106 protein-coding genes, 3 tRNA genes, 4 pseudogenes and 1 riboswitch (1 of these 114 only partly in view) are annotated in these 112440 nt (G+C 72.7%); of the genes and pseudogenes, 87 read left to right on the forward strand and 26 right to left on the reverse strand.

The features are described 5' to 3' along the window. Positions 1–3: 3 nt before the first annotated feature. The 4 genes from ACFF45_RS09065 (at position 4) to ACFF45_RS09080 (ending at position 3855) form a co-directional block, all read left to right on the forward strand. Positions 4–570 carry an NAD(P)H-dependent oxidoreductase gene (locus ACFF45_RS09065; RefSeq protein WP_381344623.1) on the forward strand — a complete coding sequence of 189 codons (567 nt, stop codon included), beginning with the start codon at positions 4–6 and terminating at the stop codon, positions 568–570. 73 nt (positions 571–643) lie between these two features. Next, positions 644–1357, forward strand: a complete 714-nt coding sequence (locus ACFF45_RS09070; protein ID WP_381344353.1) for a response regulator transcription factor — start codon at positions 644–646, stop codon at positions 1355–1357. A 51-nt stretch (positions 1358–1408) separates the two neighbouring features. Next, on the forward strand, positions 1409–2821 hold the full coding sequence (locus tag ACFF45_RS09075; protein WP_381344626.1) for a sensor histidine kinase: 1413 nt from the start codon (positions 1409–1411) through the stop codon (positions 2819–2821). 629 nt (positions 2822–3450) lie between these two features. Further along, positions 3451–3855, forward strand: a complete 405-nt coding sequence (locus ACFF45_RS09080) for a hypothetical protein (RefSeq protein WP_381344356.1) — start codon at positions 3451–3453, stop codon at positions 3853–3855. Between the two features lie 172 nt (positions 3856–4027). On the opposite strand, the gene ACFF45_RS09085 is transcribed toward ACFF45_RS09080, so the two are convergent. Then, positions 4028–4513 (reverse strand): hypothetical protein, encoded by a 486-nt coding sequence (locus tag ACFF45_RS09085; RefSeq protein ID WP_381344359.1) that lies wholly within the window; start codon positions 4511–4513, stop codon positions 4028–4030. A 347-nt stretch (positions 4514–4860) separates the two neighbouring features. On the opposite strand from ACFF45_RS09085, the gene ACFF45_RS09090 reads away from it, so the two are divergent. From ACFF45_RS09090 to ACFF45_RS09105, 4 genes are all read left to right on the forward strand, one after another. Further along, positions 4861–5355: a hypothetical protein gene (locus tag ACFF45_RS09090; protein ID WP_381344360.1), complete on the forward strand. Its 495-nt coding sequence runs from the start codon at positions 4861–4863 to the stop codon at positions 5353–5355. Between the two features lie 80 nt (positions 5356–5435). Next, positions 5436–7988, forward strand: a complete 2553-nt coding sequence (locus ACFF45_RS09095) for a tachylectin-related carbohydrate-binding protein (RefSeq protein WP_381344363.1) — start codon at positions 5436–5438, stop codon at positions 7986–7988. Positions 7989–8090: 102 nt separating this feature from the next. After that, on the forward strand, positions 8091–9179 hold the full coding sequence (locus ACFF45_RS09100) for a permease (RefSeq protein ID WP_381344627.1): 1089 nt from the start codon (positions 8091–8093) through the stop codon (positions 9177–9179). Then, positions 9176–10027 (forward strand): TIGR03943 family putative permease subunit, encoded by an 852-nt coding sequence (locus ACFF45_RS09105; RefSeq protein ID WP_381344365.1) that lies wholly within the window; start codon positions 9176–9178, stop codon positions 10025–10027. Before ACFF45_RS09100 ends, ACFF45_RS09105 begins: the two co-directional genes overlap by 4 nt. A gap of 566 nt (positions 10028–10593) precedes the next feature. On the opposite strand, the gene ACFF45_RS09110 is transcribed toward ACFF45_RS09105, so the two are convergent. Then, positions 10594–11130, reverse strand: a complete 537-nt coding sequence (locus ACFF45_RS09110; RefSeq protein WP_381344368.1) for a GNAT family N-acetyltransferase — start codon at positions 11128–11130, stop codon at positions 10594–10596. Further along, complete coding sequence (locus ACFF45_RS09115; protein ID WP_381344371.1) at positions 11127–12410, reverse strand: NsdA family TPR-like regulatory protein; 1284 nt, start codon at positions 12408–12410, stop codon at positions 11127–11129. Before ACFF45_RS09115 ends, ACFF45_RS09110 begins: the two co-directional genes overlap by 4 nt. 241 nt (positions 12411–12651) lie before the next feature. Between ACFF45_RS09115 and ACFF45_RS09120 the strand changes: the two genes are divergently transcribed. Further along, positions 12652–13098, forward strand: coding sequence for an ATP-binding protein (locus ACFF45_RS09120; RefSeq protein WP_381344374.1), 447 nt, complete (start codon positions 12652–12654; stop codon positions 13096–13098). A gap of 62 nt (positions 13099–13160) precedes the next feature. Here the strand turns inward: ACFF45_RS09120 and ACFF45_RS09125 are convergent, their stop codons facing one another. Next, entirely contained in the window at positions 13161–13775 is a 615-nt protein-coding gene (locus ACFF45_RS09125; protein WP_381344376.1) for a hypothetical protein, read from the reverse strand. Positions 13776–14066: 291 nt separating this feature from the next. Here ACFF45_RS09125 and hemL point away from each other — a divergent pair, with 291 nt between their 5' ends. The 9 genes from hemL (at position 14067) to ACFF45_RS09170 (ending at position 22910) form a co-directional block, all read left to right on the forward strand. Next, positions 14067–15383 carry a glutamate-1-semialdehyde 2,1-aminomutase gene (gene hemL / locus ACFF45_RS09130; protein WP_381344379.1) on the forward strand — a complete coding sequence of 439 codons (1317 nt, stop codon included), beginning with the start codon at positions 14067–14069 and terminating at the stop codon, positions 15381–15383. Further along, positions 15380–16060, forward strand: a complete 681-nt coding sequence (locus ACFF45_RS09135; protein ID WP_381344382.1) for a histidine phosphatase family protein — start codon at positions 15380–15382, stop codon at positions 16058–16060. Before hemL ends, ACFF45_RS09135 begins: the two co-directional genes overlap by 4 nt. A 545-nt stretch (positions 16061–16605) precedes the next feature. After that, positions 16606–17211 (forward strand): TlpA family protein disulfide reductase, encoded by a 606-nt coding sequence (locus tag ACFF45_RS09140; protein WP_381344385.1) that lies wholly within the window; start codon positions 16606–16608, stop codon positions 17209–17211. A gap of 1 nt (position 17212) precedes the next feature. Continuing rightward, positions 17213–17983 carry a cytochrome c biogenesis CcdA family protein gene (locus ACFF45_RS09145; RefSeq protein WP_381344387.1) on the forward strand — a complete coding sequence of 257 codons (771 nt, stop codon included), beginning with the start codon at positions 17213–17215 and terminating at the stop codon, positions 17981–17983. 3 nt (positions 17984–17986) lie between these two features. Beyond that, complete coding sequence (gene resB, locus ACFF45_RS09150) at positions 17987–19756, forward strand: cytochrome c biogenesis protein ResB (protein WP_381344390.1); 1770 nt, start codon at positions 17987–17989, stop codon at positions 19754–19756. Next, positions 19753–20859: a c-type cytochrome biogenesis protein CcsB gene (gene ccsB, locus ACFF45_RS09155; protein ID WP_381344392.1), complete on the forward strand. Its 1107-nt coding sequence runs from the start codon at positions 19753–19755 to the stop codon at positions 20857–20859. Before resB ends, ccsB begins: the two co-directional genes overlap by 4 nt. A gap of 81 nt (positions 20860–20940) precedes the next feature. Continuing rightward, complete coding sequence (locus ACFF45_RS09160; protein WP_381344395.1) at positions 20941–21555, forward strand: RNA polymerase sigma factor; 615 nt, start codon at positions 20941–20943, stop codon at positions 21553–21555. Next, entirely contained in the window at positions 21552–22460 is a 909-nt protein-coding gene (locus ACFF45_RS09165; RefSeq protein ID WP_381344397.1) for a CU044_5270 family protein, read from the forward strand. Before ACFF45_RS09160 ends, ACFF45_RS09165 begins: the two co-directional genes overlap by 4 nt. Before the next feature lie 48 nt (positions 22461–22508). Then, positions 22509–22910 (forward strand): SRPBCC domain-containing protein, encoded by a 402-nt coding sequence (locus ACFF45_RS09170; RefSeq protein ID WP_381344630.1) that lies wholly within the window; start codon positions 22509–22511, stop codon positions 22908–22910. 171 nt (positions 22911–23081) lie between these two features. Here the strand turns inward: ACFF45_RS09170 and ACFF45_RS09175 are convergent, their stop codons facing one another. Together ACFF45_RS09175 and ACFF45_RS09180 are read right to left on the reverse strand one after the other, a co-directional pair. After that, positions 23082–23861: a hypothetical protein gene (locus ACFF45_RS09175; RefSeq protein WP_381344399.1), complete on the reverse strand. Its 780-nt coding sequence runs from the start codon at positions 23859–23861 to the stop codon at positions 23082–23084. A gap of 92 nt (positions 23862–23953) precedes the next feature. After that, positions 23954–24250, reverse strand: coding sequence for a PLD nuclease N-terminal domain-containing protein (locus tag ACFF45_RS09180; RefSeq protein WP_381344402.1), 297 nt, complete (start codon positions 24248–24250; stop codon positions 23954–23956). Positions 24251–24338: 88 nt separating this feature from the next. Between ACFF45_RS09180 and ACFF45_RS09185 the strand changes: the two genes are divergently transcribed. The 14 genes and pseudogenes from ACFF45_RS09185 (at position 24339) to erm (ending at position 37333) form a co-directional block, all read left to right on the forward strand. After that, complete coding sequence (locus tag ACFF45_RS09185) at positions 24339–25790, forward strand: menaquinone biosynthesis decarboxylase (RefSeq protein WP_381344404.1); 1452 nt, start codon at positions 24339–24341, stop codon at positions 25788–25790. Further along, positions 25787–26689 carry a menaquinone biosynthesis prenyltransferase MqnP gene (gene mqnP / locus ACFF45_RS09190; protein ID WP_381344407.1) on the forward strand — a complete coding sequence of 301 codons (903 nt, stop codon included), beginning with the start codon at positions 25787–25789 and terminating at the stop codon, positions 26687–26689. The genes ACFF45_RS09185 and mqnP overlap by 4 nt, the downstream gene beginning before the upstream one ends. A 210-nt stretch (positions 26690–26899) precedes the next feature. Then, entirely contained in the window at positions 26900–27310 is a 411-nt protein-coding gene (locus ACFF45_RS09195; protein ID WP_381344410.1) for a Uma2 family endonuclease, read from the forward strand. A 31-nt stretch (positions 27311–27341) separates the two neighbouring features. Next, positions 27342–28016: a UbiX family flavin prenyltransferase gene (locus tag ACFF45_RS09200; RefSeq protein ID WP_381344412.1), complete on the forward strand. Its 675-nt coding sequence runs from the start codon at positions 27342–27344 to the stop codon at positions 28014–28016. A gap of 51 nt (positions 28017–28067) precedes the next feature. Next, a complete protein-coding gene (locus ACFF45_RS09205) occupies positions 28068–28529 on the forward strand; it encodes an Lrp/AsnC family transcriptional regulator (RefSeq protein WP_381344414.1) in 462 nt (153 codons plus the stop codon). Positions 28530–28563: 34 nt separating this feature from the next. Continuing rightward, positions 28564–29727, forward strand: a complete 1164-nt coding sequence (gene mqnE, locus ACFF45_RS09210) for an aminofutalosine synthase MqnE (RefSeq protein WP_381344417.1) — start codon at positions 28564–28566, stop codon at positions 29725–29727. An 88-nt stretch (positions 29728–29815) separates the two neighbouring features. Continuing rightward, a pseudogene (locus ACFF45_RS09215) lies at positions 29816–30475 on the forward strand (uracil-DNA glycosylase family protein). Positions 30476–30491: 16 nt separating this feature from the next. After that, positions 30492–31016 (forward strand): GNAT family N-acetyltransferase, encoded by a 525-nt coding sequence (locus ACFF45_RS09220; RefSeq protein WP_381344419.1) that lies wholly within the window; start codon positions 30492–30494, stop codon positions 31014–31016. Between the two features lie 103 nt (positions 31017–31119). After that, positions 31120–31419 (forward strand): DUF4229 domain-containing protein, encoded by a 300-nt coding sequence (locus tag ACFF45_RS09225; RefSeq protein WP_381344633.1) that lies wholly within the window; start codon positions 31120–31122, stop codon positions 31417–31419. 72 nt (positions 31420–31491) lie between these two features. Continuing rightward, complete coding sequence (locus tag ACFF45_RS09230; protein ID WP_381344422.1) at positions 31492–31596, forward strand: putative leader peptide; 105 nt, start codon at positions 31492–31494, stop codon at positions 31594–31596. 47 nt (positions 31597–31643) lie between these two features. Continuing rightward, positions 31644–32960 (forward strand): dicarboxylate/amino acid:cation symporter, encoded by a 1317-nt coding sequence (locus ACFF45_RS09235; RefSeq protein ID WP_381344424.1) that lies wholly within the window; start codon positions 31644–31646, stop codon positions 32958–32960. Between the two features lie 46 nt (positions 32961–33006). Then, positions 33007–33688, forward strand: a pseudogene (locus ACFF45_RS09240) (TetR/AcrR family transcriptional regulator). Between the two features lie 629 nt (positions 33689–34317). Then, a complete protein-coding gene (locus tag ACFF45_RS09245) occupies positions 34318–36267 on the forward strand; it encodes an AMP-dependent synthetase/ligase (protein ID WP_381344426.1) in 1950 nt (649 codons plus the stop codon). A 241-nt stretch (positions 36268–36508) separates the two neighbouring features. Then, positions 36509–37333 (forward strand): 23S ribosomal RNA methyltransferase Erm, encoded by an 825-nt coding sequence (gene erm, locus ACFF45_RS09250; RefSeq protein WP_381344428.1) that lies wholly within the window; start codon positions 36509–36511, stop codon positions 37331–37333. 49 nt (positions 37334–37382) lie between these two features. On the opposite strand, the gene ACFF45_RS09255 is transcribed toward erm, so the two are convergent. Together ACFF45_RS09255 and ACFF45_RS09260 are read right to left on the reverse strand one after the other, a co-directional pair. Further along, on the reverse strand, positions 37383–38036 hold the full coding sequence (locus ACFF45_RS09255) for a class I SAM-dependent DNA methyltransferase (RefSeq protein WP_381344431.1): 654 nt from the start codon (positions 38034–38036) through the stop codon (positions 37383–37385). A 123-nt stretch (positions 38037–38159) separates the two neighbouring features. Then, positions 38160–38363 carry a cold-shock protein gene (locus ACFF45_RS09260; RefSeq protein WP_189701348.1) on the reverse strand — a complete coding sequence of 68 codons (204 nt, stop codon included), beginning with the start codon at positions 38361–38363 and terminating at the stop codon, positions 38160–38162. 296 nt (positions 38364–38659) lie between these two features. Here ACFF45_RS09260 and ACFF45_RS09265 point away from each other — a divergent pair, with 296 nt between their 5' ends. The 7 genes and pseudogenes from ACFF45_RS09265 (at position 38660) to ACFF45_RS09295 (ending at position 45125) form a co-directional block, all read left to right on the forward strand. Continuing rightward, the gene (locus ACFF45_RS09265; RefSeq protein ID WP_381344433.1) at positions 38660–39517 is read left to right on the forward strand and encodes a menaquinone biosynthetic enzyme MqnA/MqnD family protein; all 858 of its coding nucleotides are present in this window, start codon (positions 38660–38662) and stop codon (positions 39515–39517) included. A 92-nt stretch (positions 39518–39609) separates the two neighbouring features. Beyond that, a complete protein-coding gene (locus ACFF45_RS09270; protein ID WP_381344635.1) occupies positions 39610–41373 on the forward strand; it encodes a serine/threonine-protein kinase in 1764 nt (587 codons plus the stop codon). Positions 41374–41430: 57 nt separating this feature from the next. After that, a complete protein-coding gene (locus ACFF45_RS09275) occupies positions 41431–42162 on the forward strand; it encodes a prepilin peptidase (protein ID WP_381344435.1) in 732 nt (243 codons plus the stop codon). A 71-nt stretch (positions 42163–42233) separates the two neighbouring features. Further along, positions 42234–43433, forward strand: a complete 1200-nt coding sequence (gene mqnC, locus ACFF45_RS09280; protein ID WP_381344438.1) for a cyclic dehypoxanthinyl futalosine synthase — start codon at positions 42234–42236, stop codon at positions 43431–43433. A 25-nt stretch (positions 43434–43458) separates the two neighbouring features. Then, positions 43459–44109, forward strand: coding sequence for a hypothetical protein (locus ACFF45_RS09285; RefSeq protein WP_381344441.1), 651 nt, complete (start codon positions 43459–43461; stop codon positions 44107–44109). A gap of 120 nt (positions 44110–44229) precedes the next feature. Next, positions 44230–44367, forward strand: a pseudogene (locus ACFF45_RS09290) (acyltransferase family protein); the annotation flags it as partial. 59 nt (positions 44368–44426) lie between these two features. Beyond that, positions 44427–45125, forward strand: a complete 699-nt coding sequence (locus ACFF45_RS09295) for a demethylmenaquinone methyltransferase (protein WP_381344443.1) — start codon at positions 44427–44429, stop codon at positions 45123–45125. Positions 45126–45173: 48 nt separating this feature from the next. Here ACFF45_RS09295 and ACFF45_RS09300 read toward each other — a convergent pair whose 3' ends face one another. Beyond that, the gene (locus tag ACFF45_RS09300) at positions 45174–45680 is read right to left on the reverse strand and encodes a GNAT family N-acetyltransferase (protein ID WP_381344446.1); all 507 of its coding nucleotides are present in this window, start codon (positions 45678–45680) and stop codon (positions 45174–45176) included. A 97-nt stretch (positions 45681–45777) separates the two neighbouring features. Here ACFF45_RS09300 and ACFF45_RS09305 point away from each other — a divergent pair, with 97 nt between their 5' ends. Continuing rightward, positions 45778–47070 carry a geranylgeranyl reductase family protein gene (locus ACFF45_RS09305; RefSeq protein ID WP_381344449.1) on the forward strand — a complete coding sequence of 431 codons (1293 nt, stop codon included), beginning with the start codon at positions 45778–45780 and terminating at the stop codon, positions 47068–47070. Positions 47071–47206: 136 nt separating this feature from the next. Beyond that, positions 47207–49042 carry a hydroxysqualene dehydroxylase gene (locus ACFF45_RS09310; protein ID WP_381344451.1) on the forward strand — a complete coding sequence of 612 codons (1836 nt, stop codon included), beginning with the start codon at positions 47207–47209 and terminating at the stop codon, positions 49040–49042. A 284-nt stretch (positions 49043–49326) separates the two neighbouring features. Here ACFF45_RS09310 and ACFF45_RS09315 read toward each other — a convergent pair whose 3' ends face one another. Further along, entirely contained in the window at positions 49327–50172 is an 846-nt protein-coding gene (locus ACFF45_RS09315) for a C40 family peptidase (RefSeq protein ID WP_381344453.1), read from the reverse strand. Positions 50173–50886: 714 nt separating this feature from the next. Between ACFF45_RS09315 and ACFF45_RS09320 the strand changes: the two genes are divergently transcribed. From ACFF45_RS09320 to recQ, 15 genes are all read left to right on the forward strand, one after another. After that, complete coding sequence (locus ACFF45_RS09320) at positions 50887–51246, forward strand: NADH-quinone oxidoreductase subunit A (RefSeq protein WP_007383963.1); 360 nt, start codon at positions 50887–50889, stop codon at positions 51244–51246. A 13-nt stretch (positions 51247–51259) separates the two neighbouring features. Continuing rightward, positions 51260–51814, forward strand: coding sequence for a NuoB/complex I 20 kDa subunit family protein (locus ACFF45_RS09325; protein WP_055635348.1), 555 nt, complete (start codon positions 51260–51262; stop codon positions 51812–51814). Continuing rightward, positions 51811–52578, forward strand: coding sequence for an NADH-quinone oxidoreductase subunit C (locus tag ACFF45_RS09330; RefSeq protein WP_381344456.1), 768 nt, complete (start codon positions 51811–51813; stop codon positions 52576–52578). Before ACFF45_RS09325 ends, ACFF45_RS09330 begins: the two co-directional genes overlap by 4 nt. After that, positions 52575–53897, forward strand: a complete 1323-nt coding sequence (locus ACFF45_RS09335; RefSeq protein WP_381344459.1) for an NADH-quinone oxidoreductase subunit D — start codon at positions 52575–52577, stop codon at positions 53895–53897. Before ACFF45_RS09330 ends, ACFF45_RS09335 begins: the two co-directional genes overlap by 4 nt. After that, positions 53894–54766: an NADH-quinone oxidoreductase subunit NuoE gene (nuoE, locus tag ACFF45_RS09340; protein WP_381344462.1), complete on the forward strand. Its 873-nt coding sequence runs from the start codon at positions 53894–53896 to the stop codon at positions 54764–54766. The genes ACFF45_RS09335 and nuoE overlap by 4 nt, the downstream gene beginning before the upstream one ends. Further along, positions 54766–56112, forward strand: coding sequence for an NADH-quinone oxidoreductase subunit NuoF (gene nuoF, locus ACFF45_RS09345; RefSeq protein ID WP_381344465.1), 1347 nt, complete (start codon positions 54766–54768; stop codon positions 56110–56112). The genes nuoE and nuoF overlap by 1 nt, the downstream gene beginning before the upstream one ends. Continuing rightward, the gene (locus ACFF45_RS09350; RefSeq protein ID WP_381344467.1) at positions 56109–58613 is read left to right on the forward strand and encodes an NADH-quinone oxidoreductase subunit G; all 2505 of its coding nucleotides are present in this window, start codon (positions 56109–56111) and stop codon (positions 58611–58613) included. The genes nuoF and ACFF45_RS09350 overlap by 4 nt, the downstream gene beginning before the upstream one ends. Then, positions 58610–59986, forward strand: coding sequence for an NADH-quinone oxidoreductase subunit NuoH (gene nuoH / locus ACFF45_RS09355; protein ID WP_381344470.1), 1377 nt, complete (start codon positions 58610–58612; stop codon positions 59984–59986). Before ACFF45_RS09350 ends, nuoH begins: the two co-directional genes overlap by 4 nt. After that, complete coding sequence (gene nuoI, locus ACFF45_RS09360) at positions 59979–60620, forward strand: NADH-quinone oxidoreductase subunit NuoI (protein WP_381344472.1); 642 nt, start codon at positions 59979–59981, stop codon at positions 60618–60620. The genes nuoH and nuoI overlap by 8 nt, the downstream gene beginning before the upstream one ends. Then, complete coding sequence (locus tag ACFF45_RS09365) at positions 60617–61459, forward strand: NADH-quinone oxidoreductase subunit J (RefSeq protein ID WP_381344475.1); 843 nt, start codon at positions 60617–60619, stop codon at positions 61457–61459. The genes nuoI and ACFF45_RS09365 overlap by 4 nt, the downstream gene beginning before the upstream one ends. After that, positions 61456–61755: an NADH-quinone oxidoreductase subunit NuoK gene (gene nuoK / locus ACFF45_RS09370; protein WP_141309549.1), complete on the forward strand. Its 300-nt coding sequence runs from the start codon at positions 61456–61458 to the stop codon at positions 61753–61755. Before ACFF45_RS09365 ends, nuoK (ACFF45_RS09370) begins: the two co-directional genes overlap by 4 nt. A 12-nt stretch (positions 61756–61767) precedes the next feature. Further along, positions 61768–63732 (forward strand): NADH-quinone oxidoreductase subunit L, encoded by a 1965-nt coding sequence (gene nuoL / locus ACFF45_RS09375; RefSeq protein ID WP_381344477.1) that lies wholly within the window; start codon positions 61768–61770, stop codon positions 63730–63732. Between the two features lie 5 nt (positions 63733–63737). Further along, positions 63738–65309 carry an NADH-quinone oxidoreductase subunit M gene (locus tag ACFF45_RS09380; protein WP_381344480.1) on the forward strand — a complete coding sequence of 524 codons (1572 nt, stop codon included), beginning with the start codon at positions 63738–63740 and terminating at the stop codon, positions 65307–65309. Beyond that, positions 65306–66955, forward strand: a complete 1650-nt coding sequence (nuoN, locus tag ACFF45_RS09385) for an NADH-quinone oxidoreductase subunit NuoN (RefSeq protein WP_381344482.1) — start codon at positions 65306–65308, stop codon at positions 66953–66955. Before ACFF45_RS09380 ends, nuoN begins: the two co-directional genes overlap by 4 nt. Positions 66956–67261: 306 nt before the next feature. Further along, positions 67262–69256: a DNA helicase RecQ gene (gene recQ, locus ACFF45_RS09390; protein WP_381344485.1), complete on the forward strand. Its 1995-nt coding sequence runs from the start codon at positions 67262–67264 to the stop codon at positions 69254–69256. 31 nt (positions 69257–69287) lie between these two features. Here recQ and ACFF45_RS09395 read toward each other — a convergent pair whose 3' ends face one another. Continuing rightward, complete coding sequence (locus ACFF45_RS09395; RefSeq protein ID WP_381344487.1) at positions 69288–70226, reverse strand: M56 family metallopeptidase; 939 nt, start codon at positions 70224–70226, stop codon at positions 69288–69290. Between the two features lie 190 nt (positions 70227–70416). Further along, entirely contained in the window at positions 70417–71655 is a 1239-nt protein-coding gene (gene fahA, locus ACFF45_RS09400; protein WP_381344490.1) for a fumarylacetoacetase, read from the reverse strand. Between the two features lie 255 nt (positions 71656–71910). On the opposite strand from fahA, the gene ACFF45_RS09405 reads away from it, so the two are divergent. After that, complete coding sequence (locus ACFF45_RS09405; RefSeq protein ID WP_381344493.1) at positions 71911–72882, forward strand: HAD family hydrolase; 972 nt, start codon at positions 71911–71913, stop codon at positions 72880–72882. On the opposite strand, the gene ACFF45_RS09410 is transcribed toward ACFF45_RS09405, so the two are convergent. Beyond that, positions 72846–73325 carry a transglycosylase SLT domain-containing protein gene (locus tag ACFF45_RS09410; protein ID WP_381344496.1) on the reverse strand — a complete coding sequence of 160 codons (480 nt, stop codon included), beginning with the start codon at positions 73323–73325 and terminating at the stop codon, positions 72846–72848. The two genes, ACFF45_RS09405 and ACFF45_RS09410, sit on opposite strands and share 37 nt — an antisense overlap. A gap of 5 nt (positions 73326–73330) precedes the next feature. Beyond that, positions 73331–73509, reverse strand: a riboswitch (cyclic di-AMP (ydaO/yuaA leader). Between the two features lie 866 nt (positions 73510–74375). Here ACFF45_RS09410 and ACFF45_RS09415 point away from each other — a divergent pair. The 4 genes from ACFF45_RS09415 (at position 74376) to ACFF45_RS09430 (ending at position 78889) form a co-directional block, all read left to right on the forward strand. After that, positions 74376–75386: a polyprenyl synthetase family protein gene (locus tag ACFF45_RS09415; RefSeq protein WP_381344499.1), complete on the forward strand. Its 1011-nt coding sequence runs from the start codon at positions 74376–74378 to the stop codon at positions 75384–75386. A gap of 356 nt (positions 75387–75742) precedes the next feature. Beyond that, positions 75743–76963 carry a LolA family protein gene (locus tag ACFF45_RS09420; RefSeq protein ID WP_381344502.1) on the forward strand — a complete coding sequence of 407 codons (1221 nt, stop codon included), beginning with the start codon at positions 75743–75745 and terminating at the stop codon, positions 76961–76963. Positions 76964–77052: 89 nt separating this feature from the next. Next, entirely contained in the window at positions 77053–78027 is a 975-nt protein-coding gene (locus ACFF45_RS09425) for an ATP-binding cassette domain-containing protein (RefSeq protein WP_381344504.1), read from the forward strand. Beyond that, positions 78014–78889 (forward strand): ABC transporter permease, encoded by an 876-nt coding sequence (locus ACFF45_RS09430; RefSeq protein WP_381344507.1) that lies wholly within the window; start codon positions 78014–78016, stop codon positions 78887–78889. Before ACFF45_RS09425 ends, ACFF45_RS09430 begins: the two co-directional genes overlap by 14 nt. Here ACFF45_RS09430 and ACFF45_RS09435 read toward each other — a convergent pair. Together ACFF45_RS09435 and ACFF45_RS09440 are read right to left on the reverse strand one after the other, a co-directional pair. Beyond that, positions 78879–79481 carry a flavodoxin family protein gene (locus ACFF45_RS09435; RefSeq protein ID WP_381344510.1) on the reverse strand — a complete coding sequence of 201 codons (603 nt, stop codon included), beginning with the start codon at positions 79479–79481 and terminating at the stop codon, positions 78879–78881. The genes ACFF45_RS09430 and ACFF45_RS09435 overlap by 11 nt on opposite strands. 108 nt (positions 79482–79589) lie before the next feature. Next, positions 79590–80093: a DUF6668 family protein gene (locus ACFF45_RS09440; protein WP_381344513.1), complete on the reverse strand. Its 504-nt coding sequence runs from the start codon at positions 80091–80093 to the stop codon at positions 79590–79592. Positions 80094–80287: 194 nt separating this feature from the next. On the opposite strand from ACFF45_RS09440, the gene ACFF45_RS09445 reads away from it, so the two are divergent. Continuing rightward, entirely contained in the window at positions 80288–81406 is a 1119-nt protein-coding gene (locus tag ACFF45_RS09445) for a tetratricopeptide repeat protein (protein ID WP_381344516.1), read from the forward strand. Between the two features lie 70 nt (positions 81407–81476). Here the strand turns inward: ACFF45_RS09445 and ACFF45_RS09450 are convergent, their stop codons facing one another. The 3 genes from ACFF45_RS09450 to ACFF45_RS09460 form a co-directional block, all read right to left on the reverse strand. Then, positions 81477–81944: a VOC family protein gene (locus ACFF45_RS09450; protein ID WP_381344519.1), complete on the reverse strand. Its 468-nt coding sequence runs from the start codon at positions 81942–81944 to the stop codon at positions 81477–81479. A gap of 91 nt (positions 81945–82035) precedes the next feature. Beyond that, the gene (gene rarD, locus ACFF45_RS09455; protein WP_381344522.1) at positions 82036–83070 is read right to left on the reverse strand and encodes an EamA family transporter RarD; all 1035 of its coding nucleotides are present in this window, start codon (positions 83068–83070) and stop codon (positions 82036–82038) included. Between the two features lie 92 nt (positions 83071–83162). Then, positions 83163–84017: an SDR family oxidoreductase gene (locus ACFF45_RS09460; protein WP_381344525.1), complete on the reverse strand. Its 855-nt coding sequence runs from the start codon at positions 84015–84017 to the stop codon at positions 83163–83165. Positions 84018–84152: 135 nt separating this feature from the next. Here ACFF45_RS09460 and ACFF45_RS09465 point away from each other — a divergent pair, with 135 nt between their 5' ends. Then, positions 84153–84533 carry a winged helix-turn-helix transcriptional regulator gene (locus ACFF45_RS09465; protein WP_381344528.1) on the forward strand — a complete coding sequence of 127 codons (381 nt, stop codon included), beginning with the start codon at positions 84153–84155 and terminating at the stop codon, positions 84531–84533. Positions 84534–84566: 33 nt separating this feature from the next. Here ACFF45_RS09465 and ACFF45_RS09470 read toward each other — a convergent pair whose 3' ends face one another. The 5 genes from ACFF45_RS09470 to ACFF45_RS09490 form a co-directional block, all read right to left on the reverse strand. Then, a complete protein-coding gene (locus tag ACFF45_RS09470) occupies positions 84567–85646 on the reverse strand; it encodes a 2-oxoacid:ferredoxin oxidoreductase subunit beta (protein WP_381344531.1) in 1080 nt (359 codons plus the stop codon). Beyond that, complete coding sequence (locus ACFF45_RS09475) at positions 85639–87567, reverse strand: 2-oxoacid:acceptor oxidoreductase subunit alpha (protein WP_381344533.1); 1929 nt, start codon at positions 87565–87567, stop codon at positions 85639–85641. The genes ACFF45_RS09470 and ACFF45_RS09475 overlap by 8 nt, the downstream gene beginning before the upstream one ends. 157 nt (positions 87568–87724) lie before the next feature. Next, on the reverse strand, positions 87725–88384 hold the full coding sequence (gene abrC3 / locus ACFF45_RS09480) for a response regulator AbrC3 (RefSeq protein ID WP_512701183.1): 660 nt from the start codon (positions 88382–88384) through the stop codon (positions 87725–87727). A 325-nt stretch (positions 88385–88709) separates the two neighbouring features. Beyond that, positions 88710–90074 carry a sensor histidine kinase AbrC2 gene (locus tag ACFF45_RS09485; RefSeq protein WP_381344536.1) on the reverse strand — a complete coding sequence of 455 codons (1365 nt, stop codon included), beginning with the start codon at positions 90072–90074 and terminating at the stop codon, positions 88710–88712. Positions 90075–90251: 177 nt separating this feature from the next. Continuing rightward, positions 90252–91481: a sensor histidine kinase AbrC1 gene (locus ACFF45_RS09490; protein WP_381344640.1), complete on the reverse strand. Its 1230-nt coding sequence runs from the start codon at positions 91479–91481 to the stop codon at positions 90252–90254. A 222-nt stretch (positions 91482–91703) separates the two neighbouring features. On the opposite strand from ACFF45_RS09490, the gene ACFF45_RS09495 reads away from it, so the two are divergent. The 14 genes from ACFF45_RS09495 (at position 91704) to ACFF45_RS09560 (ending at position 105036) form a co-directional block, all read left to right on the forward strand. Further along, positions 91704–92111, forward strand: a complete 408-nt coding sequence (locus ACFF45_RS09495; RefSeq protein WP_381344539.1) for an NADH-quinone oxidoreductase subunit A — start codon at positions 91704–91706, stop codon at positions 92109–92111. Beyond that, complete coding sequence (locus ACFF45_RS09500; RefSeq protein ID WP_381344542.1) at positions 92102–92761, forward strand: NADH-quinone oxidoreductase subunit B; 660 nt, start codon at positions 92102–92104, stop codon at positions 92759–92761. Before ACFF45_RS09495 ends, ACFF45_RS09500 begins: the two co-directional genes overlap by 10 nt. Next, entirely contained in the window at positions 92758–94506 is a 1749-nt protein-coding gene (locus ACFF45_RS09505; RefSeq protein WP_381344545.1) for an NADH-quinone oxidoreductase subunit C, read from the forward strand. Before ACFF45_RS09500 ends, ACFF45_RS09505 begins: the two co-directional genes overlap by 4 nt. Beyond that, positions 94503–95471, forward strand: a complete 969-nt coding sequence (locus tag ACFF45_RS09510) for a complex I subunit 1/NuoH family protein (RefSeq protein WP_381344548.1) — start codon at positions 94503–94505, stop codon at positions 95469–95471. Before ACFF45_RS09505 ends, ACFF45_RS09510 begins: the two co-directional genes overlap by 4 nt. A 2-nt stretch (positions 95472–95473) precedes the next feature. Then, entirely contained in the window at positions 95474–96307 is an 834-nt protein-coding gene (locus tag ACFF45_RS09515) for a NuoI/complex I 23 kDa subunit family protein (protein ID WP_381344551.1), read from the forward strand. Continuing rightward, the gene (locus ACFF45_RS09520; RefSeq protein WP_381344553.1) at positions 96304–96981 is read left to right on the forward strand and encodes an NADH-quinone oxidoreductase subunit J family protein; all 678 of its coding nucleotides are present in this window, start codon (positions 96304–96306) and stop codon (positions 96979–96981) included. The genes ACFF45_RS09515 and ACFF45_RS09520 overlap by 4 nt, the downstream gene beginning before the upstream one ends. Beyond that, positions 96981–97373: an NADH-quinone oxidoreductase subunit NuoK gene (nuoK, locus tag ACFF45_RS09525; protein WP_381344556.1), complete on the forward strand. Its 393-nt coding sequence runs from the start codon at positions 96981–96983 to the stop codon at positions 97371–97373. The genes ACFF45_RS09520 and nuoK (ACFF45_RS09525) overlap by 1 nt, the downstream gene beginning before the upstream one ends. Beyond that, positions 97370–99364, forward strand: a complete 1995-nt coding sequence (locus ACFF45_RS09530) for an NADH-quinone oxidoreductase subunit 5 family protein (protein ID WP_381344558.1) — start codon at positions 97370–97372, stop codon at positions 99362–99364. Before nuoK (ACFF45_RS09525) ends, ACFF45_RS09530 begins: the two co-directional genes overlap by 4 nt. Before the next feature lie 6 nt (positions 99365–99370). Beyond that, positions 99371–100945, forward strand: a complete 1575-nt coding sequence (locus tag ACFF45_RS09535) for a complex I subunit 4 family protein (protein ID WP_381344561.1) — start codon at positions 99371–99373, stop codon at positions 100943–100945. Then, entirely contained in the window at positions 100942–102465 is a 1524-nt protein-coding gene (locus ACFF45_RS09540) for an NADH-quinone oxidoreductase subunit N (RefSeq protein ID WP_381344564.1), read from the forward strand. Before ACFF45_RS09535 ends, ACFF45_RS09540 begins: the two co-directional genes overlap by 4 nt. Positions 102466–102672: 207 nt before the next feature. Beyond that, positions 102673–103536 (forward strand): zinc metalloprotease HtpX, encoded by an 864-nt coding sequence (gene htpX / locus ACFF45_RS09545; protein ID WP_381344567.1) that lies wholly within the window; start codon positions 102673–102675, stop codon positions 103534–103536. Beyond that, positions 103533–103928 (forward strand): YccF domain-containing protein, encoded by a 396-nt coding sequence (locus ACFF45_RS09550; RefSeq protein WP_381344569.1) that lies wholly within the window; start codon positions 103533–103535, stop codon positions 103926–103928. The genes htpX and ACFF45_RS09550 overlap by 4 nt, the downstream gene beginning before the upstream one ends. Positions 103929–104015: 87 nt before the next feature. Further along, on the forward strand, positions 104016–104582 hold the full coding sequence (locus ACFF45_RS09555; RefSeq protein WP_381344572.1) for an SMI1/KNR4 family protein: 567 nt from the start codon (positions 104016–104018) through the stop codon (positions 104580–104582). Positions 104583–104769: 187 nt separating this feature from the next. After that, positions 104770–105036: a GlsB/YeaQ/YmgE family stress response membrane protein gene (locus ACFF45_RS09560; RefSeq protein WP_381344575.1), complete on the forward strand. Its 267-nt coding sequence runs from the start codon at positions 104770–104772 to the stop codon at positions 105034–105036. Between the two features lie 136 nt (positions 105037–105172). Here ACFF45_RS09560 and ACFF45_RS09565 read toward each other — a convergent pair whose 3' ends face one another. Then, positions 105173–105661, reverse strand: coding sequence for a YajQ family cyclic di-GMP-binding protein (locus ACFF45_RS09565; RefSeq protein WP_381344578.1), 489 nt, complete (start codon positions 105659–105661; stop codon positions 105173–105175). A gap of 223 nt (positions 105662–105884) precedes the next feature. On the opposite strand from ACFF45_RS09565, the gene ACFF45_RS09570 reads away from it, so the two are divergent. The 3 genes from ACFF45_RS09570 (at position 105885) to ACFF45_RS09580 (ending at position 107521) form a co-directional block, all read left to right on the forward strand. After that, positions 105885–105966, forward strand: a tRNA-Tyr gene (locus tag ACFF45_RS09570). 204 nt (positions 105967–106170) lie between these two features. After that, positions 106171–107256 (forward strand): hypothetical protein, encoded by a 1086-nt coding sequence (locus ACFF45_RS09575; RefSeq protein ID WP_381344580.1) that lies wholly within the window; start codon positions 106171–106173, stop codon positions 107254–107256. Between the two features lie 25 nt (positions 107257–107281). Continuing rightward, positions 107282–107521, forward strand: coding sequence for a hypothetical protein (locus ACFF45_RS09580; RefSeq protein WP_381344582.1), 240 nt, complete (start codon positions 107282–107284; stop codon positions 107519–107521). A 35-nt stretch (positions 107522–107556) separates the two neighbouring features. Here ACFF45_RS09580 and ACFF45_RS09585 read toward each other — a convergent pair whose 3' ends face one another. Further along, positions 107557–108213, reverse strand: a complete 657-nt coding sequence (locus ACFF45_RS09585; RefSeq protein ID WP_381344585.1) for an SDR family oxidoreductase — start codon at positions 108211–108213, stop codon at positions 107557–107559. Positions 108214–108483: 270 nt separating this feature from the next. Continuing rightward, positions 108484–109782: an amidohydrolase family protein gene (locus tag ACFF45_RS09590; protein ID WP_381344588.1), complete on the reverse strand. Its 1299-nt coding sequence runs from the start codon at positions 109780–109782 to the stop codon at positions 108484–108486. Positions 109783–110051: 269 nt separating this feature from the next. Between ACFF45_RS09590 and ACFF45_RS09595 the strand changes: the two genes are divergently transcribed. The 7 genes and pseudogenes from ACFF45_RS09595 to ACFF45_RS09625 form a co-directional block, all read left to right on the forward strand. Further along, positions 110052–110124 (forward strand) — tRNA-Thr (locus ACFF45_RS09595). A gap of 46 nt (positions 110125–110170) precedes the next feature. Further along, a tRNA-Met gene (locus ACFF45_RS09600) sits at positions 110171–110243 on the forward strand. A gap of 89 nt (positions 110244–110332) precedes the next feature. Beyond that, entirely contained in the window at positions 110333–110497 is a 165-nt protein-coding gene (gene rpmG, locus ACFF45_RS09605) for a 50S ribosomal protein L33 (protein ID WP_003948671.1), read from the forward strand. 229 nt (positions 110498–110726) lie between these two features. Further along, a complete protein-coding gene (locus ACFF45_RS09610) occupies positions 110727–111179 on the forward strand; it encodes an FAS1-like dehydratase domain-containing protein (protein WP_381344590.1) in 453 nt (150 codons plus the stop codon). 4 nt (positions 111180–111183) lie between these two features. Continuing rightward, on the forward strand, positions 111184–111612 hold the full coding sequence (locus ACFF45_RS09615; RefSeq protein ID WP_381344592.1) for a MaoC family dehydratase: 429 nt from the start codon (positions 111184–111186) through the stop codon (positions 111610–111612). A 146-nt stretch (positions 111613–111758) separates the two neighbouring features. Next, positions 111759–112112: pseudogene (locus tag ACFF45_RS09620) on the forward strand (MFS transporter); the annotation flags it as partial. A 10-nt stretch (positions 112113–112122) separates the two neighbouring features. Next, positions 112123–112440, forward strand: partial view of a UDP-N-acetylmuramate dehydrogenase gene (locus ACFF45_RS09625; RefSeq protein ID WP_381344595.1) — the 5' portion only. It continues 738 nt past the right edge of the window; only the first 318 of its 1056 coding nucleotides appear in the window; it begins with the start codon at positions 112123–112125; its stop codon lies beyond the right edge, outside the window.

Consider the following 112440-nt stretch of genomic DNA (forward strand, 5'->3'; position numbering starts at 1 on the left):
GCCGTGGGCCGGCGGGCGCCGTGGGCCGGCGGGCGCCGTGGGCCGGCGGGCGCCGTGGGCCGGCGGGCGCCGGTCGAGGTGCGGGTCGTGGGGCTGCGCGAACTCGCCGTCGAGATCGCGCCCGCCGGCACCAACGGCCTCCCCGGGCGGGCCCTGTCCGCCGCGCTCTCCGCGCTGACCTCTGCGGACGGGCCGATCGTCGGCACGCCGGTGTTCCCGGCGTCGTACCGCGGGCTGTTCACGTCCTTCGTCGACGTGCTGGAGCCGGACGCCCGGGCCGGCAGGCCGGCACCGGCCGCGGCGACCGGCGGCACCGCCCGCCGCTCGCTGGTGCTGGAGCACGCCATACGGCCGCTCTTCGCCTGTCTGAGGGCCGTCGTCGTCCCGACCGGCGTGTTCGCCGCCACGGAGGACTGGGGCGGCGAGGGGCTGGACGGGCGGATCGAGCGGGCGGCGGGGGAGCCGGCGGGCCTGCCGGCGGGGGCGCCCGCCGGCCCGCCGGCCGCCGCGGCGGACGCCGGCGTGGTGCCCTTCGGGGAACAGCCGGCCGACCTGCGCGGGGCCGGGTGAGAGGCCGGTAAGAGGATCGGCGGCCGTTCGCCCGCCCGGACGTGGCGCCGCCGCGCTTTGCCACACTGGACGAATGCCCCCGACTGTGCTGCTCGCCGAGGACGACCGCGCGATCCGTCACGCCCTGGAACGCGCCCTGACCCTGGAGGGCTACCGGGTCACCGCGGTCGCCGACGGCGCCGAGGCGCTGGCGCAGGCCCACCGCACCCCGCCGGACGTGCTGGTGCTGGACGTGATGATGCCGGAGAGGGACGGGCTCCAGGTCTGCCGGGAGCTGCGCGCGCAGGGCGACCGGACGCCGATCCTGATGCTGACGGCGCTGGTGGAGACGGCCGACCGGATCGCGGGGCTGGACGCGGGCGCCGACGACTACGTCGTGAAGCCGTTCGACGTGGAGGAGGTCTTCGCCCGGCTGCGGGCCCTGCTGCGGCGTACGGCGGCCGGACCCGCCGCCGTCGACGTACCGGAGCGGGCGCCGCTGCCCGAGCGGCGGATCGCGGCGGCGGGGCTGCGGATGGACCCGCGGGCGCGGCGGGCGTGGCGCGGGGCGCGGGAGCTGGAGCTGACGCGCACCGAGTTCGAGCTGCTGGAGCTGCTGGTGCGCAACGAGGGGATCGTGCTCGACCACTCCACGATCTACGACCGGATCTGGGGGTACGACTTCGGGCCGGGCTCGAAGAACCTCGCGGTGTACGTGGGCTACCTGCGCCGGAAGCTGGACGAGCCGGGGGCGCCGCAGCTGATCCACACCGTGCGCGGGGTGGGTTACGTGCTGCGGGAGGGCTGAGTGGGGCTGCTGCGGGGCGGGCCCGGTTCCCGGACGGGGGCCGGTGCCGGGATCGGCGCCGGGGGGCGGTGGCGGCCGCGGCTGGTGTCGTTGCGGACGACGTTCGCCGTGTCCTTCGCGACGGTGACCGCCGCCGTCACCGTGCTCGTCGGCATCCTGTCCTACAGCGCCGCCGCCCGGCTGGTCCGCGTCGACCAGCAGTCCGTCTTCGACGAGGTCGTGCGGGATCTGCGCGGCGAGGTCAGCGAGCGCCGTATGGTCCCGGAGGACTTCTCCTCCGCACCGGGGCACGAGTTCGTCCGGCCCGCCCGTACGGATGTGCAGGTGCTCGGCCCGGACGGCAGGGTCGTCTACCCGGGCAGCCCCGGGCTGCCGGTGACCGGCGCCGACCGGGCGGTCGCGAGGGCGGCCCGGGCCGGGGCGCTGGCCCAGCACCAGGACGTCGACGTCGGGGACGACGTGTACCGGGTCGCCACGGTCGCGCTGGGCGGCGGGCGGGGCGCGGTGCAGGTGGCGCAGGAGTCCAGCGACACCGAGGACCTGCTGCGGGCGCTTCAGCAGCGCACGCTGCTGCTGATGGCGGCGGTGGTGACCGGGGCGGGGCTGTTCGGGTGGTGGCTGGCGCGGCGGATCACCCGTCGGCTGGTGATCCTGACGTCGGCGGCGGAGGCGGTGGCCCGTACCCGGCGGCTCGGCATCGACGTGCCCGTGACCGGCAGCGACGAGGTGGGGCGGCTCGGCCGCGCGTTCGACCGGATGCTCGGCCGGCTCGCGCAGTCGGAGGAGGACCAGCGGCGTCTGGTGCAGGACGCGGGGCACGAGCTGCGGACGCCGCTGACCTCGCTGCGGACCAACATCTCGCTGTTGCGGCGGATCGAGGAGCTGCCGCCCGGGGCGCGGGACGAGCTGGTCGCCGACCTGGGCCAGGAGGCGCGCGAACTGACCGACCTGGTGAACGAGTTGGTCGACCTGGCGGCCGGGCAGTCGGACGCCGAGCCGCCCCGGCGGGTGGACGTCGCCGACCTCGCGGAGGACGTCGCGGGCCTGGCGCGGCGGCGGACCGGGCGGCGGATCGAGGTGCGCGCGAGCGGTGACACGACCACGGAGGGCAGGCCGGGGATGCTGAGCCGGGCCATGACCAACCTGGTGGAGAACGCGGCCAAGTTCGACGCCGACGGCACCGCCCCGATCGAGATCGTGGTGTCCGGCCCGGCCCGGCCGGGGGCGATCCGGGTGGAGGTCCACGACCGGGGCCCGGGGGTGGCGGACGCCGACCTGGTCCGCGTCTTCGACCGCTTCTACCGCGCGGCGGACGCCCGCTCCCTGCCGGGGTCGGGGCTGGGCCTGTCGATCGTCCGCGAGGTGGCACTGGCCCACGGCGGCGCGCCGTTCGCCTGGCGGCGGGAGGGCGGCGGGGTGGTCATGGGGTTCACGGTGGGCGGGGGTCCGGGGGCCGAGGGCTGAAGGGTGGCTGTCCGGTGCACGGTGGGGGAGGGTGATGGCTGTCCGGTGCGCGGTGATGGGGGAGGGTGATGGCTGTCCGGTGCACGGTGATGGGGGAGGGTGACGGCTGGCCGGTTCACAGCCGGGGAAAAGTGACGGCTGCCCGGTGCACGGTGGGGGAAGGGCGGCGGCTGGCCGGTTCACGGTGGGCCGGTGCGCGGGGACTGTGGACTGAACGGCGGCTGTCCGACTCGTGGTGGGCAGCGGCCCGGGAGCCGGGACTGAACGGCGGCTGCCCCCGGCGACCGCTCGCACGGACGCCGTGCGGTGACGGCACGTCAGCCGCTCGCCACGGCCGGGGCGTCACCCCTTCCGCCCCGCCCGCCCTTCCGGTTGCAGACCGGCAGACGCTGTAGCACCGTGGAAGACGAGGGCCCGGAGCCGCACTCCCCGTCCGCGCGCGGCCCGGCGGGCAGGCGGGACGGCGACACGGCGGCGGCCTCCCGGCCCCCGAATGGCCGATCCGTCAAGGACCCGATGCCCCGCCCGCCTTGGGCGAGGCCCGCGGCCCGGCGCGCCGTCGGCTTCCAGTGGTCACACATCGATGAGCAGGTGGTTCCATGTCCACGCGCATGTCACGCATGTCGCGCATGTCTCCCAGGTCGCGCGCCTTCGCGGTACTGGCTGCCGCGGCGATCGGCAGCCCGCTGCTGCTCGCCGCCCCGGCCCAGTCCGTCGAGATGGGCACGGTGACCTACTCCGGCAAGGTGAGCTGCGAGACCCGGTTCCCCGCGCCCAGTAAGGCCGTTCCCACCCAGGTCGCCCTCTCCAGCGGCGCGGCCGCGGACCGCAAGGCGACGGACATGGTCGACAACGACGGTCTGCGCACCGCCGATTACGGGCCGGTCGACATCGTCGTGCCGCTGGACTCCACCTTCCAGCTCAGGGTCGCGGTCACCTGCAAGGCTCCGGGCAAGAAGGCCGGCGTGTTCAACCGGCAGGTCGAGCAGAAGGCCCTCACCGACGAGGACGCGCTCAAGGTCGACCTGAAGTAGCGCGCGGTGTGAACGGTGCCCGCCCGTGAGGGAACTTACGGGCGGGCACCGGCCTGCGCCGTCAGGCGGGCGGCACGGCGGCGCCGGTCTCTCCGGTCACCGGGCACTCGGCGGACGGTGCCCGGTCTCTCCGGTCACCGGGCACTCGGCGGACGGTGCCCGGTCCCTCCGGTCACCGGGCGCCGTCCGCCGGGAAGGTGCGGTCCAGCACGCCGCGCACCGTCCTGATCTCCTGCTTCCACGCGTCGCCCGCCAGGACGGTGTGGTCCCAGGTGACGACGGGGTCGCCCCCGATCACGCAGTAGCCGTAGACATGGCCGGCGATGTCGTCCGTGAAGAGGTGGTCGAAGTGGAACGACCCCTCGAACGCCAGCCACGCGATGCCCTGGGCGTGCGCGGACGCCCTGCGCAGGCACTCGCGCAGGTAGGGGGCGAAGACCAGGTCGGTGTCCCGGAAGGTGAGGTCGTACTCCCAGACGGCCGCCTCCGCGCGCCCTCCCCCCGGCCCGGCGGACATCCGGTAGGCGTGCACCTCGTCCGGACGCATGCCGGCCTGGGCGAACTCCTGCGCGGCGAGGCGTGACTCGACGCCGCCCACCGTGAAGAGACCGAAGATCGCGGGACCGCTCCAGGTGACGGCTTCCTTGACGGAATTCACCACAGACCTCACTTCGTCAGGTTCTCGGCCTTGGGCATGACAGCAGTACTGATCTTCCCCGTGTGCAGGAACCGTCACCAAGGCTGTCGCCCGGCCCCCGCGCTGACACATACATCTGTCCGACTTTCCGCGATCCTCACGCCGACTCGACACGTTTCACCGTGGCCACTCGGTCAACTTCAGGCGTCTTTCCCATGGCCGAACGAGGTGGTCCGTTTCATGGGGTGTTCACCTCGGGTGCCGATCATCAACTCGCCCGGCATACGAACAAGTTGACGAATCGTCGTCGATGCGTCCGCAATGCCGGGGTGGTTGCTCGATTCAGCTGCTCAAGGCAAGGGACACGTATGAGATTGCTTTCCCGGGCGGTGGCCGCCGGTGTCACCGCCGGACTCGCCGTACTGGCGTACACGGCCGGTGCTCCCCGTGACACGGAGACCGCGGGGGTGCGCACGGTGGCCGGTGAGGCGCCGGGGTACGCGGTGGAGGACTTCGCGTACCCGCAGGCCGACAAGATCCTTCAGGAACGAGGGATCCTCCTCAAACGCGGAGACGGGCACATCGTCCTCGCCGACTGCGGCCCGGCCGGACTGCTGGAGGTGTGGGCACGCAGCCAGGACCGGATCTGCTTCCGGGTCACCGGCAACGAGGGCTACCTCAGCCTGGAGGTGCCCGCCGTCTACGCGGTCAAGGGCAACGCCTACCAGACCGAGGTCAGCATGACCGTCGACAACGAGGAGAAGACCTTCGAGGTCGACGAGAACGCCTGGACGCCGGTCGGGGAGAGCGCCGATCCGGACGGCCGCCAGCACATGCTCGTGGAGATCGTCACCACCAAGTAGCCGCCGGACAGGCCTTTTTCACGGACCGGCGGGCCGCCGCGCGGCCGGGTCCGTCCGAACCCGTCCCAAGGAACAGGAACATGCCCAGACCCCGTAACACCCGCCTGACCGCGCTCGCCGCGTTCAGCGCCGCCTGCACGGCGGTCCCGACGATGGTGTTCGCCACCCCGGCCCAGGCCGTGGTCGGCACGCCCGCGGCCGCCAACGCCCACCCCTTCACCGCGCGCCTGGACATAGGCGACGGCCGGCGCGCCTGCTCCGGCACGCTGGTCTTCGTCGACTGGCTGCTCACCGCCGCCAGCTGCTTCGCCGACAACCCCGCCGTGAGCCTGGAGGTGCCCGCGGGCGCGCCCGCGCTGCCGACCACCGCCACCGTCGGCCGCACCGACCTGACCGGCACCGCCGGGCAGGTGCGCAACGTCGTCCAGCTCGTGCCCCACCCCGACCAGGACCTCGTCCTGGCCAAGCTGGCCAGCCCGGTCCTCGGCATCACCCCCGTGGCGCTCAGCGCCGGCGCTCCCGCAGCCGGGGAGGAGCTGCGGGTCGCCGGATACGGTCGCACCGCGGACGAGTGGGCGCCGCTGCGCCTGCACACCGGCACCTTCACCGTGGACGCGGTGAACCCGACCGAGATCGGCATCACCGGCAAGGACGGCGCCGCCGTCTGCGCGGGCGACACCGGCGGTCCCGCCTTCCGCGAGGCCGGCGGGACCGTGCAGCTGGTCGGCGTCAACAGCCGTTCCTGGCAGGGCGGTTGCTTCGGCACGGACGAGACCGAGACCCGTACCGGCGCGATCGGCGTCCGCATCGACAAGGTGCGCAACTGGATCAACGCCAACGTCGGGCCGGTCTGCACGGCCACCGGCGCGCTCTACTCCGTCACCCCGGCCGGCAGCCTGCTGCGCCGGAACGTCAGCGACCCCGCCAACGGCACGGTCACCGTCCCCGAGTCCCTCACCGTCGACTCCGGCTGGAACCAGTACCCCCGCGTCCTGGCCGGCCCCGGCGCCGGCTTCTACGGCATCAAGTCCGACGGCGTCTACTTCAGCCACCGCGTCGCCTCCACCGGCGAGTGGGACATCCACCACCGGAAGATCAGCACCGGCCTCACCACGTATCAGCTGGCCGAGAACCACAACAAGATCAGCATCGACCGCACCGGCCACATCTGGCACGTCGACGGCGGCGGCGACCTGCGCTGGGTCCAGTACACCAGCGCCACCGACAGCTGGAACCCGGCCGGCAACAAGAAGATCGACTCCGGCTGGGGCCGGTACAGCCACATCGTCGCCACCGACGACGGCGTGCTGTACGGCGTCGACGCGGCCACCGGTCACCTGCTGCGCTCGCGCTACGACTTCGCGAGCGAGCGCTGGCTCCAGCGCCACACCACCGTCAGCTGGGCCGACTGGCGCGACTCCGAGGACATCACGTCCTTCGGCGGCGACGTGATCATGCGCGTCAAGGCCAACGGCGACGTGCGCCACTACCGCTTCCACGAGCCGTCCGGCAACTTCGACGGCGTCTACAACCTGCTCATCGGCTCCGGCACCCACTGGGCCGGCTACACCAGCGTGAGCGGCGCCCCGGACTCCTGCCGCCTGCGGGCCGACCACACGCCCGAGTCCCCGGCCGTCGCCGTCGACCCCACCAGCCCGGCCGACGTCATCCAGACGTCCACCGGTGAGCTGGAGTACGCCTACACCGACAGCGCGGGCCGCCTCGTGCACGGCCGGCAGACCAACCCGGCCGACCTCGGCACCCTCCAGTGGACGACCGGCCCGGACACCGAGAAGTTCTCCGGCGCGCCGCAGCTCGCCGAGCAGCCCGACGGGGCGGTGGCGCTGACCGCGCAGCGCCTCGACAGCCAGACGTGGTGGCGCCGGCACGGCGCGGGCAGCACCGCGTGGGGGAACTGGGTCAACCTGGCGGGCGCGATGCAGGGACGCCCGGTCACCGCCGAGCGGCCCGACGGCGTGCTGGTGCAGTTCGCCGTCGACGCCGAGGGCACGCCCTGGTACCGCGCCCAGCAGCGGCCCAACGTCGACTTCATGAGCTGGATCCGGCTCGACGGCGAGGGCTTCGCCGGACCGCTCACCGCCGTGACCGTCCGCGACGGCATCCAGCTCTTCGGCGCCGACACCACGGGCCGGCTGCGCACCGCGGCCTTCAGGGACGGCGCGGTCGGCCCCTGGACCGCCCTCGGCGACCAGAAGATCACCCACGCTCCGTCGGTGGTCGTCTACCCCGGCTACCGGCTCGGCGTCTACGCCCGCAGCGCCGGCGGCAAGGTCGTCGGCCTCGTGCAGCCGGGTGAGGGGACGGCGTTCCCCGCCGCCTGGACCCAGGTCGGCGACCTGACCGCGGCGGGCACCCCGTCCGCCGTGGTGAACCCGGTCACCGGCTTCACGCAGGTCGTCGCCCGGGCGGCGGACGGCACGGTCCACACCACCCGTGAGACCGTCCAGGGCGCCTTCGGCACGTGGCAGGCCTGGCAGCAGGCCGGCACCGAGCGGTCGGCCACCGATCCCACCGCGTTCACCTACACCACCGGTACGGGGTCCGGCTGGGCCTACGTCTACCGCACCGACGCCGACCAGGCCCGTGTGCGGCAGGGCGGTACCGGCGCGTGACCCGGTAGCGGCCGCACGGCCGGGCACCCGTCCCGGCCGTGCGGCCCGCACGGCCGCTATCGTCGCTGCGATCAGCCGAAGCGCGGAGCCCGCATGCACCAGATGGAACAGCCGGAACAGCCGGAACAGCCGGAACAGCCGGAACCCACGGCCCCCAGGGAACCCCGGGGACGGACGGGACGACCCGCCTCGCCGGGGGGACCGAAAGGCGGTGCCGTCGTCGCGTCCGGTCGCGGATGGCCGCGCTCCTGGCCGCTGCTCCTGCTCGCCGCCGCCGTCGTCCCCGGCGCGCTGCTGGTCGCGGCCGACCGCTGGGCGGACGCGCCGGCCGTGCAGGCCTGGCGGACGGTGTGCCTGGCCGTCACCGTGCAGGCACTGCCGTTCCTGCTGCTCGGCACCGCCCTGTCGGGCGCCATCGACGCCTTCGTACCGGCCCGGGTGTTCCAGCGGCTGCTGCCGAAGCGGCCCGCGCTCGCCGTGCCGGTCGCCGGTGCCGCCGGGGTCGTCCTGCCCGGCTGCGAGTGCGCGTCGGTGCCGGTCGCGAGCAGCCTGATCGGCCGGGGCGTCACCCCGGCCGCCGCGTTCGCGTTCCTGCTGTCGGCGCCCGCCGTCAACCCGATCGTGCTGACCGCCACGGCCGTGGCGTTCCCCGGCAGCCCGGAGATGGTGCTGGCCCGGCTGCTCGCCTCGCTCGTCACGGCGGTGGCGATGGGCTGGCTGTGGCTGGCACTGGGCCGCACGGAGTGGCTGAAACCGGCTCCCCGGCACACCGGCCACCACCCCGGCCACAGCCGCTGGCACGAGTTCCGGCGCGGCTTCCAGCACGACTTCCTGCACGCGGGCGGCTTCCTCGTCGTCGGCGCCATGGCCGCGGCCACGTTCAACGTCGCGGTCCCGCGCTCCGTACTGGACGCGTTCGCCGGCTCGCCGTGGCTGTCCGTGCTGTTCCTGGCCGCGCTCGCCGTCCTGCTCGCGGTCTGCTCGGAGGCCGACGCGTTCGTGGCGGCGTCGCTCACCGGGTTCTCGCCGGTCGCCCGGCTGACGTTCATGGTGGTCGGGCCGATGGTCGACGTGAAGCTGATCGCGTTGCAGGCGGGCACGTTCGGCCGGGCCTTCGCGATCCGCTTCTCCGCCGCCACCACCGTCGTGGCGATCCTGTCCAGCGCACTGATCGGAGCGGTCCTGCTGTGAAGCGCCCCTTCCAGGTCACCCTGCTCGCCCTCAGCGGCCTCGGCGTCCTGCACGCCTCCCTCGTCACCGACCTGTACCTGCGGTACGTGAAGGAGGGCATGCGCCCACTGCTGATCGGCTCCGGCCTGCTGCTGCTCGCCCTGGCGGGCGCGGAGGCGTGGTGGGGGAGGACGGAACAGGACGGGGACGGCCACCGGGATCACGCCGGGGGCGGTGAGGGGGACGGCCCTGGGCGTCACGCCGGGGGCGCGAGCGGGGACGGGGGCGGCCATCCGGATCACGCCGGGGACGGGGAAGGCCACGCGCCCGACGCCGGAAACGGCCACGACCACTCCCGCACCCCCAAGGTCGCCTGGCTCCTGTTCCTCCCGGCCCTCAGCCTGCTCTTCTACGCCCCACCGGCGCTCGGCGCCTTCACCGCCTCCCGGGAGACGCCCAAGGCCGTGGCGCAGGAGGAGCACTTCGACCCGCTGCCGACGGCCTCGCCCCTGCCGATGACGCTCACCGACTTCACCCAGCGGGTGCAGCAGGACCGCGAGCGGGCGATCCAGGGCCGTACGGTCCAGCTGACGGGGTTCGTCACACCGGCCCCCGGTGACGGCGACGGCTGGTACCTGACCCGGCTGATGCTCAGCTGCTGCGCGGCGGACGCCCAGTCGGTACGGGTCCGCGTCCACGGCATCCCGGCCCCGCCGGCCGACACCTGGGTCACCCTGACCGGGACCTGGCACCCGTCCGGCACCCTGGGCACCGAGTCGGCCGCCCCCGGGCTGGACGCCCACACCCTCAAGGAAATCCCGAAACCGACGAACGGCTACACGGACGCCCTGCCGCTGCCGCCGCCCTGACTGTCGGTTCGAGAACAGCAAGCCGTCTTTCCGCCCGCACCATCCCGTGCGCGGAGTACCGCCAGTGAGAGTCACCCCTTGCCGTTGACGTGACTTCCGTCATGTATCTCCGTAAACAGCGGTACGGCATCGACCTCGCCGGCCGAGCCGGTCCGCCGTGTCGGCCACCACCCCGGATGCTCACGCGTGGGTGGGGGACCGCCATCGGCCTGCTCGCCGGAAGGGACGTCGCCGAGCTCGACGCTCCAGCGGTCACACCGAGCCGGCTTCCGGGGGACGCGGCCGTCGAGGTCGATGCCAACGTGATGGTGACGCACAGCCAGGTCGGTGTGCGCCAGGCCGGCGCGGTGCTGTGCCTGCGGCATCCGCCCCGGTACCGGGAGCAGTTTCGCGTCTGGCCCAGGACAGCGAGTACCGAGTCCGGCACACACTGGCAGAAGCAGCGGCTCAGGCTGATTCCCAAGTGTCCGAATGCGCGAACGTGATGCTGGAACGTCTGGCCTGCGACCCTCGGCACAGCGTCCGCGTTGCAGCCGCCCCCCGGCCCCATGAGTGAAGGACTGCCCTCACACGGCGCGGACCATCACCGTGAGGACCGGTGAGGCCGGAGACGGCCGGCTCCGCCCTATGTCCTCGTACCCCCATGACGCGTACAGCGCCTGGACCTTCCCGTCCCCGGCGGCCGGATTGACCATGAGTGTGACGAAGGGTTCCTCGCGGGTGGCGAGGAGGGCGTCGTGGATGCGTCGGGCCGTGCCGGTCCCCCGCCAGGCCGGACGGACGCCGATCTCCTTCAGTGCCACGGCGGGGCGCTCGGTGTACCTCTCCGCCGGGGGCGGGCTGGTGCGCTGCCAGTAGCGGTCGCCGTGTTCGATGGTGTTGCCGTAGGCGTAGCCGACCGGATGTCCGCCCGCGTACGCGAGGACGGTCGCGAAGCCGGGTTCGGCGCCGTGCCGGTCCAGGCGCTCGCCGAACGCGGTGATCGCGTAGTTCGGCAGGTGCAGCAGCGGGGCACGCACGTTGGCGTACACGTCGAGGAGATCGGCGCGGACGGGATCCAAGATGGTGAACGTGCGCAGTTCGATGGCGGACGGCGTGGTCATGCGGCCGTCCTCCAGGCGGCGGTGTGCTCGGTCCAGGTCTGGACGATGGTCCCCGAGGCGGTGGCGCGCAGCGCGGCCCCGAACTCCTGCAGCATCCGCGAGACCCGGGCGTGCCGGGTGGCGGCGTCGGACGGGACCCGCATCGCGGTGGCCGTGGCGGTCTCGGCGGCACCCTGGGCGAGCTGGGAGTGGGCGAGCCGAGTGGTGGTGATGGCCCGGGACCGGACCATGTGGGGACGTAGAGCGGAGAGGCAACGGTGGGCGTGGTACTCGGCGGTCGGGTAGTCGCCGAGCGACAGGTACGCCGACAGGGCCAGGGAGTCCAGTTCGGCCTGGTCGTAGAAGGCGAGCATCCAGACAGGCCGGTGGTCGGCGGGGTCGGCGCGCAGCATGGCTTCCTGCGCCTGCTCCAAGGCCTGGCGGGCTCCGCTGCGGTCCTGAGCTGCGCCGTGGATGGCTGCCTGGCGGGCAAGTCCGAGCGACGCGAACAGAGGGTCTCTGCGGGTGACGTGGAGATTGCGGGCGACATCGTTGGCAGCGAAGGCGTCGGCGGACCGGCCCATGTGCCGGTACATGGTGCCCGCATGACTCCAGATGCGGAACTTGATCGCCTGGTCGCCGGACATCTCGGCGAGAGCCTGGGCCTCGCGCATGTGCGCTTCGGCGTCGTCGTAGCGTCGGCCGTCGATGGCGGCCCACATCGCTGAGGAACGGAAGGCCGCCGCGGAGGCGTAGAGGCTGCTGCGTACGCGTTGCGAGGCGCTGCCGGAGTTCTGAAGGTTCAGCGCCTCGTCCGCGAGCGCCGCGGCCCGCTGTTCGATATCGAGGTGTCCGCCGTGGCGGTGGTCGCTGGCGATGATTTCGGCGAAGCGCTCCTGCAGGCGCGTGACGTCGCTCATGCCGATGCGGCGTGGCACTGCGGTACCGGGCGCGGCCAGTGCTGAGGCGGCGGCCACTGCGATGCCGCCGACCAGGGTGCGGCGTTTCATGTCGGGATCCTCCTGCTGCGGTGTGGCTGGGGCTGACGGAGGTCGGCCCCGTGGCACGAACCCCAGGGCGACAGCGGGCAGGCCGCTGACGTCCTCGAGTGCTGTGCGCGTTGCCGACTTGGGCCAGGTGACCCGACCCGCCTTCCAGTCCCGGACCGATGAACCGTCGAGGCCGCCATGGCGCCCGGTCAGCCGCTCTAATGCCCTGTTCACAGCGTCGGCCAGGCGGTTGGAGCTGTAACCGTGTTCGGCCATCCACGCCTCAAGGACAGTGTTGCGCGTGGTGTCCATGCGCGCACGGTAGCGCTCGCGTCCCAGCGCTCGCCACGTAAACGGCAGGTCAAATCACCCTAGGTCTCTTCGTGGGGTGGCGACCTGATCGCCCTAACCGGAGCGCGTCTCCGTGGAGTTGGCTGGTTGCAGGCCGTCGGCGCGACCCTTCGTGCGGACGGCTGTTGACGGCCCGGCCTGCCCGTGGGGTGCTCCGACGGGGTGGGCGCGGGCGCCGAGACGACACGAAGGCTCTATCCCTATGACGAGTCTCAGTACGCCGGCTCAGGCCACAAGTGACGGCCGTTCCGCTTACAGTCAGACCTTCCTGTGCGAGCCGTCCGCGGCCGAGATCGGCCGCGAGCGCGTACGGGCCATCCTCACCATGTGGCGGCTCGACAACCTCGCAGAGCGTGCCACGCTGATCGTCACGGAGCTCATGGCGAATGCGGCCAGGCACACCCCGTGCCACGAGATCCGCCTGATCATCGGGAGACCGAGCGCGACCCTGGTCCGTGTCGGGATCGTGGACCGGGAACCGTTCCGCCTGCCGGCTCTCACTCAGGCTGGTGAAGCGGACGAGTCGGGCCGTGGACTGCTCCTTGTCGACGCGGTCGCCGACCGATGGGGCTACGACCTGCTCTGGTCAGGCAGACGTCCATACGCCAAAGAGGTCTGGGCCGAGCTTCGCACCAGGGGCGACGAGTGAGCCCCTCATCACGACGGAATCACGCCCCTGACAAACCTGCCCCGGCCTTACGCGACCCCGGCTCAGGGCCACACCAAGCAATACGGCTGATGCCCCGCCTCATGCAGCCGGTGGCTGAAGTCCTGCCACTCGTGCAGCAGTTGGTACACCTTGAACGCGTCCCGCGGCCCGCCCCGGTCCGGGACCGTCGACCAGATGAAGGCCGCCGCGCCCACCGCCTCCTCGCCGATGCCGCGCAGGGGGTCGACGACGGTCATGGGGAGCTTGACGACGGCGTAGTCGGGGTGCAGGACGACCAGTTCGAGCGGGGGGACCTTGTGCAGGGGGACGCCCTCGATGCCGGTCAGCACCATCGCGGCCATCATCTCCGGCTTGATCTTGGTGAACATGCCGTTCATGCCGAGTTCGTCGCCGCCGAGTTCCTCGGGGCGCATCGAGATCGGGACGCGGGCCGCGGTCGCGCCGTCCGGCGCGCCGAAGTACTTGTACGTCACCCCCACCCGACCACCATTCCTGCTCCCGGCCCGGAGTCGGTCCAGCCGCTCGGGCTCACTCGGCACACCCTGTGTCTGACGTGTTTCGGCCGTGTCCTCCGCGTCGCGCCGGTGCCTTCCCCGCCGGGCGCGTCGAGGACCCAGGTCATCAGTCCCCTCGCCCAGTCCGCCACCGCGATGCATATCTCCACCCGACTGCTTTTCTAGGACGCGTGGCCCCCGCCGCGCAACCCGATCATCGTGTCAGTGACCTCCCCCACGGCCGCACGCCGAAACGTACGTCGAAACACCTGTCCGCAGGATCTTCGCAGCCCCTGGAGGCCGCGCCCCACGGGAGCCGTGTGTATCGGGTCCCAGTTTCGCAGACGGAGCGGGGTGGAGGAGGATCGATCACGGGGTGCCGCGGCCTACCCTGAGGTAGTCACTGGCAACCGGAAGTCCGAGAAGTCCGAGAAGTCGGAGAAGTCGCAGGTCATGAGCGAACTGCCCTATTCATACGAAGCGCCTGTCTCGCAGGCTCTGTTCGACCGTGCGGCCGCCGTCACGCCCGGCGGCGTCAACTCGCCGGTGCGCGCCTTCCGCGCCGTGGGCGGCACGCCCCGGTTCATGGTGTCCGGCAGCGGGCCGTACCTGACCGACGCGGACGGGCGGGAGTACGTCGACCTGGTGTGCTCCTGGGGGCCCATGATCCTCGGGCACTCCCACCCGGAGGTGATCGCCGCCGTGCGGGAGGCGGTCGCGCGCGGTACGTCGTTCGGCACGCCCGGCGAGGGCGAGGTCGCGCTCGCCGAGGAGATCGTTGGCCGGATCGGGCCGGTCGAGCAGGTGCGGCTGGTCTCCAGCGGCACCGAGGCGACGATGTCCGCGATCCGGCTCGCCCGCGGTTTCACCGGGCGGTCCAAGGTGATCAAGTTCGCCGGGTGCTACCACGGGCACGTCGACGCGCTGCTCGCCGCCGCGGGCAGCGGCCTGGCGACGTTCGCGCTGCCGGACACCCCGGGCGTCACCGGCGCCCAGGCCGGCGACACCATCGTCCTGCCGTACAACGATCTGGAAGCCGTGCACGCCGCCTTCCACGCCCACCCCGGCGAGATCGCCTGCGTGATCACCGAGGCGTCCCCCGGCAACATGGGCGTCGTACCGCCGCTGCCCGGCTTCAACCAGGGGCTGAAGGACGCCTGCGCGCAGAACGGGGCGCTGTTCGTCTCCGACGAGGTGATGACCGGCTTCCGGACCAGCCGCTCCGGGTGGTTCGGCGTCGACGGCGTGGTCCCCGACCTGATGACCTTCGGCAAGGTGATGGGCGGCGGCTTCCCCGCCGCCGCGTTCGGCGGGCGCGCGGACGTCATGGCGCACCTCGCCCCGGCCGGCCCCGTCTACCAGGCCGGCACCCTCTCCGGGAACCCGGTCGCCACCGCCGCCGGCCTCGCCCAGCTGCGGCTCCTCGACGACGCGGCGTACGCCACGGTCGACGAGGTGTCGCGGCAGATCCAGGGGCTGGTCGGCGAGGCGCTCACCAAGGAGGGCGTCGCGCACACCGTGCAGAACGCCTCCAACATGTTCTCGGTGTTCTTCACCGACCGGGCCGTGCGCGACTACGAGGGCGCCAAGGCGCAGGCGTCGTACCGCTTCACCGCCTTCTTCCACGCCATGCTGGCGGGCGGCGTCTACCTGCCGCCGTCGGCCTTCGAGTCCTGGTTCGTGTCCACCGCGCACGACGAGCGCGCGGTGCAGCGGATCGCCGACGCCCTGCCGGCGGCGGCCCGCGCGGCGGCGGAGGCCACGGCATGAGCGCGCGGGACACCACCGTCGTCCACCTGATGCGGCACGGCGAGGTCGCCAACCCGGACGGGATCCTGTACGGGCGGCTGCCCGGGTACCACCTGTCCGAGCTGGGCCGGCAGATGGCCGACCGGGTCGCGGAGCACCTCGCCGGCCGCGACGTCGCCCACGTCGTGGCGTCCCCGCTGGAGCGGGCGCAGGAGACGGCCGCGCCGATCGCCAAGGCGCACGGGCTGGAGCCGGCGACCGACCCGCGGCTGATCGAGGCCGGCAACGTCTTCCAGGGCAAGACCTTCGGCGTGGGCGACGGGGCGCTGCGCAGCCCCGGCAACTGGCGGCACCTGGTCAACCCGTTCCGGCCGTCGTGGGGTGAGCCGTACGCCGCGCAGGTCATCCGGATGATGGGCGCGCTGGACGCGGCGAAGGACGCGGCGCGCGGGCACGAGGCGGTGCTGGTCAGCCACCAGCTGCCGATCTGGATCGTGCGGTCGTACGTCGAGAAGCGGCGGCTGTGGCACGACCCGCGCCGCCGGCAGTGCACGCTCGCGTCGCTGACCACCTTCACCTACGAGGGCGACCGGATCGTCTCCGTCGGGTACTCCGAGCCCGCGCGCGACCTCGTGCCGCCCCACCTCCTCGCGGGTGCCAAGCCGGTGAAGGGGAAGGACAAGGCCTTCGGGGCGTAGGCAGTCCCAGTGACGGCTTTCGTTGCAGTTGTTCCCGAATGCCGGCTTACGGGCGGAGCCTCCTCGTTCGCGGTGGCCTCCGACTGGGTGACCAGCACGGAGCGCGACGGACGGGGACGGCATGCGTCACCTCGGTCGACGGGGAGCGAGGGGGCCCGGCGCGGGGGCCGCGGCCGGCCCGGGGCTCACCGGACGCGGAACGCTCAGCTCCGCGGACGGGCCGGTCCGCGCACACGGTTCCGGCCGCGCCCCCGCGAGCGGCCCCGCGCCCACCGCCCGCCCGCCCGGCGGCGGCTCGACCGCCTTCACCGGCGGGCCGCCCCACCGGCCGCCCCGGTCCCGAGCCGCTGGAGCCGGGGCGGACCCCGCCGCGGTCCGGGCTGCGCCCGCTCGACGTGGGACAGGCCCCCGCGGAGGGCTGGAAGGGCTTCGTCCCGCCGCCCCCGGCCGGTGCCACCGGGACCCGGAACACCGCCTGAGATGCGCGTTCCGTCCCGCGAGGGGGGTGCGCAAGATCCCCAGAACGGGCATGCGAAACTTTTCACATGAGTGCCGCCCGTCGCGCCCGTAGCCGTACCGCCCTGCTCGCCGCCTCCGGCGCCGCCGCCGCCGCGCTGCTGCTGTCCGCGTGCACCTCCGGCGGCACGTCCGGGGGCGGCGGAGACACCAACTTCGTGGCCGGCTCGGACGGCATCGACACCGTCGAGAAGGGCGAGCGGACGGCCGCGCCCGACCTGTCCGGCAAGAGCCTCGACGGCGGGCAGCTCGACGTCGCCGACTACAAGGGCCAGGTCGTCGTGCTGAACGTGTGGGGCTCGTGGTGCGGACCGTGCCGGGCCGAGGCCAAGAACCTCGAAACGGTCTACCGGGACACCAAGGACCAGGGCGTCCAGTTCGTCGGCATCAACACGCGGGACACCAGCAACGGTCCCGCGCTCGCCTTCGAAAAGGAGTTCGGCGTCACCTACCCGAGCCTGTACGACCCCACCGGCCGGCTGATGCTCCGGTTCGCCAAGGGCACGCTCAACCCGCAGGCCATCCCCTCCACGCTCGTCATCGACCGGGACGGCAGGATCGCCGCGCGCACCCTCCAGCCGCTCAGCGAGGAGAAGGTGCGCGAGATGCTCGACCCGGTCCTCGCGGAGAAGTGACGTGACCGCAGTGACCGAGCTCGCCGCCACCGGGCTGAACGACACCGTGCGCAACGGAGCCCTGCTGCTCGCGCTGCCCGTCGCCCTGATCGGCGGCCTCGTCTCCTTCTTCTCCCCCTGCGTCCTGCCGCTCGTCCCCGGCTACCTGTCGTACGTCACCGGCGTCACCGGCACCGACCTGGCCGAGGCCCGGCGCGGGCGGATGGTCACCGGCGCCTCGCTCTTCGTCCTCGGCTTCACCGCCGTGTTCGTCTCCGGCGGGGCGCTGTTCGGCTACTTCGGCTCGACGCTGCTGGAGCACCAGGACACGCTGACGAAGGTGCTCGGCGTGCTCATGGTCCTCATGGGCGTGTTCTTCATGGGGCTGATGCCCTGGCTCACCCAGCGGGAGTTCCGCTTCCACACCCGGCCGGCGGCCGGGCTGGCCGGCGCCCCGCTGCTGGGCGCGCTGTTCGGCATCGGCTGGACGCCCTGCATCGGCCCGACCCTCGCCTCCGTGCTGGCGCTCTCCTCCAACCAGGCCAGCGCGGGACGCGGCGCGGTCCTCACCGTCGCCTACTGCCTCGGCCTCGGCGTGCCCTTCGTGCTCGCCGCGGTGGCCTTCCGCAAGGCCCTCGGCGCCTTCGGCTGGGTCAAGCGCCACTATGTGTGGGTGATGCGCATCGGCGGGATCATGATGATCGCGACCGGTGCGCTGCTGCTGACCGGCGCCTGGGACCGCCTGGTGCAGGAGATGCAGACCTGGTCCAACGGCTTCACTGTGGGGATCTGACCGATGAGCAAGACGACGACGAGCGCCGCCGAGAACCAGACCCCGGACCAGACCCGGGACCAGAGGCCGGACCAGACCCCGGACCAGGACCAGGACCAGGATCTCGGCGCGGCCGGCTCCCAGCTGTCCACCGCGCCCGCCGAGGAGGCACCGAACCTCCCGGCGCTCGGCGTCGTCGGCTGGGCCCGCTGGTTCTGGCGGCAGCTCACCTCCATGCGGGTGGCGCTGCTGCTGCTCCTGCTGCTGTCGCTGGCCGCCATCCCCGGCTCGCTGATCCCGCAGACCGGCGTCGACGCCACCCAGGTCGCCGACTTCCGCGAGCGGCACGAGACCCTCGCGCCGGTCTACGACAAGCTCGGCCTGTTCCACGTCTACAGCTCGGTGTGGTTCTCCGCGATCTACATCCTGCTGTTCGTCTCCCTGATCGGCTGCATCGTCCCGCGCACCTGGCAGTTCGCCGGCCAGCTGCGCGGCCGCCCGCCGGCCGCGCCGAAACGGCTGACCCGGCTGCCCGCCCACACCACCTGGCGCACCGCGGCCGAGCCCGAGCAGGTCCGCCGGGCCGCGCTCGCCCTGCTGAAGAAGCGCCGCTTCCGCGCCCATGTCTCCGGTGACGCGGTCGCCGCCGAGAAGGGCTATCTGCGGGAGGTCGGCAACCTCGCCTTCCACATCGCGCTGATCGTGATGCTGGTCGCCTTCGCCTGGGGCCAGCTGTTCAAGTCCGAGGGCAACAAGCTGATCCTGGAGGGCGACGGCTTCGCCAACACCCTCACCCAGTACGACGACTTCAAGTCCGGCAACCTCTTCACCCCGGACGACCTGGACCCGTTCAGCTTCACCCTGAAGGACTTCCACGGCACCTACGAGGCCACCGGCCCCAACCGGGGCACCCCGCGCACCTTCGAGGCGAGCGTCACCTACAGCGTCGGCGCCTACGGCCGGGACCGGACGAGCACGATCAAGGTCAACGAGCCGCTGGAGATCGACGGCTCCAAGGTCTACCTGGTCAGCCACGGCTACGCCCCGGTCGTCACCGTCCGGGACGGCAAGGGCGAGGTCGTGCTGGACAAGGAGGCCGTGCCGCTGCTGCCGCTGGACGCCAACGTCACCTCCTCCGGCGCGATCATGGTCCGGGACGGCTACCGCGACGCCCGGGGCGAGTGGGACCAGCTCGGCTTCAACGCCTTCTTCGTGCCGAGCTTCGCCGGCGAGGGCAACGGCACGATGCTCTCCCAGTTCCCGGCGCTGCTGAACCCGCGGCTCGCGCTCTCGGCGTACCACGGCGACCTGGGAGTCAACTCCGGCATCCCGCAGAGCGTGTACCAGCTGAACCAGAAGAACCTCACGGAGTTCAAGGACTCCGAGGGAGAGCTGTTCATGCGGCGGCTGGCGATCGGCGAGACCATGACGCTGCCGGACGGGGCCGGCTCGGTCACGTTCGAGGGCGTCAAGGAGTGGGCCGGCTTCCAGATCACCCGGCAGCCGGGCAGCGGCTGGGCGCTGGCCGGAGCCGTCGCCGCGATCCTGGGCCTGGCCGCCTCCCTGTTCGTCCAGCGCCGCCGCGTCTGGGTGCGCGCGGTGCGCGGCGCCGACGGCGTCACCGTCGTCGAGATGGCCGGCCTCGGCCGCAGCGAGTCCGCGAAGGTGCCGGAGGAGCTCGGCGACCTCGCCGGGGCGCTGTACGAGCGGGCGCCGGGCGCGCCCGGTCCCGACGACGACCATCCAGATTCGCCCGATCCCGACGTCGTACCTGCCGAAGGGGCTGAGAAGTGACTCTCGCCGCCGCGACCAATGAGAACCTCGCGGACCTCAGCAACACGCTGATCTACTCCGCGATGGCCGTCTACACCTTGGCCTTCTTCTCCTACACCGCCGAATGGATCTTCGGCAGCCGCAGCAAGGTCGGCCGCACCGCGGCCGCGCTCACCACCACCGCGAGAGGCGCGGCCCCGGCCGTCACCGTGCGCAGGGACGGCGGGACCGCCGTACTGGAGCGGCCGAAGGTCGTGGTCCGGGCCGCGGCCGGCAGCCGGGACGTGCCCGACGGGCCCGGGGCGCACGGGGGGACCGAGAAGGGCGACCTGTACGGGCGGATCGCCGTGTCCCTCACGGTGCTGGCGTTCCTCGTGCAGTTCGGCGGTGTGCTCAGCCGGGCCCTGTCGGTGCAGCGGGCGCCGTGGGGCAACATGTACGAGTTCAACATCACCTTCTCCACCGTCGCCGTCGGGGTGTACCTGACGCTGCTGGCGTTGAAGAAGGACGTCCGCTGGCTCGGCCTGCCGCTGGTCACCACCGTCCTGCTCGACCTCGGCCTGGCCGTCACCGTCCTGTACACCGCCAGCGACCAGCTGGTGCCCGCCCTGCACTCGTACTGGCTGTACATCCACGTCTCCACCGCGATCGTGTGCGGTGCCGTCTTCTACGTGGGCGCGGTCTCGGCGCTGCTCTACCTCTTCCGCGACTCCTACGAGAACAAGCTCGCGGGCGGCGGCACACCGGGGCGGTTCGCCGGTTCGGTGCTGGAGCGGCTGCCCGCCGCGGCCTCGCTCGACAAGTTCTCCTACCGGGTCAACGCCGCCGTCTTCCCGCTGTGGACGTTCACGATCATCGCGGGCGCGATCTGGGCGGGCGACGCGTGGGGCCGCTACTGGGGCTGGGACCCCAAGGAGACCTGGTCGTTCATCACCTGGGTCGCCTACGCCGGCTACCTGCACGCCCGTGCCACGGCCGGCTGGAAGGGCCGCAAGGCCGCCTACCTGGCGCTGATCGCGTTCGGATGCTGGCTGTTCAACTACTACGGCGTGAACATCTTCGTCTCCGGCAAGCACTCCTACGCCGACGTCGGCCTCGGCGCGCTCCGGTCCGCCGGCTTCTGACCCCTCGCACGACCGGCAAGGCCGGTTCCCGTGACGTGCGTCACGGGAACCGGCCTTCGTCGTGAGGACAGGCACAGAGACGTGGACACGAATCTGCGGAACCTGCGGCACCGCGTCCGTGCGGGGGACCAGGACGCCTTCGGCGAGCTCTTCGACGCCTACGCGCGCTCCGTCTACAACCACGCCTACCGGCTCACCGGCCAGTGGACGGTCGCCGAGGACGTCGTCTCGCTGACCTTCCTGGACGCCTGGCGGCTGCGCGGGCGGCTCGACGAGGAGGGCGGGTCGCTGCGTCCGTGGCTGCTCGGCATCGCCACCAACGTCACCCGGAACACCCACCGCGCCGCCCGGCGGCACGCGGCGGCGATGGCGCGGCTGCCCCGCGAGGAGGCGGTACGGGACTTCGCCGACGAGCTCGCCGGGCGGCTGGACGACGCCGCGCAACTGGCCGCCGTGCGGACCGCGCTGTCGAGGCTGCGGCGGGCCGAGCGGGAGGTGCTGGCGCTGTGCGTGTGGTCGGGGCTCGACTACCGGGCGGCGGCCGAGGCGCTGGGAGTGCCGGTGGGGACCGTGCGGTCGCGGTTGTCGCGGGCGCGGACGAAACTCGCGAAACAACTGGAACCCCCCCACGGTCACGGACAGACGAAAGGTGACCGCACCACCGCGGTCAGGCCCCTCAGGGAGGGAAACCGATGAACCAGCTCCCCGAACACGACCTTCCGCCGGGCCGTCACCGACTCCTCAAGGAGCATCTGTTGACCGAGATCCGGCGCACCGAGCAAGCCCCCGCCCGCCCCCGCGGCCGCTGGCTGCGCCCCGCGCTGGTCGCCGGCGCCGTGGCCGCCGGCACCGCGCTCATCCTCACCCTCACCACCCCGTCCGGCGACGCCGCCCCGCCGCCCTCGAAGGAGGCCGTGGCCCTGCTGGAGGACATCGCGCTGGCGGCGGAGCAGGCGGACGCGCCGGCCATCCGGGACGACCAGTTCGTGTACATCAGGAGCAAGGGCGGCTGGACCACGCACCTGGGCGACGATCAGCCGGCGCGGCTCCAGCCCGTCCACCAGCGGGAGGTCTGGCTGTCGGCGGACGGCTCGCAGCAGGACATGGTGCATGACCCCTACGCCCGCTCGGACCACGAGCTGCTGGAGAGGCAGACCCCCGGCATCCCGTCCAACACCAACTACCGGCACCTCCAGACGCTCCCCACCGACCCGTACGCGATGTACGCGTGGCTGAGCAGCGTCAGCAGCGGCGGCAGCAGCAAGGAGGATGCCACCTTCGTCCTCGTCGGCGACCTCGCCCGGGAGTCGCTGATGCCGCCGGCCCAGGCCGCCGCGCTCTACCGCGCCGCCGCGAGGATCCCCGGGGTCTTCGTCGTCGAGGACGCGGTCGACGCGGCCGGACGCCACGGTGTGGCGGTCGCCCGGATCGAAGGGGGGGAGCGGGTCGAGCTGATTTTCGACGAGGACACCAAGGAGTTCCTCGGCGAGCGGGCGGTGGCCGTCGAGGACCTGCCCTCGGGTTTCGAGGAGGGAACCGTGACGGGCCGCTTCGCCGTCCTGGAGCGGGCGGTCGTGGACCGGCGGGGCCAGCGACCGTAACCGCGTGCGGAACCCCTCGGCAGGGGTCAGGCTGGAGGCATGACCCCTGTGGGCGGATCCATAGAACAGGGCATCAGCCAGACCCACGGGACCACGCACATCCTGCACTTCCTGGTCCGGCTGCCGCGCCCCATGGACCAGGTCTGGCCCGCCGTCGCCACCGCCGACGGGCTCGCGGCCTGGTTCACCCCGGCCGATGTGCTCGAACCCCGCCTCGGCGGCGCGGTCACGCTGCGTGAGCTCGGGTCCGGGCGGATCACCGCCTGGGACGTCGACCGGGTCGCCGAGTACACGGTCGAGGGCGGCGGCCGGATCCGCTTCCACCTGGAGCGGGACGGGGAGCGGGGCAGCGCCGTGCGGTTCACGCACGAGTTCGAGGGGGAGCGGGAGTCGGAGCACCGCTGGCGCACTCGCTTCGAACGCCTGATCGCGTGGGAGGCGGGATCCTGACGACCGGTGCCGTCGGCGTCCAGCGCCTGCGGGCCGGGAGTATGAGGTGTGACACATCGACAGATCGATCGGTCAACTCCCGTGCTCCACCGGGGAGTAGGCCGGCTTGGGCAACGCGTGTCAGCTCCGGCACCGCGCCACGAGGTCACCGGCGCCGCCCGGCGCGGGGCCTCACGGGGTCTCCCAGACGGTCACCGCCAGCTGGAGGTGATCGGCGTCGGGGATGCCGGTCACCTGGAAGGAGCCGACGCGCCGGCCCTCCGTGGCGAAACAGGCCCGGTCGCCCACCCGGACGTCCAGCGCGTGGTCGCCGAGGCGGGTGTTGAGCAGCGCGACGCACTCCGCCCGCTCCGGCGGGGCCGCGCCCGGCCACGCGGCGATCGCCCAGGGGCCGTGCACCTCGCTGACACCGCGGATCTGGAGGTCGCCCATCGGCGCCCTGGCCGGCGGGACGGAGTCGAAGAACCAGCCCCGCACGCCCGCGGTGCCGTCCAGGACCACGGTGCCCTGCCAGCGGACGCGCGGCTCGGCGGGGAGCGCCGGGGCGGGCTCCGTCTCGGGTGCGGGCTCCGGCTCCGGTTCGGGTTCCGGTTCGGGGGCGGGCGCCGGTGCGGTGGTGCGGGGCGAGGGCGGGTCCGAGGCGGGCGGGGGCGACCCGGGCGCGGTGACCGGGTCCGACGGGCGGGCGCCGGCCGGGTCGGAGGCGGTCCAGGACGGGGACGGGGGCCCGGCCGCGGCCGGGACCCCAGGGCCGTCCGCGGTGCCGGCCAGCACCACCAGCAGGGTCGCCGCGGCCCCGATCAGGGCGGCGAGCACCGCCCCGGCGAACCCGATGACCGCCGCCTTCACCCCGGGATCCTGCTGCCCGTACCAGGCGGCGAACCGTGCCCGCCGGCCGGGCGGGGCGGGGGAGGGCGGCGGCGGGGCGGCCGGCGTGCGCGGGTTCGTCATCGGCCGTCTGCCCCCTGTCTCCGCCCGGCGGGGCGTCAACTGTACGGCGGCGGCGGCCGGTCGCGGGCCCGCTTGGGGTGACGCCGGCCGCGTCAGCCGTCGTCGCCGTCCTTCTTGCGGTCCTGCTCGTCCTCGGACAGCGACTTGAGGAACTCGGGGTTGTCGTCCGGCGCGACCCACTCGCGTCGCCGTCCGGCGGGGCCGGCCGGGTGGCGCCGCTTGCCGGCGATCAGCCAGCTGATGGAGCCGACGAGCGGGAACAGCAGCACCAGGATCGCCCACAGGGGCCGGGGGAGGTGCCGGATGTCCTTCTCGTCCGTGCTGATGCAGTCGATGAACGCGTACACGCTCAACGCCAGCGGTACGACGAACATCAGGATCCGGAGCATCGGCGGTCACCTCGTGGCACGTGGTCGGCGGCCGCCTGCGCGGCCCCCGTGACGGGGCCAGGGTAGCCCCTCGGGGATACTTGGCCCCATGGCTTACGACGATCTTCGCTCCCTGCTCAGGGCACTGGAGCGCGAGGGGGACCTGAAGCGCATCAAGGTGGAGGTCGACCCGTATCTGGAGGTCGGGGAGATCGTCGACCGGGTGCAGAAGGCGGGCGGGCCCGCGCTGCTCTTCGAGAAGGTGAAGGGGTCGTCGATGCCCCTCGCCATGAACGTGTTCGGCACCGACCGGCGGCTGCTGAAGGCGCTGGGGCTGACGTCCTACGCGGACATCAGCGACAAGATCGGCGGTCTGCTGAAGCCGGAGCTGCCGCACGGCTTCGTCGGGGTCCGGGAGGCCTTCGGCAAGCTCGGAGCGATGACGCACGTGCCGCCGAAGAAGGTGAAGGACGCCCCGGTGCAGGAGGTCGTCCTGCACGGCGACGACGTCGACCTGGAGCAGCTCCCCGCCCTGTTCACCTGGCCCAAGGACGGCGGCTCCTTCTTCAACCTGGGCCTGACCCACACCAAGCACCCCGAGACCGGCGTGCGCAACCTCGGCCTGTACCGCCTCCAGCGCCACGACAGGCGCACCATCGGCATGCACTGGCAGATCCACAAGGACAGCCGCAACCACTACCAGGTGGCGGCCCGGCGCGGGGAGCGGCTGCCGGTGGCGATCGCCTTCGGCTGCCCGCCCGCCGTGACGTACGCCTCCACCGCTCCGCTCCCCGGCGACATCGACGAGTACCTGTTCGCCGGGTTCATCGCGGGCAGGCGGATCGAGACGGTCGACTGCAAGACGGTGCCGTTGCAGGTGCCGGCGCAGGCGGAGGTCGTCATCGAGGGCTGGCTGGAGCCCGGCGAGATGCTCCCCGAGGGCCCGTTCGGCGACCACACCGGCTTCTACACGCCGCAGGAGCCGTTCCCCGCGCTGACGATCGACTGCGTGACGATGCGGAAGCGGCCGCTGCTCCAGTCGATCGTCGTGGGCCGGCCCCCGACGGAGGACGGACCGCTCGGCCGCGCGACGGAGCGTTTCTTCCTCCCGCTGCTGAAGATCATCGTGCCGGACATCGTGGACTACCACCTGCCCGAGGCGGGCGGCTTCCACAACTGCGCGATCGTCTCGATCGACAAGAAATACCCCAAGCACGCGCAGAAGGTCATGCACGCGATCTGGGGGGCGCACATGATGTCCCTCACCAAGCTGATCGTGGTGGTCGACTCCGACTGCGACGTGCACGACCTGCACGAGGTCGCCTGGCGGGCTCTCGGCAACACCGACTACGCCCGTGACCTGACCGTCGTCGAGGGCCCCGTCGACCATCTCGACCACGCGTCCTACCAGCAGTTCTGGGGCGGCAAGGCGGGCATCGACGCCACGCGGAAGTGGCCCGAGGAGGGCTACACCCGCGACGGCGGCTGGCCGGACATGGTGGAGTCCGACCCGCGCACGGCGGCGACGGTGGACCGCCGGTGGAAGGAGTACGGCCTGTGAGCAGCGCCTCCGCAGCGATCCCCCAGCCGGGCCGCACCAAGGCGTTCCTGCGTCTGGTGATGATCGAGCACTCGGTCTTCGCGCTGCCCTTCGCCTACATCGCGGCGCTGACGGCGATGTTCCAGCTGGACCGGAACATCCACTGGGGACGGCTGCTGCTCGTCACCGTCTGCATGGTCGGCCTGCGCACCTTCGCCATGGCCGTCAACCGGATCATCGACCGCGAGATCGACGCGAGGAACCCGCGCACCGCGCACCGCGAGCTGGTGACCGGCGCGATGTCGGTGCGGCACGCCTGGACCGGCGCGCTGGTCGCGGTGGTGGTCTTCCTCGGCTCGGCGGCCCTGCTCAACCCGCTCTGCCTCGCCCTGGCCCCGGTCGCCGTCGTCCCGATGGTCGTCTACCCCTACGGCAAGCGGTTCACGGACTTCCCGCAGGCCATCCTCGGCCTGGCCCAGGCGATCGGCCCGGTCGGCGGCTGGCTGGCGATCACGGGGGAGTGGTCCTGGGACGCGGTGATCCTCGGACTCGCCGTCGGCATCTGGATCGGCGGCTTCGACCTGGTCTACGCCTGCCAGGACGTCGAGACCGACCGCGAGACCGGCGTGCGCTCCGTCCCGGCCCGGTTCGGGGTCCCGGCGGCGATCCGGGGTGCCCGCGGCTGCCACGCCGTGACGACGGCCCTGTTCGTCTGGTACGCCCTGGTCACGGACGCGGGCGCGTTCTTCTGGCTCGGCCTGCTGATCGTCGCCGGCGCGTTCGTCTACGAGCACACCATCGTCCGTCCCCACGACCTCTCCCGCCTGAACCGCGCGTTCTTCAGCGTCAACGGCTTCATCGGGATCGCCCTGTTCGTGTGCGCGTTGCTGGATCTTCTGGTGCGGGGTCTGACGGTCTGACCACGGTGCGGCCTGCCATCGAGGGCAGGAACCCGGGGAGGCCGCCGTGACCGTCCCGGGCATCGACCGCCTGCACTCGCAGCTCAGCAGGCTGGAGGACATGGTCCCCGGCTGTCTGACGGAGATTGCCGAGGGCAGCATGGTGATGAACCCGGTCAGGGCGTTCCACGGAGGACCGTCCAGCGGCTGTGGTCCGTCGTCGAAGGCCAGTTGCCGCCCGGCTGGGCCCTGGTGGGCGACGTCGCGTTCCCCTTCGACGACGCCAATGAGTTCTGCCCCGGCCTGGCTGTCATTCCAGCCGAGGCGGAGGCCGTGAACCGCGCCGCGTACCCGGCCGGCCTGATCGAGTTCGTGGCCGAGGTGGTGTCCCCGGAAAGCGTCCGCCGCGACTACGAGCTCAAGCCCCGCTGGTACGCCTCCCGCGGCATCGCCAACCACCTGGTGTCCGATCCGCTGCGGGGTCACGTCGTGACGATGTGGAATCCCGGCCCCGACGGCTATCGCGGCCGGGACCTCATCCCGTACGGGCCCGGCCTCTGCGTGGTGGACACCCCGCTGGGGAAGCTGACGCTTCCCACCGCGCGGCTTCCCGTCGATCCCGAGGCGGCCGACCCGTCCTGAGGTCCGCTGCGCGCACCGGTACGCTCAAGATGTGAACGCAGGGGAATCGCAGCGCGTGCCTTGGATCGTGGGGGTGTCCGGAGCGTCCGGGACGCCGTACGCCGCTGCCGTGCTGCGGGCCCTGCTGGACGCCGGGGAGAGCGTCGACCTCGTCGTCAGCCGGGCCTCGCGGCTGACCCTGCTCGACGAGACCGGGCTCGCCTTCCGGGACGCGCACTGGCGGGACGACCTGCGGACCTGGCTGGCCAGGGGGGCCGACGGCAAGCCGGACACCTTCCAGGTGCGGCTCGACGGCGTGCGGCACTGGAGCGCGGGCGACCTGGCCGCCGGCCCGTCCTCGGGGTCGTACCCCGCCCGGGGGATGCTGATCGTGCCCGCGTCGACCGCCTGCGTGGCCGGAGTCGCCCTCGGTCTCTCCAAGGACCTGCTCCAGCGGGCCGCGAGCGTCACCCTCAAGGAGGGGCGCACGCTCGTCGTCGCCGTGCGGGAGGCACCGCTGAACGGGCAGACGCTGCGCCACCTCGTCGCCCTGGACGACGCCGGGGCGAGCGTCGTCCCCGCCTCGCCCGCCTTCTACGCGGGCGCCACCCACATCCAGGACCTGGTCGACTTCGTCGCCGGACGGGTCCTCGACGCGGCCGGTGTCCCCCATACGCTCTACCGCCGCTGGGAAGGGGAACTCGGCGGCGGCTCACGCGGCGACTGACCCTCCCCACGCTCATATCCCGGATCTCTCTCAGCGGAAGGCTCGAAACTCATGGACGCGGTGGACAGGCAGCTCATCCAGGCCCTGAGGGAGAACGGCCGGGCCTCCTACGCCGAGCTGGGGCGCCTCGTCGGCCTGTCCGGCCCCAGCGTCACCGACCGCATCAACCGGCTGGAGGCGGCCGGTGTCATCACCGGCTACCGCGCCACCGTGAACTCCGCCTCCCTCGGCCTCGGCGTCACGGCCCTGATCGGCATCTCCCTCTCCGACGCGGCCGACCACGAGGACGTGGCCCAGCGGCTGCGGGACCTGCCGGAGATCGAGGACTGCTGGTTCATCGCCGGTGACGACTCCTACATGCTCAAGGTGCGGGCGGCCGACGTGGACGGACTGGAGAGGATCATCCGCCGGCTGAGCGGGACCAAGGGCGTCTCCCGGACCCGTACCACCATCGTGCTGTCCACGAAGTGGGAGAACCGGGTGGGCGAACTGCCGGACGAGGTGCAGGCGTAGGTTGTCCGACAGCTGTCACAGAAAGGCGGAACGCATGGACGTCGGGCTCAAGCGCGAGCTGGAGGAGAAGGTCCGCTCCGGTGAGCGGCTGACCCGCGAGGACGGCATCGCGCTGTACGCGTCGGACGACCTGGCCTGGCTCGGCGGGCTCGCCCACGAGGTGCGCACGCGCAAGAACGGCGACGTGGTCCACTTCAACGTCAACCGCCACCTCAACATGACCAACGTCTGTACGGCCTCCTGCGCGTACTGCTCCTTCCAGCGCAAGCCGGGCGAGAAGGACGCGTACACCATGCGCATCGAGGAGGCCGTCAGGCTGGCCAAGGCGATGGAGGCGGACAACCTCACCGAGCTGCACATCGTCAACGGCCTGCACCCGAACCTGCCGTGGCGGTACTACCCGCGCTCCCTGCGCGAGCTGAAGGCCGCCCTGCCGGACGTCTCGCTGAAGGCGTTCACGGCGACCGAGATCCACCACTTCGAGACCATCTCCGGCCTGTCGGCGTCGGAGATCCTCGACGAGCTGATCGACGCCGGTCTGGAGTCGCTCACCGGCGGCGGCGCCGAGATCTTCGACTGGGAGGTGCGCCGGCACATCGTGGACCACCGCACCCACTGGGAGGACTGGTCCCGCATCCACCGGCTGGCGCACGAGAAGGGGCTCAAGACCCCGTGCACCATGCTCTACGGCCACATCGAGGAGCCCCGGCACCGCGTCGACCACGTGCTGCGGCTGCGCGGACTCCAGGACGAGACCGGCGGTTTCCAGGTCTTCATCCCGCTGCGCTACCAGCACGACTTCGTCGACGTGCAGGACGGCAAGGTCCGCAACCGCCTCCAGGCCCGGACCGCCATGGCCACCCCGGCCGAGGCGCTGAAGACCTTCGCGGTCTCGCGGCTGCTCTTCGACAACGTCCCGCACGTCAAGGTCTTCTGGGTGATGCACGGCGTGCAGACCGCGCAGCTCGCGCTCCAGCACGGCGCCGACGACATGGACGGCTCGGTGGTCGAGTACAAGATCACGCACGACGCGGACCACTACGGCACGCCGAACAAGCTGACCCGGGACGACCTGCTGGACCTCATCCGGGACGCGGGGTTCCGGCCGGTGGAGCGCAACACGCGGTACGAGGTCATCCGGGAGTTCGAGGGGCCGGACGCGGGGCGGCGGGAGGCTCCGCAGCCGATGCGGGTGTGAGGGACCTGCCGTCCTGCGGGCGCGGGCGAGGGCCGGTCGGCCCCACGCGGCGGAGTCCCGCGCCCCTGAGGGCGGTCCTCGCGACGGCGTGAGCACCGCGCCCGAGGACCGGTACCCCGCCGGACCCTCCGTGCCGGGCGGTGCGGATCTCGCCTCCCCGCGCGAGGCGGCCGGCGCCTGCCGGTGGTGCCTCCTGCACCGGGACGCCACGCGGACCGTGTCCGGGGCCGGGGACGCGGACGCCCGGGCGTGCTCGTCGGGGAGCAGCCTGGCGGCCAGGAGGTCCGGCGGGGCAGGCCCTTCGTCGGTCCGGCCGGGAAGCTGCCCGACCGGGCGCTCGCGGAGGTGGGGGTCGACCCCGGCGAGGCGTACGTCACCCACGCGGTGAAAGCGCTGCACGTCCACCCGGGCCGGGCCCGGCGAGCGGCACATCCACGAGGCGCCCGGCCTGCGCGGGACGACCGCGTGCGGTCCGTGGCCCGCCGCCGAGCCGGCCCTCGTCCGGCCGGAGCTGATCGTGGTGCTGGGCGCCACCGCGGGCACGGCGCTGCTGGGCTCGCCGTTCCGGGTGACTCAGGTGCGGGGGACCGTGCTGGAGGAGCGGATCCACGGGCGGCCCGGGCGGCCGGTGCCCACCGTGCACCCGTCGTCGGTGCTGCGCGCGGACGACCGGGAGGCGGCGTACCGGGGGCTGGTCTCCGACCGGGAGGTGGCGGCGCGGATCGTGGCCCGACGTAGCCGTCGGTAATAGCTAGGATGGCTGAGTGGCTCTTACTTTCATGCTCGACCCCGCCGTGGACCGCCCCCTGCGCGACGGCCTGCTCGACCTCTGGACGGACGTCTCCGACGCCGGCGGCGCGGTCGGCTTCGTCCCGCCCGTGACGCGCGAAGCCGTCCGCGCCGGACTGGTGAAGCACCTGGTGGCGATGGCCGAGGGACGCAGCCGGCTGCTCGCCGGGTTCGACGGGGACGGCCGGGTCGCCGCGGCCGCGTTCCTCACGCTCAACACGCACCCGCTGATGACCCACTGGCTGTGGCTCTACACGGTGATGGTGCACCCGCGCCACCAGGGCAGGGGCCACGGCCGGGACCTGCTGGCCGCCGCGGCGGACGCGGCCCGCGGCATCGAGGGCATCGAGGCGATCCGGCTGACCTGCCGGGGCGGGCTGGGTCTCGAACACTTCTACGCGTCCTGCGGCTACAAGGAGGTCGGCCGCGTCCCCGCCGCGATCCGGGTCGCGCCCGGCGACGACCGGGACGACGTGATCATGCTGCTGCCGCTGGGCTGACCCCGGCCGGCCGACCCCCTGCCGAGATCGCCGCCCCGGCGTGCTTCACTGGACGGTGCCCTTTGGGTGGTTCTGGCCGTTCGACACGGAAGAGTGGATGGAGATGCTCCGCTACACGCTGATGCGCCTCGGGATCTTCGTGGGTTGCCTCGTGGCCGTCTGGGGTCTCGTCTACTCCGGGGTCGCCCCGCGCGGACTCGGCGACTCCAACGGCGTCTGGGTCGTGCTGCTCGCGCTCGTCGTCTCGGCGCCGATCAGCTTCGTGGTGCTGCGCAAGGAGCGGGACCGGGCGTCCGCGCAGATCGTGCGGAAGGCCGAAAGCCTCAAGGCCAACTTCGAGGCCAACCGCTCCCAGGAGGACTCCGCCGACGACGCGGCGCGGGCGCAGGAGCAGGCTTCGTAAGGCCTTGTCTGGTTTTCCCCTATCAAAGTGAGGCTTTGGGGTTCTCAAACTTCAGGTGTTACGGTTTCTGGCATGAAGCCAGCAGTCGTGTCCGCCGACGCGCCGCGCAGCGTTCCGCTCGTGGCGCGTCGGCACGTGGACCTCTGCCGGTGCGCGTCCGCGAACTGTCGCGGCTGACGTCTCCGTCGCCCCCCCCCGCGCACCCATTCCTTCTCTTACGGAGCATGTCCGTGTCCGCGAACACGAAGTCCTTCCCGCTGCCCTCCAGGCTGCCCTTCAAGACGCCCTTCTGGGCCCAGATCCTGCTCGGCCTCGTCCTCGGCGTGCTGCTCGGCTGGGTGGCCAGGAGCCAGGACGTCTCCTGGCTCGTCACCGCGCTGGAGAAGATCGGCGACACCTTCATAGGCCTGCTGAAGCTCGCCGTCGCCCCGCTCGTCTTCTTCGCGATCCTGGTCTCGATCACCAACCTGCGGAAGGTCAACAACGCGGCCCGCCTGGCCTCCCGCACCCTCCTGTGGTTCATGGTCACCTCGCTGGTCGCGGTGGCCGTGGGCCTCGCCATCGGCCTGGTCACCAACCCCGGCGCCGGCACCGGCCTCACCCCCAAGGACGGCGAGCTGCCCGAGAAGACCGGCTCCTGGATCGACTTCCTGACCGGCATCGTGCCGACCGACGTGATCACGCCGTTCACCGAGCTGAACGTGCTCCAGATCGTCTTCATGGCCGCCGTCGCCGGGATCGCCGCCCTCCAGCTCGGCGAGAAGGCCCAGCCCGTCCTCACCCTGAGCGAGTCCGTCCTCGAACTCCTGCAGAAGGCCCTGTGGTGGGTCATCCGGCTCGCCCCGCTCGGCACCGTCGGTCTCATCGGCACCGCCGTCGCCACCTACGGCTGGGACCTGATCGGCCAGTACGCCACCTTCACCGCCGACATCTACGCCGGCTGCGCGATCGTGCTGTTCGTGGTCTACCCGGCGCTGCTCGCCACCGTCGCCAAGGCCAGCCCGCTGCGGTTCTTCAAGGGCGCCTGGCCGGCCATCCAGCTGGCCTTCGTCTCCCGCTCGTCCGTGGGCACCATGCCGCTCACCCAGAAGGTCACCGAGCGGCTCGGGGTGCCGCGCGAGTACGCGTCCTTCGCGGTGCCGTTCGGCGCGACGACCAAGATGGACGGCTGCGCCGCGATCTACCCCGCCATCGCCGCGATCTTCGTCGCGCAGATCTTCGACATCCGGCTCGGCGTCGGCGACTACCTGCTGATCGCCTTCGTCTCGGTGGTCGGCTCGGCCGCCACGGCCGGTCTCACGGGCGCGACGGTCATGCTGACGCTCACCCTCTCCACGCTCGGCCTGCCGATGGAGGGCGTCGGCCTGCTGCTCGCCATCGACCCGATCCTGGACATGATGCGCACCGCAACCAATGTCGCCGGGCAGGCGCTGGTGCCGGTGATCGTCTCGGCCCGGGAGGGCCTGCTCGACCGGGAGGCCTACGACAACGCGGGCAGCTCGCCGGTGGAGGAGCGGGAGAAGGTGGCCGTCGCCGCCTGACCGGTGCCGTCCTGACGCCTGCCGCGCGGACCGTACGCTGAACCGCATGGGTGCCGTGAAGACCAAGCGGATGCCGCGTGGGGTCCGTGAGCAGCAGATGCCGGACGCCGCCGTCCGGATCTTCGGGCAGCGCGGGTACATCGCGGCGTCGACGGACGACATCGCCGAACTGGCCGGTGTGTCGAAGCCGTTGGTGCACCTCTGCCTCAGCTCCAGGGACGACCTGTTCACGGCCTGCATCCGGCGTGAGGCCCAGGCGCTCTTCGCCGCCGTCCGGGACGGTGTCCGGGGCGGCCTGCCGCCCGGCCGCCGGCTGTGGGACGGGCTGCTGGCGTTTCTTCACCCACACCGCCCGGCACCCCGACGGGTGGTCCGTGCTGCGCCTCCAGGCGCGCACCCACGGTGAGGCGTTCGCCGCCGAGGTCACCGCGGTGCGGGCGGACGTCGTCGCGTTCGTCACCCGGCTGATCGCCGAGGCCGCCCGCGAGGCCCTGCGGGCCCCCGGCCGCGTGCCGGCGGAGGGCACCGCAAAGGACGCGCGCCTGTCCGAGGCGGAGGCCGCCGGTCTCGCCGAGGCCCTGGCCGGCGCCGCGGAGTCGCTCGCCGGCTGGGCCAACGCCACCCCGCACGTGACGGCCCGGCAGGCGGCGGCGACCGTGATGAACTGCGCCTGGGCCGGGCTCGGCGAACTCCTGGCCGGCCGCCCCTGGTCACCGCCGGGCGCGTGACGCGAGCGGGTGCACGGCCCCGCTGACGTGCGGCCGGTCACCCCGGCGCACCTCGAAACGCCCGCCCCCGGCGGCGTACTCCGCCACCCCCGGCAGCGGCACCGGAGCCCGGGACCCGGCCCGCACACGCGCCGCTTCGGGCGCGCCGTGCGCCGCGAGACAGCGGGCCACCGCCCACGTGCCGTGCGCGACCGGGCACCGGAAGCCGGACAGGCGGGCGCCGAACGGGCGCAGACGGAGGGGGTGCGGACGCCGGAGCGGACCAGCCGGGTGCGCGGGACGCCGGCGTCCGGACGGGGGCGCTCGAAGGGGGGAGCGGAGGGCGCCGGTGACGAACGGGAGGTGGTCGGCCATGGTCGTACCGGTTCCCCTACCCTGTCCCCGCCGTTTTTGCGCCTCAGTGTGGTTACCGTGCGTAAATCCAGGTGCCGTACGGCCTCCGGGGCTCCACAGGCCCGGCCCAGGACCATCTTCGAACCCGCACGACCTCCCCACGCGACAGCCGTACCATCTGCCACCTGACCCGCCGGGAACGTCCCCGGCCGGCACCGCCGGTGAGCGCCTCCGTACGCGCCCGGCGTACCCCGTGCAGCGGAGCGGTACCGCGCCGCAGGCCCCAGGAGCTGCCCATGCCCATCTCGTACTCGTCCTCGCCCGTCCCGCAGCCGGCGTCCGCGTCGTCGCTCGAGTACGACCCGGACGGCGGGCCGGTCCTCGTCGAGCCCGAGCTGCGGCGGCTGGACGGGGAGGTGCGGGAGGCGGCCGTGCCGCTCCTGGTGCCGCCGGTGTCGCACGGCTCGCTGGCCGACCTGCCGTTCGCAAACGCGGCCGCCGCGCCCGGCCGCCCGGTGCTCAGCCGCCGCGCGGACGACGGGAGCTGGACGGACGTGACGGCGGCCGAGTTCGCCGCGCAGGTGCTGGCCGTGGCGAAGGGGATGATCGCCGAGGGCCTGGTGCCGGGCGACCGGGTCGCGATCATGGCCCGTACGTCGTACGAGTGGACGCTCCTCGACTTCGCGGCCTGGGCGGCCGGTCTGGTGAGCGTCCCGGTGTACCCGACCTCCTCGGCCTACCAGGTCCGCTGGATGCTGCACGACTCGGGCGCGGCGGCCGTGGTCACCGAGACCGCCGGCCAGGCGGCGGCGCTCGGGCCCGATCTGCCGCAGCTGCCCGACCTGCGGCACCTGTGGGTCGTCGACAAGGGCCACGTCGAGCGGCTCGCGGAGCTGGGGCGGGGAGTGCCGGACTCGGAAGTCGACGTCAGGCGCGGGATGCTGGGCCCGGACACCCTGGCGACGCTCGTCTACACCTCGGGCACCACCGGCCGCCCCAAGGGCTGCGCGCTGACCCACGGCAACTTCCTGGCGGAGGTCGACAACGCCGTCGAGCTGCTCTACCCGGTCTTCACGGCACGCACCAGCGAGGAGCCGTCCACCCTCCTCTTCCTGCCCCTGTCCCACGTGTTCGGCCGGATGGTGGCCGTGGCCTGCGTACGCGCCCGGGTCCGGCTGGGGCACGCGCCCAGTCTGCGGTCGGAGGACCTGCTGGCCGACCTGGCCGCCTTCCGGCCGACCTTCCTGCTGGCCATCCCGTACATGCTGGAGAAGGTCTACAACAGCGCCCGCGCCACCGCCGAACGCGGCGGCCGGGCAGCGGCGTTCGACCGCGCGGCGAAGACCGCCCGCCGGTACGGCGAGGCGGTCCAGGCCCGGGCCGGCGGCACCGGCACCGGCCCCGGCGCCGCCCTGAGGGCGTCCCGCGCCTTCTACGACCCGCTGGTCTACCGCCGGATCCGCACCGCCCTCGGCGGCCGCATCCGGTACGTGGTCTGCGGCGGCTCCCCGCTCGGCCGCGACCTGGCCGCGTTCTACGCGGGCGCGGGAATCGACGTGTACGAGGGCTACGGGCTGTCGGAGACGACCGGCGCGGCGACCGTGACACCGCCGCTCAGACCCCGGCTCGGCACGGTCGGCTGGCCGCTGCCCGGCACCCGGGTGCGGATCGCGGCGGACGGCGAGATCCTGCTCGCCGGGGGCCAGGTCCTGCGCGGCTACTGGGACCCGCACGCGGGCGGGGTGGTCCCCGCGTCGTCGGACGGCTGGCTCCCGACGGGCGACATCGGCCGGCTGGACGACGAGGGCTACCTCACCATCACCGGCCGCAAGAAGGAGATCCTGATCACCACGGGCGGCAAGAACACGGCCCCGGCGCCCCTGGAGAACCGGCTCCGCTCCCACCCCCTGATCTCCCACTGCCTCGTCCTCGGCGACCGCCGCCCGTACATCACCGCCCTGATCACCCTCGACGCCGAGGGCATCACCCACTGGCGGCAGATGAACGGCAAGCACCCGGTGCCGCCCGAGCTGCTCGCCGACGACGTGGAGCTGCGGGCCGTGCTGCAACGCGCCGTCGACGAGGCCAACAAGCTCGTCTCGCGCCCGGAGTCCATCCGCCGCTTCACCGTCCTGCCCACCGACTTCACCGAGACGGCCGGCCACCTGACCCCGTCGATGAAGCCGCGCCGGGAGGCGATCTTGCGGGACTTCGCCCAGGAGGTGGAGGCCCTGTACGAGGGGTGAGGGGCACCGGGAAATCCGGTTGCGGACGGACGGGTGAGGGCTTGTAGCGTGGCCCTCATGTACGGCATGGGGATCGCAGTGATCGACCGCGGGCGTCGGTAGCCGGCGGACCTTCGGCCGGGGACCGCGCGTCGGCGCGGCTCCGGGATCACCTCTCGGAAGGAACCGCCGCCTCAGCGAGTCAGCGCCGGGCGGTGCCTCTTCGTGCCGCCCGGCTCGTTCCGAAGCCGCGGAGATCCTCTTGCGTACCCCGTACCCCGGCCGCCACGAGCTCGGCCAGAACTTCCTCGTCGACCCCGCGACCATCGACACCCTCGTCCGGCTGGTCGCCGGCACCGACGGGCCGATCATCGAGATCGGCACCGGTGACGGAGCCCTCACCCTGCCCCTGCAACGCCTGGGCCGTCCCCTGACCGGCGTGGAGATCGACGGCCGGCGGGCCGCCGGGCTGGCCCGCCGGGTGCAGCCGCCGACCTCCATCGTGCACGCCGACTTCCTGCGGTTCCGGCTGCCCGCCGCACCCCATGTCCTGGTCGGCAACCTGCCCTTCCACCAGACCACCGGCATGCTCCGCCGCATCCTGCACGCCCCCGGCTGGACCGAGGCGGTGCTGCTCGTGCAGTGGGAGGTGGCCCGCCGCCGGGCCGGGGTGGGCGGGGCGACGCTGATGACGGCCCAGTGGTGGCCGTGGTTCGCGTTCGGGCTGGTCGGCCGGGTGCCGGCCGCGGCGTTCCGGCCCCGGCCGGGGGTCGACGGGGGTGTGCTGACGGTGTCGCGCCGGCCGCGGCCGCTGCTTCCGGCCGCCGACCTGGCCTCCTATCAGGCGTTCGCGCGGCGGGTCTTCACGGGCCCGGGCCGGGGTTTGGCGGAGGTGCTCGCCGCGGCGCTGCCCCGCTCGGCCCGGCCCGGCCTGCGGCACTGGCTGCGCCGGCACCGCCTCCCCGCGAGCGCCCTGCCCAAGCACCTCACCGCGGAGCAGTGGGCGGAGCTGTACCGGCTGTCGGCCCGGCCGGCCGGCAGCACCTCGCCGCCCCCGGGGCCGCGCGGGACCGGCGGGGCGGGGTGAGCGCGGGCCCGGGGGCGGGTGCGGCGCGGTCAGCCGCTTCCACGGGTGATCAGGGATGCCTGCGGGCGATCAGGAATGCCTGCGGGGCGGTCTCGGCCAGGTCCGGGTCGGCTTCGCGGACCGTCCGGGCGAACAGGGTGAAGCCCGCCTCGGTCAGCAGGCCGCTCATGTGCTCCGGGCGGCGGCGCAGGAACTCCAGGGACACCGGGCGGCCGAACGGGTGCTCCAGGCGCAGGGGGACGTCACCGGCCTGGAAGGCGAGCAGGAGGTGGCCGCCGGGGCGCAGGACCCGGGCGAACTCCGCGAACAGGGCGGGCAGCAGCTCGCCGGGGGTGTGGATGGACGAGTAGAAGGACACCACGCCCGCCAGATGGCCGTCCGGGAGGTCCAGGTCCAGCATCGAGCCCTGCTCGAAGCGCAGGCCGGGGTTCTCGCGGCGGGCGACGGCGAGCATCCCCGCGGAGAGGTCGAGCCCGAAGACCCGCAGGCCCAGCGAGGCGAGGCGGGCCGTGGTCCGGCCGGGGCCGCAGCCCAGGTCGGCCACCTCGCCGGTGGCGCCGACCAGTTCGGCGTAGGCCGTCAGGAGCGCGCGCTCCACGGGCCGGGAAGCGAGCTCGTCGCGGAAGTGGTGGGCGTAGTCCTCGGCAATCGCGTCGTAGAAGCGCCGGACGGTATCGCTGGGGGTGGCAGCGCCTTCGGTCATGGGCGTGACCGTACCGGCCGCCACCGACAGCCGGGCGGGAAAAGGCAGGAGCCCCTTCCGCCGGACGGCGTGGGGCTCCTTGGGTACTGCACTCGATCCTGGATCAGAGGATCAGACCGGCGATCAGACCGGGGTGACGTTCTCCGCCTGCGGGCCCTTCGGGCCCTGGGTCACGTCGAAGGTCACGTGCTGGTTCTCCTCAAGGGACCGGAAACCGGTCGCGTTGATCGCGGAGTAGTGGACGAAGACGTCGGGGCCGCCGCCTTCCTGGGCGATGAAACCAAAGCCCTTTTCGGCGTTGAACCACTTCACGGTTCCGGTAGCCATAAGCCCTCCTTGGGCTCAAAGGGTTGCCCTGCTCCAGAACCAGCAAGTGTGAAGATAAATTCTGCACAACTGCATATGTCTGAGAACGTCGAGAGCCCGCGGTCACATGCTCCGCAGGCTCTGTACTGCAAGGGAAACCAAACTGCAACTTGCGGCGAGCCTAGCATGCGGGCAGCCGAAAGCAAGAGGGATCAAGATCACGTCACCCGAATGTTTGAACGCCGGGTCGGGCGGCGGCGGCGAGGGGGCCCACCCCGGGAGCCTGAACCCTATCCCACGGGGTCTAGCCTCTCGATGTGGACATTTCTCGCACGCGGCCGCGCGTCGGCCACATCCAGTTCCTGAACTGCCTGCCCCTGTACTGGGGGCTCGCCAGGACGGGGACGCTGCTGGACTTCGAGCTGACGAAGGACACCCCGGAGAAGCTCAGTGAGCAGCTGGTGCGGGGGGACCTCGACATCGGGCCGATCACCCTGGTGGAGTTCCTCAAGCACGCCGACGATCTCGTCGCCTTCCCGGACATCGCCGTCGGCTGCGACGGACCGGTGATGTCCTGCGTGATCGTCTCGCAGGTCCCGCTGGACCGGCTGGACGGCGCCCGGGTGGCCCTGGGCTCCACCTCGCGCACCTCCGTACGCCTCGCCCAGCTGCTGCTGGCGGACCGTTTCGGCGTCCGGCCCGACTACTACACCTGCCCGCCCGACCTCAGCCTGATGATGCAGGAGGCCGAGGCGGCCGTACTGATCGGCGACGCGGCCCTGCGGGCGAACCTGCACGACGGCCCGCGCTACGGACTCGCCGTGCACGACCTCGGCACGCTGTGGAAGGAGTGGACCGGGCTGCCGTTCGTCTTCGCGGTGTGGGCGGCCCGCCGGGACTACCTGGAGCGCGAGCCCGTCATCACCCGCAAGGTGCACGAGGCCTTCCTCGCCTCCCGCAACCTCTCCCTGGAGGAGGTCGCCAAGGTCGCCGAGCAGGCGGCCCGCTGGGAGGCCTTCGACGAGACGGTCCTGGAGCGGTACTTCACCACCCTCGACTTCCGCTTCGGCGGCCCGCAGCTGGCGGCCGTGGCGGAGTTCGCCCGCCGGGCCGGGCCGACGGCCGGCTTCCCGGCGGACGTGACGGTGGACCTGCTGGAGCCGCTGGAGCCGTAGGACCCGCGGGTCCGGCACGCCGGGCCCGGGTGTCACCCCCGGCCGCTACCCTGCGGGCAGTGCAGGCGTACGGGGGAGAGGGGGCGGACCGCATGCAGCCGCTCGGCGTCGGCGAGCCCACCGCCATCGGGCCCTACCGGCTGCTCGGCCGGCTCGGATCCGGCGGCATGGGCCGCGTGTATCTGGGCCGCAGCGCGGGCGGCCGTACCGTCGCGGTGAAGGTGGTCCACCCGCATCTCGCGCTCGACGAGGAGTTCCGTGCCCGCTTCCGCCGCGAGGTGGCGGCCGCGCGGCGGGTGGGCGGCGCGTGGACGGCGCCGGTGCTGGACGCGGACCCCGAGGCACCGGTGCCGTGGGTGGCCACCGGGTACGCCGCCGGGCCGTCGCTCGCCGCGGCGGTCGCGGACGGCGGGCCGCTGCCCCCGCACTCGGTCCGCGCGCTGGGCGCGGGCCTGGCCGAGGCGCTGGCGGCGGTGCACGAGCTGGGCCTGGTGCACCGGGACGTCAAGCCGTCCAACGTGCTCCTCACCCTGGACCGTCCGCTGCTGATCGACTTCGGGATCGCCCGCGCCCTGGACGGCACGGCGTCGCTCACGTCGACGGGGGTCTCGGTCGGCTCGCCCGGGTACATGGCGCCGGAGCAGATCCTGGGCGAGGGCGTCACCGGGGCGGCGGACGTCTTCTCGCTGGGGGCGGTGCTGGCGTACGCGGCGACCGGCGAGCCGCCCTTCCCCGGGGACTCCTCGGCCGCGCTGCTCTACCAGGTCGTGCACGAGGAGCCGCGGCTCGACGCCCTCCACGGTGAGGTGCGGGAGGTCGTCGCGGCGTGTCTGGCGAAGCAGCCGGGCGCGCGGCCGGCCCCGGCCGAGGTGGCCCGGCGGTTCGCGCCCGAGGGGGCGGCGCGGCTGGTGGCCGGCGGGTGGCTGCCGGGGGCGCTCGTGGAGCAGGTCAGCCGAAGGGCCGTACGGCTGCTCGACCTGGAGGCGGCGCAGACCCCTTCGGGGCCGGTGGCGTTCAGCAGCCCGGCGGTGGGCGGGGAGCCGGGAGGAGCCGGCGGGCCGGTGGCCGGTGCGGCGTCCCACCGGGACGCGGGCGCGGTCGTGGGGGCGTTCGGGCCGCCGCCCGTGATGCCGGGGACTGGGCCGGACGGGCGGCCGGGGGTGCCCGAGGGGCGCTCGGGTGTTCCGGACGGCGAGGGTGGTGAGGTCGTCGGCGGGCGGCCCGGCAAGGTGTCCGTCAGCGTCGCCGCGACGGCCGCTCCGGCGGCCGGCGGGCGGGGGCGGCGGGTGAGCTGCACGGTGGCGCTCGCGGTGGCCGGGGCGTTCGCGGCGGCGACGGCCGGGTCGGTCCTCGTCCTCGACCTGCTGCCCGGCGGCGAACGCCCGGACAACGCGGGCGGATCCGGCAACGACGCCTACTCCCCGGCCCCGAGCGGCGGCCCCAGCGACAGCCCCGGTGACGGCCCCAGCGGCGGACCCGGTGACAGCCCGGGCAGCGGCCCGGCCGGCGTCCCGGCCCGCTATCTCGGCACCTGGGAGGGCGAGGGCACCGCCCTGGACGGCACGCTGCCCGCGGGCACGTTCCGGATCACCGTCCGGCAGACCGAGGTGGGCGGGGAGTTGGGCCGGCTGCGCCAGACCGACCAGCTGGGCGGGGTCTGCGTCGACGTACTGACCCTCCGGCAGGTGACGGAGAGGCAGCTCGTCGCCGCCTCGGCCGGCGCGAGCACCAACCACGGCGGCTGCAACCAGGAGCCCACGACGGTCCGCCTGGTCCCCACCGGCGACGACCTGACGTACCGGTCGGACAGCGCGCGGTCGGGTTATCCGCAGGCCCGCATGTCGAAGGTCGGGTAGGCCGGGTCGAGCGGGCCGGGGACGACGGCACGGAGACGGACAGGGGGTGCGCGGGGCGTGGACGGGTTCGCGGTACTGCTGATCGCCGCCGCCGCGGGCTGGGGCGCGGCGGCGGGCGCGTCCCTGCCCCGCGCCGCCTACCGCTTCTCCGCGCCGGCCGGCGAGGCGTGGCGGGACCGGTGTCCGGGCGGGCACCCGGTCCGGGGCTGGCTCGGGCGGGCCCGGTGCGCGGAGTGCGGCGGCCGCGACCACGGCACCGGCGCCGCCCTCCCCGCCCTCGTCACCGCCGTGCTGTGCGCGGCCCTCGCCGCGGCCACCGGCCCCCGCCCCGAACTCGGCGTCTGGCTGCTGGTCACGCCCGTCGGGGTGCTGCTCGCGGTCGTCGACATGCGGGTGCGGCGGCTGCCCGACCCGCTGACGCTGCCCCTCGCGGCCGGAGTCCTCGCGCTGCTCGGCGCGGCCGCCCTGGCCCCCGGGCACGCCGGGGACTGGCGCACCGCCCTGCTCGGCGCCCTCGCCCTCGGCGCCGGCTACTTCCTGCTCTTCGTGGCCAGCCCCGGCGGCATGGGCTTCGGCGACGTGAAGCTGGCGCTCGGGGCGGGGGCCGTACTCGGGTGGTACGGGTGGTGGGCGGTGCTGCTGGGAACGTTCGCCGCGTTCGGGTGCGGGGCGGTGTACGGCGGTGCCCTCGTCGTCGCGCGGAAGGCGGGGCGGAAGACCGCCATCCCCTTCGGGCCGTTCCTGCTGGCGGGCGCCTACGCGGGGCTGCTGCTGGGCGCGGCGGGCTGACCGAGGGACGGCGAAGCGGCTGGCGTAGGCTGGTTCGGTCCGTCCAAGACCCTTGACGAAAGGGACACCCGGTGACCGAGAAGGCCGACCTCCAGTCCGTCCTCGACCGTGCCGCCGCGGGCGGGCGGATCACCCCCGAGGAGGCGCTCGACCTCTACCGCGACGCCCCGCTGCACGCGCTGGGCGCCGCCGCCGACGCCGCCCGCCGCCGCCGGTACGCGGGCACCGAGCACATCGCGACGTACATCATCGAGCGCAACATCAACTACACGAACGTGTGCGTCACGGCGTGCAAGTTCTGCGCCTTCTACGCCCCGCCGAAGGACACGGCGAAGGGCTGGACCCGGGACCTGGACGACATCCTGCGCCGGTGCGCGGAGACCGTCGAACTGGGCGGCACGCAGATCATGTTCCAGGGCGGCCACCACCCGGACTACGGCGTCGAGTACTACGAGAAGCACTTCTCGGCCATCAAGAAGGAGTTCCCGCAGCTCGTCATCCACAGCCTGGGGGCGAGCGAGGTCGAGCACATGGCCCGGATCTCCCAGGTGCCCGTGGCGGAGGCCATCCAGCGCATCCACGCCGCGGGCCTGGACTCCTTCGCCGGCGCCGGCGCCGAGCTGCTGCCCGAGCGGCCGCGCAAGGCGATCGCCCCGCTGAAGGAGAGCGGCGAGCGGTGGCTGGAGATCATGGAGACGGCCCACGGCCTCGGCGTCGAGTCCACGTCCACCATGCTCATGGGGACCGGCGAGACCAACGCCGAGCGGATCGAGCACATCCGGATGATCCGTGACGTGCAGGACCGCACGGGCGGCTTCCGCGCCTTCATCCCGTACCTCTACCAGCCGCAGAACAACCACCTGAAGGGCCGCACCCAGGCCACGATCTTCGAGTACCTGCGGATGATCGCGATCGCCCGGCTCTTCCTCGACAACGTGGCGCACATCCAGGGCTCCTGGCTCACCACCGGCAAGGACGCCGGGCAGCTGACCCTGCACTACGGGGCGGACGACCTCGGCTCGGTGATGCTGGAGGAGAACGTCGTCTCGGCGGCCGGTGCCAAACACCGCTCCAACCTGCTGGAGATGATCGAGATGATCCGCACCGCGGACCGCGTGCCCGCGCAGCGGAACACCACCTACGAGCACCTCGTCGTGCACGACGACCCGGCGAACGACCCGGTCGACGAGCGGGTCATGTCCCACATCTCGTCCACCGCGATCGAGGGCGGCACGGCTCACCCCGGGCTGAAGCTGCTCGCCGCCAACTGACCCGACGACCGCGCCCCGCCCCGACGTGCTGACCATCCACGCCGCCGACCTGCTCGTCCCGGGCGACCGGCGTCCCCCCGTGCCCGGTGGGGCGGTGCTCGTGGACGGCCGCGGCTGCGCGGCGGTCGGGACGTACGAGGAACTGGCGGCGGCGCGGCCGACCGCCCGGGTCCGGCGCTGGCCCGGACTGATCACGCCCGGGTTGCTGAATCCGTACGGTCCCGAACTGCTGGAGCGGGCCTACCATCCCGATCCGCGTGAGGCCGAGGAGCTGGGCACCGAGCCGATCACCGGTGCCGGTCTCGCGGCGCTCGGCATGACCGACAGCCGCTGGGGCGCGAGCGCGCGACGCGGCGTGCAGCGGCTGCTCGCGCACGGGGCCGTCGCCGTGGCGGGGGGCCTGTGGCGGCCCGCGGTGGTGGACGCCGTGCACCGGGCGGGGCTCGGCGTCGAGGAGCGGTTCGCGGTGCCGCCGGGCCGGCCCACCCTCGACGCGCTGGCCGGGCGGAGCCTGGCCGACGCGCTGCTGCGGCCCTTCCCGCCGGCGGGCGGAGCCGGCCTCGACGCGACGTTCGCCGTGTTCGACGCCCCCGACGAGGACGCGCTCGCCGAGCGCGGCGCCGGCACCTGCGTGGCCACGGTCCTCGCGGGGCGACTGGTGTACCGGCGCCGCTGAGGGTCAGCCCGAGAACGCCTTCACGACGCGCCCGTACCCTGTTCCGCCCCGCCGCAGTCGGCCGGCGCGTCGTCCTGCGCCGCGTCGCCGCCGCCCTCGGCCGCGCACTGCCGGTCCCGGGTCGCCGGCCACGCCCGCGGCGGCTGGTACGCCGTCGCGCACCAGGCGGAGTACGGCACCTACGACCTGGACGACCACCCGCTCGCTCAGGCCTTCCGGTCCACCGGCTCCGTGACGCTGCCGATGCGGACCAAGGCGTACGTCTCCGCGAGGAAGCCACGGCTTCCGCCGTCACCGCGGGCTGCAAGAATGAGCCCGTGACCCGCGCTTCCCTGAACAAGCAGCCGCACGAAGTCGCCTCGATGTTCGACGACGTGGCGGAACGGTACGACCTGACGAACGACGTGCTGTCGCTCGGCCAGGACCGGGTGTGGCGCCGGGAGGTCGCGCAGGCGGTCGACGCGCGCCCCGCGCAGAAGGTGCTGGACCTGGCCGCCGGTACGGCCACCTCCTCGCTCCCCTTCACGCGTGCGGGCGCGTACGTCGTGCCCTGCGACTTCTCCCTCGGCATGCTCCAGGTCGGCAAGCAGCGCCACCCCTGGCTGCCGCTGACGGCCGGCGACGCGACGCGGCTGCCCTTCCGGGACGACGTGTTCGACGCCGTCACCATCTCCTTCGGGCTGCGCAACGTGCAGGACACCGACGCGGCGCTGCGTGAGATGTACCGGGTGACCCGGCCGGGCGGACGCGTGGTGATCTGCGAGTTCTCGCACCCCACGTGGGAGCCGTTCCGCAAGGTCTACACCGAGTACCTGATGCGGGCGCTGCCGCCGGTGGCCCGCGCGGTGTCGTCCCATCCGGACGCGTACGTCTATCTCGCCGAGTCCATCCGCGCCTGGCCCGACCAGCCCGCGCTGGCCGAGCGGCTGGGCGAGGCCGGCTGGTCGAAGGTGGCCTGGCGGAACCTGACGGGCGGGGTGGTGGCGCTGCACCGGGGATTCAAGGAGACGGGCTGACCGGCGCCACGGCCGGGTGACCCGGCCGTGGCGCACCGTCGCGGACGGTTACAGGGCCAGCCGGTAGCAGTGCCCCAGCATGTCGGTCTCGGGGCTGGTGAAGGTTTCGGCGAGGTGCATGCCGAGCCGCTCGGTGACCGAGATCGACCGGGCGTTGCGGGCGTTGACCACGGCCACCACGCTGCCGACGCCCGCCGCGCGCACCCGCTCCAGCGTCATCCGCGCGGCCGCGGTGACGTATCCCCGGCCCCAGTGCTCCCGGCCCAGCCGCCAGCCGATCTCGATCTCGCCCGCCGGCCCCCACGGGCGCGGCCACGGCTGGGCGCCGGTGAAGCCGATGACCCGGTCGTCGGCGTCGAGCACGGTCCACAGGCAGAAGCCGAGTTCGGCGTCGTGCCTGCGCTGCCGGGCGGTGAGTTCCTCGTAGACGGACAGCCCCGCGGACCGGCCGCCGTGGAACTCCATGACCTCCGGGTGGTCGAACACCCGGTGCCAGGCGACGGCGTCCTCGTCGGTGGGGACACGCAGCCGTACCACGGGCAGAACTCGGTTCACTGGGTATCCCTTCGGCCGGTTGATCAATCCTGCTGAATAGACTGCCCGTGTCCAGTGCCGGTCGGCACGCAGATGTCGAACTTGGGGAGATCCCGCCGTGGCCGAGTCTCTGACGGACAACACCGCCGATGTGATCGTCGTGGGCGCGGGCCCGGCCGGCGCCACGACGGCGTACCACCTCGCCAAGGCCGGACTGGACGTACTGCTCCTGGAGAAGACCGAGTTCCCCCGCGAGAAGGTGTGCGGCGACGGGCTCACCCCGCGCGCCGTCAAGCAACTCGTGGCGATGGGCATCGACATCTCCGAGGAGGCCGGCTGGCTGCGCAACAAGGGGCTCAGGATCATCGGCGGCGGAGTGCGGCTGCAACTGGACTGGCCGGATCTCGCCTCCTTCCCCGACTACGGACTGGTCCGCAAGCGCGACGACTTCGACGAGCAGCTCGCCCGGCAGGCGCAGAAGGCGGGCGCGCGGCTGTACGAGCGGTGCACCGTGGGCGCGCCGGTCGTCGACGACCGCACGGGCCGCATCACCGGCGTGCACGCCAAGCTCGGCGACGCCGGGGACAAGCGCGAGGTCACCTTCCACGCGCCGCTGGTCGTGGCCGCCGACGGCAACTCCAGCCGCCTGTCCCTGGCGATGGGCCTGCACCGCCGCGAGGACCGCCCGATGGGCGTCGCCGTCCGCACCTATTTCGAAAGCCCCCGGCACGAGGACGACTACCTGGAGTCCTGGCTGGAGCTGTGGGACCGCCGCGGACCCGGCGAGGACCGGCTGCTGCCCGGCTACGGCTGGATCTTCGGCATGGGCGACGGCACGTCCAACGTCGGCCTCGGCGTCCTGAACACCTCCGACTCCTTCAAGGAGCTGGACTGGCGCGAGGTCCTGAAGGCCTGGTGCGCCTCCATGCCCGAGGACTGGGGCTACACCCCCGAGAACATGACCGGCCCGATCCGCGGCGCCGCCCTGCCCATGGCCTTCAACCGCCAGCCGCACTACACGCGCGGACTGCTGCTCGTCGGTGACGCGGGCGGGCTGGTGAACCCGTTCAACGGCGAGGGCATCGCCTACGCCATGGAGTCCGGCCAGATCGCCGCCGACGTCATCGTCCAGGCCGTCGCCCGCGCCACCCCGGCCCAGCGCGAGGCCGCCCTCCAGCGCTACCCGCGCGTCCTGAAGGACACCTACGGCGGTTACTACACCCTCGGCCGCGCCTTCGTGAAGCTCATCGGCAACCCGAAGGTCATGAAGATCGCCGCCCAGCGCGGGCTGACCCACCCCGTGCTGATGAAGTTCACCCTCAAGCTGCTCGCCAACCTCACCGACCCGACCGGCGGCGACGCGATGGACCGCATCATCAACGGCCTCAGCAAGGTGGCGCCGAAAGCCTGACGGGTTGTGGTGTGTGAGGGTGCCGTGATGGCCGGGATTCAGGCTTCCGGCCGGTGCGGCGCCTCCCTAACCTCCGGTTTTCATGACAACAGAACACGCGTGGCAGAGGCGTCGGACGCCGGGCGCGCAGGAGGTCGTGGGGGATTCGGGGGAGCTGGGGGCGCGGGGCCCCCGAGGGCTCGGGCGGGCGGGCGGGCACACCCGCAGACACTTCCTGGCGGGCGCCGGCGGGGCCGCCGGTGCCCTCGCCCTGGGAGGTGCCGGGAGCGCGGCCGCCGCCCCGGCGGGCAAGCGCGTCGCCGTGCTCGGTGGCGGGGTGTCCGGGCTCAGCGCCGCGCACGAGCTGGCCGAGCGCGGCTACGCCGTGACCGTCTACGAGTACTACGACGCCCTGGGCGGCAAGGCCCGCTCGATGGACGTCCCCGGCACCGCGGCGGGCGGGCGGCGGCCACTGCCCGGCGAGCACGGGTTCCGGTTCTTCCCCGGGTTCTACCGGAACCTGCCCGACACCATGCGCCGCATCCCGTTCGCCGGTCACCCCGACGGCGTCCGCGGCAACCTCCGCAACGGCACCGAGGCCCTGTTCGCCCGCGGCTCGGGCCGCCCCGACCTGCACTTCCCGCTCCGCCGCGTCACCACCCCGCCCGCACCCGGCACCCTCACCCCGTCCTGGCTCCGCGACCAGCTGCTGTCCGTCCTGGACCTCGGCACCCGGCTGCCCGCCCACGAGGCCGCCTACTTCGTCAACCGCCTGCTGGTCCACCTCACCAGCTGCGACGCCCGCCGCGAGGACGAGTGGGAGAAGACCCCCTGGTGGGACTTCATCCGCGCGGAGCGGATGAGCGAGGAGTACCGGACGCTCCTCGGCGTGGGGCAGACCCGCAACCTGGTCGCCACCCGTGCCGAGGTCGCCTCCACCCGCACCGTCGGCCGCGTCATCATCGAGGCGCTGCTGCTCTGGGGGCTGCTCGGACGCGGCCTGGACGGCCCCGACGCCGACATCGACCGCGTGCTCAACGCCCCCACCAGCGAGGCCTGGATCGACCCCTGGGAGACGCACCTGCGCTCCCTCGGCGTCGCGTTCGTGCTCGGCACCCAGGTGCGGGAGGTGCTGTACGCCGGCGGCCGCGTGACCGGCGTCCGGGTGTCGGCCCGTGACGGCGGCGACGAGCGGACCGTCACGGCCGACCACTACGTCTCCGCCCTGCCGGTCGAACACGCCCGGCTCACCTGGGGGGCGGACCTGCGCGCCGCCGACCCGCAGCTGGCGCGCTGCGACGCGCTGGAGACGGACTGGATGACCGGCGTGATGTTCTACCTCCGCACGCCCACCCCGGTCGTGCACGGCCACATCAACTGCCTGGACTCACCCTGGTCGGTGACCGCCATCGGCCAGGCCCAGTTCTGGGACGTACGGGACTTTCCGCGGCACTACGGCGACGGACGGGCGCGCGACTGCTTGTCCGCGATCATCTCCGAGTGGGACAGGCCCGGCATCCTGTACGGCAAGACGGCCCGTGAGTGCACGAAGGACGAGGTCGTCGCCGAGCTCTGGGCCCAGTTGAGGGACGGCCTGAACGACGCCGGCAGGACCACACTGAGGGACGAGGACCGGCTCGGCTGGTTCATGGACCCGGCGGTGACCGGCCTCGGCGGCCCCGACCCGAGCAACCGCGAACAGCTCCTGGTCCACCCCACGGGCACGCTTCACCACCGGCCCACGGCCCGCACGGCCGTCCCGAACTTCTTCCTGGCCGGCGACTACGTCCGCACCGACGTCGACCTGGCCAGCATGGAGGGCGCCAACGAGTCCGCCCGTCTCGCCGTCAACGCCCTGCTCGACGCGGACCGTTCGGACGCCGAGCGCTGCCGCGTCTGGGAGCTGTACCGGCCGCCGGAGCTGGAGCCCCTCAAGCGCGTCGACGCCCTGCGGTACCGGCTGGGCCTGCCCAACACCTTCGACCTCGGCTAGTGCCGCGGCAGGCGACGTCCGCCCGTGGCGCAGCGGCGTCCGCGTGCTCTCGGCGGGCCGGCCGGAAGCCCTCGTACGGGACGCACTCGGGCTTTCGGCCGGTGCGGCGGGAGTGCGTGCCGGACACCGCGACGGGGCGCACGTCGCCTGCCGCGGCACCAGGCCCGGGGAAGGGGCCGCTGCGGCGGCACACCCCTGCGGAGGGGAACGCCACCCCCGCGCGACTGCGGCCCCTTCCGTACCTCAATGCATCTTTTTTGTCAGTGTGCGCCGAGGAGTTCGCGTCAGAGCACGCGCACCGCGCCCGACGCCGGGTAGCCGGAGAGGTCCTGGATGACGACACCCTTCGAGGGGTTGGCCGCGTCCAGGTACTGGCCGTTGCCGATGTACACACCCACGTGGTACGCCGAGCCCTTGCCGCCCCAGTAGAGGATGTCGCCGACGGCGAGGTTCGACAGGGAGACCTCCGTGCCGACCATGGACTGGTCCTGGGACACCCGCGGCAGGTCCACACCGACCTGCTTGAACGCCGCCTGGACCAGGCTGGAGCAGTCCCACGCGTTGGGCCCGGACGCGCCCATGACGTACGCGTCGCCCACCTGGGCCTGGAGGAAGGCGATGACCGTGCCGACGCTGCCGCCGGCCGGCGGGGTCACGGTGTCGGCGGACGCGGAGACCGTCGTCAGGGTGGCCCGCTCGGCGTCGCGCGCGGCCCGCTCGGCCCGCTCGGCGGCGGCCTGGCGCGCCTCCTCGGCGGCCTTCTTGCGGGCCTCCGCCTTCTTCTTGGCCACGGCCAGGTCGGCCTTGGCCTCCTTGGCGGCCTGGGCGGCGGCCGCGTCGCGCTCGGCCTGCAGCTCGTAGTTCGCGGCGGCCAGCTGTGTGGCGTCCGCGGACTGGGCGACCTGAGCGGACAGGTCGGCCGTGAGGGTGGGCAGTTCGAGCGTCTGCGTCACCGGCTCGGCGGCGTTCGCCGAGGCCGACGCGCCGGCCACTGCCACGGTGCTGAGGATGCCACCGGCAACTCCGGCCCGCATCGCCATCTTCGACGTGCCGGGCTGGCGGGGTTTCCGGTGGCTACGTATGTGAGCGGTGTGGGACATGGGACCAACCGGTATCAGGGGCTCCTCCATACCTTCAAGAAACGTGTGCTCCGCCACAGTTGTTCAACCGGCGGCCCAAATCTTCGTGGAGCTGCCTTTTCTTGGCGCCGTATCGGACATTGCGGGCGCAGGTCACAAGCCTGTGATCATGGGCTTTCTTCGTTACGCCCGAATTGCCCCGCGCCTACCACTGGTTGGGATCGTTGGCCAAGCCCGCCTCTCGGGGCCCTCTCGTGAATGTGGTGGAGGTCACGGAACGGTTGCCGGGGCCGGTGCGTCCGCCGCGCGGAACCGGCGCCGCCGAGCTCGTGAACGCGTGCACGCGTCCACCTCCTCATCCCCGCCTCCCTCCGATGTGTGAACGCGCTCCACTACCAGGCCGCGACGCCCAGCTCCAATTTGCATGCAGAGGAAGTTTCTTGATATTGAGACGACCCCTCCGAGCTGCACTGACGAGCGGAAATATCACCTCTGGTGATCACTTGAACGCTTCAGGTGTGAAGATCGCCGATCATCCGACTTCATGATCCTTCATCAGGTGGTGGAGATCACAAAGCTTGTGGAATACCCCGTGTCGCAGATCACAGAGCGGCAGGCATAAGATGCGAGGCAGTTGGGCTTGTGACCTGCTTCACATGTTCGCGATCTTCGCCGGGACGAGCGGGGCTCGTGGGACCGGTGAGCAGTGAGTGGGCCCACGGCAACCCGCCAGCAGTCAGTGCCGACTGAGAGGAGCGAGGAGCGGTGAACGCGTATGCGCCCATCCTCGTACTGGGAGCCCTCGGGGCAGGCTTTGCGATCTTCTCCGTGGTCATGGCCACGCTGATCGGTCCGAAGCGGTACAACCGCGCCAAGCTCGAAGCCTACGAGTGCGGTATCGAGCCGACCCCCACGCCGGCCGGCGGCGGGCGCTTCCCCATCAAGTACTACCTGACGGCGATGCTCTTCATCGTCTTCGACATCGAGATCGTCTTCCTCTACCCGTGGGCCGTCACCTTCGACGCCCTGGGTGTGTTCGGGCTCGTGGAGATGCTGCTCTTCGTGCTCACCGTCTTCGTCGCCTACGCGTACGTGTGGCGGCGCGGCGGCCTGGAATGGGACTGAGGGGCCTTTAGTCATGGGACTCGAAGAAAAGCTGCCGAGCGGTTTCCTGCTGACCACCGTCGAGCAGGCCGCGGGCTGGGTGCGCAAGGCGTCCGTCTTCCCCGCCACCTTCGGCCTCGCCTGCTGTGCCATCGAGATGATGACCACCGGCGCCGGCCGCTACGACCTGGCCCGGTTCGGCATGGAGGTCTTCCGCGGGTCACCCCGCCAGGCGGACCTGATGATCGTGGCCGGCCGGGTCAGCCAGAAGATGGCGCCGGTGCTGCGGCAGGTCTACGACCAGATGCCGAACCCCAAGTGGGTGATCTCCATGGGGGTGTGCGCCTCCTCCGGCGGCATGTTCAACAACTACGCCATCGTCCAGGGCGTCGACCACATCGTCCCGGTCGACATCTATCTCCCCGGCTGCCCGCCCCGGCCCGAGATGCTGATGGACGCCATCCTCAAGCTCCACCACAAGATCCAGAACTCCAAGCTCGGCGTGAACGCCGAGGAGGCGGCCCGCGAGGCGGAGGAGGCGGCGCTCAAGGCCCTGCCCACGATCGAGATGAAGGGGCTGCTGCGGTGAGCGACGCGAACGGCAACGGCGCGAACGGCGCGAACGGGTCGAACGGGGTGAACCCCGAGAAGGACCTGTCGGCCTCGAACCTCCCCGGCCGGCGCGGCCAGGGAGGCGAGGAGATCCGCGTCCAGCGCGGCATGTTCGGCGCCAACAACGGCGGCGACACCTCCGGCTACGGCGGCCTGGTCCGCTCGGTGCGGCTCCCGGGACCGGCCGCCCGCCCCTACGGCGGCTGGTTCGACGAGGTCGCCGACGAACTGGAGGGCGCCCTGGAGGAACAGGGGCTGCTCCCCGGCAACGCCGTCGAGAAGACGGTCGTCGACCGCGGCGAGCTGACCTTCCACATCGAGCGCGAGCACCTGGTGCGCGTCGCCCGCACCCTGCGCGACGACCCGGCCCTGCGCTTCGAGCTGTGCACCGGCGTCAGCGGCGTCCACTACCCGAACGACAAGGGCCGCGAGCTGCACGCCGTCTACCACCTGCGCTCGATCACCCACAACCGGCTGATCCGCCTCGAAGTCAGCGCCCCCGACGCCGACCCGCACATCCCGTCGCTGGTCACCGTCTATCCGACCAACGACTGGCACGAGCGCGAGACCTACGACTTCTTCGGCATCGTCTTCGACGGTCACCCGGCCCTGACGCGGATCATGATGCCGGACGACTGGCAGGGCCACCCGCAGCGCAAGGACTACCCCCTCGGCGGCATCCCCGTCGAGTACAAGGGCGCCCAGATCCCGGCTCCGGACCAGCGGAGGTCGTACTCATGAGCACGCAGCACGCCACTCCGCGCGAGACCACCGAGGGCACCGTCTACACGGTCACCGGTGGCGACTGGGACGAGGTCGTCCAGTCCGCGGCCCGCGCCGACGACGAGCGCATCGTCGTCAACATGGGTCCCCAGCACCCCTCCACCCACGGAGTGCTGCGGCTGATCCTGGAGATCGAGGGCGAGACGGTCACCGAGGCCCGCTGCGGCATCGGCTACCTGCACACCGGCATCGAGAAGAACCTGGAATTCCGCACGTGGACGCAAGGAACCACCTTCGTCACGCGCATGGACTACCTGACGTCCTTCTTCAACGAGACCGGCTACTGCCTCGCCGTGGAGAAGCTCCTCGGCATCGAGGACGAGATCCCCGACCGGGCCACGATCATCCGGGTGCTCCTGATGGAGCTGAACCGGCTCTCCTCGCACCTGGTGTGCATCGCCACCGGCGGCATGGAACTCGGCGCCACCACGATCATGATCTACGGGTTCCGTGATCGCGAGATGATCCTCGACATCTACGAGCTCATCACGGGCCTGCGGATGAACCACGCGTACATCCGCCCCGGCGGACTCGCCCAGGACCTGCCGCCCGGCGCGGTGGACCAGATCCGCGAGTTCGTGAAGAAGATGAAGAAGAACCTCCCGGAATACGACAAGCTCGCCACGGGGAACCCCCTCTTCAAGGCCCGGATGCAGGACATCGGCTATCTCGACCTGGCCGGCTGCATGGCCCTCGGCGCCACCGGCCCGATCCTGCGCTCCACCGGCCTGCCGCACGACCTGCGCAAGACCCAGCCGTACTGCGGCTACGAGACGTACGACTTCGACGTGCCGACCACCGACACCTGCGACGCCTACGGCCGCTTCCTGATCCGCCTGGAGGAGATGCGCCAGTCGCTCAGGATCGTCGAGCAGTGCCTGGACCGGCTGCAGCCCGGGCCGGTCATGGTCGCCGACAAGAAGATCGCCTGGCCCGCCCAGCTCGCCCTGGGCCCGGACGGCCTGGGCAACTCCCTGGACCACATCAAGAAGATCATGGGCACCTCCATGGAGGCCCTGATCCACCACTTCAAGCTCGTGACCGAGGGCTTCCGCGTCCCGCCGGGACAGGCGTACGCGGCGGTCGAGTCGCCCAAGGGCGAGCTGGGCGTGCACGCCGTCTCCGACGGCGGCACCCGCCCCTACCGGGTCCACTTCCGTGACCCGTCCTTCACCAACCTGCAGGCCATGGCGGCGATGTGCGAGGGCGGCCAGGTCGCCGACGTCATCGTCGCCGTCGCGTCCATCGACCCCGTGATGGGAGGCGTCGACCGGTGACCACCTCTTCTTCGGAACGGGGCGTCAGCCTGGGGATGCCCGAGCTGCCCGCGCCCGGCTATCCGGACGACGTTCGAGCCCGGCTGGAGCGGGACGCGCGCGAGATCATCGCCCGCTACCCGGACTCCCGCTCCGCCCTGCTGCCGATGCTGCACCTCGTGCAGTCGGAGGAGGGCCATGTCACGCGCACCGGGATGCGGTTCTGCGCGGACGTGCTCGGCCTGACCACGGCCGAGGTCACCGCGGTCGCCACCTTCTACACCATGTACCGGCGCAAGCCGAGCGGCGACTACCAGGTGGGCGTGTGCACCAACACCCTGTGCGCGGTGATGGGCGGTGACGCGATCTTCGAGGCGCTCCAGGAGCACCTGGGCGTCGGCAACGGCGAGACCACCGACGACGGCAAGGTCACCCTGGAGCACATCGAGTGCAACGCGGCCTGCGACTTCGCGCCGGTCGTGATGGTCAACTGGGAGTTCTTCGACAACCAGACCGTGCAGAGCGCCAAGCGCCTGGTGGACGACCTGCGCGCGGGAGCACGGGTCGAGCCGACCCGCGGGGCGCCGCTGTGCACGTTCAAGGAGACCGCCCGGATCCTGGCGGGCTTCCCCGACGAGCGGGCCGGGGCCGTCGAGGCCACCGGCAGCGCGGGACCGGCGTCGCTGGTGGGTCTCCGCCTGGCCAGGGGAGAGACCGCACCCGCGCGCGTGGTCCACCCGCGGGAGGGCGGCCCGCACGACGAGCCGCAGGACCGGGCCGTCCACGAGCCGTCACCGACGCGGCACCTCAGCTCGCACGACGCGCCGCAGAAGACATCGGCATCCGACCCGGCCCACCCGGCAGGGCCCACCGCCGAGGAGGGGGAGTGATGACGTTGGCACCCGAGCTGAAGGACCACAGCCCTGAGAAGCTGCTCGCGCCCGTGCTGTCGTCCTTCTGGGACGAGGACGGGTCCTGGACGCTGGACGTCTACCGGCGGCACGAGGGCTACGAGGGGCTCCGCAAGGCGCTCGCCATGTCGCCCGACGACCTGATCGCGTACGTCAAGGACTCCGGGCTGCGGGGCCGGGGCGGCGCCGGCTTCCCGACGGGAATGAAGTGGCAGTTCATTCCTCAGGGTGATGGAAAACCGCACTATCTAGTTGTCAACGCCGACGAATCGGAGCCCGGAACCTGCAAGGACATCCCGCTCCTCTTCGCGAACCCGCACAGCCTCATCGAGGGCATGATCATCGCGTGCTATGCCATCAGGTCGTCGCACGCCTTCATCTACCTGCGGGGTGAAGTCGTCCCCGTCCTGCGGCGGTTGCACTCGGCCGTCGCCGAGGCGTACGCGGCGGGCTACCTCGGCAAGAACATCCTGAACAGCGGGCTGGACCTCGACATCACGGTGCACGCCGGCGCGGGCGCGTACATCTGCGGTGAGGAAACCGCACTGCTCGACTCGCTCGAAGGCCGCCGGGGCCAACCGCGGCTCCGTCCCCCCTTCCCTGCCGTCGCGGGCCTCTATGCGTGCCCGACTGTGGTGAACAACGTCGAGTCGATCGCCTCGGTTCCCGCCATCCTGAAAAACGGCAAGGAATGGTTCAGGTCCATGGGCAGCGAGAAGTCGCCCGGCTTCACGCTCTACTCGCTCAGCGGTCACGTCGCGAGCCCCGGCCAGTACGAGGCGCCGCTCGGCATCACCCTGCGCCAGCTCCTCGACATGAGCGGCGGGATGCGGCCCGGCCACCGGCTGAAGTTCTGGACGCCGGGCGGCTCCTCGACGCCACTGCTCACCGACGAGCACCTCGACGTCCCTCTTGATTACGAAGGAGTGGGCGCCGCGGGTTCCATGCTCGGCACCAAAGCCCTGCAGTGCTTCGACGAGACGACCTGCGTCGTGCGCGCCGTCACCCGCTGGACCGAGTTCTACGCCCACGAGTCCTGCGGCAAGTGCACGCCCTGCCGCGAAGGAACGTACTGGCTGGTGCAGTTGCTGCGGGACATCGAGGCCGGCAAGGGCGCGACGAGCGATCTCGACAAGCTGGCCGACATCGCCGACAACATCAACGGCAAGTCGTTCTGCGCCCTCGGCGACGGTGCCGCCTCGCCGATCTTCTCCTCGCTCAAGTACTTCCGCGCGGAGTACGAGGAGCACATCACGGGCCGTGGCTGCCCCTTCGACCCGGCCAAGTCGACGGCCTGGGCCGACCGTACGGAGGTGAACGCATGACGGTGACCACGAGCGCTCCCTCCGGTGGGGGAGAGGCGGCGGTGCCGCCGGAGGATCTCGTCACGCTGACGATCGACGGCATCGAGATCAGCGTGCCCAAGGGCACCCTGGTCATCCGGGCCGCCGAGCAGCTCGGCATCGAGATCCCGCGGTTCTGCGACCATCCCCTCCTCGACCCGGCCGGTGCCTGCCGCCAGTGCATCGTCGAGGTCGAGGGCCAGCGCAAGCCGATGGCGTCCTGCACCATCACCTGCACCGACGGGATGGTGGTGAAGACCCACCTGACCTCGCCGGTCGCGGAGAAGGCGCAGCACGGGGTGATGGAGCTGCTGCTCATCAACCACCCGCTGGACTGCCCCGTCTGCGACAAGGGCGGCGAGTGCCCGCTGCAGAACCAGGCGATGTCCCACGGCAACGCCGAGTCCCGCTTCGAGGGGCGGAAGCGGACCTTCGCCAAGCCGGTCCCGATCTCCACCCAGGTGCTGCTGGACCGCGAGCGGTGCGTGCTGTGCGCGCGCTGCACCCGGTTCTCCCACCAGATCGCGGGCGACCCGATGATCGAGCTGCTGGAGCGGGGTGCGCTGCAGCAGGTGGGCACCGGCGAGGGCGACCCCTTCCAGTCGTACTTCTCCGGGAACACCATCCAGATCTGCCCGGTCGGCGCGCTCACCTCGGCCGCCTACCGCTTCCGTTCCCGCCCGTTCGACCTGGTCTCCTCCCCGAGCGTGTGCGAGCACTGCTCCGGCGGCTGCGCCACCCGCACCGACCACCGGCGCGGCAAGGTCATGCGGCGCCTCGCGGCGCACGACCCCGAGGTCAACGAGGAGTGGATCTGCGACAAGGGGCGGTTCGGCTTCCGCTACGCGCAGCAGAGGGACCGCCTGGAGACGCCGCTGCTGCGCAACGCCGAGGGGGAGCTGGAGCCCGCCTCGTGGCCGGAGGCGTTGCAGATCGCCGCCCAGGGGCTGCTCGCCTCGCGCGGCCGCACCGGCGTGCTGACCGGCGGCCGGCTCACCGTCGAGGACGCCTACGCGTACAGCAAGTTCGCGCGCGTGGCGCTCGACACCAACGACATCGACTTCCGCGCGCGCGTGCACAGCGCCGAGGAGGCCGACTTCCTCGCGGCGCGGGTCGCCGGCCGCGGCCGCGACCTCGACGGTACGGGCGTCACGTACACGTTCCTGGAGAAGGCGCCCGCCGTCCTGCTGGCCGCCTTCGAGTCGGAGGAGGAGGCGCCCGGCGTCTTCCTGCGGCTGCGCAAGGCCTGGCGCAAGCACGGGCAGAAGGTCTTCTCGCTGGCCACGCACAGCACGCGCGGCCTGGAGAAGGCCGGCGGCACGCTGCTGCCCGCCGCGCCGGGCACCGAGACCGAATGGCTGGACGCGCTCGCGAGCGGCGTCGGCCTGGAGGCGGACGGTGCGCTGGCCGCCGAGGCGCTGCGCGCCGAGGGCGCGGTGATCGTCGTCGGCGAGCGGCTGGCCGGGGTGCCCGGCGGCCTCACCGCCGCCGTCCGGGCGGCGTCCGCGACCGGGGCGCGGCTGGTGTGGATCCCGCGGCGGGCCGGGGAGCGCGGTGCCGTCGAGGCGGGCGCGCTGCCGTCGCTGCTGCCGGGCGGACGGCCGGCGACCGACCCGCGCGCGCGGGACGAGGTCGCGGCGGCCTGGGGTGTCGCCGAACTCCCGCTGCGCTACGGCCGGGACACCGGCCGGATCGTCGAGGGTGCCGCCTCCGGCGAGCTGCAGGCCCTGCTGGTGGCCGGGGTGGAGGTCGCCGACCTGCCCGACCCGGCCCGCGCGCGGGAGGCGCTCGGCGAGGTCGGCTTCCTGGTGTCGCTGGAACAGCGGCCCAGCGAGGTCACCCGACTCGCCGACGTGGTCCTGCCGGTCGCCGCGGTCGCCGAGAAGGCGGGCGCCTTCCTCAACTGGGAGGGCCGGGTCCGCTTCTTCGAGGCCGCGCTCAAGCCCGACCAGATGACCCGCCGGCCGGCGCCGAGCGACGCGCGCGTGCTGCAGATGCTGGCCGACGCCATGGACGTCCATCTGGGGCTGCCGGACCTGCGGACCACGCGCGCCGAACTGGACCGGCTCGGCGCCTGGGACGGGCCGCGCGCCACCGAGCCGTCGGAGAGCGCGGGCGTGCTGCCGCGGCCCGCCGCCGGGGAGGCGGTGCTCGCCGGGAACCGGCTGCTGCTCGACCAGGGCCTGCTCCAGCAGGGCGACGAGGCGCTCGCCGGGACGCGACGCGCCGCCCGCGCGCGCGTGTCGCCCGCCACGGCCGCCGAGGCGGGGGTCAAGGAGGGTGACGTGCTCGCCGTGACCGGTCCCGCCGGAAGCGTCCGGCTGCCGCTCCAGATCACCGAGATGCCGGACCGGGTGGTCTGGCTGCCGCTGAACTCCGCCGGCGGGGGCGTCGCCTCCGACACCGGTGCGCTGCCCGGCTCCCTCGTCCGCATCGGCCCGGCGACGCTCGCCGGCGAGGCCCCCCAGGAGGTGGAGGCATGAGCCCGTACCTCGCCGTCGAAGACCTCTCCGTGTTCGGCCGCGACCCGTGGTGGCTGGTCGCCGTCAAGGCGGTGTTCTGCTTCGCCTTCCTGATGCTGACCGTGCTGTTCTCCATCGTCTGGGAGCGCAAGGTCGTCGCCTGGATGCAGCTGCGCATCGGCCCCAACCGGCACGGCCCCTGGGGCATGCTCCAGTCGCTCGCCGACGGCGTGAAGCTGATGCTCAAGGAGGACCTCGTCGTCAAGCGCGCGGACAAGGTGGTCTACGTCCTCGCGCCGATCGTCGCGGCCATCCCGGCGTTCATGGCGATCGCGGTGATCCCGTTCGGACCGGCCGGCAACGAGATCTCGATCTTCGGCCAGCGCACCACGATGCAGCTGACCGACCTGCCGATCGCGATGCTGTACATCCTCGCGGTCGCCTCGGTCGGCATCTACGGCATCGTGCTGGCCGGCTGGAGCTCCGGATCCACCTACCCGCTGCTCGGCGGACTGCGCTCCTGCGCGCAGATGATCTCGTACGAGATCGCCATGGGCGCCGCCTTCGCCTCGGTGTTCCTCTACTCGGGCTCCATGTCGACGTCCGCGATCGTCGAGGCGCAGGCGGACCGCTGGTTCGTGATCCTGCTGCCGGTCTCGTTCCTGATCTACATCGTGACCATGGTCGGCGAGACCAACCGTGCGCCGTTCGACATGCCGGAGTCCGAGGGCGACCTGGTCGGCGGCTTCAACACCGAGTACTCGTCGATCAAGTTCGCGATGTTCATGCTCGCCGAGTACGTCAACATGGTGACCGTCTCGGCGGTCTCCGTGACGCTCTTCCTGGGCGGCTGGCGGGCCCCCTGGCCGATCAGCACCTTCTGGGAGGGCGCGAACCACGGCTGGTGGCCGCTGCTCTGGTTCGTGGTCAAGGTGCAGCTGCTGCTGTTCTTCTTCATCTGGCTGCGCGGCACGCTCCCGCGGGTCCGCTACGACCAGCTGATGAAGCTCGGCTGGAAGGTCCTCATCCCGGTCTCCGTGGTCTGGCTGATGCTCGTCGCGACCGTGCGGACGCTGCGGAACGAGAACTACGCCTTCGCCGACATCGCCCTCTACGTCGGCGGCGGTGTCCTCGCCCTGCTGCTGCTCTCGTTCGTCGTGGACTTCTTCCGCGACCGTTCCGGAGCCCCGGCCGAACCGCCCGCCCAGCAGCCCGCCTTCGACCCGATGGCCGGCGGGTTCCCCGTGCCGCCGCTGCCCGGACAGGAGCTGCCACCGGTGCCGCGCCGCCGCTCGCGCCGCGAGCGGGAGCTGATTGTCAGTGGTGGGTCCGATACTCAGAGTGACGGATCTCTGGGTGGATCTACGGATGGAAAGGAGGCGTCCGATGGCTGAGGAGCCCAAGGAGACCAAGCCCGGTTTCCAGAACCCCGTGGCCGGCTTCGGCGTGACCTTCAAGGCCATGTTCAAGAAGCGGCTGACCGAGCAGTACCCGGAGCAGCAGAAGACCACGGCCCCCCGGTTCCACGGACGGCACCAGCTCAACCGCCATCCGGACGGCCTGGAGAAGTGCGTCGGCTGCGAGCTGTGCGCCTGGGCCTGCCCCGCGGACGCCATCTACGTGGAGGGCGCGGACAACACCGACGAGGAGCGTTACTCCCCGGGCGAGCGGTACGGGCGGGTGTACCAGATCAACTACGCCCGCTGCATCCTGTGCGGCCTGTGCATCGAGGCCTGCCCCACGCGCGCGCTGACCATGACGAACGACTTCGAGCTCGCCGACTCCAGCCGCGCCAACCTCATCTACACCAAGGAGCAGCTGCTGGCCGGCCTCGAAGAGGGCATGGTCGACTCGCCGCACGCCATCTACCCGGGGATGGACGAACAGGACTACTACCGGGGCCTGGTGACGGAGGCCGCGCCCGGCACCGAGCGCCAGGTCGCCCACTCCAAGGGCGAGGTCGTCCAGGAGGCCGACTCCACCTCCGGAGGGACCGAGCCGGCGTCGGAGAAGGTGATCGGCCGATGACCGCGCAACTCGCCGCCTACACCACCTCCACCGGAGAGGCCGTCCAGTTCTGGATCCTCGGCACGGTCGCGGTGATCGGCGCCCTGTGCACCGTCTTCATGAAGAAGGCCGTGCACAGCGCGCTCTGCCTGGCCGGCACCATGATCGTCCTGGCGGTGTTCTACCTCGCCAACGGCGCCTACTTCCTGGGCATCGTGCAGATCGTCGTCTACACCGGCGCGATCATGATGCTGTTCCTGTTCGTGGTGATGCTGGTCGGTGTCACCGCGGCGGACTCGCTGCGGGAGACCATCAAGGGCCAGCGCTGGCTGGCCCTGCTGTGCGGCCTCGGCTTCGGCGTCCTGCTCGTCGGGGGCATCGGCAACGCCTCCCTGACGGAGTTCGACGGCCTGGGCCAGGCGAACGCCGGCGGCAACGTGGAGGGCCTCGCGGCCCTCATCTTCACCAAGTACGTCTACGCCTTCGAACTCACCGGCGCCCTGCTGATCACCGCCGCCGTCGGCGCCATGGTGCTCACCCACCGCGAGCGCACCGAGCGCGCCAAGACCCAGCGTGAGCTGTCCGAGCAGCGGGTGCGCGAAGGCAGGTACGTGCCGCCGCTGCCGGCGCCCGGCGTGTACGCGCGGCACAACGCCGTGGACATCGCGGGCCTGCTGCCCGACGGCACCCCGTCCGACCTGACGGTCAGCAAGACGCTGCGCGAGCGCGGCCAGGTGCGGGACGTGTCCACCGAGGCGCTCGACGACCTGCGCGCCCTCGAACAGCGCTCGCAGGAGCGGCTGGAGCGCACCGGGACCGAGCCGCCGACGTTCCACCGGACCGAGGAGGCGTCGAAGTGAATCCCGTCTACTACCTCTATCTGGCCGCCCTGCTGTTCACGATCGGCGCGACCGGCGTACTGATCCGGCGGAACGCGATCGTGCTGTTCATGTGCATCGAGCTGATGCTCAACGCCTGCAACCTCGCGTTCGTAGCCTTCTCCCGCATGCACGGCAACCTCGACGGCCAGATCATCGCGTTCTTCACGATGGTCGTCGCCGCGGCGGAGGTCGTGGTCGGGCTCGCGATCATCGTGTCGCTGTTCCGCTCCCGCCACTCGGCCTCGGTCGACGACGCCAGCCTGATGAAGCTCTAAGGGGTCGCTGAAGTGGAGAACCTGATTGCGCTGCTGATCGCGGCGCCCCTGCTCGGAGCGGCCGTCCTGCTGTGCGGCGGCCGGCGGCTGGACGCCGTCGGCCACTGGATCGGCACGCTCCTCGCGTTCGTCTCCTTCGCCCTCGGCGCGGTCCTCTTCGCCGGCCTGCTCGGCAGGGGGGCGGAGGACCGGACGCTGTCGCAGCACCTGTTCGGCTGGATCCCCGTCGAGGGCTTCCAGGCGGACGTCGCCTTCCAGCTCGACCAGCTGTCGATGACGTTCGTGCTGCTGATCACGGGCGTCGGCTCGCTGATCCACCTGTACTCGGTCGGGTACATGGAGCACGACGAGCGGCGCCGCCGCTTCTTCGGCTACCTGAACCTGTTCCTCGCGGCGATGCTGCTGCTCGTCCTCGCCGACAACTACCTGCTGCTGTACGTCGGCTGGGAGGGCGTCGGTCTCGCCTCCTACCTGCTGATCGGCTTCTGGCAGCACAAGCCCAGCGCCGCCACCGCCGCCAAGAAGGCCTTCCTGGTCAACCGCGTCGGCGACATGGGCCTGTCGATCGCGATCATGCTGATGTTCACGACGTTCGGCACCTTCGCCTTCGGGCCGGTGCTCGGCGGCCACGAGGAGCCGGGGGCGGTCGGCGACACCTCCGAGGGGATGCTCACCGCGATCGGCCTGATGCTGCTGCTCGCCGCCTGCGGCAAGTCCGCCCAGGTGCCGCTGCAGTCCTGGCTCGGGGACGCGATGGAGGGCCCGACCCCGGTCTCGGCCCTGATCCACGCCGCGACGATGGTGACGGCGGGCGTGTACCTGATCGTCCGGTCCGGCGCGATCTTCAACGCGGCACCCGACGCCCAACTGGTCGTCACGATCGTCGGAGCGGTCACGCTCCTGTTCGGTGCGATCGTCGGTTGCGCCAAGGACGACATCAAGAAGGCGCTGGCCGGCTCGACCATGTCGCAGATCGGCTACATGACGCTGGCCGCCGGCCTCGGCCCCATCGGCTACGTCTTCGCGATCATGCACCTGGTGACGCACGGCTTCTTCAAGGCCGGGCTGTTCCTCGGCGCCGGTTCGGTGATGCACGGCATGAACGACGAGGTCGACATGCGCAAGTACGGCGGTCTGCGCACGTACATGCCGGTCACCTTCGTCACCTTCGGCCTCGGCTACCTCGCGATCATCGGCTTCCCCGGCCTGTCCGGCTTCTTCTCCAAGGACAAGATCATCGAGGCGGCGTTCGCCAAGGGCGGCACCGAGGGCTGGATCCTCGGCGGCTGCGCCCTGCTCGGCGCGGCCATCACGGCGTACTACATGACGCGCGTGATGCTGATGACGTTCTTCGGCGAGGAGCGCTGGCGGCACGCGGCGACGGCGTCGCCGGCCGAGCCGAGCGTGGAGCCCGCCGCCGAGACCCGGGGCGAGCACGCCGAACCCCACCCGCACGAGTCGCCCAAGGTCATGACGGTCCCGATGATCGTGCTGGCGGTCGGGTCGGTCCTCGGCGGCGCGTTCTTCAGCATCGGCGACCGGTTCGTGCACTGGCTGGAGCCGGTCACGGGCCACGAGCACGGGCACCCGCCGGTCAGCGCGCTGACGGTCACGCTGTCCACGGTGGCCGTGATGGTGATCGGCGTGGCGATCGCCTACGCGCAGTACGGACGCCGCCCGGTCCCGGTCGTCGCCCCGCGCGGGTCGCTGCTCACCCGGGCCGCCCGGCGCGACCTGCTCCAGGACGACTTCAACCACGTCGTCCTGGTCCGCGGCGGCGAACACCTCACCCGGTCCCTGGTCTACGTCGACCACAGCCTGGTCGACGGAGTCGTCAACGGCACGGCGGCCTCGGTCGGCGGCCTGTCCGGACGGTTGCGCAAGGTGCAGAGCGGCTTCGCGCGGTCGTACGCGGTCTCGATGTTCGGCGGCGCGGCGGTTCTCGTCGCCGCGACCCTGCTGATGAGGGCGGTCTGATACCGATGTCCTTTCCTCTGCTGACAGCGACGGCGGTGCTCCCGGCGCTCGGGGCGATCGCCACGGCCGCCGTCCCGGCCGCGCGGCGCACCGCCGCCAAGTGGCTGGCGCTGCTGGTCTCGCTCGCCACGCTCGTCCTCGCCCTCACGGTGCTGGTCCGCTTCGACCCGGACGGCGACCGCTACCAGCTCACCGAGTCGCACGCCTGGATCGCGGACTTCGGCGTCCGCTACGAACTGGGCGTGGACGGCATCGCGGTGGCGCTCATCGCGCTGACCGCCCTGCTGATCCCGTTCATCGTCCTGGCGGGCTGGCACGACGCCGACCCGCTGGAGACCGGCAGCAGGCGGTGGCGGCCCACCCAGGGCTTCTTCGCCCTGATCCTGGCCGTCGAGGCGATGGTGATCCTCTCCTTCGAGGCCACCGACGTCTTCCTCTTCTACATCTTCTTCGAGGCCATGCTCATCCCGATGTACTTCCTCATCGGAGGCTTCGGGGACCGGGCCCACGAGCACGGCGAGCAGGTGGCGTCGACGCAGCGGTCGTACGCCGCCGTGAAGTTCCTGCTCTACAACCTGGTCGGCGGTCTGATCATGCTGGCCGCGGTGATCGGCCTCTACGTCGTCACCGGGACCTTCTCGCTCACCGAGATCGCCGAGGCCCGGGCCGACGGCTCGCTGGAGATGGCCACCAGCACCGAACGCTGGCTGTTCCTCGGCTTCTTCTTCGCCTTCGCGGTGAAGGCGCCGCTGTGGCCGCTGCACACCTGGCTGCCCAACGCCATGCAGGAGTCGACCGCCCCGGTCGCCGTGCTGATCACGGCGGTGGTGGACAAGGTGGGCACCTTCGCGATGCTCCGCTTCTGCCTCCAGCTGTTCCCGGAGGCGAGCACGTGGGCGACACCCGCCATCCTCGTGCTCGCCCTGATCAGCATCGTGTACGGCGCCCTGCTGGCGGTCGGCCAGCGCGACATGAAGCGACTGATCGCCTACGCGTCGATCTCGCACTTCGGCTTCATCGTCATGGGCATCTTCGCGATGACCAGCCAGGGCCAGTCCGGCGCGACGCTGTACATGGTCAACCACGGGATCTCCACGGCCGCGCTGATGCTGGTGGCCGGCTTCCTGATCTCGCGGCGCGGCTCGCGGCTCATCGCCGACTACGGCGGGGTGCAGAAGGTCGCGCCGGTGCTCGCCGGTACCTTCCTCATCGGCGGCCTGGCGACCCTGTCGCTGCCCGGGCTCGCGCCCTTCGTCAGTGAGTTCCTGGTCCTGGTCGGCACGTTCGCGCGCTACCCGGTGATCGGCATCATCGCCACCTTCGGCATCGTGCTCGCCGCGCTCTACACCCTCGTCCTGTACCAGCGGACGATGACGGGCCCGGTGAGGCCGGAGGTCTCCGCGATGCCGGACCTGCGGGTGCGGGAGCTGGTGGTCGTCGCCCCGCTGGTCGCGCTGCTGATCTTCCTGGGCGTCTACCCGAAGCCCGTCACGGACATCGTCAACCCTGCGGTGGAGCAGACCATGTCCGACGTACAGAAGCAGGACCCCCGGCCCGAGGTGGAGGCGGCCAAGTGAGCACATCAGCCGTCCACAGCCTGTGGACAAGCGCGGCCGATCCGCTCGGCAGGATCGACGCGCCGAAGATCGAGTACGCCCAGCTGTCGCCCATGCTGATCGTGATCGGCGCGGCGATCGCCGGCGTGCTGGTCGAGGCGTTCGTGCCGCGCAAGTCGCGTTACTACGCGCAGATGTTCGTGTCCGCCGTGGGTCTGGCCGCCGGTTTCGCGGCGGTCGTCGCGCTCGCGGCGGACGGGTACGGCACCACGAAGGCGCGGATCGCCGCCATGGGCGCGGTCGCGGTCGACGGACCGGCCCTGTTCCTGCAGGGCACGATCCTGCTGGCCGGGCTGGTCGCCCTGTTCACCTTCGCCGAGCGCCGGCTCGACCCGGCCGCGCACGGCAACCGGGTCGACTCCTTCGCCGCGCAGGCGGCGTCGGTGCCCGGCAGCGACAGCGAGAAAGCCGCGGTCAGGGCCGGTTTCACCACCACCGAGGTCTTCCCGCTGCTGCTCTTCGCGGTCGCCGGCATGCTGCTCTTCCCCGCGGCCAACGACCTGCTGACGCTGTTCGTGGCCCTGGAGGTCTTCTCGCTGCCGCTGTACCTGATGTGCGCGCTGGCCCGCCGCAAGCGGCTGATGTCGCAGGAGGCCGCGGTCAAGTACTTCCTGCTCGGCGCGTTCGCCTCCGCGTTCACGCTGTTCGGCATCGCACTGCTGTACGGCTACTCCGGCTCGATGGCGTACGGCACCATCGCGCAGGTCGTCGACGGCACCGTCACCGACGTCACCCCCGCCCTCGCCGGCACCATGGGCAACGACGTGCTGCTGCTCCTCGGCACCGCGCTGATCGTGATGGGGCTGCTGTTCAAGGTGGGCGCGGTGCCGTTCCACATGTGGACGCCGGACGTGTACCAGGGCGCGCCGACGCCGGTGACCGGCTTCATGGCGGCGGCGACGAAGGTGGCCGCGTTCGGCGCGCTGCTGCGCGTCCTGTACGTCGTGCTGCCCGGCCTGCGCTGGGACTGGCGGCCGGTGATGTGGGGCGTCGCGATCGTCACCATGCTGGGCGGCGCGATCGTCGCGATCACGCAGACCGACATCAAGCGGCTGCTGGCGTACTCGTCGATCGCGCACGCGGGTTTCATCCTCGCGGGTGTCATCGCGACCACCCCGGACGGTGTCTCGTCCGTCCTGTTCTACCTGCTGGCGTACTCGTTCGTGACGATCGGGGCGTTCGCGGTGGTGACGCTGGTGCGCGACGCCGGGGGCGAGGCGACGCACCTGTCCCAGTGGGCCGGGCTGGGACGCAGGTCGCCGCTGGTGGCGGCGGTGTTCGCGGTCTTCCTGCTGGCCTTCGCCGGGATCCCGCTGACCTCCGGGTTCGCCGGGAAGTTCGCCGTGTTCAAGGCGGCGGCGGAAGGCGGCGCGGCGCCGCTGGTGGTGATCGGCGTGATCTCGTCGGCGATCGCCGCGTTCTTCTACGTCCGGGTGATCGTGCTCATGTTCTTCAGTGACCCGAAGCCGGAGGGGCCGACGGTGGCGGTGCCGTCACCGCTGACGGTGACGGCGATCGGGGTGGGCGTGGCGGTCACGCTGGTGCTGGGTGTGGCGCCGCAGTACTTCCTGGAACTGGCCGGGGACGCGGGGGTGTTCGTGCGCTGAGGCCCCTGGCGCCCGGCCTGCGATGTCCGGCCGGGGCCCGGTGTCCGGCCGGCGTCCCGCGCCCGGCGTCCGCTCGGCGTCCGGCGTCCGGTCTGTGGCGTCCGTAGACGTGGCGGCCCTCCCCGTTGATCCGTCGATCGGGGAGGGCCGTTCCGTTGCCCCGGCTGATCGGCGCGCTTCGCTGCGGTCGCACATCCGATCGGCTGGGTGGAGGGACGGGGTAAGCCTGTGGATAACTCCTGCGCTGTCGGTGCGGGCGCCTATCGTGGACGCAGTGGTCGAGATGCGACGTACGGGGGCACGGCGATGGGCGGGACAGGCGGGGTAGGTGGCATGACGGCGGTGGCGGACAGTGAGGCGCTCGCTGCGCTCCACAGGGTCTTCGGGTACGAGGCCTTCCGGGGGGAGCAGGAAGCGGTCATCGAGCATGTGGTGGCCGGTGGCGACGCCGTCGTACTCATGCCGACCGGTGGCGGCAAGTCGCTCTGCTACCAGATCCCGGCCCTGGTCAGGCCCGGTACGGGCATCGTCGTCTCGCCCCTGATCGCGCTGATGCAGGACCAGGTGGACGCGCTGCGGGCGCTGGGCGTGCGCGCCGGGTTCGTCAACTCCACGCAGGACTTCGACGAGCGGCGCGTGGTGGAGGCGGAGTTCCTCGCCGGCGAGCTGGACCTGCTGTATCTGGCGCCGGAGCGGCTGCGGCTCGACGCCACGCTGGATCTGCTGTCGCGCGGGAAGATCTCCGTCTTCGCGATCGACGAGGCGCACTGCGTGTCCCAGTGGGGGCACGACTTCCGCCCCGACTACCTGACGCTGTCGCTCCTCGGTGAGCGCTGGCCCGACGTGCCGCGGATCGCGCTCACGGCGACCGCCACACGGGCCACCCACCAGGAGATCACCGAGCGGCTGAACATGCCGGCGGCCCGGCACTTCGTGGCGAGCTTCGACCGGCCCAACATCCAGTACCGGATCGTGCCGAAGGCTGACCCCAAGAAGCAGCTGCTGGGCTTCCTGCGCGAGGAGCACGCGGGTGACGCCGGGATCGTGTACTGCCTGTCGCGCAAGTCGGTGGAGTCGACGGCCGAATTCCTGACCCGGAACGGCGTCGAGGCCGTGCCGTACCACGCGGGTCTGGACGCGGGCACGCGCGCGGCGCACCAGTCCCGGTTTCTGCGGGAGGACGGCCTGGTGGTCGTCGCGACGATCGCCTTCGGGATGGGCATCGACAAGCCGGACGTGCGGTTCGTGGCCCACCTGGACCTGCCGAAGTCGGTGGAGGGGTACTACCAGGAGACCGGCCGTGCCGGACGGGACGGCCTGCCGTCGACGGCCTGGATGGCGTACGGCCTCAACGACGTCATCCAGCAGCGCAAGCTGATCCAGTCGGGCGAGGGCGACGAGGCGTTCCGGCGCCGGGCCGCCGCCCACCTGGACGCGATGCTCGCGCTGTGCGAGACCGCCCAGTGCCGCCGGGGCCAGCTGCTCGCCTACTTCGGCCAGGACCCGGACGCGGCGGCCGGCTGCGGCAACTGCGACACCTGTCTGACGCCGCCGGAGACCTGGGACGGCACCATCGCTGCGCAGAAGGCGCTGTCGACGGTGGTGCGGTTGCAGCGGGAGCGGGGGCAGAAGTTCGGTGCGGTGCAGATCGTCGACATCCTGCTGGGCAAGCGCACCGCCAAGGTGATCCAGTTCGACCACGACCAGCTCTCCGTGTTCGGCATCGGCCAGGACCTCACCGAGGGTGAATGGCGGGGCGTGATACGGCAGTTGCTGGCGCAGGGACTCCTCGCGGTCGAGGGGGAGTACGGCACGCTGGTGCTGACCGAGGCCAGCGGCGCGGTGCTGCGGCGGGAGCGGGAGGTGCCGCTGCGCAAGGAGCCCAAGAAGCCGGTGGCCTCGCGGTCGGGTTCGTCCCCCGCCGGCCGGGCCGAGCGCAGGCCGAAGGCCGCGGCCGCCGAGCTGCCCCAGGAACTGCTGCCCGCCTTCGAGGCACTGCGCGCCTGGCGCGCCGAGCAGGCCCGCGAGCAGGGCGTCCCGGCGTACGTCATCTTCCACGACGCCACCCTGCGCGAGATCGCCACGGTGTGGCCCCGGTCGGTCGCCGAGCTCGGTGGCCTCGGCGGGGTCGGCGAGAAGAAGCTGGCGACGTACGGGGAGGGCGTGCTGGCGGTTCTGGCCGCCCTGGGCGGCCCGCCCGGCTCGGCGGTACCGGCGCCGAGCCCCGCCGCGGACCCGGGCGCGCCCGACCGGCCCGAGCCGGACGCCGAGCCGGAGCCGGAGCCGGACGACTGGATGTAGCCGGCCCGGTGCGCGGCCGCGTCGGCTTCCCCTAAGACAGTGCCGTCAGGCCGGGGGCGAACGTGATCAGCAGGGGCAGCAACGGCACCAGGGCCGCCGCCGTCGTGGTCAGGGCCCGGTGTCTGCGGCCGAGCCGGGCGGGGGGCTCCAGGAGGCGGTCCACGCGTTCGCCCAGCAGGCGGCGGCTGGAGGCGCAGGACAGCACGCCCCGGTGCTGGTTCAGCTCGATCAGGGCCAGGGCCGTGGTCAGGTGGCCGCAGCGGCGGGAGGCCGTGTCGTCGGCGGCGAGTTCGACCAGGCGGTGGGTCTGGTCGCAGAAGTGGGCGAAGAGGGGGATGCGCGGGAAGCCGGTGGCCAGTGCCGAGGACAGGTGCAGCAGCCAGTCGTGGCGGGCGCGGGCGTGGCCGCGCTCATGGGTGAGGACCGCGTCGAGCTGGTGACCGGTGAGCCGGTGCAGCGCCCCGGTGGTGACGATCAGCTGCGGCGGGCTGCCCGGCATCCACCAGGCGTCGGGGTACTCGTCCTCCAGGACCAGCAGCGGGCCGCGGGCGGCGGGCAGGCCGGCCGGCAGGTCGGGGGCGCGCTCCCGCAGGTGCGCGCGGGCCAGGGCGCGGCGGCGGCGCGCCTCGACCAGCTCGCGGGCGAGCATCGTGGTCGTCCAGGCCGCGCCGCAGGCCAGCAGCACGGTGAGGACGGCCGCCCAGGGCGGGGCGGTGGACAGGTCGTACGCCGCGGTCACGGCCGGCGGGGCCGGGGCGAACAACTGGGCGCGGACCGTGCCGAAGACGGCGGCGGCGCCCAGGGCGAGAGCCGTCAGACAGCACAGCAGGACGGTGGCGACCAGGCACTGCCACACCCACAGCGCGACCACCGGTTCCCGCTCGGGCCACGCGGCCCGGGTCAGCGTGCGCGGGACGGGGACGGCGGCCGTCACCGCGAGAACGCTCAGCAGGAGCAGGCAGACGGTCATGCCACGGGCTCCGGTTCCTGGTCGGAAGAGAGGCGGCTGGGGGCGGTCGGCTGTGCGGGCGGCTGCGGTGCGCCCGAAGGCCGCGTGGAGCACGGCAAGCGCACCGCCCGTCACCCAGTATGACGGCGACGGGCGGTGTGAGTCAGCGGTTGGGAAGGAACGGACGTGACGCCGAAGGCAGCCGCCGCGCTCAGTCCTGGAGCCGCTCCGCGTCGACCCGCTCCGCCACCACCCGCCCCGTGACCTCGCCGAGCCCCACGCGCACGCCGCCCGCTCCCGGGGCCCACGCCGTCATCGTCACGACGTCGCCGTCCTCCAGGTAGGTCCGCTTGCCGTCGGGGAGTTCGAGGGCGTCCCGGCCGTTCCAGGTCAGTTCCAGAAGGGAGCCGCGCTGGTGCTCGGCCGGGCCGCTGACCGTGCCCGAGCCGTAGAGGTCACCGGTGCGCAGGGAGGCGCCGTTGACGGTCATGTGGGCCAGTTGCTGGGCGGCGGTCCAGTACATGGTGGAGAAGGGGGGTTCGGAGACGACATGGCCGTTGAGGGCCACGGAGATGCGCAGGTCGTAGCCGCCGGGCTCCTCGTCGGCGTCGTCCAGGTACGGCAGCAGGGGGTGCGTCCGCCCGGGCGGGGCCACCCGTGCCTCGTCCAGGGCGTCCAGCGGGGTGATCCAGGCCGACACCGAGGTGGCGAAGGACTTGCCGAGGAACGGGCCGAGGGGGACGTACTCCCAGGCCTGGATGTCGCGGGCGGACCAGTCGTTGAGGAGGCACAGCCCGAAGACGTGGTCGCGGAAGCCGGACAGCGGCACGGGCGTGCCCATCGCCGACGGGACGCCGACCACGAAGCCGACCTCGGCCTCGATGTCCAGCCGGGCGGACGGGCCGAAGACCGGGGCGGCACCGGCCGGGGCCGTGCGCTGGCCGCCGGGGCGCACGACGTCCGTTCCGGAGACGACGACCGTGCCGGAGCGTCCGTGGTAACCGATCGGCAGGTGCTTCCAGTTGGGGGTGAGGGAGTCGGCTGCGTCGGGGCGGAAGATCCGGCCGACGTTCCGGGCGTGGTTCTCGGACGCGTAGAAGTCGACGTAGTCCGCGACCTCGAAAGGAAGGTGCAGGGTGACCGAGTCGAGGGGGTGCACCAGGGGCGCGAGGGTCTCGCGGTGGGACGGCACGGTGACCCAGGCGGTGAGCGCCCGCCGGACGTCCGACCAGGCGGTGCGGCCCGCGGCGAGCAGCGGGTTGAGGGACGGACGGGCCAGCAGCTCGGCGTACGGGGAACCGAGCGCCAGCGCGGCCGCGCCGGCGTCCAGGACGTGGTCGCCGAGGCGGACACCCACCGTCCGTTCCGCGGATCCGGCGGGTGAGAAGACGCCGTACGGAAGGTTGTGCGGACCGAAGAGGTCGTCCTCGGGGACATCGAAGAGGGGCATGGGGTGCTGCCTCACTTTCGTACGTGCGGTCCATGCGGTCGCGGATCACGTTACGGCGGTGGTCCCCCTCGTGGGCAGTGCCTCACCTGTGGGGAAGGTCCGTTATGCCCGGACAGCGGCCTGGCGCGCGTCCTCCCGTTCGGCACCACGGTCACGGAGCGGGCGGCCGGTGGCGCCCCGTGGGGGTGAAAAGCGGACAGCAGGACGGTAGTTGAGGGCGAACGGCGAGGGGCGCGGGGTCCGTATTCTCTGATCATGGCCGCACCCATCGCATATGCCGCGCGCACCGCGTACGCGCGCACCGAGTACGCCCTCATCGCCACCGACCTGGACGGCACGCTGCTCCGCGGCGACGACACGGTCTCCGACCGGTCGCTCGCCGCGCTCGCGCGGATCTCGGCGGCCGGTGCCCGGCATCTGGTGGTGACCGGACGGCCGGCACCGAGGGTGCGGCCGCTGCTGGAGCTCCTCGGTGGTGGGGGGCTCGCGGTGTGCGGGCAGGGCGCGCAGTTGTACGACGCCGGCGCGGACCGTCTGCTGTGGTCCGTCACGCTGGACCGGGAGCTCGCCGAGACCGCTCTGGGCAAGATCGAGGCCGAGGCCGGCCGGGTGTACGCGGCCGTCGACCAGGACGGCGTCGACGGGCTGACGCTCATCGAGCCGGGGTACCTGATGCCGCACCCCACGCTGCCCGCGGTGCGCATCGACCGCCGCGACGACCTGTGGTGCGCGCCGATCAGCAAGGTGCTGCTGCGCCATCCGGCGCTGTCCGACGACGCGTTGGCGGCGGTGGCCCGCTCGGTGGTCGGTTCGCTGGCCACCGTCACCATGTCGGGGCCGGGCACGGTCGAGCTCCAGCCGTGCGGCGTCACCAAGGCGACGGGACTGGCGCTGGCCGCCCGGCATCTGGGCCTGAGCCCGGAACGGACCATCGCCTTCGGGGACATGCCCAACGACATCCCGATGTTCGACTGGGCGGCGCGCGGTGTCGCCATGGCCAACGCCCATCCCGAACTCAGGGCGGTGGCCGACGAGATCACCCTGTCGAACGAGGACGACGGCGTCGCCGCCGTCCTCGAACGTCTGCTGGCCGGGGCCGGCCACGGGGACCGCTCCGACGCCGGCCGCGAAGCCCGCTACGCGGCGCGGTGCGCGGTCCCGTACGCCGGGGCCGCCCCCGGCGGCGAGGCTCAGTACGGGCCGAAGACGTTGTCGATCGAGCCGTAGCGGTCGGCCGCGTAGTTGCAGGCGGCGGTGATGTTCGAGACCGGGTTGTAGGGGTCGTACACCGTGCCGGGCACGTGGTACGCCGCGAAGGTCGGGTCGATGACCTGGAGCAGCCCCTTCGACGGGGTGCCGGCGGCGGCGTTGGAGTCCCAGTTGTTGATGGCGTACGGGTTGCCGGACGACTCGCGCATGATGTTGCGGTAGATGCCGTCGTAGGTCCCCGGGATGCCGTGCTGCGCCATGATGGCGAGCGACTCGCGGATCCAGCCGTCGAGGTTGTTCGGGTACGTCGTCGCGGTGGCCGCGGCGGGGACGGCCGCGGGGGTGGCTGCGGAGGCGCCGGTGGCCCCGATCAGCGGGAGCGCGAGCACGGCCACGCCGGTTCCGGCGACGGCGAGCTTGCGGGCGATACGGGAGCGGCGGGGCTGACCGTTTGCAGGCATGGGGGATGTCCTCTCCGGCGCCTGCGAGGTGAGCTGTCGGGTTCGGGCGGGGAGGTGCCCGGTCGCACTGTGCGGGTGCGACTTGACCCCGAGCCGCTCCGGGTGTCGTGGGGTACGACGTCCGGACCGGCGGCCTACCTGGTTCCCCCGCTCCTGCCGTGCGGTGAGTGAGTTCGTCATGAAGGGGTGCGGGCGGCGGCAGGATTCGGCGTTCCGCCCGACAGGCCGGGAACGTATGCGAGAGCACATGTCCGGAACAAGTGGTCGATTCGCTTATTGCGCGTTTTGATCTTCGAAAGACCTGTTTGCCGTGCTTGATCCTTTTCGGTCGGCAACGGTCAACTCGACCGTGTGCAAAGGTGGATCGCCGGACGCGTGCGAGGCCCGCGTGAAGGTGCCCGCGTGAGCCAAGTCACGTACATGCAGAAGAGCGGCAAATCGGGCAATGAGCCCAAGTCCTGCTCAACCGGCGGCCCGTGGGCGGGTGGCAGGTGGAGGCCGGCGTCCGGCCGCCGCCGCGAGCGGGCCGGCGGCGGGGGCGGAACCTCCCCGGTGGTGCGCGTCGTTGTCGTAGCGGTCGCCCGCGGCGCGGACCGTGGCGGCCGCGGTCGCCCGCGGGCGGCTCCGGGCCGGACGGACCCGCCGGTGATCGGGGGTCACGCGTGCGCGTACGGCCGCGCGCCGCCGGGCGGCGGGATGCGGAGGTCCTCGTGAGTCGTCTCGCGGGGGGAGGGCGTATGAATGGGCATGAGCATGACTCAGGGGGGCGGCTTCGGCGGACGGGCGGCGGAGCGGGTGGGCCGCCGGCCGCGGTGGGGGGCGATACGCGGCAAGGGTCGCCCGTTCTGACTAAGTCAGGAAATAATTGCTCATATCACTCATATCAACCGATCAAAAAACATACCCGCTGTGATCCCATACCGCCCGAGGTGTAACGGTGGGCGGCCTCGGTGATCGAAACATGACCGGATACGCTGACTTGAGTGAAGGCAGCGACCTATCGACATTCCACGTAATCGCCAGTAGACACCAGCAGACAGGAGACCCCACGTGACCGTCGTCGGGCCGTTCGGGCTGAGCGTGCGGGACCAGGCTCTGGAAGCCGATGTCCAGGCCGGATTGGCGGCTGTCGAGGAAGGGCTGCTCGAGGCCACCAAGAGCGAGGTCCCGTTCATCACGGAGGCCGCGCAGCACCTGGTGCGGGCCGGCGGGAAGCGGTTCCGGCCGCTGCTCGTGATGCTCGCCGCCCGGTTCGGCGATCCCTACGCGCCCGGCATCGTGCCCTCCGCCGTGGTCGTGGAGCTGACCCACCTCGCGACGCTGTACCACGACGACGTGATGGACGAGGCCACGGTACGGCGCGGCGTGCCGAGCGCGAACGTCCGCTGGGGCAATTCCGTCGCGGTCCTCACGGGCGACTTCCTGTTCGCCCGCGCCTCGCACATCCTGGCCGACCTCGGGCCCGAGGCGGTGCGGGTGCAGGCCGAGGCGTTCGAACGGCTGGTGACCGGGCAGATCCTGGAGACCGCGGGCCCCTCGGACGGCCGGGACCCGGTCGATCACTACCTCGACGTGCTCGCCGGCAAGACCGGATCGCTGGTGGCGGTCTCGTGCCGGTTCGGCGCCCTGATGTCCGGGGCCGACGAGTCGGTGGTGGACGTACTCACCCAGTACGGGGAGCGGCTGGGCGTCGCCTTCCAGCTCGCGGACGACGTGCTGGACATCGCCTCCGACTCCCACGAGTCCGGCAAGACCCCGGGGACCGACCTGCGCGAGGGCATCCCGACGATGCCCGTGCTGCGGCTGCGGGAGCGGGCGGCCCGGCTGGGGCTGGCCGAGGACGTGGCGCTGTGCGAGCTGCTCGCCTCCGACCTGACCGACGACGCGCGGCACGCGCAGGCGCTGGCCGCGCTGCGGGCGCACCCGGCGCTGGAGCAGGCGCGGCGGGACACCGTGCGGTTCGCGGAGGAGGCGCGGGCGGCGCTCGCCCCGCTGCCCGAGTGCGACGTCAAGGCCGCGCTCACCGAGCTGTGCGACGCCGTGGTGCACCGGGCCGGTTAGCCGTACCGGCCGTCCCGCGCGGGTGAAGGACCGGGCCGGCGCCCCCGACCCCCAGCGGTTCTCCGGACCCCCGGCCGTTCTCCAGCCCAGCGGTTCCCCCGGCCCCTCGGCCGGGGGAACCGCTGCGGGCCGGCCGAACCCCTACGGGTCGAGGGCGGCCGCCGTCCCGTCGTGTCATACCGCAGCAGTACGCGGAGTTGGCACCCCGGTCTGACGCTTGTCGCCGTCCGATTTGGTCATATGGAGACCACGGAACACACCACTCCTCACCGATCCGGGTGAGAATGGCGGCTCGGGGTGGACCCATGCGGGGACGTGACGAGACAGCCGCCGCCGACGACGGAGGTAGGGCACAGATGGCACCGTACGAATCCGACGACACCACGGCCGTGGCGGGCGCGGACGAACTGCGCGCGGCACGGCGGCGCAAGGCCGCACGGTACGTCGTCCCGGCGGCGGTCCTGGGGGTGGCGGCGGGCACCATCGGGCTCGTCCCGGCGATGGCCGACTCCGGCAGCCCCGACCTGCCGAAGATCAGCGCGCAGGAACTCATCGAGAAGATCGCCGCGTCGGACGCGCAGCAGCTGTCCGGCACGGTGAGGATCAGCACCGATCTGGGGCTGCCCGACCTGGGCGGCCTGGAGACCGACCTGATGTCCGGGGCGGCCGCGTCCGGCGGCGAGGGCTCCGCCGCCGACCCGTCGGCCAAGCTCACCGAGCTGGCCTCCGGCACGCACACCCTGCGTGTCGCCGCCGACGGCCCCGACCGGCAGAAGGTGTCGCTGCTGGAGGACGCCGCCGAGTACAGCCTGATCCGCAACGGCAAGGACGTCTGGGGCTACGACAGCGCGTCCAACGAGGTCTACCACGGCACCGCCGCCGAGGGCGCCGGGCAGCGCGAGGAGACGACGGCCCCGGCCACGCCGCGCGAGCTCACCGAGGAGGCGCTGAAGGCGGTCGACGACACCACGTCGGTGACCGTCGACGGCACCGCGCAGGTCGCCGGCCGCGACGCCTACAAGCTGCTCGTCGAGCCGAAGCAGCCGGGTTCCACGGTGGGTGCGATCAGCGTGGCGGTGGACGCCGCGACCGGCCTGCCGCTGAAGTTCACCCTCACCCCGGCGAGCGGCGGGGCCGCCGTGGTGGACGCGGGCTTCACGCAGGTCAGCTTCGCCAAGCCGGCCGCGTCGACCTTCGACTTCACCCCGCCGCAGGGCGCGAAGGTGACCGAGGAGGGCAGCGCGGAGGCGCCGGAGCACTCGCTCAGGCCCGAGGAGAAGGACGTCGCCGAGGGCCTGGAGGGGCTGAACGTCATCGGTGAGGGCTGGACCTCCGTCGCCGTCCTCGACTCCGGCGCCGAGGGCACGCCCTCCGGGGCCGAGCGCGGCGGCATGGGCGACGCGGGCGCCCTGGGCGGCTTCCTGGGCTCCCTGGGCGACGAGGTGAACGGCACGTTCGGCTCGGGCACGGTCTTCACGACCCGCCTGGTCAACGCGCTGATCACGGACGACGGCACGGTCTACGTCGGCGCCGTCACCAAGGACGCGCTGGTGAAGGCGGCCGACTCGGGGCAGTGAGTGGGATGAGGGGCGCCGGCTCCGGGCGGTGGGCCCGGGTCCGGCGCCGGGGGTGAGTCCGGTACGCGTACGACGCATCGGGGGAGCGCATGGACGAGCCGTCCGCCACGGGAGTGCTGGGGCACGCCGAGGGTGAGGGCGTCATCCACACCCGCGCGCTGACCAAGCGCTACCGCGGCGGACAGCTCGCCGTCGACGGCCTGGACCTGACCGTGCCCGCGGGCAGCGTCTTCGGCTTCCTCGGCCCGAACGGCTCCGGCAAGACCACCACCATCCGCATGCTGATGGGCCTGATCGAGCCCACGTCGGGCACGGCACGGGTGCTGGGCCACCCCATGCCCCGGGCCACCCGCGCCGTGCTCCCGCACGTGGGCGCCCTCATCGAGGGCCCGGCCCTGTACGGCTTCCTCACCGGCCGGGACAACCTCCTGCGGTACGACTCCGCCGACCCGTCCGCCGACCCCCGCACCCGGCGGGCCCGGGTCGCGGCGGCGCTGGACCGGGTGGGGCTGGCGGCGGCGGCGGGCAAGAAGGCCAGGGCGTACTCGCTCGGCATGAAACAGCGGCTCGGCCTGGCGGCCGCGTTGCTCCGGCCGCGCCGGCTGCTCGTCCTCGACGAGCCGACCAACGGGCTGGACCCGCAGGGCATGCGGGAGATCCGCGCCCTGGTCCGGGAGCTGGCCTCCGACGGCACGACCGTGTTCCTCTCCTCCCACCTCCTGGACGAGATCGAGCAGGTCTGCACGCACGCGGCGGTGATGGCGCGGGGCCGGCTGATCGCCCAGGGCGCGGTGGCGGACCTGGCGGCGCGGACGCGGGGCCGGCTGGTGGTGACCACGCCGGACACCGGTGACGCGGCCCGGGTGCTGAAGGAACGCGGGGTCGGCGACGTGACCGTGACCGAGGACCGGGTCGCCGGGGAGCCCCCGGAGGGGGAACTCGCGGAGCTGACCGCCGCGTTGGTGGCGGCGGGCGTGCGCGTCCGCGGCTTCGGGGTGGAACGGGCGTCCCTGGAGGACGCGTTCGTGGCGCTGACCGGGGAGGGCTTCGATGTCGCGGGCTGAGGTCGTGGAGGCCCGTCCCGGCCCGCTGTGGACCTTCGGTCTGCTGCGCGGCGAGCTGGTCGCCACCTTCCGGCGCTGGCGCACCCTGGCGCTGCTCGGCGTGCTGGCCGCCGTCCCCGTCCTGGTCGGCGTCGCCGTGCGGATCGAGACCGGCGACGGCTCGTCCGTCGCGGACGGCGGTGGCGGCGCGGGCCCGGCGTTCATCACGCAGATCACCAACAACGGGCTGTTCCTGGTCTTCACCGCCCTCGCCGCGACCCTGCCGTTCTTCCTGCCGATGGCCGTCGGCGTGGTCGCGGGCGACGCGATAGCCGGCGAGGCGAACGCCGGGACCCTGCGCTACCTCCTGGTCGCCCCGGCCGGCCGTACCCGTCTGCTGCTCACCAAGTACGCGACCACCATGGCCTTCTGCCTGGCGGCCACCCTGGTCGTCGCCGTCTCGGCGCTGGCCGTCGGGGCGCTGCTGTTCCCGCTGGGCGACCTGACGACCATCTCCGGCACCCGCATCGGCTTCGCCGAGGGCCTGGCCAGAGCCCTGCTGATCGCCCTGGTGGTCGCCGCCTCACTGACCGGCGTCGCGGCGCTCGGCCTGTTCGTCTCGACGCTGACCAACAGCGGTGTCGCGGCGATGGCGACGACCGTGGGGCTGCTGATCACCGTGCAGATCCTCGACCAGATACCACAACTGCACGCGATACAGCCCTACCTCTTCTCCCACCACTGGCTGTCCTTCGCCGACCTGATGCGCGAGCCGGTCTACTGGGACGGCCTGCGACGCAACCTCGGCCTGCAGGCCCTCTACGCGGTCGTGTTCGGCTCGGCGGCGTGGGCGCGGTTCACGACGAAGGACATCACCTCGTAGCGGCCGGGTCAGCGGTCTCGTAGGGGAACCGGGCGAGCGGTGCCTCCCGCGCGAAGAACGTCTTGGCGCGGGTCAGGGCCTCGGCGTCCTTCAGTACGTCGCCGGGCTTGCTGCCGTTGCCCAGCAGGACCCCGCCGAAGCGCATCCCCAGGTACGCGGCCGAGTTGTTGAGGGTGCCGATCAGCGGGTCGGCGACCTCGGTCTCCTCGTCCGCGAGCGCGGTGACGCCCCACAGGGTGCGGCCGGCCAGCGTCTTCCGGAAGTCCAGGCCGGGCGTGCGCAGCCAGCCCGACCAGTAGTCGAGGTAGCGCTTGGCGTGGGCGGAGACCGAGTACCAGTAGAGCGGGGAGGCGATCACGATGTCCGTCGCGGCCAGCGTGGCGTCGAGCAGCAGGGCGACGTCGCCCTCGGTGGGGCGGACGTGGTCGCTGTCGTGCCGGAGGTCCTCGAAGTCGGGCAGCGGGTGCGCGGCGAGGCCGATCCACCGCTGCTCGACGTCGGCGGGGAGCTGCTCGGCGGCCGCGCGGGCCAGCAGTTCGGTGTTGCCGTCGCTGCGGCTGCTGCCCAGGACGAACAGGAAGCGTCGGGTCATGGTGTCCCCCAGTGGATTCCGGATGCGCGCCTACGGTCGTTTGATGCATGTGCAGTGTATGCAGATACATGTACGTGGAGTCCAGTGCCCGATGCCCCAGGGGCAGGCTCAGCGCACCGTCGAGGTCAGCCGGATCAGGTCCTGCGTCTCGCGCGGCGGGCGTCCGCCCAGCTCGCCCAGCCGCCAGGCGGGCACCCACGGCACCCGGTACACGTCGATGACCGACTCGATGCGCCGGACCTGCTGGGCGAGCGGCCGCGGCAGCCGTCCCGGCGCGTCCGCGACCAGCACGACGGCGTCCAGGTCGAGCCCGGCCGGGACCTGCCCGCGCCGGAACACCTTCAGGGCGTGGACGACGCGGGCCAGCCCGGTCGCGTGGGTGCGGGCGACGAGCAGCACCGACGGGGGGTCGGCGGGGCCGGGCCAGTCGCGCCCGCAGTCCTGACCGCCGTACACCGCGGCGAGCGTGGAGGCGCCCGAACCGCCGTGCGTGCCGACCCAGGAGAAGCGCCGGACGGTGCTGGGGGAAGCGGGGGCGGGCCGCGGTGCCGGTGCCGCGGCCACCGGTCCGCGGATCCAGACCTCCGGTCCCCGTGGTGCGTCCGTCCGCATGCCCGCTCCTCTCCGCCGTCGCCCCGGCGTTCGCCGTCTTCCGATCTTCGCGTGACGGCGGAGCGCCACGGCACGGGGGTGCCGGGTGTTGGGACGAGGCTGTGACGCCTCGGTGACGCGTGGATCGTGCGGAAGCGGTGAGACTCGGCAGTAGGGTCCGCCGAGGCGTGGACGCCGGGCGAGTGAGGGAACCGATGGGTCGAGCAGGCCGCGACAAGAAGCGGGAACAGCAGCACCGGACCGCGGGCGCGGTGATCGACGTCCGCGTGCCCGGGCCGGAACAGGGGGCCGGTGGCGCCTCGATCGGCGGAGTCCCGGTCGGGCCCGTGCCCGGCGAGGAGCTCCAGCGGACGGTGCTGAACCATCTCCACCGCATCGCCCTCGCCACCGGCCGGCCCGTCCTCGCCACGGTCCACGACGAGCGGATCGGGTACGTCGTACCGCTCCAGGTTCACCCGGACGGGTCGAGTTGCTTCACGTCCGAGCCCGTGCGCACGGACTCGGCACCGGAGGCCGTTCCCGTGCCGCCGCCCCCCTCGCCGCCCGCCCCCGCGGACCCCGCGCCGGCCGGGCGGGACAGCGCGACGCATGTGCTGCGCACGTCGCCGGAGCCCGGGGCGCGGTCCACGCCGGCGTTCCGGCCGGGGGCGGTCGACGAGCCGCAGCCGCTGGGCGAGTTCGGGCCGCCGCCGGTGATGGACGCGCGGTGGCACCCGAAACCGCCGTCCACCCCCGAACCGGAGCCGGAGCCGGCACCGGAGGCGGACCCGGACCCGAAGCCCACCCCGCCCCGCGGCTTCGACGCGGTCGCCGAGGCCATCCTGGCGCCCGCGGACGCCCCGAGCCCCGCCCCCGTCCTGCTCGCCGGGCCCACGGCCCGTATCGGCGAAGCCGTGCAGGCGGGGCGGATCGGCACCGCGGCCGCCCTCGCGGAGCAGGCCCTGGCCGAGGCGTCGGCCACCCTTCCCGCGGACCACCCCGAACTGCTCCGGCTGATCGAACTCACCGCCTATGTCGCCTACCTGGCGGCCGACCCGGTCCGCGCCTTCCGGCTCTCCGTGGGCGCGGCCCGCGTCCACCACCGCGGGCACGACGCGGAGAGCGCCTACGGCACGGTGCAGAGCGCGGCGACGGCCTGGCGGGCCGTGCGCGACCCGGCGCTCGGCCTGGAGCTGGGGCACGAGCTGATCGCCCTGTGGAGCGAGCTGGCCGCGCAGGCCGGTCCGGCGGCCGACGACGCCGAGGAACTCGCCTCGGCCCGCGCCCGCATGGACCGCCTCACCCGGCGGGCGGGCGGAACACCCGGCACCTGAGCGTCCCGCGCCGCACCCGTCCGCGCCGCACCCGGACGTTGCGCACACCGTCCGCCCCGCACCCGTGTCCCTAGTGGACGCAGAACTCGTTCCCCTCCGGGTCGGCCATCACCACCCATTCCCCGCCGGGCTCCGCGACCTCCCGCAGCACGCTCGCCCCGAGTCCGCGCAGCCGCTCCACCTCGTCCGCCCGCCGCCCCCCGGCGGGGTGCAGGTCGAGGTGCAGCCGGTTCTTGCCGGCCTTGGGCTCCGGCACGCGCTTGAACAGCACCCGCCGCCCCAGTCCGGTGCCGCTCTCCTCCTCGTACGGATCGTCCGGATGCCGTACGGCGACCAGGTCCCGGAAGGCCGGGCGGCCGTGGAAGTCCACGGTGGCGGCGGCCGGGAGCGCGCCGAGCGTGAGCAGCCGTTCGATCAGGGCGCTGTTGTCCTCGGTCTCGTACCCCAGTGCGGCGGCCCAGAAGTCGGCCTGGGCGTGCGGGTCGGCGGCGTCGACGACGAGCTTCCAGTGCACGGGTGTGGATGCCTTCTCGCTCATGGGACCAGTCGTACCAGTCGCCGTGGTTCCGCGCGTGAGCGTCGTCGAAAGCGCCGGCCCGTGCCGAGCGTCCGGGACGCCCGACCGCCGGCTACGGCTTGGCGTCGACGACCGGGTCGGGCCCGCCGGGCACGCCGCCCGCGGTGCGCACGGCGCTGACCCCGCCGCTCGCGACGGCGGCGGCCGGCACCCTCCGCCCGGCCCGCAGCGTGCGGGCCGCCCGGCGGGCGGTGCGCAGCGCGTCCCAGGTCAGCAGCGTCAGCGCCAGCCAGACCAGCGCGAACCCGGCCCAGCGCTCCGGCGGCATGGCCTCATGGAAGTACAGGACGCCGAGCAGGAACTGGAAGACCGGGGCCAGGTACTGCAGCAGTCCCAGCGTCGACAGGGGCACGCGGATCGCGGCCGCGCCGAAGCAGACCAGCGGCAGCGCGGTCACGATGCCGGTGGCGGCGAGCAGCGCCGCGTGCCCGGGGCCCTCGGCCGTGAAGGTGGAGCCGCCGTCGGCCGAAAGCCACAGCAGGTAGCCGGCCGCGGGCAGGAACTGGATCGCCGTCTCGGCGGCCAGCGACTCCAGGCCGCTGAGGTTGACCTTCTTCTTCACCAGGCCGTAGAGCGCGAAGGAGAAGGCGAGGGCCAGGGAGACCCACGGCGGGCGGCCGTGGCCGACGGTGAGCACCAGCACGGCCGCGAAGCCGACCCCGACCGCCGCCCACTGCACGGGCCGCAGCCGCTCCTTCAGCAGCAGCACGCCGATCGCGATGGTGACCAGCGGATTGATGAAGTAGCCGAGCGAGGCCTCGAGGACCTGTCCGCTGTTCACGGCCCAGATGTAGATGCCCCAGTTGACCGTGATGACGGCCGCGGCCAGCGTGACGAGCCCGAGCCGGCGGGGGCGGCGCAGCAGCTCCCCGGCCCAGCTCCAGCGCCGTACGACGAGCAGCGCGCCGACGACGAAGACGAGCGACCACGCCATCCGGTGGGCGAGGATCTCGACCGGGCCGGCGGGCTTCAGCAGCGGCCAGAACAGGGGGACGAGCCCCCACATGCCGTAGGCCGCGAAGCCGTTCACCAGTCCTCTGTGGCGCTCGCCCCTCGGCTTGCCGGTCACGGCTCCTCCTTCGTGCATCGCCCGCCCGCACGAAGGTAACGCCCCACACCCCCGCCTGTCATGGCCGTATCGCCATACGGTCATGACAGGCGGGGATTCCGGGACAGCGGTCAGTCCTTGAGGGCGGCGGCGACGGCCTCGGCGAGCGGGGTCGTCGGGCGCCCGGTCAGACGGGAGAGGTCACCGGTGCACACGGCCAGCTCGCCCTTCTCGATGCTCGCGTCCGCACTGGCCAGGGACGCGGCGAGCGGCCCGGGCAGGCCGGCGCCGGTCAGGATCTCCTGGTAGGCCTCGACGGAGACCGGGGTGTACGCGATCTGCCGGCCGGTCTGCCGGCTGAGCTCGGCGGCGTACTCCGCGAGGCTCCACGCCTGGTCGCCGCTCAGCTCGTAGGTCTTGTTCTCGTGCCCCTCGCCGGTGAGCACGGCGACGGCGGCGGCCGCGTAGTCGGCGCGCGAGGCGGAGGCGACGCGGCCGTCACCGGCCGCGGCCACGACCGCGCCGTGCTCCAGCACCGCAGCCAGGTTCTCGGTGTAGTTCTCGTGGTACCAGCCGTTGCGCAGCAGGACGTGCGGCACGCCCGACTCCAGGATCACGGCCTCGGTGGCGCGGTGGTCGTCGACGAGCGCGGCCGTGAGGCTGCCGGGCGCGCTGGTGTAGGCGAGCAGCGCGACGCCGGCCGCCCGGGCCGCGTCGATCACCACCCGGTGCTGGTCCACCCGGTTCTTGCCGACCTCGTTGCCGGAGATGAGCAGCACCTTGTCGCCGGCCGCGAACAGGCCGTCGAACGTCGCGGGCGTGTCGTAGTCGGCGACCGCGATCCGCACCCCCCGGTCCGCGAGGCCGGCGGCCTTCGCGGCGTCGCGGACGACCGCGGTGATCCGGTCGGCCGGGACCTTCTCCAGCAGCTGCTCGACGACATGGCGGCCGAGGTGTCCGGTTGCTCCGGTGACGACGATGCTCATGGTGGTGCTCCTCCGTGCTGACGCGGCGCCCGTGCGGTGCGCGGGCGCGCTGATGCGCTGCTGTCTGCGTTCCCCACTCACCCTAGGAGGTGCACTAACTATTCGACAGTACCCACTTTGAAGTAAGGTGCCGGCATGAAGGAGAGCGCGAGAAGGTCCGCGGACGAGGCGATGTGCCCGTACCGGCTGGTCCTGGAGCACGTCACCAGCCGCTGGGGGGTCCTGGTGCTGATCCGGCTCCTGGAGCGCCCGTACCGGTTCAGCGAGCTGCGCCGGGCGATCGGCGAGGTCCGGCAGGTCAGCGAGAAGATGCTCACCCAGACGCTGCAGACCCTGGAGCGGGACGGGCTCGTGCACCGCGACGCCCGGCCCGTGATCCCGCCGCGCGTCGACTACTCCCTCACCGGCCTCGGCCGCGAGGCCGCGGAGCAGGTGCGGTCGCTGTCGCTGTGGACGCAGCGGCGGATGGCGGACGTGGAACGGGCCCGCACGGCATACGACGAGGCCCGGGCCTGAGGGCCCGGGCCTGCCGTGTGCACGTGAGGCCGCTCAGCCGACGACCGTCCAGGTGTCGCCGCCCGCGAGCAGCGCGGCGAGGTCGCCCTTGCCGTTCTGCTCGACGGCGGCGTCGAGCTGGCCGGCCATCTGCGTGTCGTAGACCGGGCGGTCCACGGCGCGGAAGACGCCGATCGGGGTGTGGTGCAGGGTGTCGGGGTCGGCGAGCCTGCTGAGCGCGAACGCGGTGGTCGGGGAGTCGGCGCGGGCGTCGTGGACGAGCACCTGCTCCTCGTTCTCCGGCGTCACCGTGACGACCCGGAGGTCGCCGGTGCGCGGATCGCGGACCACCCCGCGCCGGCCCTCCGGCCCGAAGCGGATCGGCTGCCCGTGCTCCAGGCGGATCACCGCCTCCTCGGCCCGCTGCTTGTCCTTGAGGGCGTCGAAGGCGCCGTCGTTGAAGATGTTGCAGTTCTGGTAGATCTCGATGAGCGCGGTGCCGGGGTGGGCGGCCGCCGCCCGCAGGACCTCCGTGAGGTGTTTGCGGTCGGAGTCGACCGTCCGCGCGACGAACGAGGCCTCCGCGCCCAGGGCCAGGGACACCGGGTTGAACGGGGCGTCCAGCGAGCCCATCGGGGTCGACTTGGTGATCTTGCCGACCTCGGAGGTGGGGGAGTACTGGCCCTTGGTCAGGCCGTAGATCCGGTTGTTGAACAGCAGGATCTTGAGGTTGACGTTGCGGCGCAGGGCGTGGATGAGGTGGTTGCCCCCGATGGACAGCGCGTCGCCGTCGCCGGTGACGACCCACACGCTCAGGTCGCGCCGGGAGGTGGCCAGGCCGGTGGCGATGGCGGGGGCGCGGCCGTGGATGGAGTGCATCCCGTAGGTGTTCATGTAGTACGGGAAGCGGGAGGAGCAGCCGATGCCCGAGACGAAGACGATGTTCTCCCGCGCCAGACCCAGCTCGGGCATGAAGCCCTGCACCGCGGCGAGGATCGCGTAGTCACCGCAGCCGGGGCACCAGCGCACCTCCTGGTCGGACTTGAAGTCCTTCATGGACTGCCGGCCCCCGGCCCGGGGCACCAGGGAGAGCGCTTCGATCGTGCCGGTGCCTTCCGTGGACGTCTCAGCCATCGATGGCCTCCTTCAGCGCCGCGGCCAGTTGCTCGGCCTTGAACGGCATGCCGTTGACCTGGTTGTACGAGTGGGCGTCCACCAGGTACTTCGCCCGGATCAGCGTGGCGAGCTGACCGAGGTTCATCTCGGGGATCACCACCTTCGCGTAACGTGCGAGCACCGCGCCGAGATTCCGCGGGAACGGGTTGACGTGGCGCAGGTGCGCCTGCGCGACCGGATGCCCGGAGGTGCGCAGCCGCCGCACCGCCGCGGTGATCGGCCCGTACGTCGACCCCCAGCCCAGCACCAGCACCTTCGCGCCGGCCGGGTCGTCGACCTCCACGTCCGGGACGTCGATGCCGTCGACCTTCGCCTGCCGGGTGCGGACCATCAGGTCGTGGTTGGCCGGGTCGTAGGAGATGTTGCCCGTGCCGTCCTGCTTCTCGATGCCGCCGATCCGGTGTTCCAGGCCCGGGGTGCCCGGGACCGCCCAGGGGCGGGCGAGCGTCTGCGGGTCGCGCTTGTACGGCCAGAAGGTCTCGGTGCCGTCCGGCAGGGTGTGGTTCGGCCCCCGCGCGAACTGCACGCTCAGGTCCGGCAGCTCGTCCGGCTCCGGGATCCGCCACGGCTCGCTGCCGTTGGCCAGGTAGCCGTCGGAGAGCAGGAAGACCGGGGTGCGGTACGTCAGCGCGATCCGCGCCGCCTCCAGGGCCGCGTCGAAGCAGTCGGCCGGCGTGCGCGGCGCGACCACCGGTACTGGTGCCTCGCCGTTGCGCCCGTACATCGCCTGGAGCAGATCGGCCTGCTCGGTCTTGGTGGGCAGACCGGTCGAGGGGCCGCCGCGCTGGATGTCGACCACCAGCAGCGGCAGCTCCAGCGACACGGCCAGCCCGATCGTCTCGCTCTTGAGCGCCACGCCCGGGCCGGAGGTCGTGGTCACCGCGAGCGCGCCGCCGAAGGCGGCGCCCAGCGCGGCGCCGATGCCCGCGATCTCGTCCTCGGCCTGGAAGGTGCGCACGCCGAAGTTCTTGTGTCTGCTCAGCTCGTGCAGGATGTCCGAGGCCGGGGTGATCGGGTACGACCCGAGGAACAGCGGCAGGTCCGCCTGCCGGCCGGCCGCGATCAGGCCGTACGCCAGGGCGAGGTTCCCGGAGATGTTCCGGTACGTGCCGACCGGGAACGCCTTCGCCGCCGGCGCGACCTCGTAGGAGACGGCGAAGTCCTCCGTCGTCTCGCCGAAGTTCCAGCCGGCCCGGAACGCGGCGATGTTCGCCGCCGCGATGTCCGGCTTCCTGGCGAACTTCGACCGCAGGAACTTCTCCGTGCCCTCGGTCGGCCGGTGGTACATCCACGACAGCAGACCCAGCGCGAACATGTTCTTGCTGCGCTCGGCCTCCTTGCGCGTGAGGTCGAACTCCTTGAGTGCCTCCACGGTGAGGGTGGTGAGCGGCACCGGATGCAGGTGGTAGCCGTCGAGCGAACCGTCCTCCAGCGGGTTCGTCGCGTAGCCGACCTTCTGCATCGCCCGTTTGGTGAACTCGTCGGTGTTGACGATGATCTCCGCCCCCCGCGGCAGATCGCCCGCGTTCGCCTTGAGCGCCGCCGGATTCATGGCGACGAGGACGTTGGGGGCGTCGCCCGGGGTGAGGATGTCGTGGTCGGCGAAGTGCAGCTGGAACGACGAGACACCCGGCAGCGTGCCGGCGGGCGCCCGGATCTCGGCGGGGAAGTTCGGCAACGTCGACAGGTCGTTGCCGAAGGACGCGGTCTCCGAGGTGAAGCGGTCACCGGTGAGCTGCATACCGTCACCCGAGTCCCCCGCGAACCTGATGATCACTCGGTCGAGACGGCGGACGTCCTTGACGCCGGCCGCTTTGCGCTGCTCTCCCACGACGGCTCCGTCGGCCTGCTCCGCTGGGCCACTGACCTGGCTCGTCACTGAACTGGACCTCCTTCGAGGCGGCTGTCGGGACCCGACCCCACAGGGTCCTCCCAGGATCAACCCTACGACTGCGCGGCTCGCCTTCCCTCGGCCATTCGCATGATGAGAACCGCCCGTGACCCGGACCGCGCGCGGTCCGCACGGGCCGGGCCGCTCACGAATTGAGGTACGTCAGGACGGCGAGGACCCGGCGGTGGTCCCCCTCGCTCGGGGACAGCCCCAGCTTGAGGAAGATGTTGCTGACGTGCTTCTCGACCGCGCCGTCGCTCACCACCAGCTGCTTGGCGACCGCGGAGTTGGTCCGCCCCTCGGCCATCAGCCCCAGCACCTCCCGCTCGCGCGGCGTGAGCCCCGCGAGCACGTCCTGCTTGCGGCTGCGCCCGAGCAGCTGCGCCACGACCTCCGGGTCGAGGGCCGTACCGCCCCGGGCCACCCGCACCACCGCGTCCACGAACTCCCGCACCTCGGCCACGCGGTCCTTGAGCAGGTATCCGACCCCGCGGCTGGAGCCGGCCAGCAGTTCGGTGGCGTAGCGCTCCTCCACGTACTGCGACAGCACCAGCACGCCGAGTCCCGGGTGCGCCCTGCGCAACCGGACCGCGGCCCTGACGCCCTCGTCCGTATGCGTCGGCGGCATGCGCACGTCGGCGACCACGACGTCCGGCGGGGCGCCCTCGGCGTCCAGCTCGGTCACGGTCTTGATCAGCGCCTCCGCGTCGCCCACTCCGGCGACGACCTCGTGCCCGCGGTCGGTGAGGAGCCGGGTCAGGCCCTCTCTGAGCAGCACCGAGTCCTCGGCGATGACCACCCGCACCCTGTCCTCCACGATCCTCGGCCCCCGTTGGTCGGCTCTGCCCAGATGACCCGTCAAGCATTCCAGGTTTCGGGCACGGAAGGGGGCGGGTCGGGGCGGGCGGGGCTTGGGGGCGTGGGGACGCCGGGCGGTTGGCGTGCCGGGGCGCAGGGCGCGGGGGCGTGGGAGTGCGGGAGCGCCGGGGTGCGGGGACACCGGAGTGCCGGGGTCCGGCGGGGCGGGGTGTCCGAGTTCTTCGCGGGGGTGGTGGGGTCGTCGGAGCGCGGGGATGGCGGAGTGCGGGGGCACCTGGGTGCCGGAGACCCGGGGGCGCGGGGGCGGGCGTTCATCCGCGCCAGGGCAGTTCCGCGGTGACGCGGGTGGGGCCGCCCACCGGGGAGTCGACCACCAGGATGCCGTCCACCGCGTCCAGCCGTTCGGCGAGCCCCGCCAGCCCCGAGCTGCCGGCCGCGCCGGCCTCGGCACCGCCCGCCCCGTCGTCCACGACCTGCAGCATCAGCCGGTCCTCCGACCGCCAGACGTCCACCGTCGCCGTGGACGCCCGCGCGTGCTTGCTGACGTTCTGCAGCAGCTCGGACACCGTGAAGTACGCGATGCCCTCGATCGCCGGCGCCGGACGCGACGCCAGGTCCACGTCCACCCGCACCGGTACCGTGCAGCGCGAGGCGACCGCGGAGAGGGCGGCGTCCAGGCCGCGGTCGGTGAGGACCGCCGGATGGATGCCGCGCGCCAGGTCCCGCAGCTCCTGCAGCGCCGTCTTCACCTCGCCGTGCGCCTCGTCCACCATCCGGGCCGCCGCCTGCGGATCCTCCGCGAGCTTCTCCTTGGCCAGCCCCAGGTCCATCGCCAGCGCCACCAGGCGGGCCTGCGCCCCGTCGTGCAGGTCGCGCTCGATCCGCCGCAGGTCCGCCGCCGCCGTGTCGACCACCACGCCCCGGTCCGACTCCAGCTCCACCACCCGCGTCGCCAGCCGCGACGGCCCCAGCAGCCCGTGCACCAGCAGCCGGTCCACCAGCGTCAGGGCCCGCACGATCCACGGCGTGGCCAGCGTGAACAACAGCCCCACCAGCGCCGTCACCGTGATCTCGAACGGGTTGTCGAGGTAGACCCGGCGCGTCTCGTCGCCGTACAGCTGCAACCCGTCCTGCCCGCCGTACGCCGGGAAGAGCCAGAACCAGACCGGGTACGTCAGCAGCGCCCAGCCGTACACCCAGAAGGTCACCGCGACGGCGAAGGAGAGGACGGCCCACGGGAGGTGCAGCACCGCGTACAGCAGGTGCCGCCAGGACGTGCCGCTCCTGAGGACCGCGCCCATCCACGCCATCGGGCCGCTCCGGCGCACCCGCAGCGGCTCCGGGTCGGCCACGTCCAGGCCGAGCAGCCCGCGCGCCCGCGCCCGCTCCAGCGCGCCGAGGCCCCGGCAGCCGGCCAGCCCCGCCGCCAGCACCGGTACGCCGAGGAACGTCACCAGCAGGCCCACGCCGAGCGAGACCGTCGTCACGGCGTACGTGAACATCAGCACGCTGATCGGCAGGCCGAGCAGCACATGGGCGAACTCCCGCCAGGTGCGGCCCTCGATCGGGGCGCGCAGCCCGGCGGGCAGCCGGAACCGCCGCCCGGCGTCCCCCTCCACGCCCCGGCCGGACGGTCCGCTCCGGTGTCCGTGGCTGTGCCCGTACTCCGTGGCCATGGGTCTGGTCCCCGTTCTCCTCGGTCCGCTGTGCTCGTGCGTCGGCGCGCCGCCCGGTGCCGGCCGTCCGGGTGGCGTGATGGCTCCCACCCTGCTGCGGCGGGGCTCCCGGGACCATGGAGGTCGTCGGCATCTTGGACGGGGGGTTTTCCCCACCCTCGCAGCGCTGACCGGTCCTCAGCGCCGCCGGTCCCGCCACGGCAGTTCGGCGGTGACGACCGTCGGGCCGCCGGAGGGCGAGTCGACGGCGAACAGGCCGTCGACGGCGCCGAGCCGCTCCGCCAGGCCGCGCATCCCCGTGCCGCCGTCGAGGCGGGCACCGCCCCGGCCGTCGTCGGTGACCTGCATCAGGAGGCGTTCCTCGGTGCGCCAGACCTCGACCGAGGCGGACCTGGCGCGGCTGTGCTTGCTGACGTTCTGCAGCAGCTCCGAGACGGTGAAGTAGGCGATGCCCTCGATGGCCTCGGCCGGCCTGGTCTCCAGGTCGACGGTCACCTTCACCGGTACCGTGCAGCGCGAGGCGACCGCGGACAGGGCGGCGTCCAGGCCGCGGTCGGTGAGGACCGCCGGATGGATGCCGCGGGCCAGGTCGCGCAGTTCCTGGAGCGCCAGCTTCACCTCGCCGTGCGCCTCCGCGACCATCGCCGCCGCCTGGTCGGGGTCCTCCAGCAGCTTCTCCTTGGCCAGGCCCAGGCCCATGGCCAGGTTGACCAGGCGGGCCTGCGCCCCGTCGTGCAGGTCGCGCTCGATCCGCCGCAGGTCCGCCGCGGCCGTGTCCACCACGACCCCCCGGTCGGACTCCAGCTCGGCGATCCGCCGCTCCAGCTCGTCGGAGGGCGACAGCAGCCCGCGCACCATCGCCCGGTCCGCGTTGGCCAGCCCGCGCGCGATGAACGGCAGCACCGGCCACAGCACGAACAGCGAGGTCAGCGTGATGGCGAAGGTGAGGACGCCCCAGGGCAGCCGTATGACGTCGTACAGGGTGGTCCGCCAGGCCACCGGGTCCTTCAGCGCCATCCACAGCCGCGGGAAGAGACCGCCCCTGCCCCGCGGGGGCAGCCGGCTCGGCTCGTCCACCCGCACCCCGAGCAGCTTCCTGGCCCGCGCCCGCTCCAGCCGGCCGAGCTGCCGGGCGCCCGTCAGACCCGCCGCGAGCAGCGGGAAGCCGACCACCGTGACGGTCAGGAAGGCGCCGGTGGACAGCACCGTGACGACGTAGACGAAGCCCAGCAGGGCCATCGGCAGGTTCGCCAGGAGATGCGCGATCTCCTTCCAGGTGTGCGCGTCGTAGGCGAGGCGGGGCGGGGGCGGCCGGCGGGAGTCCCGGTCGGCCGCCGCCGCACTCGCGGCCGCACTCGCGGCCGCCACCGTGCTCGCGGACGGGGCCGCGCTCGGGGCCGCCGCCATGCTCGCGCTCGGGGCCACCCTCGCGGGCGAAGATTTCTCGGTCACATGGGCCAGCGTGCCCGGCGGCGGGCGCCCGCGCCATGAGGTGCACCGCCGCCTTCCGCTGAGGAAAACCCCACCCCCTGTCCCGCCAGGCGCGACGGGCTGCTTACCGTCCCTTTAACAGGCCCTAGACTCACTTTGCGAGTCATAGGGTCGAGGCCAGGGGAGCGAGGGACGGACGTGCGGGAATCGACCGTCGAACCGACCGCCGTCGTCGCGGCGGACTACTTCCAGTCCTACTCGGTCGTCGGACTGCTCGCCGCCATCGGCGTGCTGTTCGTCGCCGTGGCCTTCGGCGCGGGCCGGCTGCTGCGCCCCGTCGCGCCCACCCCCGAGAAGCTGCTGACCTACGAGTGCGGCGTCGACCCCGTCGGCGAGGGCTGGGCCCACACCCAGGTCCGCTACTACGTGTACGCCTTCCTCTACGTCATCTTCGCGATCGACTCGATCTTCCTCTTCCCTTGGGCCACGGTCTTCGCCGCCCCCGGCTACGGAGCGACGACCCTGGTGGAGATGTTCATCTTCCTCGGCTTCCTGGCCGTGGGCCTGCTCTACGCCTACAAGAAGGGTGTCCTGGCATGGACGTGACGCCAGAAACGACCCCCTCGGCGACCCCCGCTGCGGGTGCCGCACCGCCCGTGCCGGCCGCGGAGCCCGTCCCGCTGCCGGAGCCCAGGCGTCTCGGCGCCCTCGCGCGCCTCGCCCCCGAGCCGATGAAGGTCGTCCTGAACTGGGGCCGCCGCTACTCGCTGTGGGTCTTCAACTTCGGCCTCGCCTGCTGCGCCATCGAGTTCATCGCCGCGTCGATGGCCCGCCACGACTTCATCCGCCTCGGCGTCATCCCGTTCGCGCCGGGCCCCCGCCAGGCCGACCTGATGGTCGTGTCCGGCACGGTCACGGACAAGATGGCGCCCGCCATCAAACGCCTGTACGAGCAGATGCCCGAGCCGAAGTACGTCATCTCCTTCGGCGCCTGCTCCAACTGCGGCGGCCCGTACTGGGACTCCTACTCCGTCACGAAGGGCGTCGACCAGATCATCCCCGTCGACGTCTACGTCCCCGGCTGCCCGCCTCGCCCCGAGGCGCTGCTCCAGGGCATCCTCAAGCTCCAGGAGAAGATCGCCCGCGAGTCGCTGGGGGAGCGGTACGGTTCCGCCCGTGCGTCGGCGGCGGCCCTGCAGAGCGACCTGGTCCGGCCCCCGGCCCCCGGCGGCACCGGCGCGGGGGAGGCCCGATGAACGGCACGGTCGGCTGGCTTCCCGCCCCCGCCGAGGACCTCTTCGGCACCGGGGCCACGGCCGAGGAGTCGTACGAGCTGCTGACCGTGGACGTGCCGCCCGCCTCCTGGACCGCCGCCCTGCGCGCCGCCCGCGACCAGCTCGGCTGCACCTACTTCGACTGGCTGAGCGCGGTCGACGAACCCGGCACGGGCTTCCGCGTCTCGGCGCACCTGGTCGCCCTCGCCCCCGTACGCCGCCTGCTGCTGCGCACCACGGTCCCGCACGAGGCCCCCGCCCTCGCCTCCGCCGTCGACGTCTACGCGGGCGCGGCCTGGCACGAACGCGAGACCCACGAGATGTTCGGCGTCACGTTCGAGGGGCACCCCGCCCTGGACCACCTCCTGCTGCCGGAGACCTTCGAGGGCCACCCCCTGCGCAAGGACTTCGTCCTCGCCGCCCGCGTCGCCAAGGCCTGGCCGGGCGCGAAGGAGCCGGGCGAGTCCGAGCACGGCGGCCCCAAGCGGCGCCAGATGCTCCCGCCGGGCGTCCCCGACCCGAACGAATGGGGCCCCCTGAAGGGCCAGCTCCCGGCCCCGGCGCGCCCGGCCCGCGGCCCGGCCCGTGCCGCGGGCGAGCGGCCCGCACGCCGCCCCCGCACCGCCGCGGAGGGCTCCGCGAGCCGGCCGCCGACGGCCGCCTCCGCCCCCGCGGAAGCCGCCCCGCCACCCGCGACGGGCCCCCGCCGCACCCGGAGCGCGGGCGAGGGCTCGGCTTCACAGCGTGCGGCGGGTCCGGGGGGTTCGGACGGCTCGGGGGAGACTCCGGCTCCTGCGGCGGGCCCGGGTGCGGGTCCGGCCACGGGTCCGGCCACGGGTCCGCGTCGTGCGCGGAGCGCGGGCGAGGGCTCGGCCTCGCAGCGTGCGGCGGGTCCGGGGGGTTCGGACGGCTCGGGGGAGACTCCGGCTCCTGCGGCGGGCCCGGGTGCGGGTCCGGCCACGGGTCCGGCCACGGGTCCGCGTCGTGCGCGGAGCGCGGGCGAGGGCTCGGCTTCACAGCGTGCGGCGGGTCCGGGGGGTTCGGACGGCTCGGGGGAGACTCCGGCTCCTGCGGCGGGCCCGGGTGCGGGTCCGGCCACGGGTCCGGCCACGGGTCCGCGTCGTGCGCGGAGCGCGGGCGAGGGCTCGGCCTCGCAGCGTGCGGCGGGGGAAGGTACGGCCGCCGGCGAGCAGGCGGGGCCCGCCGCTGCGGCGCCGCCCGCAGGGCCGCGCCGCTCCCGCAGCGCGTCCGAAGGCTCCGCCTCCCAGCGCGCCCAGGCCCCGGCGGCGGAGCAGCCGGTCCGCCCGGCCACCCCGCGCAGCCCCGACGCCCCCTGGCACCACGCCCGTCCGGCCTTCGACGACTCGGGGAAGCCCGAGGCCGTCTCGGGGAAGCCAGAGGCCTCCTCGGGACCGCCCGCTGCCCATTCCTCGCCCGAGGCCGGCTCGGGGCCGTCCGCTGCCCAGTCCTCGCCCGAGGCCGGCTCGGGGTCGTCCGCTGCCCAGTCCTCGCCCGAGGCCTCCTCGGGGCCGTCCGCTGGCGAGTTCCCGGCGGAGGCCGGCTCGGGGCCGCCCGCGCCGGAACCCCCGGCCGCCCCCGCCGAGCCGGCCGACCCGGCCGCCCGCAACGAGCCGGCCGACCCGGCCGACCCGGCCGACCCGGCCGGCCCGGCACCCGACGCACCGCACCCCCCCACGCCCGAGGACCCCCCAGGAGGCCGGCAGTGAACGACGTGCTCGACGTCGCCGTGCGGCTCCTGGTCGTCTTCGGCGTCTTCCTCGTGCTCCCCCTGGTCATCGGCCAGACCGAGCACAAGGTGATGGCCCACATGCAGGGCCGCCTCGGCCCGATGTACGCCGGCGGCTTCCACGGCTGGGCCCAGCTCGTCGCGGACGGCGTGAAGTTCGCGCAGAAGGAGGACGTGGTCCCGGCGGGCGCGGACCGCCGTATCTTCCAGCTCGCCCCCGCCGTGGCCCTGCTCCCCTACCTCCTGGTCCTGCTGGCCATCCCGGTCGGCCCCGGCGAGGGCGCGGTCGGAGTCGTCGTCGACGCGGGCGTCTTCTTCGTGCTCGCGGTGATGGGCGTCGGCGTCCTCGGCTCGCTCATGGCCGGCTGGGCCAGCGCCAACAAGTTCTCCCTCCTCGGCGGCCTGCGCACCGCCGCCCAGCTGCTCGCCTACGAACTGCCGATGCTGCTCGCCGCCGCCTCCGTCGCCATGGCGGCCGGCACGGTCTCCCTGCCCGGCATCCTCGACGCCTTCGAGTGGTGGTGGCTGCCCTGGCAGATCGTCGGCGCGGTCGTCTTCTTCGTGGCGGGGCTGGCCGAGCTCCAGCGCCCCCCGTTCGACATGCCCGTCGCCGACTCGGAGATCATCTTCGGCGCGTACACCGAGTACACGGGCCTGCGTTTCGCCCTGTTCCTGCTCGCCGAGTACGCCGGGATCGTCGTCCTGTGCGGTCTGACCACCGTCCTGTTCCTGGGCGGCTGGCACGGCCCCTGGGGTGCCGACGGCCTCGGCTGGGTCTGGACCCTGCTGAAGACGGCCGTGCTCGCGTTCGTCGTGATCTGGCTGCGCGTCACCTACCCCCGGCTGCGCGAGGACCAGCTCCAGAAGCTCTCCTGGACCCTCCTCGTCCCCCTCTCCCTCGCCCAGATCGCCCTCACCGGCATCGTCAAGGTGGTGATCCAGTAGCCATGGCCGCGTCCCTCCCGCCCACCCGGCCCCGTGTCCCCGGCAGCGGTCTCGCCAAGGGCCTGGCCGTCACCCTGCGCACGATGACGAAGAAGACCGTCACCGAGCAGTACCCGGACGTCCAGCCCGACCTCCCGCCCCGCACCCGCGGGGTGATCGGCCTGTTCGAGGAGAACTGCACGGTGTGCATGCTGTGCGCCCGTGAGTGCCCCGACTGGTGCATCTACATCGACTCCCACAAGGAGACGGTCCCGCCCGCCGCCCCGGGCGGCCGCGAGCGCAGCCGCAACGTCCTCGACCGGTTCGCGATCGACTTCTCCCTGTGCATGTACTGCGGTATCTGCATCGAGGTCTGTCCTTTCGACGCGCTGTTCTGGTCCCCGGAGTTCGAGTACGCCGAGACCGACATCCGCGACCTCACCCACGAGCGCGACAGACTCCGCGAGTGGATGTGGACGGTGCCCGCCCCGCCGGCCCTGGACCCCGGAGCGGAGGAACCGAAGGAGATCGCCGCCGCCCGCAAGACCGCCGAGAAGCTGGCCGCCCAGCAGGACGCCGAGAAGCCGCCGGCCCCGCAGGACGCCGAGAAGCCGCCGGCCTCGCAGCAGGAGGCCGCCGGCACCCCGGCCGCCCAGCAGGGTCCGACAGCCACCCCGACCACCCGGCAGGCCCCGGCAACCACCCGCTCCGCAGCGCCGGTACCGCCCGCACCGCCCGCCGACGCCGCGACCGAGCCGCACGCCGACGAGCAGGCGCGCGCCGCCGAGCGGCCCACCCGGCCGACGGGCGAGTCCCGGCAGCAGACGGACTCGCCCCGGCAGGAGGGCAAGGAATGACACCCCCAGCAGCAGCCGCCACCGCCCTCGCGGCGGACGCCACGCGCCTGGCCGCCGACCGCCCCGGCTTCCTCTCCCCGACCGGCGTCGAGATCGCCTTCCTCCTCGTCGGCGTGGTCACCTTCGGTGCCGCGCTCGTCACCGTCACCACCCGGCAGCTGGTGCACGCCGCCCTGTGGCTGGTGGTGACCCTCGGCGGACTCGCCGTCGAGTACCTCCTGCTCACCGCCGAGTTCATCGCATGGGTGCAGGTACTGATCTACGTCGGATCCGTCGTCGTCCTCCTCCTGTTCGGCCTGATGCTCACCAGGGCCCCGATCGGCCGCTCCCCGGACGCCGACTCCGGCAACCGCTGGGCCGCCCTCACCGTGGCCGTCGCCACGGCCGCCGCCCTGGTCTGGGTCGTCGTCGACGCCTTCCGCACGACCTGGATCGACCTGGACGGCGCCCCCGCCGGCTCCACCGAGGTCACCGGCAAGGCCCTCTTCCAGAACTGGGTCCTCCCCTTCGAGGCCCTCTCCGTCCTCCTGCTGGCCGCCCTGGTCGGCGCGATCGTCCTGTCCCGCAAGGCGAAGGCCGACGCGACGGCCACCTCGCCGGGCGGGCGGCCGGCCGGCCCACCGAGCAGCCGGACGACCCCCGGTCCCCGCACCGGCAAGGACGGTGCCCGCTGATGCACCTCGCCTACCCCGCCGTGCTCTCCGCCCTCCTGTTCTGCACCGGCCTGTACGGCGTCCTGGCCCGCCGCAACGCCATCCTGGTCCTGATGTCGGTCGAGCTGATGCTCAACGCCGTCAACCTCAACCTCGTCGCCTTCGACGTCTGGCTCAGCCGGGCCGCCGAGGAGACGCTGCACTCCGGCCAGGCCCTGACCCTGTTCACCATCGCCATCGCGGCCGCCGAGATCGGCATCGGTCTCGCGATCGTCCTGGCCGTCCACCGCAACCGCGGCACCGCGGACATCGACAAGCTCCGCGACACCGCCGAGGGCCACGAGAGCGACGGACCCGACGGCGGGGCCCGCGCGGCCCGGCCGGCCGCCGAGAAGGCCGAGGCCACCGCGTGACCACCACGACCCTCGCCCACCTCGTTCCGCTCCTTCCGTTCCTGGGTGCGGCCACCGGGCTGCTCCTCGGCCGCACCGCCCCCGGCTTCGTCCGGCCGGTCGCCGTCCTGCCGACGCTCGCCTCGCTCGTCCTCGCCGTCCTGGTCGCCGTCCGCCAGGGCGGTGACGAGGCCGTCGACTCCGCCACGGAACTCACACCCACCGGCTCGGTGCCGATCGAGCTCGCCCTGCACATCGACGGCTTCGCCGCCCTCGTCGCCGTCCTGGTCGCCTTCGTCGCGCTGTGCGTGCAGATCTACTCGACCGGCTATCTGCAGGACGACCCGCGCTACCCCTCGTACGCCGCGCTCGTCTCCCTGTTCACCTCCGCCATGCTCCTCGTCGTCTACTCGGGCGACCTGATGGTGCTGCTGGTCGGCTGGGAAGTCATGGGCATCTGCTCCTACTTCCTGGTCGGCCACTACTGGGAGACCCCGGAGGCCCGCGCCGCCTCCCTGAAGGCCTTCCTGGTCACCAAGCTCGGTGACGTCCCCTTCCTGATCGGCCTGTTCGCGCTCGCCGTCGACGCCGGATCGTTCCGCATCACACGGGTGCTCGGCGCCGTCGCGAGCGGCGGACTCGACCACCCCACGCTGATCGCGCTGCTGCTCCTGGCGGGTGTGGCGGGCAAGTCGGCGCAGTTCCCGCTGCACTCCTGGCTGCCCGACGCGATGGCGGGCCCGACCCCCGTCTCCGCGCTGATCCACGCCGCGACGATGGTCGCCGCCGGTGTCTACTTCGTCGCCCGTCTCCTCCCCGTCTTCCAGGCCTCCTCGGCCGCCCTGGTCGTCCTCGCCGCCATGGCCGCCGTCACCATGGCGGGCTCGGGCCTCGCCGCGCTCGCCCAGGACGACATCAAGCGGGTCCTCGCCTACTCGACGATCGGGCAGCTCGGCTACATGACCGGCGCCCTGGCCGTCGGCGACCGCGGCGCCGCCGTCTTCCACCTCCTGTCCCACGGCGCCTTCAAGGCGCTGCTGTTCCTCGCGGCGGGCGTGATCATCCACGCCGCCGGCACCAACTCACTGGCCGCCATGTCCCGCATGGGCGGCCTGCGCGACCGCGTCCCCGACGCCTACTGGACGATGACCGTGGCACTGCTCGCGCTCGCCGCGATCCCGCCCTTCAGCGGCTTCTTCTCCAAGGAGGCCGTCCTCGGCGCCGCCGAGCACGTCACCACCGGTCACACCGAGCACGTCCCCGCCGCCGCGGGCTGGATCGTCCTGGTCGCCGGCCTGGTCACGGCCCTGCTCACCGCCGCGTACGCGATGCGTCTGTGGCTGCTCGCCTTCCGCGGCCACGGCACCGAGGCCCCGGACCACGGCAGGCAGCCCCTGACGATGACCGTGATCCTGTGGGTGCTCGCCGCGCCCTCGCTCGCCCTGGGCGGACTGGCGTACCAGTCGCTGCCCGGGTGGTTCGACGGCGGTGAGCTGACCCCGACCCTCGTCACCTCGGTCCTGGGCACCGGCCTGGCCCTGGCCGGCGGCGTCGTCACCTACGCCGCCTGGCGGCACACCACCGCGCGCGCGGCCCGCGTCCCGCTGGGCGCGGCGGCCGCCCACCCCGAGGGCGACGCCGGGCAGGTCGAGGCCGAGGCCATCGCGGCCCACGCACCCGCCTACGGCGACGTGGCCCGGGCACCCGACCCGGCGGACCCCGGACGCCTGCTGCTCGGCCCCCTGCACCGGCACGCGGCCGTCGGCTTCCACCTGGACGCCGTGTACTCGGCGCTGTTCGTCCGCCCCGTCCAGGGCGGCGCCGGTCTGGTGCGGTTCCTCGACCGCGAGGTCGTCGACACCTACGTACGCGGGGCGGGCGCCCTGCCCCGCTGGCTGGGGGCCGCCGTGCGGCGCGCCCAGACCGGCAATGTGCAGACCTATGTGAGCGCGCTGCTCGCCGGCACCGTCGTCCTGGTGGTCGCCGTCGTCCTCGTCGCCACCGGAGCGTGAGCAGCCGTGATCGATATCAACGAGTCCGTGATGCAGTTCCTTCTCGCGTTCGTCGTCGCCGGGCCGCTCCTCGGCGCCGCCGCCGCTCTCCTGCCCGCCCCGCCGGGACTGAAGGGGAAGTCGCCCGAACAGGCCGTGCTGCGGCACGGCGTGACGGTGACCGGTGCCGTGCTCGTCGCGGCGATCGTCCTGGCACTCGGCTTCGACCACGACCAGCCGTCGAAAATGCAGGCCACGACGGACATCAGCTGGATCCCCGCGCTCGACGTGCGGATCCACCTCGGTATCGACGGCATTTCCCTCCCCCTCGTCGTCCTGACCGCGCTGCTGACCTTCCTGTGCGCGCTCTACTCGTATTCCAAGATGCCCGCGGGTCCGACCCCGAAGGCCTTCGTCGCCCTGCTGCTCGTCCTGGAGTCCGGCACCCTCGCCACCTTCGCCGTCCTCGACCTGCTGCTCTTCTTCCTCGCCTTCGAGATGGTCCTGATCCCGATGTACTTCCTCATCGCCCGTTGGGGCGGTGCGGGGCGGACTCAGGCCGCCTGGAAGTTCATCCTCTACACGTTGCTCGGTTCCGTGGTCATGCTGCTGGGCCTGCTCCTGATCGGCATCACGGCGGGCACATTCGACATAGTGGCACTCGCCACTGACAACGGCCGCTCGCTGACCACGTCGGTGCAGGTCATCGCCGTTCTTGCGGTCGGGATCGGGCTCGCGGTCAAGACACCGATGTGGCCGTTGCACAGCTGGCTGCCGGACGCCCACACCGCCGCGCCGACCGTCGGCTCGGTCCTGCTGGCCGGCGTACTGCTGAAGATGGGTACGTACGGATTCGTCCGCATCCTGCTGCCGGTCACGCCGGACGGACTGCGCACCTTCGCCCCCTACCTCGCCGCCTTCGCCGTCGTCGGGATCATCTACGGGTCGCTGGCCTGCCTCGCCCTCGCCAGGCGGGGCGCGAAGGGGGACCTGAAACGCCTCGTCGCCTACTCCTCCGTCGGCCACATGGGCTTCGTCCTGCTCGGCATCGCCACGATGACCCCGACCGGCGTGAACGGCGCCCTGTTCGCCAACATCGCCCACGGCCTCATCACCGGCCTGCTGTTCTTCCTGGTCGGCGCGTTGAAGGACCGCACCGGCACCACCGACCTCGACGCCCTGGCCGACCGGACCGGCGCCGCGCTGTACGGCAGGGCCCCGCGCTTCGGCGGTCTGCTGGCCTTCGGCGCCGTCGCCTCCCTCGGCCTGCCGGGCCTGGCCGGGTTCTGGGGCGAGATGCTCGCGCTGTTCGGCGCGTTCCAGCCCGCCGCCGGCCTGAGCCGGCCGGCCTTCCTCACCTTCATGGCGATCGGCGCGTTCGGCACCCTGCTCACCGCCGCGTACCTGCTCGTCGTGGTCCGCCGGGTCTGCATGGGCGCCGTCCCGCAGGAGGCGCCGACGCTCGCCGACGTGCGCACGTACGAGTACGCGGCGTGGACGCCGCTGGTCGCCCTCACCGTCGTCGCCGGACTCTGGCCGAAGGTCCTCCTCGGCCTGACCGACCCGGCCGTGCAGCAGCTCCTCGCAGGAGGCACCCGATGAGCTCCCTGGCCCAGTCGCCGGCCGAGTCCCTGGTCCAGTCCGTCGACTGGCTGGCCGTCGCGCCGCCCACCATCGCGGCCGTGGTGGCCCTCGCCGTCCTGGTCGCCGACCTGTTCGTCGGCGAGGCCCGCAAGGCGCTCCTGGGGTGGGCCTCCGTGGCCGGCCTGGCCCTGTCCACGCTGATGCTGCTGCCGATCCTGGACGGCGACCGCTCCACCTTCTGTCTCACCGGCGACGCCGACGTGTGCAGCTACACGGCGGACGGGTTCACGCTCGCCGTCCAGTTGCTGGTCCTCGGCGGCGCCCTCCTGGCGGCCCTGCTCTCCGTCACGGCCCTCAAGGACGCGCGCGGGGGGCTCCCCGAGGGCGAGTTCTGGTTCCTGCTGCTCTCCTCGGCGGCCGGCGCCGCCCTGCTGCCCGCCTCCCGCGACCTCGCGACGCTGATCGTCGCCCTGGAGGTCGCCTCCCTGCCGGCGTTCGCCCTGGTCGGCATCCGGCACGGCGACAAGCGCTCCTCCGAGGCGGCCCTGAAGTTCTTCCTGTCGTCGGTCACCGCGACCGCCGTCAGCCTCATGGGCATCAGCTTCGTCTACGCCGCCACCGGCAGCCTCTACCTGACCCGGATCGCCGAACGCATCCAGGACGTCGACGGGCAGCTGCACACCCTCACCCAGACCGGCGTCGTGCTCACCCTCATCGGCTTCGCCTTCAAAACGGCCGCCGTGCCCTTCCACTTCTGGGTGCCCGACACCTACGTGGGCGCCCCCCTGCCGGTCGCGGCCTACCTGTCGGTGGTCGGCAAGGCGGTCGGCTTCTCCGGGCTGATCCTCGTCACGGTCATCGCCTTCCCGTCGTACGCCGAGGTCTGGGGTCCGGCACTGGCCGTCCTGGCCGCCCTCACCATGACCGTCGGCAACGTGGGCGCCCTCCGCCAGCAGGGCACGCGCGCGTACAGCGCGGTACGCCTGCTCGCCTGGTCCTCCGTCGGCCAGGCCGGCTACCTCCTGGTCCCGATCGCCGCCGCCGCGTACTCCGGCGACGCCGAGCACTCGATCGGCTCCACGGTCGCCTACGCGCTCATGTACGCCGCCGTGAACCTGGGCGCCTTCGCGGTGGCCGCACTGGTGGGCCGTACGCGAACCCTCAACCGCGTCAGCGACTACCGCGGCCTGTACGCCACCAACCCCGTGACCGCGCTGCTGCTGGCGTTCTTCCTGCTCTGCCTGGCCGGACTGCCGCCCGGCGTCATCGGCCTGTTCGCCAAGGTCACCGTCTTCTCCGCGGCCGTCGACGCGGGCCTCGGCTGGCTGGCCGTGGTCATGGCCGTCAACGTGGTGATCGCGCTGTTCTACTACCTCCAATGGTCGGCGCTGCTGTTCCGCGCCCCCGAGGGAGAGCCGGCCGGGCATCTCGTCCCGGCCCCGGTCACCGCCGCGATCGCGCTGACCGCGGTCGTCGGCGTGGTCCTGTCCGGAGCACCCCAGCTGGTGCTGCGCTTCGCGGACACCGGACTGTTCTAGGCGGACGCCGCCGAGACCCTTCCCCGGCCGTCCGGGCGCCCTCACCCGGACGGCCGACGGGCGCCGCCGCACGCACCAGGGAACTGGCGGGCCTCGCCTCGCGTTGTCCAGATCGGGAGGGTCCACTGGAGGTGTCACCACGGCACCAGCGGGACCGCAGATCTACTGGCAAAGGGTTCCCCTGCTGCACCACTTGGAGGGCGTACCGTGCACCGCCGGCACAACGGGCTCAGGACCGCAGTACTCCTCGGGGGACTGTCCGCACTCATCATCCTCATCGGCAGCTTCTTCGGGCGGGCCGGGCTCGTCGTCGCCGTCCTGATCGCGCTGGCCACCAACGCGTACGCCTACTGGAACAGCGACAAGCTGGCACTGCGGGCGATGCGGGCCCGTCCGGTGAGCGAGTTCGAGGCCCCCGCGCTGTACCGCATGGTGCGCGACCTCTCCACGCAGGCCCGCCAGCCCATGCCCCGTCTGTACATCTCCCCGACGGAGGCGCCGAACGCCTTCGCGACCGGCCGCAACCCGCGCAACGCCGCCGTGTGCTGCACCGAGGGCATCCTGCGCCTGCTGGACGAGCGCGAGCTGCGCGGCGTCATCGGCCACGAGCTGAGCCACGTCTACAACCGCGACATCCTGATCTCCTCGGTCGCCGGCGCCCTCGCCTCCGTGATCATGTTCCTGGTCAACTTCGCCTGGCTGATCCCGATCGGCCGCTCCGACGACGACGACGGTCCCGGCCTCCTCGGCATGTTGCTGATCATGATCCTGGGCCCGCTGGCGGCGTCCCTCATCCAGTTGGCCATCAGCCGGTCCCGCGAGTACGAGGCCGACGCCTCCGGCGCCCAGCTCACCGGCGACCCGCTCGCCCTCGCCGGCGCGCTGCGCAAGCTGGAGGCCGGCACCAAGCAGCTCCCGCTGCCGCCCGAGCCCCGGATCGAGACCGCGAGCCACATGATGATCGCGAATCCGTTCCGTCCCGGACAGGGCTTGTCCAAGATGTTCTCCACGCACCCGCCCATGGCGGAGCGCATCGCCCGCCTCGAACAGATGGCAGGTCGTCGCCCATGAAGACCGTCCTGAACGTCGTATGGCTCGTCCTGAGCGGCTTCTGGCTGTTCCTCGGCTATCTGCTGGCGGGCGTGCTGCTGTGCATCACCGTCATCGGCATCCCGTTCGGCGTCGCCGCGTTCCGCATCGGCGTCTACGCCCTGTGGCCCTTCGGGTACACGACGGTCGAGCGCCGCGACGCGGGAGCCCCCTCCTGCGTCGGCAACGTCCTGTGGCTGGTCCTGGCGGGCTGGTGGCTGGCCCTCGCCCACGTCGTCACCGGCATCGCGCTGTGTGTCACGATCATCGGCATCCCGTTCGGCATCGCCAACTTCAAGCTCATCCCGGTCTCGCTGCTGCCGCTCGGCCGGGAGATCGTCTCCACGGACAGGCCGTTCGCGGCCGGTTGGTGACACCCGCCCCGACAGCGGGGTTGTCCACAGGCGGGTGGTTGTCCACAGGCCGGCCCGATCGTCAGTGCCGCCTTGCATCATGAACCCATGACCGAGATCGAGCAGTTGCTGGCACGGGTGGACAGCAAGGCCCGCCACACCCGCCCGTGGGGCCGGACTTCCCTGCCCGAGCCCGTGGACGCCGCCACGGTGGCCCGCGCCGAGGCCGCGCTCGGCTTTCCTCTGCCACCGCTGCTCGTCGAGCTCTACCTGCGGACAGGGGACGGCGGTTTCGGCCCGGAGTACGGTCTGCTGCCCCTGCTCGACAGCGCGCCCGCCGACGAGCCCGCCGCCGTCGTGCAGTACCTCGCCCATCGCCGCAGCGGCCACCAGGATCCCGAGTGGCCCTGGCCCGAAGGGGTGCTGCCGATATCGCACTGGGGCTGCGCGATGTACGCGTGCGTGGACTGCCTCGACCCTGAGGCCCCCGTCCTGCTCTTCGAACCGAACGCCGACGACGCCGACCACGCCTGGTACGTGGACGCTGCCAGCCTCACGGCCTGGTTGCGCGCCTGGGTCGACGGCACCGGCTGGTACGAGGAGACGAACCAAGGGCTGGACCTGGCGCCCTGGCCCGGCCTGCGCGGACGGACCACCCGGGCACCGGCCTCCTAGCAGCGCCCCACCGCCGCCGTCCGTGTGCCGGCCGCGGCACGGCGGCCCCGCGCGCGAGGCCGTGCAGCCACCAAGCCCCGCCGGGCCGTCCTGGTGGAGCGGGGCGAACCGCAGCACGAGATCACGCGCTCCCGGGAACACAGCCCCGAAAGAGCGCGGGCACAGCACGGAAGGGCAGGTTCACGGCATGACCGTCATCGGCTGGATCATCCTCGGACTCCTGGCCGGAGCCATCGCCAAGTTCCTGCTGCCGGGCCGCGACCCGGGCGGGTTGCTCGGCACGACCGTGATCGGCATCGCGGGCGCGTTCATCGGCGGCTGGATATCGGCCCGCTGGCTGGACCACCCGATCAGCAAGGACTTCTACGACGGCGCCACCTGGGCGGCGGCGACCGGCGGCTCGCTGGTCCTGCTGATCGAGTACCGCATCCTGTTCGGTCACTCGCGCGACTGACCGGGCACGGGGCGCGCAGGCGCGCTCCGCGCCGGCTGGGCGGGGCGGGCCACCGGACATCAGGCGCCCGCCCTCCCTGAGGCGCCCCGGCCGCGTGCTCGGACCCGGGCGGCGGCCCGGGCCCGTGCGGCGTCGGTCAGCGGTAGTTCACGAACTGCAGCGCGAAGTCGAAGTCCTTGCCCTTCAACACGGCGATCACGGCCTGCAGGTCGTCCCGGCTCTTGGAGCTGACGCGCAGCTCGTCGCCCTGGACCTGGGCCTTGACGCCCTTCGGGCCCTCGTCACGAATGATCTTCGCCACCTTCTTCGCGTTCTCCTGGGAGATGCCCTCCTGGATCGACGCGAAGATCTTGTACTCCTTGCCCGAGAGCTGGGGCTCGCCCGCGTCGAGGGCCTTCAGCGAGATGCCACGCTTGATCAGCTTGGACTGGAAGACGTCGAGGACGGCCTTCACGCGGTCCTCGGAGTTCGCCTCCATCAGGATCTTCTCACCGGACCACGAGATCGAGGCACCCACGCCCTTGAAGTCGTAGCGCTGCGAGATCTCCTTGGCGGCCTGGTTGAGGGCGTTGTCGACCTCCTGCCGCTCGACCTTCGAGACGATGTCGAAACTGGAGTCGGCCATGTGCTGTGGCTCCTTGTATCGGGGTGCGAATCGGGTGCGTAGCGGCTACGCGGCGCGGCGGCCGGGCCCGGCGGGAACCGGGGCCGCATCCGCACAAGCCTAGCCACCCCGTGTCCCCCGGGCGCAGATCAATCAGGTGGCGAAGCACCCCTCCGTATCGGGTATTGTTTACGTCGTTGCCGGCGAGCACCGCAGAAAAGCGGTTCGAACGGCAGCGAACCCCGGCGGTGTGCCCGAGCGGCCAAAGGGAGCAGACTGTAAATCTGCCGGCTCAGCCTTCCCAGGTTCGAATCCTGGCGCCGCCACACTGGGGAAGACCCCCGTCGATCTGCGGAAACGCAGATCGACGGGGGTCTTGTCGTATGCGGAGGCAGGGCTGACCGGTCGTCGGCTGCCGCCGTGTCCGGCCTGTGTTACACACGAGTCATGTCGCATATGTCGGTCTCGGTGTCCTGTGGGTGGCGGACGGCCGGGTCCCCGGTCGGGGCCCGCCCCGGACCGGGGACGGGATGACCGTGCCGGGCCCGGCCGACGACGACGCGGGCGCGCTGCAGGACGCCGCTCTCACCCGGTCGGTGCTGAGGTCGGCGGCCGCGAATCCGCGCTGTCTGCCCGAGCTCCTGGCCGCGTACGCCGTGCGGCACATGGGCCCGGTCGCCGTCCGTTCGGTGGCCCGGACGCGGGCCGCCCGCCCCGACGCTGTCATGGCCGAACTACGGGCCTTGACGCTCACCCGCGGCAAGCGCCGGGTCGTCACCGAGGGAGCGATCGTCGGCGGCCCCCTGTTGATCATGGCGCCGTTCGCCTTCTGCGCGGCACTGCTCAGCCAGGCGCGTACCTGCCTGGAGTTGGCCGCCCTGGAGGGACAGGACGCCACCACCCCCGTTCGCGGCGCCGAACTCCTGGTCCTGCAGGGGGTGCACGCGGACGTCGGCCGCGCAGGGGCCGCGCTCGCGGAGGCGGCACTCGCCGAACGGAGAAGGACGGACGGGAAGCGGGCCGGGAGAAGCACCGGGCGGGCGGCCGGGCCGGAGGGGACCCGGGAGCGCCAGGACGGCATGCCGGAGAGGACCTGGGAGCGCGAGGACGGCATGCCGGAGGCCGGCGGGCGGCGCATGACGGTCCTGTGGCAGCTGACCGTGCGGATGGCGCGCGTCCTGGGGCTGGTTCCGCCGAAAGGTGAGGCGACGGCGGGCGGCCTGCGGCGATGGCTGGTCACGGTGGGGCGTTACGCCCTGCTCGGCGCCGTGTTCCTGGTCGGCATGGTCGCTCCGCTCGTCTGGATCCCGTACGTGGGCCGGTCGTACAGCCGGTCCACCGATCGCCTCCTGGACCGGGCCACGGCCTTCTACTCCGGTGAGCCGGTGGCCCGGCCGCGGCGGTCCGCGCGGATCGACCCCGGGATGCTGGCGGCCACCGTCAGGGCGCTGCTCTCGCTCCTCATCCCCGTGGGCCTCGTCCTCGCCGTCGTCCTCGCCGACCTGCGGCTGGCGGGCAGTCACTGGCCCGTCTTCGGCATCACCCTGATCACGGCCTCCTGCGCGGTGGCGGCGGCCTGGCAGTGGCGGCGCCACCGCCGACGCCGTACCGGCTGACGGGGGTTCAGGCACACTGGGCCCCATGAGCTCCCGCTCCTCCCAGCCCCCGCACTCCTCCCGCCGGAGGACCTGCCCCGAGTGCCGTCGCGAGATCGCCGTCGTCGCGGGGCGGTTCGCCCGGCACGACCCGCCCGGCGCGCGCGGGAGCGGCCGGCTGGTCTCGTGCCCCGGGTCGCGCCGGCAGGCGCAACTGGGGGCGGTCCAGCCGTCGTTGGACGGGCATGTCCTGCCGGAGTTCCCCGGGCAGCTACCGCTGTTCTGAGGGGCGTACCGAGGTGTGCGCCGCCGTGGCCGGGCTCAGTTCCCGGCCACCGACTTCACGGCCACCGACACCGGGGTCGACCCGCTGATCAGTTCCAGGGTCAGGCCCGCCGTCGCCGGGGTCTCCAGCAGCTCCGCCAGCACGGCGGCCACGTCGTCGCGCGGGACCGGGCCGCGGCCGGTGTGCGCCTCCAGGCGGACCAGGCCGGTGCCGGCGTCGTCCGTGAGTGCGCCCGGGCGCAGAATCGTCCACTCCAGCGTGTCCTGGCGGCGGACGTGCGCGTCGGCCGCGCCCTTGGCGCGCAGGTAGACGTCGAAGACCTCGTCGCCCTGGTGGTCCGGGTCGGCGCCTATCGAGGAGACGACCAGCAAGCGGCGTACGCGCGCCCGGACCGCCGCGTCCGCGAACAGCACCGCCGCGCCCTCGTCCACCGTCTCCTTGCGCGCCGCCCCGCTGCCCGGACCGGCGCCGGCCGCGAACACCGCCGCGTCGGCGCCCTGCAAGTACGCCGCGACCTGCTCGACCGTGGCCGACTCCAGGTCCAGCAGGACCGGTTCGGCGCCCGCCTCCCGCAGGTCGTCACCCTGCTCGGGGCGGCGGATGATGCCCGCCACCTCGTAGCCGCGCGCGGAGAGCAGCCGCTCCAGCCGCAGCGCGATCTGTCCATGGCCTCCAGCGATGACTATGCGCATGTTTCCGACCGTACGCCCGAACGGCCGCATCCGCCCCACGGGACGGACAGGGCCCCGGACGGCCTCCCGGGCGGCCCCCAGCAGGTCTCCCGGACGGCCCCGGCGGCCCTCCCGGACGGCGCGCCGAGAAGAACCTCTCCCGCATGCGCCCAGAAGGTCCCAGGACGGCCTTTCGGACGGCCCTCCCGGACGGCGGGGCGGCGGGGACGCCCCCCGCGTGCGGCCCCGTGGCCGTGGCGGCCGGGCGGGCGCACCCGCCGGCCGCCACGGCTACGACAACTCCCCCCGCCCCTGCCGGGGCAGCCCCAGCTCGGCCGACGCGGCCGAGTTGCAGTACTCCCGCACCGCGCTCGTCCGCGCCACCACGCGCCCCCGGTGCACCACGATCCGGCTGTACGCCAGGGACAGCGCGCCCGCCAGCCGGTCCCCGCGGACGGCCAGCAGCTCGGCCGGGAAGCCCGCCTCCACCCGGACCTCGGGCAGGCCCAGGGCGGCGCGGGCGGAGGTGCTCACGGCGTCGTAGGCGTCCTCGGCACCCAGACCGTGCTGGGAGGCCAGGAGGTGGGCGGCCTCCAGGGGGTCGCCGCGGCCCACCGGGTTCGCGGTGTCCCGGAGGGCGCCACTGCCGGCGGCGAGGCGTACGCCGGCGGCGCGCAGCAGCCGTACGGGCGCCGTCCCGCGCCGGTCGGCGCCCGCGCAGCCGCCCTGGGGCAGGCACACCACGGTCACCCCGGCCGCCGCCAGCTGGTCGGCGGTGCGGGACGCCACGTCGGCGGGCAGGTCGCCCAGGCCGCCGCAGGGGCCGACCGTCACGCCCGGGCGCAGGCCGCCGGCCATCGCGGCGAGGCGGGCCAGCCGCGCCGGGTCGGTGGCGTCGGTGTGCAGGTCGACGAGGCAGCCGTGTTCGGAGGCGACCTCCAGGACGGCCTCCACGTAGCCCGTCGGATCGGGGTCGAGGTCCGGACAGCCGCCCACCACGGAGGCGCCCATCTTCAGCGCGTCCCGCAGCATGGCGAGCCCGTCCGCGCCGGCCGCCCCGGTCAGCACCCGCGGCATCGCCACCGTGGTCAGCTCGGCGAGCCCGCGCAGCGCGCGACGCGCCCGCAGTACGGCGGTCAGCGCGCCCAGCCCCTGTACGTCCCCCACGCGGACGTGGGCGCGCAGCGCGGTCGCCCCGTGCCCCAGTTGCAGCAGCGTGGCCTCGGTGGCCCGGCGCTGGACGTCCTGCGGGTCGTACGGCACCGGGGCGCCGCCGTCGGCGGACAGGGCCGTGTCGGCGTGGGCGTGGGCCTCGGCGGGGGCCGGCAGGAGGAGGTAGCCGTGCAGGTCCACCCGGTCACCGCCACCGGTGCCGCCGGTGCCCCCGGCCCCGCCGCGGGTGCCGCCGCCCGTTCCGCCCAGGCTGCCGGCCGTGCCCACCGCCTCGATCCGTCCGCCGTCCAGCCGGACGTCCACCGTCCGGCCGTCGGTCAGCCGCGCGCCGCACAGCAGCAGGGGAGCCGCGTCGCCCTGCCCCGAGCCCGACGGGGACGACGACGAAGGGGGCGGCTGCGGCTGGCTGTCGGGCATCGCACTCCAGGGGACGTGTCGGGTTCGGGGCGGATCGCGGTCGGGCTCATGGCCTACCGCCGCGCCATGGACACAAGATCACGCAGAGTGAGTCGAGCCTAGGGCGGCGTCCGGCCCGTGGCGCGGAGGAGCGCAATAGTCGTACCGGTGTGGTCCGCCGGACGGGACCGGTGCCCCAGCGGCCCCCGGGGCTGCTGAGAGGTGCGCGGCGGGGGCGCGGGAACGGATTTGGGTGAACGGCGGCCGAGCGTGTAATGTCTTCATCGCTCGCCCCAATAGCTCAGTCGGCAGAGCGTCTCCATGGTAAGGAGAAGGTCAACGGTTCGATTCCGTTTTGGGGCTCTGGTGTGAGAGGTTCCCGTCGTCAGGCGGGGCCCGATCGCATCGCAGCGGTGTAGCTCAGTCGGTAGAGCAAGCGGCTCATAATCGCTGTGTCACCGGTTCAAGTCCGGTCACCGCTACTGACAGTAGCCGATTGCGGGGTCGGTCCTTCGATCGGCTACTCTTTCTTGCGTTGAATTAACCTACCCGTTCGTCAAGGAGCACTCACGTGGCTGCCACCGACGTCCGCCCGAAGATCACGCTGGCCTGCGTGGAGTGCAAGGAGCGGAACTACATCACCAAGAAGAACCGGCGTAACAACCCGGACCGTCTGGAGATGAAGAAGCACTGCCCGCGCTGCAACGCGCACACCGCGCACCGCGAAACGCGCTGACGCAGGCCAGTACATCTCGTACGGCTCGTAACACGAGGCCGTCCCCCGGATCAGGGGGACGGCCTCGTGGCTTTTTCAGTCATCGCGTTCGGTCGGCGTGGCCACCGAACGCGATGACCCACGATGGCCTTTTATACGGTTGACCCGGCGCGGTGCTCGTTGAGCAGACCCCCTTCGGGGGGCCGCCGTTCACCGGTCGACCAGAGCAGAAACCAGGAGGTGCCGAGCCATGGCGCTCGACCAGTCCTTCGTGGGGCGGACCTACCCGCCCACCGACCCCTACGAGGTGGGCCGGGAGAAGATCCGCGAGTTCGCGGAGGCGGTGGGGGACGCCAACCCGGTCTACACGGACCCGGAGGCCGCCAAGTCCTTCGGCCACGCCGACGTGATCGCCCCGCCCACCTTCGTCTTCGCGATCACCTTCAAGGCGGCGCGGCAGGTCGTGGCCGACCCGCAGCTCGGTCTGGACTACAACCGGGTGGTGCACGGCGACCAGAAGTTCGCCTACAGCCGCCCGGTGCGCGCCGGCGACCGGCTGACGGTCACCTCGACCATCGAGTCCGTCAAGTCGCTGGCCGGCAACGACGTCCTGGACGTCCGGGGCGAGGTGCACGACGAGGCCGGCGAGCACGTCGTGACCGCCTGGACCAAGCTGGTGGCCCGCGCGGCCGAGGAGGCGTGAGCAGATGACCGCCAAGATCGCGTTCGCCGACGTCGAGGTCGGCACCGAACTGCCCGCCCAGAACTTTCCGGTGACTCGCGCCACACTCGTCCAGTACGCGGGCGCGTCCGGCGACTTCAACCCCATCCACTGGAACGAGAGGTTCGCCAGGGAGGTGGGCCTGCCGGACGTGATCGCGCACGGCATGTTCACCATGGCCGAGGCGATCCGCGTGGTCACCGACTGGGTCGGCGACCCGGGCGCGGTCGTCGAGTACGGCGTCCGCTTCACCAGGCCCGTCGTGGTCCCGAACGACGACCAGGGGGCCACGATCGAGGTCAGCGGCAAGGTGGCCGCCAAGCTCGACGACAACACGGTCCGCGTGGACCTCACGGCCACGAGCGCCGGGCAGAAGGTGCTGGGCATGTCGCGGGCGGTCGTCCGCCTGGCCTGAGCCCGACCCCGCAGCCGATCGGGTGGAGGTAAGGGGCGGCCGCCCTTGCGGGCGCCCCTTACCCATGCGCTCGCCCCATGGCGCGCACGGCCTACGGTGCTCGGGCCCGCCGGTCGCGCCGGTCGCCGAGGTCCTCTCCGACCGGAGGGCACGCCCTCTTCCTCGCCCCGGCGTCCGCCCTGGTGATGTCAGGCGTGCCGCCCGGCGAGCAGGGCGTCGCCGCCGGCGCGGACAACGCCCCGCGGGAGGTGGGCGGCGCGCTCGGCATCGCGGTCATGTTCCCGCTCTTCGCGGCGCAGGGCGGCTACGAGTCCGCGCGGCCCTTCGGCGACGGGCCGCGGCCGGCGCTCGCTGCGGGCGCCGCGGTGGTGGGCCTCGCGGAGGCCGCCGCCCTGGTCGTCCCGGGCCGGCGCACCGGCGCCGCACCGGACGCGCGCGTGGTGGGCCGCGGCTGCGGGGAGCGGCGCGCACCGGCCGTCGCCGTCGGTGCCGTCTCGTAGTCTTGGGCGCGTGCAGGTACTCCACGACGCTCCCCTCGCCCCGTTGACCACCTTCCGGCTGGGCGGCCCCGCGACCCGGCTGGTGACCGCGACGACCGACGCCGAGGTCGTCGACGCCGTCCGGGAGGCCGATGCATCCGGTACGCCGCTGCTGGTCATCGGCGGCGGCTCGAACCTGGTGATCGGGGACAAGGGGTTCGACGGGACCGCCCTGCGCATCGCCACCCGCGGCATCGAGCCGGCCGGTACCCGGCTGGAGCTGGCCGCCGGAGAGGTGTGGACGGACGCCGTCGCGCGCAGCGTCGAGGCCGGGCTCGCCGGGATCGAG

The sequence above is a fragment of the Streptomyces cinereospinus genome (genome assembly GCF_042430725.1).
In the GTDB taxonomy this organism is placed as follows: Bacteria; Actinomycetota; Actinomycetes; order Streptomycetales; family Streptomycetaceae; genus Streptomyces; species Streptomyces cinereospinus.

Excerpts from the sequence above, each read along its gene's own strand:
- ACFF45_RS09070 (WP_381344353.1), top strand. The coding sequence starts at position 644 with ATGCCCCCGACTGTGCTGCTCGCCGAGGACGACCGCGCGATCCGTCAC.
- ACFF45_RS09080 (WP_381344356.1), top strand. The coding sequence starts at position 3,451 with ATGTCTCCCAGGTCGCGCGCCTTCGCGGTACTGGCTGCCGCGGCGATC.
- ACFF45_RS09090 (WP_381344360.1), top strand. The coding sequence starts at position 4,861 with ATGAGATTGCTTTCCCGGGCGGTGGCCGCCGGTGTCACCGCCGGACTC.
- ACFF45_RS09095 (WP_381344363.1), top strand. The coding sequence starts at position 5,436 with ATGCCCAGACCCCGTAACACCCGCCTGACCGCGCTCGCCGCGTTCAGC.
- ACFF45_RS09100 (WP_381344627.1), top strand. The coding sequence starts at position 8,091 with ATGGAACAGCCGGAACAGCCGGAACAGCCGGAACAGCCGGAACCCACG.
- ACFF45_RS09110 (WP_381344368.1), bottom strand. The coding sequence starts at position 11,130 with ATGACCACGCCGTCCGCCATCGAACTGCGCACGTTCACCATCTTGGAT.
- ACFF45_RS09115 (WP_381344371.1), bottom strand. The coding sequence starts at position 12,410 with ATGGACACCACGCGCAACACTGTCCTTGAGGCGTGGATGGCCGAACAC.
- ACFF45_RS09120 (WP_381344374.1), top strand. The coding sequence starts at position 12,652 with ATGACGAGTCTCAGTACGCCGGCTCAGGCCACAAGTGACGGCCGTTCC.
- ACFF45_RS09125 (WP_381344376.1), bottom strand. The coding sequence starts at position 13,775 with ATGCATCGCGGTGGCGGACTGGGCGAGGGGACTGATGACCTGGGTCCT.
- hemL (WP_381344379.1), top strand. The coding sequence starts at position 14,067 with ATGAGCGAACTGCCCTATTCATACGAAGCGCCTGTCTCGCAGGCTCTG.
- ACFF45_RS09135 (WP_381344382.1), top strand. The coding sequence starts at position 15,380 with ATGAGCGCGCGGGACACCACCGTCGTCCACCTGATGCGGCACGGCGAG.
- ACFF45_RS09140 (WP_381344385.1), top strand. The coding sequence starts at position 16,606 with ATGAGTGCCGCCCGTCGCGCCCGTAGCCGTACCGCCCTGCTCGCCGCC.
- resB (WP_381344390.1), top strand. The coding sequence starts at position 17,987 with ATGAGCAAGACGACGACGAGCGCCGCCGAGAACCAGACCCCGGACCAG.
- ACFF45_RS09165 (WP_381344397.1), top strand. The coding sequence starts at position 21,552 with ATGAACCAGCTCCCCGAACACGACCTTCCGCCGGGCCGTCACCGACTC.
- ACFF45_RS09175 (WP_381344399.1), bottom strand. The coding sequence starts at position 23,861 with ATGACGAACCCGCGCACGCCGGCCGCCCCGCCGCCGCCCTCCCCCGCC.
- ACFF45_RS09180 (WP_381344402.1), bottom strand. The coding sequence starts at position 24,250 with ATGCTCCGGATCCTGATGTTCGTCGTACCGCTGGCGTTGAGCGTGTAC.
- ACFF45_RS09185 (WP_381344404.1), top strand. The coding sequence starts at position 24,339 with ATGGCTTACGACGATCTTCGCTCCCTGCTCAGGGCACTGGAGCGCGAG.
- ACFF45_RS09205 (WP_381344414.1), top strand. The coding sequence starts at position 28,068 with ATGGACGCGGTGGACAGGCAGCTCATCCAGGCCCTGAGGGAGAACGGC.
- mqnE (WP_381344417.1), top strand. The coding sequence starts at position 28,564 with ATGGACGTCGGGCTCAAGCGCGAGCTGGAGGAGAAGGTCCGCTCCGGT.
- ACFF45_RS09225 (WP_381344633.1), top strand. The coding sequence starts at position 31,120 with ATGCTCCGCTACACGCTGATGCGCCTCGGGATCTTCGTGGGTTGCCTC.
- ACFF45_RS09230 (WP_381344422.1), top strand. The coding sequence starts at position 31,492 with ATGAAGCCAGCAGTCGTGTCCGCCGACGCGCCGCGCAGCGTTCCGCTC.
- ACFF45_RS09235 (WP_381344424.1), top strand. The coding sequence starts at position 31,644 with ATGTCCGTGTCCGCGAACACGAAGTCCTTCCCGCTGCCCTCCAGGCTG.
- ACFF45_RS09245 (WP_381344426.1), top strand. The coding sequence starts at position 34,318 with ATGCCCATCTCGTACTCGTCCTCGCCCGTCCCGCAGCCGGCGTCCGCG.
- ACFF45_RS09255 (WP_381344431.1), bottom strand. The coding sequence starts at position 38,036 with ATGACCGAAGGCGCTGCCACCCCCAGCGATACCGTCCGGCGCTTCTAC.
- ACFF45_RS09260 (WP_189701348.1), bottom strand. The coding sequence starts at position 38,363 with ATGGCTACCGGAACCGTGAAGTGGTTCAACGCCGAAAAGGGCTTTGGT.
- ACFF45_RS09270 (WP_381344635.1), top strand. The coding sequence starts at position 39,610 with ATGCAGCCGCTCGGCGTCGGCGAGCCCACCGCCATCGGGCCCTACCGG.
- ACFF45_RS09315 (WP_381344453.1), bottom strand. The coding sequence starts at position 50,172 with ATGGAGGAGCCCCTGATACCGGTTGGTCCCATGTCCCACACCGCTCAC.
- ACFF45_RS09325 (WP_055635348.1), top strand. The coding sequence starts at position 51,260 with ATGGGACTCGAAGAAAAGCTGCCGAGCGGTTTCCTGCTGACCACCGTC.
- ACFF45_RS09335 (WP_381344459.1), top strand. The coding sequence starts at position 52,575 with ATGAGCACGCAGCACGCCACTCCGCGCGAGACCACCGAGGGCACCGTC.
- nuoF (WP_381344465.1), top strand. The coding sequence starts at position 54,766 with ATGACGTTGGCACCCGAGCTGAAGGACCACAGCCCTGAGAAGCTGCTC.
- ACFF45_RS09350 (WP_381344467.1), top strand. The coding sequence starts at position 56,109 with ATGACGGTGACCACGAGCGCTCCCTCCGGTGGGGGAGAGGCGGCGGTG.
- nuoH (WP_381344470.1), top strand. The coding sequence starts at position 58,610 with ATGAGCCCGTACCTCGCCGTCGAAGACCTCTCCGTGTTCGGCCGCGAC.
- nuoI (WP_381344472.1), top strand. The coding sequence starts at position 59,979 with ATGGCTGAGGAGCCCAAGGAGACCAAGCCCGGTTTCCAGAACCCCGTG.
- ACFF45_RS09365 (WP_381344475.1), top strand. The coding sequence starts at position 60,617 with ATGACCGCGCAACTCGCCGCCTACACCACCTCCACCGGAGAGGCCGTC.
- ACFF45_RS09380 (WP_381344480.1), top strand. The coding sequence starts at position 63,738 with ATGTCCTTTCCTCTGCTGACAGCGACGGCGGTGCTCCCGGCGCTCGGG.
- recQ (WP_381344485.1), top strand. The coding sequence starts at position 67,262 with ATGGGCGGGACAGGCGGGGTAGGTGGCATGACGGCGGTGGCGGACAGT.
- ACFF45_RS09395 (WP_381344487.1), bottom strand. The coding sequence starts at position 70,226 with ATGACCGTCTGCCTGCTCCTGCTGAGCGTTCTCGCGGTGACGGCCGCC.
- fahA (WP_381344490.1), bottom strand. The coding sequence starts at position 71,655 with ATGCCCCTCTTCGATGTCCCCGAGGACGACCTCTTCGGTCCGCACAAC.
- ACFF45_RS09405 (WP_381344493.1), top strand. The coding sequence starts at position 71,911 with ATGGCCGCACCCATCGCATATGCCGCGCGCACCGCGTACGCGCGCACC.
- ACFF45_RS09410 (WP_381344496.1), bottom strand. The coding sequence starts at position 73,325 with ATGCCTGCAAACGGTCAGCCCCGCCGCTCCCGTATCGCCCGCAAGCTC.
- ACFF45_RS09420 (WP_381344502.1), top strand. The coding sequence starts at position 75,743 with ATGGCACCGTACGAATCCGACGACACCACGGCCGTGGCGGGCGCGGAC.
- ACFF45_RS09425 (WP_381344504.1), top strand. The coding sequence starts at position 77,053 with ATGGACGAGCCGTCCGCCACGGGAGTGCTGGGGCACGCCGAGGGTGAG.
- ACFF45_RS09430 (WP_381344507.1), top strand. The coding sequence starts at position 78,014 with ATGTCGCGGGCTGAGGTCGTGGAGGCCCGTCCCGGCCCGCTGTGGACC.
- ACFF45_RS09435 (WP_381344510.1), bottom strand. The coding sequence starts at position 79,481 with ATGACCCGACGCTTCCTGTTCGTCCTGGGCAGCAGCCGCAGCGACGGC.
- ACFF45_RS09440 (WP_381344513.1), bottom strand. The coding sequence starts at position 80,093 with ATGCGGACGGACGCACCACGGGGACCGGAGGTCTGGATCCGCGGACCG.
- ACFF45_RS09445 (WP_381344516.1), top strand. The coding sequence starts at position 80,288 with ATGGGTCGAGCAGGCCGCGACAAGAAGCGGGAACAGCAGCACCGGACC.
- ACFF45_RS09450 (WP_381344519.1), bottom strand. The coding sequence starts at position 81,944 with ATGAGCGAGAAGGCATCCACACCCGTGCACTGGAAGCTCGTCGTCGAC.
- rarD (WP_381344522.1), bottom strand. The coding sequence starts at position 83,070 with ATGCACGAAGGAGGAGCCGTGACCGGCAAGCCGAGGGGCGAGCGCCAC.
- ACFF45_RS09460 (WP_381344525.1), bottom strand. The coding sequence starts at position 84,017 with ATGAGCATCGTCGTCACCGGAGCAACCGGACACCTCGGCCGCCATGTC.
- ACFF45_RS09465 (WP_381344528.1), top strand. The coding sequence starts at position 84,153 with ATGAAGGAGAGCGCGAGAAGGTCCGCGGACGAGGCGATGTGCCCGTAC.
- ACFF45_RS09470 (WP_381344531.1), bottom strand. The coding sequence starts at position 85,646 with ATGGCTGAGACGTCCACGGAAGGCACCGGCACGATCGAAGCGCTCTCC.
- ACFF45_RS09485 (WP_381344536.1), bottom strand. The coding sequence starts at position 90,074 with ATGGCCACGGAGTACGGGCACAGCCACGGACACCGGAGCGGACCGTCC.
- ACFF45_RS09490 (WP_381344640.1), bottom strand. The coding sequence starts at position 91,481 with ATGGCGGCGGCCCCGAGCGCGGCCCCGTCCGCGAGCACGGTGGCGGCC.
- ACFF45_RS09500 (WP_381344542.1), top strand. The coding sequence starts at position 92,102 with ATGGACGTGACGCCAGAAACGACCCCCTCGGCGACCCCCGCTGCGGGT.
- ACFF45_RS09505 (WP_381344545.1), top strand. The coding sequence starts at position 92,758 with ATGAACGGCACGGTCGGCTGGCTTCCCGCCCCCGCCGAGGACCTCTTC.
- ACFF45_RS09515 (WP_381344551.1), top strand. The coding sequence starts at position 95,474 with ATGGCCGCGTCCCTCCCGCCCACCCGGCCCCGTGTCCCCGGCAGCGGT.
- ACFF45_RS09520 (WP_381344553.1), top strand. The coding sequence starts at position 96,304 with ATGACACCCCCAGCAGCAGCCGCCACCGCCCTCGCGGCGGACGCCACG.
- nuoK (WP_381344556.1), top strand. The coding sequence starts at position 96,981 with ATGCACCTCGCCTACCCCGCCGTGCTCTCCGCCCTCCTGTTCTGCACC.
- ACFF45_RS09540 (WP_381344564.1), top strand. The coding sequence starts at position 100,942 with ATGAGCTCCCTGGCCCAGTCGCCGGCCGAGTCCCTGGTCCAGTCCGTC.
- ACFF45_RS09550 (WP_381344569.1), top strand. The coding sequence starts at position 103,533 with ATGAAGACCGTCCTGAACGTCGTATGGCTCGTCCTGAGCGGCTTCTGG.
- ACFF45_RS09555 (WP_381344572.1), top strand. The coding sequence starts at position 104,016 with ATGACCGAGATCGAGCAGTTGCTGGCACGGGTGGACAGCAAGGCCCGC.
- ACFF45_RS09560 (WP_381344575.1), top strand. The coding sequence starts at position 104,770 with ATGACCGTCATCGGCTGGATCATCCTCGGACTCCTGGCCGGAGCCATC.
- ACFF45_RS09565 (WP_381344578.1), bottom strand. The coding sequence starts at position 105,661 with ATGGCCGACTCCAGTTTCGACATCGTCTCGAAGGTCGAGCGGCAGGAG.
- ACFF45_RS09575 (WP_381344580.1), top strand. The coding sequence starts at position 106,171 with ATGACCGTGCCGGGCCCGGCCGACGACGACGCGGGCGCGCTGCAGGAC.
- ACFF45_RS09580 (WP_381344582.1), top strand. The coding sequence starts at position 107,282 with ATGAGCTCCCGCTCCTCCCAGCCCCCGCACTCCTCCCGCCGGAGGACC.
- ACFF45_RS09585 (WP_381344585.1), bottom strand. The coding sequence starts at position 108,213 with ATGCGCATAGTCATCGCTGGAGGCCATGGACAGATCGCGCTGCGGCTG.
- ACFF45_RS09590 (WP_381344588.1), bottom strand. The coding sequence starts at position 109,782 with ATGCCCGACAGCCAGCCGCAGCCGCCCCCTTCGTCGTCGTCCCCGTCG.
- ACFF45_RS09610 (WP_381344590.1), top strand. The coding sequence starts at position 110,727 with ATGGCGCTCGACCAGTCCTTCGTGGGGCGGACCTACCCGCCCACCGAC.
- ACFF45_RS09615 (WP_381344592.1), top strand. The coding sequence starts at position 111,184 with ATGACCGCCAAGATCGCGTTCGCCGACGTCGAGGTCGGCACCGAACTG.